This is a genomic window from Gordonia sp. NPDC003424, assembly GCF_053588655.1.
The window spans coordinates 57,672-168,295 of record NZ_JBSFQJ010000001.1 but is presented as its reverse complement, the minus strand read 5'-3'; the positions used below and the strand labels follow the sequence as shown (position 1 = coordinate 168,295).

Sequence of the window (110,624 nt, the reverse complement as noted above, 5' to 3'; positions counted from 1 at the left end):
ATGGAGTGAGGCCTGGCGTGGGCGACCGCTCCTTCCGCTGGTCGAGTAAGGCTCCGAGCGTAGCGAGGCGCCGCATCGAGATCTCCTGTCTGGCAATGGAAGTGGTCTCGATGCGCGTCCTCGCAGGCTCGGTCGCTTATCGACCAGCGGGGTGGCGACTTGCTCGGCGAGTGGCGTGCGGTTGTCGGCCACTCCTTTCGTGGGTCGAGTAGGGCTTGGCGTGGGCGGCCGCTCCTTCCGCTGATCGAGTAAGGCTCCGAGCGCAGCGAGGCGCCGCATCGAGATCTCCTGTCTGGCAATGGAAGTGGCCTCGATGCGCGTCCTCGCAAGCTCGGTCGCTTACTCGACCAGCGGAGTGGTGACTCGAAGGGCGACTCACTCGGTCAGCGGAAGGGCGACTCACTCGGCCAGCGAATGGCGCCGACTCATCAGGGACCGGGCGCGCCTCAGAGCAACCGCTGCAACCGCGCGAAATCGGCGAGGTCGTCGCGGAACGTGTCGAGCGTGGCGAGGGTGTACATGCCGTCGATGAGATGGTCGGCCCACAGCTGGTGAATGCGGCGCAGATCGGATTGTCTTGATTTCCAGCCGATTCCGTCGATGACCGCGAGCACCATCTGCCGCGGCAGGCGCACCTCGGCCATCTCCTCGATCTCCCGCACCGCATCGGTGAGTTTACTGCCGGTGGAGTCGAAACCCTTGGCGGCCACGACGATGTCGGCGGCGCCGTCGCGTCCGACGATGAGATCGGCGGGCGCATCCCGCCCACCCCGGCCGGTGAAACGGGACCGCGTGACGTAGGGCAGGCCGAGATCGGCTGCGATGGACTCGATCTCGTCTTCGATCCGCCGCCCGGACGCGCCCGCGCGCGTTGCGGTGGCGCGTGTGCCCGATCGGGCGACGAGGATGTCGGCGAAAGTGTACGTCCGTTCCATTTGCGTCCGCAGCGTCCGGACCAGATCGAACTCCTCGTCCATCCAGCAGACCAGCTCGTAAGGCCGTGTGCGGGCGATCTTCCGCCACGACGACGTGCCGAATCGGTGATGCAGGTTGTTGCGGAGTTTCTCCTGGGACAGACCGACGGCCAGTCGGAGGATTGAATCCTCGTCGGCGTGATCGCGTGCCCACACCGCCAGGCCGGTGAGATCGGTGTCGAGGATCTCGCCGAGGGTCTCCACCGCATCGACGATCCGCTCGGCATCTGCCGTCGACTCCGTGGGATCGACGTGAGAGGTCAAGCGCCCCAGCGTCTTCAGATAGTTGTTGAACTCTCCGGCCTCGCTCATCGGTGAAACCTCTCGTGCCTCAGTCGCGCCCGATGAACAGGAATTCGTTGACGTCACGACGAGTGGCCGCGGCATGGGTCCCGAAGCTGTACTTGTGATCGATGGCGATCACCTCCACCGACGGCTTGACCTTGCCCAGCAGGTCGGCGATCCGGTCTGCTCCCGGTAATGCGTTGGAGGAGTAGGACAGCACGATCGCTCCCGCCGACTCGAAATGCTCGAATGTGCGGACCAGCGCGTCCTCGATGCTGTGCTTGTAGGCGAAGGGTGTGTATCGCTTGGTGAGTTTCTTGGTCTTGGTGTGTTCCATGATCGTCATGCCACGCCAGTACGCCGAGAGCCCCTCGAGGAAGTGGTAGCGCTTGATGTAGTCGTTGTCGTCGGTCGGTGGGGCATAGGGCGGATCGAGGTACGCCAGATCGGGTGGGGCAGACAGTGAGCTCAGGTCGAGATCGAACACGTCGCCGCAGCTACTGCGACTGGTCCGGCCGTTGCTGAACACCGTCGCGTTGTACTCACTCGCCGACCGCAACCGGAAATGGTCGCGCAGCGACATCCTCAGGTCGCGGCGACCATCGGCGTATCGGGACGAATCGGTGAACGTGAACACCCCGCGCGGCTGTTTACGCGCGGCCGACAGCACGAGCGCCGAGATGGCCAGATCCCGGCGATACCCACGCAACCGGTCGATGTGCGACCACGCCGAATCCAGGAACTCGCGGTCCTCGGCGGTGAAGTAGAGGCCGTCGAAGGTGGATCGGATGAAGTCGCGGTCGTCTGCCGGCGGCCCGCAGATCTCGTCGACCAGTTCCGGCTCGAGCCGCACGCTGGAATTGGCGACCGTGGCCCGCGCGATGATGTGCGGGAAGGTCAGGAAATCGTTGCTGACGACGCCGAAGCCCTGTGCCTTCAGAAGGTAGGACACCACGCCCGAGCCGGAAAACGCGTCAACCGCGGTGGTGCCGCCGATCTCGGCGAAGGTGCGCTCGAGGTGGGGGAGCAGCCGGTACTTCGAGCCCATGTAGCGCAATCGCGGAAACCGCTGCGCCTGTGCCACGACGTCACTCGAACTGACGATTCGAGTGGCGCGGGTGAACTCTGGTCGACTCACAGGGAAAGGATGTCATGGACGTCCGACAACGCGACGCCGTCCACGCCGCACCACATACACTGACGCCCATGGCTTCCGTCTTCACCAAGATCATCAATGGAGAACTGCCCGGACGATTTGTGTGGCGGGATGGCCAGGCCGTGGCCTTCCTGACCATCGAGCCCGTGGCGCCGGGTCACGTTCTCGTCGTCCCGCGCAAAGAGGTCGATCACTGGGAGCAGATGGACACCGCGTCGTTCACGCATCTCGCCGACGTCGCGCAGAAGGTCGGGCGCGCGATCAAGGAGGGCCTCGACGCACCCCGGATCGGCATGCTCATCGCGGGACTCGAGGTGCCGCACGTCCACATCCACGTGTTCCCGGCACTCAGCATGGAGACGTTTGATCTGGGCAACGCGCGCAAGGACATCACACCCGAGGAACTCGACGCCGACGCCGAGCGGATTCGGGAGGCCCTACGCAGCACCGGCTACGGCGAGTACGTCGCCGACGCCTGAGACCGGCGGGCCGCGCGCTTCGCCCGCGCGCAGCGCAACAGGTACATCGGCGTGGGTGGTACCCACCCGAGTTGTTCGGCCATACCCATGTCGTCACGGGTCGCCCAGTGCTCGACGCACAGCCCGTCGGCCATTCGATACCAGTGTGTCTGCGGCACCGCGAAACTGCGGCCGGTGGGAGCGAAGACCTGTTTGACACAGGCATCCTCGTCGTAGACCACGAACGGTCCGCGATGGGTGCCCGACATCGTCGCGTGGATGACGACGAGGTCTCCGCCGGCCACCACCTCGTGTGGGGTGTGCCGGATGTCGGGGAAAGCCTCGCGCAGCCACAGTGCGGTCGCCCAGAAGGCGTCGGGTCCACGTCCTCGGCAGGCAGGTGGTTCGGTGATGTCTTCGCGATTCGACGCGTCGGGGTGAATCGTCCGGTCGAAGTCCTCGCGTGATCCCTCGCCCATGTCGGTGAGGCTGCGAGTGGCGACCGTTGTGGCGTCAAAGGAAGTGGTCATGGTCTCGCCTCAATTTCATTACAGGTGATCTGTATCTGATTTCTAGTATTGATTACAGGGTGACTGGAGTCAATAGTGGGCGTGGGTACGACGCATCCGGTCGTCAAGAGACCGCACGTCAACGGCGACGTCACGTCGTGCTGACCGCCACCGAGCTGTTCGAACGCCGTGGGTACCGCGTCACGATCAGCGAGATCGCCGACGCCGCAGGAGTGTCGCCGGAGACCATCTACAAGTCGTTCGGCGGCAAGGCGGGACTGATCAAGGAAGCCTTCGACCAGGCGGTGGCCGGCGACGACGAGAAGGTCGTCGTGCGCGAGCGGCCGGAGAACCGTGCCATCGACGACGAGCCCGACGTTCGACGGAAACTCGAGATGTATGCGGCCACCGCCACCGCGAGGATCGAGCGGTCGGCGCGCCTGCAGCTGGTGATCCGGGACGGCGCCGAGCACAACGCGAGCCTCGACAAACTGTGGCGCACCGCGCTCGACCAACGTCTGTACGGCATGAACCTGCTCGCCGAACACCTGGTCGGCAGCGGAGGCCTGCGTGCGGAGCTGACCGTCGAGCACGTCCGCGACACCCTGTGGACACTCATCGCTCCCGAGATCTACGAGTTGCTGGTTCTCGATCGCGGTTGGTCGATCGACGCCTATCGCGACTGGATCACCCGAGCGATGATCGCCGAACTCACCTGACCCAAGCCGTCGAGACGTGTCAGACCGTGCGATGAATGACCAAGGGCAGCACCGCCGTCGCCCCGGCCTCCCGCACCGCCGCGGCCGCGAGGGTGATCGGCCACCCCGAACTCGTCTCGTCGACGACGAGCAACACCACCTGCCCGGCGGCGTCCGGGGTGTCGCCGAGGTGCTCACGCCAGTAGGTCGCCTCGGTCGCGCCGGTGGCATCGCGGCCCGGCCCATCGCCCGCGCGCACTGGGAACCGGAAGCCGCCACGGCGGCCGACATCGCACAGATGCTGGGCCACCTGTTCGGCAAGCATCGAACCGGTCAGCCGCAGTGAGCCGATGACGTCCGGCCGCATCCCCGTCTCACGCACCCACGTCGACAACGTCGCGACCGCTGCGTCGCCGAGATCGGCCAGCGCGGTCTCGTCCCCACGTCTGGCATCTCGGAGCAGATCCGCCCACTCGGGTGCGTCCGCATGCGCGAGTATCCGGCCGGGTTCGGCCGCCAATCCGGCGCTGATGCGTCCACGCGTGCCGAAACTCCCGCCGGGCCACATCTTTCGGGGCTCCAAGATCAACGCCGAACGCCGCAACGACCCGGTGATCGTGCGCACGGTGTCGGCCGGCACCGTCGCCGACAACGGTTCGGTCAGGCGGCCGCGACACGCCGAGCACCGGCCGCACGGTTGGGCCTCGGGATCGTCGAGCGACGAGGTCAACAACTGCATGAGGCAGTCGCGTCCGGCCACGTAGTCGCGCATGATGTCGGCTTCCCGACGACGCACCCCGAGCACACCGGCATAGTGCTCGGCGTCGTACGACCACGCCGTCCCGGTCGACTCCCAGCCGTCCGGACCCCGTTCGGTCACCCCATCCACGGCGAGTTGCTTGAGCATCAATTCCACCCGGCCCCTGCGGAATCCGGTCGAGGACTCCAGCTGTACCACCGACATCGGGCCCTCGGCGTCCCCCAAGACGTCGAGGAGACGGGCCATCCGGTCCGGATCGGGGATAGTCGAGGTGGCGAAGTGCTCCCAGATCGCGTCGTCCGACTTCGACGCGAGGAGCATGACCACGGCGTCGTCCAGGGCTCGCCCGGCACGGCCTACCTGTTGGTAGTAGGAGACCGGCGATGGTGGCGACCCGACGTGCACGACGAAGCCGAGATCGGGCTTGTCGTATCCCATACCCAACGCCGACGTCGCAACCAGGGCCTTGATCTCGTTGCGCAACAACGCATCCTCGAGACGATGGCGGGTGTCCGCGTCGAGTTGTCCGGTGTAGGCGGCCACCGGGTAGTCGGGCCCGTGTACGGCGCGGATCGCGCCGACGAGCCGGTCGGCGTCGGCGACGGTGAGCACGTACACGATGCCCGATCCGGGGAGGTCCGGCAGATACTGTGCCACCCACCCATAGCGCTCGATCGGGGAAAGCCCGTCGATGACGTTGAGCTGCAACGATTTCCGTGCCAAAGGTCCGCGAAGTACAAGGGTGTGCGCGCCCAGCTGGGCGGCGACGTCGTCGGTGACACGAGCATTGGCGGTCGCGGTGGTGGCCAACACCGGAGTCTGCGGGTTCAAGGTCTGCAACACATCGGACACGCGGCGATAGTCGGGGCGGAAATCGTGCCCCCAATCGGAGATGGCATGTGCCTCGTCGATCACCAGCAGACCCAACTGGCCGGCCAGCGCGTTCAGCACCCGCCGGCCGAAGCCGGGGTTCGCCAGCCGTTCCGGTGAGACGAGCAAGACGTCGAGGTCGCCGGAACGCAGCTCGTCCTCGATGGCCGACCACTCATCGAAATTCGACGAGTTCAACGTCGCCGCCCGCAGCCCGGCCCGCTCGGCGGCGGCAACCTGATCACGCATCAGCGACAACAGCGGCGACACGATCAGCGTCGGCCCGCCACGCTCAGACCGGATGATCGCGGTGGCCGTCCAATAGACCGCCGACTTTCCCCATCCGGTCGCCTGCACGACGAGAACCCTGGCGGCCGGCTTGAGCAAGGCGGCTACCGCGGTGAGCTGGTCCTCGCGCAGCCGCGCGCCGGCACCGGCGAGACTCTCGATGACGCTGTCCGCGACGTGCTGCTGGTCGGCGCCGAGGGCGGCGATGTCAGGTGGCATGCTGCCAACCTAACGCTCGCCACCGACACGGCGGTCAGGCGTCGAGCCACGGATGGTCGGCGTGATGCCCGCGGAGATACTCGACGAGACGGGACCGGGCGTCTGAACCGAGGATCGGCCAGGTCCGGGCGAAATCATCGATGTCCTTGGGGCGCCGAGACTTCGCCTTGAAGATCAGCACGAGTTCAGGGTTCAGATAGCGAATACCGTCACCATCGGTCCAGGTGGCCGCGGACAGGGCCATCCGCATCGTCGGGTCCCGCCGGTTGATCCACAACCCGTCCGCATCGGGCGTCAGGAGGACATCGAGCAACCACGGCGATCGGGCGTTCGCGCGCAGCCAGAGTTGGTCGGCACCGGTGGGAAGCTCATCGGCCCCGGTCAGGGCCAGCAGTGTGCCCGACCCGACCGCCCAGACGTGCAGGCGGTCGGCGACGGCGTCGATCAATGCCGCGACGTCTGTGCGGAAGATCCCCACATCGAGATCCTCGTGTGGGCGGTGGGTGCCGGTGGCCGCGTCCAGCGCCCAGCCGCCCGCGATCCACCACGGTCGATCGAATCCGCCGACGACGTCGATGACATCGGCGGGTCTGACCGCAGCCCAGTCGCCGTACAGGTCATGGAAAGCACGCGCTTCCGGGGAGACGGGGTGTGCGAGGTCGAAGGAGCGCACGCGAACCACTGTAGGTGTGGTCACGGCTCACAGGAACCTGCCAGCGTCGACGCAGAGTGGACGAAGTTTCGCGCTCGATAGTTGACTCATGACAGCAGAAGCGCTCCCGATGGCCTCATCGCCCACCATCACCGTGGCCGACAGTTCCGCGCCGGCCCCCGTCCTCGACATCGTCGTGCCGGTCTACAACGAGGAGATCGACGTCGCGGAGTCGGTCCGCCGCCTGCGCGATCATCTCCGCACCCACGTTCCCTATCCGTCGCGGATCACGGTCGCCGACAACGCCAGCACCGATGCCACCCTGGCGATCGCGGCCGGACTCGCCGAGGAGATCGACGGGTTGCGCGTCGTCCACCTCGACCAGAAGGGTCGCGGCCGGGCGCTCAACGCGGTATGGCGGGCCAGTGACGCGGAGATCGTCGCCTACTGCGACGTCGACCTGTCCACCGACCTGAATGCGCTGATGCCGCTCATCGCGCCGCTCAAGTCGGGTCACTCCGACATCGCGATCGGCACGCGGCTGTCCCGGGGCTCACGGGTTGTGCGCGGACCCAAGCGCGAGTTCATCTCCCGCTCCTACAACCTCATCCTCCGCACCACCATGCGCGCCAAGTTCTCCGACGCGCAGTGCGGGTTCAAGGCGATGCGCACCGACATCGCACGACAACTGCTGCCCTACGTCGAGGACACCGGCTGGTTCTTCGACACCGAACTGCTGGTCATCGCAGAGCGCATCGGCCTGCGCATCGCCGAGGTCCCCGTCGACTGGGTCGACGACCCGAACAGCACCGTCGACATCGTCGCGACCGCCGTTGCCGACCTCAAAGGTTGCGCCCGCGTCGGCTACGCACTCGGCACCGGCCGGCTGCCGATCGCCGATCTGCGCGCCACCATCGGCCGCGATCGTGCGCCCGGCCCCCAGCTCGACGGCGTACCGCCGGGCTTCGTGGGCCAGCTCGCCCGGTTCTGCGTGATCGGGGTCGCCTCGACGATCGCCTATGCCGTGCTCTATCTGATGCTGCATGCGGTCCTCGGTGCGCAGGTGTCGAACTTCGTCGCACTGGCCATCACCGCCGTGCTCAACACCGCGGCCAACCGCAGGTTCAGCTTCGGCGTGACCGGTCGTGAGGGCGTGGTCAAGCATCAGCTGTTCGGTCTCGGCGTGTTCGTGTTCGGATGGTTGGTGACCGCCGGATCGCTGGCCGGTCTGCACGCGTTCGTGCCGGATGCGACCAAGCACGTCGAACTCGTGGTCCTGGTCGTCGCCAATCTGGTGGCCACCGCGACCCGATTCGTCGGGCTGCGCTGGGTGTTCCGTGGACACCTGCAGAACTCGGCAACCGTCACCGCAACGGAAGGAACCGCTCAGTGACCACCACCGTAGCCGGACCCCCGGCCACGTCACCCGTTCCGCCCGGCGCCCCCGCGCCCGGGCGGAACGCCCATATCTGGCAGCCCTTGTCGCTGGCGGGTCTGCTCATCGGCACGGCCGTGCTCTACATCGTCAACCTGTCGGCCAACGGCTGGGCCAACTCCTTCTACTCGGCGGCGATCCAGGCCGGCTCGCAATCGTGGAAGGCGTGGTTCTTCGGGTCGTCGGACATGGCGAACTCCATCACCGTCGACAAACCGCCCATGTCGCTGTGGATTCCGGGGATCTCGGTACGAGTATTCGGACTCAACTCGTGGTCGATCCTGATCCCGCAAGCGCTGATGGGCGTCGCGAGCGTCGCCTTGCTGTACCTCATCACCCGCAAGTACTTCGGTCACTGGGCGGGTATCGTGGCCGGTCTGACGTTGGCCGTGACTCCCGTTGCGGCACTGATGTTCCGGTTCAACAACCCGGACGCCCTGCTGGTGCTGCTGATGATCGCGGCCGTGTGGGCCACGCTCAAGGCCATCGAGGATGGCCGGCTGCGCTGGATGATCCTCACCGGCGTGTTCGTCGGATTCGGGTTCCTCACCAAGCAGTTGCAGGTGATGCTGATCGTGCCGCCGCTGGCGATCACGTATCTCGCGTTCGGGCAGCACAATTGGGTCAAACGAATCGGACATCTGTTCGCGGCGCTGGGCGCGCTGATCGTCAGCGCGGGCTGGTGGATCCTCGCCGTGGAGCTCTGGCCGGCATCCTCGCGGCCGTGGATCGGCGGCTCCCAGAACAACTCGATCCTCGAACTGACCTTCGGCTACAACGGTTTCGGACGTCTCAACGGCAACGAGACCGGCAGTGTGATGCCCGGTGGCGGCCGCATGAGCGAAATGTCCGGCTATGCGGGGGCATTCGGTGCACCCCCCGGTGGTGGACCCGGCGGTCGTGGCGGTATGTGGGGCGAGACCGGCATACTGCGCATGTTCGAACCCGCCCAGGGCGGTCAGATCGCCTGGCTGATCCCGACCGGACTGGTCCTCGCCGTGGCCGCCCTGGTCATCATCGGCAGGGCGCGGCGCACCGACCTCCGACGCGCCTACATCGCCGTGTGGGGTCTGTGGTTGCTCGTCACCATGGGCGTGTTCAGCTTCATGGCCGGCATTTTCCACAGCTACTACACCGTGGCGCTCGCGCCGGCGGTGGCGGCGGTCGTCGCGGGCGGTGCAGCGGTGTGTTGGACTGCGCGTGAACGACTCTGGGTCCGGGTCGTGCTGGCCGCAGCGGTGTGGATCGCCGCGATCTGGGGCTTCGCCCTGCTCGGCCGCTCACCCGACTTCGTGCCGGTGTTGCGCTGGATGGTGCTGCTCGTCGGTATCGTCAGCGGCTTCGTGATGCTGGTCGCCCACCGCGCCTACTTGTCGATCGTGGCGCTGACGACGGCGATCATCGCGGGGTTGGCCGGCCCCGTCGCGTACACGATCAACACCGTCGCGACGCCAAAACAAGGCTCGATCATCAGTGCCGGTCCCCGCGTCAGCGGTGAATTCGGTCCTGGTGGAGGCGGATTCGGCGGGCGACACGCCGGTATGCGCGGCCCGGGCGCCACGGGTGGCATGTGGGGTCGAGGTGGCGGCGCCGGACAGGCCGGTCCCGGAGGCACACAACCGCCCGGCGGCGCCGGAACCGGTGCGGCTCAAGGTGGCCCGGGTATGGCGGGTGGATTCGGCGGCCCCGGCGCCGCGGGCGGACCCGGCGGCATGAGCGCCGAAGGCGGTATGGGTGGTCCCGGCGGGCTGCTCAACGGCTCCAAGCCGAGCGCGGAACTGGTGACCATGCTGCAGACCGATGCCGACAAGTTCACCTGGGCCGGTGCGGCCGTCGGGTCCAACGAGGCCTCGGGGTATCAGCTGGAATCGGGCTACTCGGTGATGCCGGTGGGCGGATTCAACGGCACCGATCCGTCGCCGACCCTGGAACAGTTCCAGAAGCTGGTGGCCGAGAAGAAGATCCACTACTTCCTCGGTGGTGGACGCGGCTTCGGCAACTCGGACACGGCACGGCCGTCGGCTCAGATAGCCGAATGGGTGAAGGCGAACTTCGCCGCGCAGACGATCGACGGCACCACCGTCTACGACCTGACCACGCCGAACAGCTGACCGTCGCATCCGCTCCCTCGTTCCGGACCCGCGTACTCGATCGATGCCGCGGTTTCCGGACGGGGGAGCGGATCATGAGCCCGCCGGCCGATCAGCCCTTACAGTTCGACTGTGACGCTCTCCATCGGACATCCGTTGCGGCGGATGCAGGGACGTGACCCGCACGAGGTCGGGCGGGTCGCCACCAGCCTCGAGTTGTTCTACGACCTCGTCTTCGTGGTCGCCTTCTCGGTGGCCGGGACGCAGGTCGCGCACCAGCTCGCCGAAGGGCACTACCAGGTGGCGATCGTGGGCTACCTGCTGTGCACCTTCGCCGCGATCTGGGCCTGGATCAACTTCGCCTGGTTTGCGTCCGCCTTCGACACCGACGACTGGTTCTTCCGGCTCATCACCCTCGTCCAGATGATCGGCGTGGCCATCATCGCCCTCGGTATCCCCGACGTGTTCACCTCGATGAACGAGCACGAGCATGTGGACAACCACGTGCTGGTCATCGGCTACATCGTGATGCGTGTCGGCATGGTCGCTCAGTGGTTGCGTGCGGCGGCGCAGAGCCGGCAGTACCGGCAAGGGTGCCTGACCTACGCGACCATGACGTTGGTCGCACAGATCGGGTGGATCACGGTTCTGATCGTCGACATGAGGCCGCTGCCCACGCTTCTCGCAATGGCCGGTTGCGTCCTGGTCGAGCTGTCCGGACCGTGGATCGCCGAACACTTCACCGCCGGAACCCCGTGGCACGCCCACCACATCGCCGAACGCTATTCGCTGCTCACCATCATCACGCTCGGCGAGGGTGTGGTCGGCACGGTCGCGGTGCTCGGGGCACTGATCGAAGTCGAGGGCTGGTCGGTCGAGACCGCGGTACTCGGCTTGGCCGCCATGGGCGTCACCTTCGCGATGTGGTGGATGTACTTCATCGTGCCGGTCGGCGACGCTCTGCACGCGCACCGCGAGAAGAGCTTCGTCTGGGGCTACGGTCATATCGTCGTCTTCATGGCGGCCGCGGCGGTCGGCGCGGGCCTGCACGTCGCCGCGCTCTACATCGAACACGAAACCCACATCGGGCCGGGCGTGGTCGTCGCCACCGTGGCCATCCCGCTCGGCATCTATTGCCTCGGCGTGCTGGCCATGTACGACTATCTACTGCCTTTCGATCCGCTCTCCGTACTGCTCGGCTTCGGGGTGATCGCGCTGCTCGTCACCGCAGTGTGGCTGGCGGCAGCGGGTGTATCGGTGGTCGTTGCCGTCGTGGTCGCCGCACTCGCCCCGGTGCTGGTCGTCGTGCTCGACGAGGCGTTCGGGGTGCCACGCAGGGCTCAGGCGCTGGCGTCGATCGGGGTGGACGTGCAGCAGATGCCGTGATCTGCGAACGCCGGTCGGCTCACACTCGGCACGGCTGCAGTCCCACCGATACCCCCCACGGAATCGACATGGTCGCTCAACGGTCACATTTTGCGATGTCGAGGGCGAACGTCCGGCCACGTCCCTCAGGTACGTCGATCCAGTGAGAAGTCTCAGGCGCCGGCGACGAGCGCCGACGGGGCGCGTTCTCCCGATCCGCGTCGGATCAACGTTGCGGGCAAGGTGACCTGGCGGGGCGGATGCTCGTCGCCATCGAGGCTCTCGAGGATCAGCTCGGCAGCCTTCTCGCCCATCTCCACCGGGTCGTTCGTGATGACGGAGATGCCCAATGCAGGTGCCAGGTCGAAGTCGTCGAAGCCGATGAAGGCCGTGGTGCTGTCGTTGCTGGACAGCAGCATGTTGAGGACGCCGATGCTGATCCGGTTGTTCAGCGCGAGGATCGCGGTTGGGGGCTCGGGCAGGGCGAGGAGTTCTTCGGCTGCGTGCTGCGCAGCATCAGTGTCCTGAACTCCGGTTCTTACGAGGTTCGGGTCGATGTCGAGGTTGCCGTCGCGCATCTCGTCCTCGTATCCGCGTAGCCGTTCGGAAGCCGTGAAGACTTCCGGGTTGTCGGCGATGACGGCGATGCGGCGGTGTCCGTTCGATATGAACTCGCGGACCGCGGACGCCGCACCCCCATGGTTGTCACGGACGACACTGTCCGCGGCGATCGTCATGGAGGGACGGTCGACGAACACGATCGGCATGCCGAGTTGTCGCTCGATCTCGAGATATTTGTGATCGCGCGCCACGGGTACGACGACGAGGCCCTTCACGCGGCGCTCGAGCAGGCCACGGGTCAAGGCTTCCTCACGGTCGGGATCGTCGTCGGCGGATGCGAGGAAGAGCTCGGTCTGCCGTGCGCGGAGATTGCGTTCAAGACCCGCGCCGACACCGGCGTAGAACGGGTTGTCCAGCGTGCCGATCACGAGGGCGACAGCCTGTGTGCGTGCGCCTTGGCGCAGTTCTCGAGCGACGCGGTTGGGTCGGAATCGGAGCTTGGCGGCTGCGTCGATGACCTGCTGGCGGGTTTCGGGTCGAACGTGTGCTTCGCCGTTGATCGCCCGCGCGACGGTCTTCACGCTCACTCCGGCCAGCATTGCCACGTCCTGCAGAGTCGCCGGCGTCTGAGGGCTCGGATTCGAGGGGGACATGGCGTCATCCTATCTGCTTGCGTGACCCGAAGCTCGGTGCGGACCGCTTGTCTGTCGATGTCAATCAGACTACACCGAGCAGCTCGTCGATTCGATAGTCGTATCTCTTGAGCTGCAAGTATGTGGCGTCAGCATCCAATGTCATCGTTGTCAGAAAGTTATTGACAACGATGACATTGCGAGGTTAGCGTGGACACATCGGTCAGCCGGGAACGGTTTCGGACCGGGCGGTTGGGTAAGGCGGCGGAGCAATCGGCCGCCTGGTGCGGCGGGACCTGTTCGCACGGATCTCCGATGACGTACCCATCCACCGAATTTCTGCACAAGAAGACTCAAAGGAAGCCCCGTGACCGTCCTTTATCAGATGTCCAACCCGATCCGGTCCTACGCGTGGGGCGACGTGTCCACGCTGGCGCAGCTCCAGGGGCGCGAGCCGTCCGGCGAACCGGAGGCCGAGCTGTGGGTGGGTGCCCACGTCAGCGGGCCGTCGACCATTCGGCGCGACGGCCGCGATGTTCCGGTCACCGAGGTACTGCCGCAGACGGTGGGGTCGGCCGGCGACGGGACCTTCCCGTTTCTGATGAAGATCCTGGCGATCGCAAAGCCGTTGTCACTGCAGGTTCACCCGACGGCAGAACAGGCCGCCGAGGGCTTCGACCGAGAGGATGCGGCCGGCATCGCGATCGACGCACCCGACCGCACCTTCCGGGACCGGTTCGGCAAGCCGGAGGTCGTCGTCGCGGTCACGCCGATGCTGATGCTCAACGGAGAACGTGATCGGGCACAGCTCGCTCGTGTGCAGCGTGAGTTCGGGTTCGCGTGGCTGCAGCAGGCGCTCGAGGAGTCGAGCGGGTCGGTCATCAAGACGGTGCTGTCGTGGCCCGCACGACGCTGGCAGCACGCGCTGGCCGAAACCCGCCGGGTACTCCAGGGTGCCGAGGTTTCCGAGAGTTCCGACCAGCTGCGTCGGGACGTCGTCGACGCCTACGCGACTCTTTTCGAGAGCTTTCCCGACGACCGTGGCGTGCTGGTCGCCCTCTGCATGCACCTGCTTCGGCTCGAGCCCGGCCAGGCCGTCGCGACCACGCCCGGCCAGCTTCACGCGTACCTGTCCGGCACCGCCATCGAGATCATGGACAACTCCGACAACGTGCTTCGCGCGGGCCTGACCCCCAAGCATGTCGATGTCGATGCCCTGATCACCGTCACCCGAGACCAGCAGGATCTGCCGACGTTGATGCGGCCGGTGCAGGTCGCCGACGGCATCACGGTCTACCGGTTATGGCGCGACGACATCGCCCTGTGCCGGGTAGATGTCGACGACCAGGTCGAGTTCTGTTCTCCCGGAGGGCTTTCTGTTGTGCTCGCGCTGTCCGGGGAACTGTGCGTCGCGACCGCCGAGCAGAGCCTTCCGTTGCGACAAGGGCACAGCCTGCTGTGCGTCGGTGAGCCTGCGGCGCTCACCATCACCGGCCATGGAGTCGCCTACATCGGTGTCGACATCGGTGTCGATCGGCTTCGCAGCTGTTCCGAGGCGAGGTGGTGACCAGTACAGATCGAGACGCGCACGCAGAGAACATGATCGACCCCGAACAACTTGCTCCGAAGCGTTGAGCCGAGCCACAACCCACGAAGGCAGACAATCACAATGAACGACATACCGAAGAAGATCCTCGCGATCACCGCGTGTCCCACTGGTATCGCGCATACCTACATGGCGGCCGAGAAGCTCACCGAAGCTGCAGAGGCCAAAGGGTATTCGATCCGCGTCGAGACCCATGGCTCGATCGGTGTCGAAAACGAGTTCACTCAGAAGGAGATCGACGACGCCGATGCGATCGTCATCGCCGCCGACAAGCAGATCGACACGTCCCGATTCGCAGGTAAAAGGCTGGTTCGTGCCCGGGTCTCCGAGGGCATCCACGACGGCGCAGGGCTGATCGACCGCGCCCTGGCGGCGGAACCGGCCGCTGGTGTCGCCACCCGCGCCGAGGCCACCGGCGAGCGCGAGTCGGTGCAGGCCACCATCTACAAAGTGCTGATGAACGGTGTGTCACACATGATTCCGTTCGTGGTCACCGGTGGTCTGATGATCGCCGTCGCGCTGTCGTTGGGGGGTACACCCACCGCAACCGGACTCAAGGTCGAGCCCGGAACCTTCTGGGACTCCGTTCTGCAGATCGGGACTCTGGCCTTCACCTTGATGGTTCCGATTCTGTCCGGCTACATCGCGTACGCCATCGCGGACCGCCCCGGGCTTGCTCCCGGCATGATCACGGGCATCATCGCGGTCACCGGGTCGCTATACGGATCCGAGTCCGGTGCAGGATTCATCGGCGGCATCATCACCGGCTTCCTGTCGGGGTATCTGGCATTGGCGCTCAAGAAGATACCGGTGCACAAGTACTTGGCGCCCATCATGCCGATCATCGTGATCCCGGTGGTCACCACGGTCACTGTGGGCTTGTCGTTCGTCTACATGTTCGGCGGGCCGATCGCTGCGGCGTACACCTCGCTCACCACTTTCCTGGAAGGTATGCAGGGCAGTGCCGCGATCGTGCTGGGTCTCGTCCTGGGCGCCATGATCAGCTTCGACATGGGTGGGCCGGTGAACAAGACCGCCTTCCTCTTCGCCGGCGGTCTCATCGCAAGCGGCAACGCAGCGCCGATGGGTATGGTCGCCGCGGCGATCGCGGTTCCTCCGCTCGGCATGGGTGTGGCCACGCTGATCCGCCGGGGCCTGTTTACCGAACAGGAACGCGAGTCCGGGATCGCGGCACTGTTCATGGGCTTCTTCGGTATCACCGAAGGCGCCATCCCGTTCGCTGCCGGCCGCCCGCTGCAGGTCATCCCGGCCAACATTGCCGGCGGTGCCGTCGCCGGAGCTTTGGCCGGTGTACTGGGAGTGACCGACCACGTGATGCACGGGGGGCCGATCGTCGCGGTACTCGGAGCGGTCGGTCGACCCTTGCTGTTCGTGGTCGCGATCGCCGCGGGCGTCGCCGTCACCGCGCTTCTGGCCGTGGTCTTCATCAAGCCCCGGAAGACGAAAACCGAAACGGCTGAAGCCATCTCCGAGGTGGACGGCGTCTCGGGCGCATCGAACTCGTCGGTGGGCGCCGCGGCGATCACCGAATCGACCCCCGTCTCGTCATCGTCGACCACTTCGTCGGGCGGTGTGACCCTCGTCGAGGCGCCACGCACCGAAACCGCGGCGAGCGAATCGTCGATCCGCGACTACCTCAACGTCGACACCGTGATCTTCGAGCCGGTTGCCACCGACCGCGACGGGTTGATCGCCGAATTGGCTCGACGCGGCCTGCAGACCGGGCAGGTGAGCGACGTCGACGCTGTCGTAGACAAGGCCATCGCCCGCGAGGCGCAGAGCAGTACCGGGGTCGGCATGGGCATCGCCATTCCGCACGCGAAGTCCGACGGTGCCAACTCGCCGATGGTGGCCTTCGCCCGGATGCCCGGTGGGATCGACTGGAGTTCACTCGATCGCAAGCCGGCGAACCTGATCTTTCTGATCAGTGTTCCGGAAGCGCAGGCGGGCACCGAACACCTGAAGATCCTCGCAGCCCTGTCCAGGGCCCTGGTCAAGAAGGAGTTCCGTACCGCCTTGCTCTCGGCCACGACGGAGCAGGAGATCGTCGATCTCTGTGCCGCCAACGTGCGCTGAGCACCAGCACAGCCGGGCCCCGCTCACCGCAAGGTGTGCGGGGCTCGGTCGATTCGGTTTGCGATCGGTGCCACCACCCGGCACCGATCGAAAGCAATTCGCCTGGTATCGCGTCGTGGCGGTAGCCTGGTTTCGGCTGCAATCCCGGTGCTGCAAAGACGGGCGATCGGGTGGGAGTCACCGGGAGCTACTTCCACTCGCGCCCGTACCAGCACATGAACGAACCCACCGTCGGGTGGCACCCACTAGAGTCATCACCGTGCGCGTACTCGTGATCGGCTCGGGCGGCCGCGAACATGCCCTGCTCCTCGGACTGTCCCAGGACCCCTCGGTGACCGAGCTGCACGTGGGACCCGGCAACGCCGGGACCTCGACGCTCGCCACCAACCATCCCGTCGATGTCGCGTCCTCGGAAGAGGTTGTGGCGCTGGCCAAGAAGGTCGAGGCCGACCTCGTCGTCATCGGGCCCGAAGTGCCGCTGGTGCTCGGCGTGGCCGACGCGCTGCGCGACGCGGGTTTCGCGACCTTCGGCCCGAGTGCGGCAGCCGCCCAGATCGAGGGCTCGAAGGCGTTCGCCAAGGACGTGATGGCGGCCGCGGGCGTCCGCACCGCCCACAGCGAGGTCGTCGACAATCCGGCCAAACTCGATGCGGCGCTGGATCGATTCGGTCCCACCTGGGTGGTCAAGGACGACGGACTCGCGGCCGGCAAGGGCGTGGTGGTCACCACCGATCGGGCGGTGGCCCGCGACCATGCCGCCGAATGCCTGGAAAGCGGGCACCCGGTGCTGCTGGAGAGCTTCCTCGACGGCCCGGAGGTGTCGCTGTTCAGCCTGGTCGACGGCACCACGGTGGTGCCGCTGATCCCCGCCCAGGATCACAAGCGCGTCGGGGACAACGACACCGGACCGAACACCGGAGGGATGGGCGCGTACACCCCGCTGCCGTGGCTGCCCGCGGAGATCACCCGGGCGATCGTCGACGACGTGGTGAAACCCGTTGCGGCCGAACTGGCCAAGCGTGGAACCCCGTTCTCCGGACTCCTCTACGCCGGTCTCGCGATCGGTCACGACGGACCCTCCGTCGTTGAATTCAACTGCCGCTTCGGTGATCCGGAAACCCAAGCCGTGCTCGCGCTGCTGAAATCGCCTCTGGGACAAGCGCTCAACGCGACCGCAACCGGCACCCTCGACGACCTGCCGCCGTTGGAATGGGAAGACGGTGCGGCCGTCACGGTCGTGATCGCCGCCGAGAACTACCCCGGCAAACCGCGCACCGGTGACGTCATCAGCGGTGCCGACGCGCAAGGGGTCCTCCACGCGGGGACCGCCCGCAACGCCGACGGCGATGTGGTGTCGGCCGGTGGACGGGTGCTGGCCGTGGTCGGCACCGGCGCCGACCTCGCCGAGGCCCGCGCACTGGCCTACGAGCGCATCGCCGGCATCAAGCTGGCCGGTTCACATCACCGCACCGACATCGGCAAGGCCGCACTCGAGGGCCGCATCAGCCTCTGAGGAGAATCTCAGCGGGCCAGATTGCGGCCCAGGAACTCGACGTGATCGGGCAGGACGCTGCGCCAGTACCGGTTGGTGTGGCCGCCGGCGGACGTGCCGAACGCTGCCGGCGGATGCAGACCGGCCGCCCATTGGCGCGTGTAGGTGAAGAACTGGTCGCTCGAGCCGATGGCGATCAGGAGGGGGATCTTGGCGAACGACTGTTGTTGCCCGAACAGCGAATTCGCTTCATAGTCCTCGAAGGAATCAAAGGCGCGGGGCGGGTAATTGCGCGGATCGGCCCACAGCGCGGGAGAGCTCACGCCGATCGCCGCCACCCGCGGGGCCCCGAGCAACGCCCCGATCCGCAGGGCCCCGTAGCCGCCCATCGACCAGCCGTACAGGCCGATGCGTTCGGTCGACAGGTCGAGCTCGTCGTTGGACGCCAGCATCGGCAGGAACTCGTCGAGCACCATCGCCGCCGCGTCGGTCCCGTCGAGTCGCGGGTGATAGTAGTTCCGGCCGGCTTCCGCGGATGCCAGCGCGAACGGCGGGTTGCCGGCGTCCACATAGGTCTGCAGCGCGCTCTGCATCTCCAGCTTCGACGAGAAGATGGATTCCTCGTTGGTGTTCAAGGCATGCAGCACGACGACCACGGGAAGGGTTCCGCTGACCCCGTTCGGACGCGACACCGCCCACTTGGTCTCGCGGCCGCCCATCTTGGCGGAGACGAAGCTCCCGGTGATCACCGGTGGGGCACCCGGGGTGCGAGCGGCGCCCGTTTCGGTTTCGGACGGCAGCTCGTCGTCGGCGGCATGGGTTTCCAGCTTGCGCGGCTCGACCGTCGTCGATTGCGCCGGCGAGCATGCGGCCAGGGCGCCGATCGTCGCGATCCCGATCCCGCCGGCCAGCACCGAACGACGACCGACCCGGCCGGGGCGATGCCCGGTCGGGTCGTCAGATGTCGGTTCCTGCGCGCCGCACGGTGATCCGGAGTGCTCGAATGTCATCGACCCACAGGGTACTGGCCATTGCGGTGCTGCCCGAACCCAACGCACCCCGCCGCACACAACTTGTGACCGATCTTGCAGCGCTCGCCGAAGGAGGCCGGTGTCAGTGCGTCTTTTCGGGCGACCCGTGTTTCGCGTTGCCGGAATGGCCCGGGCACCATTGCTCGGGTCGAACCGACGCCCGCACCTGTTCGATGTGCTCGCCGCAACCGGCCCAGGTGGTCTTACCGCAGACGCGGCATTGAGTGGGATAACACATGTCAGGCTGCTTCCTTCAAGTTGGGTGGACCGACGCGTGGCCGCTCCATCTGTACAAAGGCGGGGCTCGTGGCCATCGCGACCAGTCCGTCGAACAGACGGTCCGCCTCGTCTGGGGTCGGGATCTCGGTGAGTACCGGCCCGAAGTAGCCGCGGCCGTCGACGACGGTGATCGGGCTCCCGCCGGGCCCGCCGAGTGCCTCCTGGCTTCGCCGATGAGCGTCGGCGACGGCGTCATCCCAGCCGTCGTCGTCCATCGCGGTGGCCAGGTCCGGGTCCAGACCACAGTCGGACAGTGCGGCGCGCGCGACGTCGTCGGTCAAGGCCAGCCCTTCGGTGTGCAGGCGGCGGCCCAGCGCCATGTAGAGGTCCCGCATCGGACCGAGCGTTGCGGTGGCGGCGAACAGCCGGCCCGCTCGGCGCGAGGCCACCATCCGGTCGGCGTGTTCACCGGTCATCGCTGTGCCCTCGTTGAGGGTCGCGAGGCTCATCTGACGCCAGACCGGCCGAACACCGTGCCGTGGTGCGGTCCCGGCCAGCCAACGTGACGTCACCCAGCCGTACGGGCAGGCCGGATCGACGTAGATCTCCACCGTCGGAACGTGATTGGTCACCATGTCACCGGTTGGTGCGCGGGTAGTAGGCCGATCTGCCGGTCGATGCCGGGCGCGGGGTGGCCCGGGTCGTGATGGACCCGATCTGCATGGTTCCGTCCTCTCGGTGGATGTCAGGCGAGCGCGAGGAAGAGCTTCTCCAGCTGCTCCTCGGTCATGGGCTCGCCGCTGTCGGCCTCGTCGCCGGTGAGGCACTGCCGAAGTCCCGTCGCCACGATCTTGAAGCCCGCACGGTCGAGTGCGCGGGACACCGCGGCCAGCTGCGTGACGACGTCCTTACAGTCGCGTCCCTGCTCGATCATCGAGATCACCCCGGCCAGTTGGCCGTGTGCTCTGCGTAACCGGTTGAGCACCACGGTGATTGCTTCGTCATCTCCGACCATGTCAATCCCTCTTTTCCTGCGTCGATCACTCGCCACTATACCCTATGGGGTATCAGCGTGAATCAATGGCTGAACGAGATCCGCGGAAGGATGCGCTCGAGCCAGCGCGGCGTCCACCACGCGCCGTGGCCGGTGATGCGGAGCAACACGGGCAGCAGGATCAGCCTGATCAGCGTTGCGTCCAGCAGGACGGCCACGCCGAGGATAATACCCATCTCCTTGGGCGGAAGTGGTTGCGCCAGTGCGAAGGTGAAGAACACCGCGACCATCACCGCAGCCGCCGCGAAGATGATCCGGCCCGAATAGGTGAGGCCGTTGATCTGTGCGGTGACCGGATCGTCGGACTGTTCGTAATGCTCCTTCGCCGTGGCGAGCAGGAACACGGTGTAATCCATCGCGATCGCGAAGATCATCGCGAAGAAGAAGACCGGCCCCCAGCCGTCGAGGAATCCTTGCGGGTGGAAACCGAGCAGACCGGCACCGTGGCCATCCTGGAAGATGAGCTTCGCCACCCCGAACGCGGCGGCCGTCGAGAGGAGGCTCACGAGCGTGCCGAGCAGCGCGATCAGGGGTGCGCGCAGCGCGACCAGCAGCAGGAGGAAGCCGAGGGTGAGAATCACGCCGACGATGACGGGGAACCAGGTGTTCAGCGCATGTTGCAGGTCGAGGTTCTCGGCCGGAGCACCGCCGACGAGCGCGTCGGGCGGTAGGTCGGTGCGCAGCGTCGTGAGAATGTCGCCCATCCGTTGATCGGACGGATCGACGTTCGGAATGGCTTGCAGCATGACAAGATTCGAATCATCCTGCGCCACCTGCGGTGGCGTCACCATCGCGATGCCTTCGGATTTCGCGGCGATTGCCGCGGCCTGCGTGGCGTCCGATTGATCGACGACGATCTGCAGGGCGCCGGGTGCGCCGTCGCCCATCGCCTGCTGGACGACGCTGTAGCCCTGGCGGACCGGTGCATCGTCCGGGACGACGTTGATCGACGGCATGGCGACCTTCAGCCCGAGAACCGGCAACGCCAACAGGATCAGAATCGCCACCGAACCGACCGCGAACGGCCACGGATGCCGGTGCAGCAACTCACCCCACCTCGCGAACCGTGGCGAATGATGCTGCTGGCGCTTGGCCCACGGGAGCGAGCCCGCGTTGACCTTCGGCCCGAGCGCGGCCAGCACGGCGGGCAGCAACGTCATCGTCGCGGCGAGGACGAAAACGACGGCCAGCATGATGCCCACCGCCATCGTGCGCACCGCGGGTGCGGGGACCAGGAGCACGGCCGACAAGCTGACGAGAACCGTCAGTCCCGACAGCAGCACTGCTTTACCCGCCGTCTCCATCGTCTCGACGGCCGCATGCTGCGGTTCGTCGTGCAGCATCATCGCAGCGCGGAACCGGGACACCATGAAGAGCGCGTAGTCGATGCCGAGCGCCAAGGCGAACATCATGGCAAAGTTCATCGCCCACACCGAGATCGGGCTGATCGTGTTGAGGAGGACGAGGCCGCCGGCGGACGCGACGAGTCCGGCGATCGTCAGCAGCAGGGGCAGGCCGGCCGCCACCAGCGACCCGAACGCGACCACCATGATCGCCAGGGTGATCGGCCAGGAGAACATCTCGGCCTTGATCATCGCCTCGTGGTTGGCCTTGTTGAAATCGCTCCACAATGCCGATGCGCCGGTCGGGTACACCGCGATATCGTTGGTACCCAACGCTGTCAGCGCTTCCTTGTGGTCATCGACGGCCTTCACCATGTCGTCGGTGGAACCGTTGGCCCCGATCAGCACGATGCCGGTGTGTCCGTCGGCGCTGATCGTCGAATTGGGTTGGGGCGCCACGACCGCGGCGAACCGGGCGTCCGAGGCCGCGATCTGTTCGATGTCGTCGACGACCTGCTGGACTTGCGGACTCATGATCGGCGTCGAGTCGGAATGGATCACCACCTGCACGGCCGCAGACGAATTGCCGCCGAAATGTTCTTGCGCCAGTTGACGAACCGCGACCGACTCCGAACTGTTGGCCTGCCAGCCGGCGCCCGCGAGCGAGCTGAACACACTCGGTGCGACCGCACCCAGCCCGATCACCAGCAATGCCCAGATGCCGAACACCCAGCGGCGGTGGGTCGCCGTCCAGTGGCCCAGGTGGCCCATCGGGCCGATCCTCTTGCCGTGCTCCGGAGTGGTCTCCGGATTCGCGGTCGTCGTCACGTGTCCTCCTCATACCCATGGGGGTATCTGCGTCTCGGACGAAAAATACCCCATGGGGTATGAACGAGGCAACACGCGGGCTGTGTGCGGTGCGGGACATCGCTGGTCGACCGCGTTAGATCAGTGGATGTTTCGGGCTTCCGCGACCGCGCGTAGTCGATCGAACGAGTCGGCGATGACCTCGGTGAGGTCTCGATCGTTGTCGGCCGCCACCCATTCGGCAAAGGAGACCTTGAACACGGCGACCCCCGCCTCGGCCGCGAGCCGGGCGTCCACCGGACTCACGCCACGGGCCAGCAGGCGCGTGGTGAGGGCATCGGTGAGCGTCGCCATCTTCAGCAGCTCCCGTTCTTGCAGTTCGGGATTCGCGTCGATCACCGCCTGGCGTCGTCGCGACCATGGGAGTCGGTCGGTGAAGAAGGCCGTCGCCGCCGCCCGGATCGCCGTTCCGACGGCATCCAGTGGCGACAACTCGGCCGGGGCGTCGTCGAGTGCGTCGACCATCGCATGTTCCAAGGCGTGGCCACCGTCGAAGAGAACCTCGCGCTTGTCGCCGAAATGGCGGTAGAAGGTGCGTTCGGTCACGCCCGCCCGGGAGGCGATGTCGGCCACCGACGTGCTCTCGTAGCCGTGGTCGACAAACAGATCCAGCGCCGCCATCTGCAGGCGCATTCGCGAATCCGTCGGCCATCGTCCCATTTGTCGAGGATACGTGATGACAGATCCTGACATCAGGCGTACCGTAGTTCATGTCAGAATCTGACATCAACTACTTGAGGAGTGTCCATGCGGGTCTTCATCACCGGCGCGTCAGGTCACGTCGCCTCCGCCGTCATCCCGGATCTGCTCGACGCCGGACACCGGGTCGTCGGCCTCGCTCGTTCCGACGCGGCGGCGACAGCGGTCGCGGATCGTGGCGCGGAGGTCATCCGCGGCGATCTCACCGACCTCGACGTCCTCCGCACCGCCGCTGGCGAATCCGACGGCGTCATCCACCTCGCGTTCCGGCACGAGCTGATGCAGGTGGGCGACCTGGCGGGTGCCGCAGCGTCGGATCTCGCCGCCGTCCGTGCCATGGGCGAGGTGCTGGCCGGAACCGGAAAACCCATCGTCGGAACGTCGGGCACCTTGATGCTCGCGTTGATGGGGATCACCGATCGGCCCGGCACCGAGCGCGACGTGTTCGACGGCGGCTACCGGATCGACGCCGAGAACCTGATCATTGGGTTGGCCGACGAGGGAGTCCGGTCCTCGGTCGTCCGGTTGCCGCCGTCGGTGCACAGCGACCTCGATCACCACGGGTTCGTCCCGTCGTTGATCGGATTCGCCCGTGACAACGGCTTCGCCGGCTACCTCGGGGAAGGACACAACCGCTGGCCCGCGATGCACACGCGCGATGCCGCCCGTCTCTACCGTCTGGCGCTCGAATCGGCGCCCGGCGGCACCATCCTGCACGCGATCGGCGACGACGGGGTCGAGTTCCGGGACATCGCTGCGGCCATCGGACGCGGACTCGGAATACCCACGGCCACAGTCGAACCCGATGATGCATCACGCCGGTTCGGCTTCCTCGCGGGGTTCGTCGGGGCGGACAATCCGGTTAGTGCCGACATCACCCGAGAACTGGTGGGGTGGAAACCGGAGTATCCCGGACTGATCGAGGACATCGACGCGGGCCACTACTTCGGCTGAGGTCAGGGATGCCAGAACCCGGCGTGCACCTCGCGGGCGGCGGGCATGTCGAACGGCCCGCGCACGGTGGTCGGGTGGGCACCCCGGGCGAACACCTCGCGACACGGCAGCGCCAACGTGGGGTTGGCCGGATCGTCGCCGGTGAGTGAGCGCAGGTCGGCCTCGGCAAGGGCGAAAACGACCGTGGGGACACCCGCCCAGTAGATGGCCCCCGCACACATCGCGCACGGTTCGGTACTGGTGTACAAGATCATCTGGCGACGAGATTCCGGCGCGAACCGGGCGCCCGCATCGCGCACCAGATTGGTCTCCGCGTGGCCGGTCGGATCCGAGGCGGTGTTCACGCTGTTCTGCGCGGTCAACACGACGTCGCCGTTCTGGTCGACGAGCAAGGCGCCGAAGGGATGATCGCCGCGGGCGCGCGCCGCGGCGGCGAGATCGATGGCCCTGTGCAGGAAGTCCTCGTCGTCCATGAGGACATGGTTGCACCCCACGATCCCCGATTCCGTGACAGGACGGTCGCGTTTGGGAAAAAGCAGCACGTGGCGACCGGCGCCTTGGCAGCATGATTCCATGACATCGGCGGCGACCCCGAAAGGGCTTCGACGACGCTCTCGACTCATCGAGGCGGCCGGTGCATTGCTGCTCGAGGGCGGGTTCGACGCCGTCCGACATCGCGCCGTCGCCGAACGCGCACAGCTACCCCTGGCGTCGACGACCTACTACTTCGGGTCGCTCGAGGATCTGATGGGCGAGGCCGCCGGCTGCATCTGCCGCCACGACGAGGACGCGATCGCCGCGCGTTGTGAGGCGTTGCCCCGCAGGCGGCGCGGCGACTCGGCCACTGCGGATGCGCTCGCAGAGGTTTTCGTTGGTCCCGACACCACCATCGAGGAATTGGCCGCGCGCTACGAGATGATCGCGCTCGCCGCACGGTATCCGCGGCTGCGTGAGGTGGTCGTGGACCGGCGGCTCGCACTGTCGTCACGCCACGCGGATGTCCTCGACAAATCGGGGAGGATGGCCGACCCGGTCCACGTCGGCCAGCTGATCGCGTTGGAGGACGGCGCCGTCGTAGGCGCGTTGGGGCTGTCGCAGGTGACACCGTTCGCGGCTGCTCGCGACGCGTTGCATGATGTCATCGAGGTGCTTGCGCCGCGACAGTGACCGCGGGCATCGGGGGAGGTGGCGACGAGCCACACGAGACACGAGGGGGAGTCGGTGTCCAGAGTGGGGATTCGGGCAGCGGTGGGCGTCGCGATCGCGACGGTGATCGCCGGGTTCGCCGGCCAGGGCGATGCGCAGGCCGCACCGGCGGGTCCGGTCGATGCGGGAGTGCCGTTCTCGTCGGTCGTCTACGGCACCGGCTGTACCTACACGCTGTGGGTGCCGGTGAATTCGTCGGGGACCGTGACCTTCTGGGAACGACGACAGGGATTCCCGGAACGGATGATCGGCTCGGACGTGCCCGACGGCACCTCGGCCACCTTCACCTGGGTGCCACGCACCATCGGCGACCGGCTCGTCTACGCCAAACAGAACGGGATCACCGGTCCCGCCACGGTGATCAAGGTGCACCAGGGCTACGGTTCCGGGGGCGTGTGCTTCGCGCTCTGATCCGGGGCTGTCTCTACTCCGCCCCCTGAGGCGCTGGTGAGCGCCCGGGGCGTGGCATCACCCTCCGCTCCCTGAGGCGCTGGTGAGCGCCCGGGGCGTGGCGTCACCCTCCGCTCCCTGAGGAGCCCGCGAGCGTAGCGAGCGTGCGTCTCGAAGGGCCGCAACACACCACTACACTGTCCACGTGTCGAAGCCTGTCATCACCAACGTCCTGGCCAGCCGATATGCCTCCGCCGACCTCGCGGAGCTGTGGTCGCCACGTCACAAGATCGCGCTCGAGCGCCAGCTCTGGATCGCCGTGCTCAAAGCGCAGCGCGACCTCGGGATCGACGTGCCCGACGGCGCGATCGAGGACTACGAGCGGGTGGTCGACCAGATCGACCTCGACTCCATCGCCGACCGGGAGCGCGTCACCCGCCACGATGTGAAAGCCCGCATCGAGGAGTTCAACGCGCTGGCCGGGCACGAACAGATCCACAAGGGCATGACCAGCCGCGACCTCACCGAGAACGTCGAGCAGCTGCAGATCCTCCGCTCCCTGGAACACGTCCATGCGCACGGTGTCGCGGTGCTGGCCCGCATCGTCGACCGCGCCGCGCAGTATTCGTCGACCGTCATGGCCGGCCGCAGCCACAACGTGGCCGCACAGGCCACCACTCTGGGAAAGCGGTTCGCCAGCGCCGCCGACGAGCTGATGATCGCCCTCACCCGGCTTCGGGAACTCATCGACCGGTATCCGCTGCGCGGCATCAAGGGCCCGATGGGCACCTCCCAGGACATGCTCGACCTGCTCGGCGGTGACGCGGTCAAACTCGCCGATCTCGAGACCCGCGTCGCCGAGCACCTCGGATTTGCGCGCTCCCTGATCTCGGTCGGCCAGATCTATCCGCGGTCGCTGGATCACGATGTGGTCTCCGCGCTGGTGCAGACCGCGGCCGGGCCGTCGTCGCTGGCCCACACCATCCGGCTGATGGCCGGCCACGAGCTCGTCACCGAGGGCTTTCAACCCGGACAGGTCGGCAGCTCGGCGATGCCGCACAAGATGAACACCCGCAGTTGCGAGCGCGTCAACGGTCTTCAGGTGGTGCTGCGCGGGTACGGCTCGATGGCGGCCGAGCTTGCCGGTGCGCAGTGGAACGAAGGCGACGTGTTCTGCTCGGTCGTGCGCCGGGTCGCACTCCCGGACGCGTTCTTCGCCATCGACGGACTGATGGAGACGTTCCTGACCGTGCTCGCCGAATTCGGTGCCTACCCCGCGGTGATCGCGAACGAACTCGACCGCTACCTCCCGTTCCTCGCCACCACCAAGGTCCTGATGGCGTCGGTGCGCGCGGGCGTCGGCCGCGAGGCCGCGCACGAGGCGATCAAGGAGAACGCGGTCGCCGTGGCGCTCGCGATGCGCGAGGAGGGTCGCGAGCCCGACCTGCTCGACCGCCTGGTCGCCGACGACCGCATTCCGCTCGACCGAACCCAACTCGACGACGCACTCGCCGACAAGAAGGCGTTCGTCGGTGCCGCCGAGCAGCAGGTCGCCGACGTGATCGCCGCCGCGGAGCAGATCATCGAGCAGTATCCCGACGCAGCCAAGTACACGCCCGCGCCGATCCTCTGAGGAGCCTGCAAAGATTGGCTCCCTCAGGGACCTCCGAGGGCAATATCCCCTCGGTGGCCCTTCAAGGGGCTGATCTCAGTCGGTTGACCCTGCGGAGCGGTCGGCATGCCCAAGATTCCAATCCGGCAGCGCGACATCGCGGACCAGGCGCTTGACGGTGACCACATCCGGGAACCCGCCGTCGCGCTTGCGTTCCCACACCTGCTGGCCGTCGACGTCGATGTGGAACACGCCGCCGGTGCCGGGCACCAGGGTCACCGCGCCCAGTTCGGTACCAAAGGTGTTGAGCAGTTCACTCGCCATCCATGAGGCGCGCAGCAGCCAGTTGCATTGAGTGCAATACGTGATCGTGACGCGCGGGCCGGTCATGCGATGGAGCCTGTCATACCTCTAGTCTCGATGCCATGCGTCCCGAATTGTCCTCGTACCGGCATCTGGCCTCGGGCAAGGTGCGTGAGATCTATGAGATCGACGACGACACGCTGCTGATGGTCGCATCAGACCGCATCTCCGCCTACGACCACATCCTCACCCCGGAGATCCCCGACAAGGGCCGCATCCTGACCGCCATGAGCTTCTTCTGGTTCGACGAGCTCGGCGTGCCCAACCACCTCGCCGGTGGCCCGACCGACCATCGCATCCCCTCCGATTGTGTCGGCCGCTCGATGGTCGTGCACCGGCTCCCGATGGTGCAGGTGGAATGCGTCGCGCGCGGCTATCTCACCGGCTCCGGACTGATCGACTATCGCAGCACCGGCGCGGTGTGCGGGGTCGAGCTGCCCGCCGGGCTCGACGAGGCGAGCAAGTTGCCGGAACCGATCTTCACCCCGGCCACCAAGGCCGAGCTCGGCGATCACGACGAGAACATCAGTTTCGATCGCGTCGTGGCACTCGCGGGTGAAGACCTCGCGGAGAAGCTGCGATCAACCACCCTCGACATCTACGGCCGCGGGGCCGACATTGCCGCTGATCGGGGAATCATCCTGGCGGACACCAAGTTCGAGTTCGGACTCGGCGAAGAGGGCGAGTTGGTGCTCGCCGACGAGGTACTCACCCCGGACTCGTCCCGCTATTGGGAAGCCGCGACCTACCGGCCCGGTGAGGTGCAGCCGAGCTTCGACAAACAGATCGTGCGGAACTGGCTCACCGGACCCGAATCAGGCTGGGACCGCGCCGCCGACAATCCGCCCCCGCCGCTGCCGGATAGCGTCGTCGAACGCACTCGACAGCGATATATCGAGGCCTACGAATGGATTTCGCAGAATTCCTTCGCCGACTGGCCTGCCGAAGACTAGGAGTATCGCTGTGAGCGACGACGCCACCACCGCGTCCATCGAACCGACCGCGCCGGTCGCCAAGAAGGTCCCGACCGAGCGCACCCATCACGGCGACATCTTTGTCGACGACTATGAATGGTTGCGCGACAAGGACGATCCCGAGGTCATCGACTATCTGAAGGCACAAAATGCCTTCACCGAGGCGCACACCGCGCAACTCGACGGACTGCGCAAGCAGATCTTCGGCGAGATCAAAAGCCGCACACAGGAAACCGACATGTCGGTGCCGAGTCGGCGGGGTCGCTACTGGTACTACGCACGCACCGTCGAGGGCAAGCAGTACGCCATTCGGTGTCGCTGCCCGATTCGTGCCGACGACGACTGGACCCCACCGGAGGTTGCAGACGCCGGAATGCCCGGCGAGGAGATTCTGCTCGACGCCAATGCCGAGGCGGAGGGCCATGACTTCTTCAGCCTCGGCGCACTGACTGTCAGCGACAGCGGGGACTGGCTCGCCTACAGCACCGACGTCGTCGGCAACGAGCGGTACACGTTGCGGTTCAAGAACCTTCGGACCGGTGAACTGCTGGCCGACGAGATCGCCGACACGGCGGGCGGGGCGGTGTGGTCGGCCGACGCGAAACACGTCTTCTATCAGACCGTCGACGAGGCATGGCGCCCGGACACCGTGTGGCGACACGACATCGGTGCCGGCACCGACGACATCAAGGTCTTCCACGAACCCGACGAACGGTACTGGGTCGGGATGGGCTCCACCCGCAGCGACAAGTACCTGATGATCGGTGTCGGATCGAAGATCACATCCGAGTGCTACGTCTTGCCGGCCGACGACCCGACCGGCGAATTCCGCAGCATCGCACCGCGCGTCGAAGGCGTCGAGTACAACGTCGAACACACGGTGATCGGCGGCGACGACTATTTCGTCATCGTGCACAACGATATTCGGGATGGCGCGAAGGCAGAGAACTTCGCCATCGACATCGCACCCGTCGACGATCCGGCCGCCCGTCGCGAGCTCATCGGCCATGACACCGCACGCCGCATCGAGGATCTCGACGCATTCCGGGACTACCTCGTCCTGTCCTACCGGCGGGATGCGCTGCCCAAGATCGCCATCGCCGATCTGCGGCAGATCAACGGAATACCCACGGCCGCAGAGTTTCACGAGGTCACCTTCGACCAGGAACTGTACTCGGCAGGCCTCGGCGGCAACCCCGAATGGGTGACCCCGCGCCTACGCATCGGCTACACCAGCTTCATCGAACCCACCGAGGTGCTCGAACTCGACGTGGCAACCGGCGAACGGGTACTGCTGAAACGCCAAGCGGTTCTCGGCGGTTACGATCCGGACGACTACGTGCAGACCCGCGAATGGGCCGTCGCCGCCGATGGCACCCGGATTCCGCTGTCCATCGTGCGGCGCAAGGGTGTCGACGAGAACAAACCCGCGCCTCTGCTGCTCTACGGATACGGGTCGTACGAGGCGAGTATCGATCCGTCGTTCTCGGTGTCGCGGCTGTCGATGCTCGACCGCGGTGTTGTGTTCGTGCTCGCCCACATTCGCGGTGGCGGAGAAATGGGCCGCTACTGGTACGACAACGGCAAGACGCTCACCAAGAAGAACACCTTCACCGACTTCGTCGACTCGGCACGCTACCTGGTCGAGACCGACTGGACGACGCCGCGGCAGATGGTTGCCGAGGGCGGGTCGGCGGGCGGACTGCTCATGGGCGCGGTGGCCAACCTGGCACCCGAGCTCTTCAACGGCATCCTGGCGTCGGTACCGTTCGTCGACGCGCTCACGTCGATCTTGGATCCGTCGTTGCCGCTCACCGTGATCGAGTGGGACGAGTGGGGTAACCCGCTGCACGATCCCGAGGTCTACGCCTACATGAGGTCGTACTCGCCTTACGAGAACGTCGAGGCCAAACCGTACCCACCGATCCTCGCCGAGACCTCCCTGAACGACACCCGCGTGCTGTTCACCGAGGCGGCGAAATGGGTTGCGCGACTCCAGGAGAAGAGCACCTCCGGCAATCCCGTCCTGCTCAAGACCGAGATGTCGGCCGGCCACGGCGGCGTCAGTGGCCGTTACAAACAGTGGGAAGAGATCGCCTTCGAGATAGCGTGGATACTCCAGCAGACAGGTGCGGTGACCACGTAGTTCGACGCAACGCGCCCGGCACCGTGATTGGTGCCGGGCGCGTTGGCGTTTGCGGATCGTCTTCCGCTCGCGGGTGTTCTCCGCTCGTCGAGATGCCTTCCGCTCGCGGGTTATTCTCCGCTCGTCGAGCTTGTCGAGTCGTCAGTGCATGACGATCGGCGCGCGATCCATGTCCTCTTCGATCAGCGGGGACTCGATCTTCTTGCGGGGCAGGAACAGCGCCGGGATGAAGGTCACCGCAACCAGGATCGCCGCCACCACAAAGGTGTTGCCGAACGCCTCGGCCGCATGCTCAAAGGCCGACGGCGGCACCGGCATGCCCTGCAGTGCATCGGGATTGGTGTTGGAGACGATCGCGAGGCCCGCATCGGCGGTCGACTTCAGGTTCGAAGCCAGGATCACCGCGATGATGGCGGTACCGATCGACGACGCGGTCTGCTGGACCACATTCACCAGGGTCGATCCGTCGGGGACCTGCGAGTTCTTCAGCGTCGCAAGCGCGGCCGACATGATCGGCATCATCGTCATACCCATGCCGAGGCCCTGGACGAACAGGGCGCCGCACAGGATCCAGTACGACGTGTCCGCGCCGAGGAACACGAACGTGCCCATACCGAGGAAGATCAACACAATGCCGGCGAGAACGAACTTGCCCGGGCCGATCTTGTCGGTCATCTTGCCGGCGATCGGCATGGTCAGCATCGCACCAATACCCTGAGGTGCCAACAACAAACCGGCCGAGAGTGTTGTCGCGCCGCGCACGCCGATGAAGTACTGCGGGTAGAGCAGTGAGGCACCGAAGAACGCGATCATGAACAACGTCATGGCGATCACCGCGATCGAGAGTGTGCGGTTGCGGAACAGGCGCAGGTCGAGCAATGGATTCTTGCTACGCAATGCGTGCCAGATGAACGTGACGATCAGCACCGCGCCGACGATGGCCGGGATCAGCACCTTGGCCGAGATGAACGTGCCGGCCTCGGAGCTCGACGAGATGCCGTACAGGAACAGCGCGAGTCCCGGTGAGAGGAGCAGCAGTCCGACGATGTCGATGGTGGGTCGTGCGGTCGACTCGTCGTCGCGCAGCGCGAACCACGAGTAGATGATCGCGATGATCCCGATCGGCACGTTGATCAGGAACACCCAGTGCCACGAGGCCTTCTCGATGAGCAGACCGCCCAGGATCGGACCGCCGATGGGGCCGAGCAGCATCGGGATACCGAGCACCGCCATGACCGAGCCGACGCGTTCGGGACCGGCAGCCTTGGTCAGGATCATCATGCCGATGGGCATGAGCAGACCGCCGCCGAGACCCTGGATCACCCGGAAAGCGACCAGCGAACCGATGTTCCAGGCCAGCGCGCACATCGCGGAGCCCAGGACGAACAGCACCAGTGATGTCAGATAGACCTTCTTGGTACCGAAACGCGAGGCGGCCCATGAGGACAACGGGATGACCGCGGCCAGGGCCAGGGTGTAGCCGGTCATCGTCCAGGCGGCACCGGCGGCATCCGTGCCGAACTCCCGCTGGAAGGTGTTCTGCGCCACGGAGACGACGGTGACGTCGAGGATCGACATGATGGCGCCGAGCACGACGACGCCGGCGACGATCAGCACGTGCCGGTCGAGTTTGGTGTCCGGCGGGCCCGCGTGGGCGTGGGCCGGCGTTGACGAGGAGGCCATGATCCGACTTTCTGTGGGAGTTATTGGGCGTTGGTGGTTTCGGGGAGAGCGAGCCCGGCAAAGAAGTCGACGTCGCTGTCGACGATCGGGTTCAGGGCATCGCACAGCTGCGTGCGGATGTCGCCGGGGAGGCGCGAGACGAATGCTCGGATGAGGTCCTGCTTGATACTCAGCTGCGCGTCGACGATCGTGCGGCCCTCGTCGGTCAGCGTGACCCGCTTGACCCGGCGATCGGCGGTGTCCTCGCGCCGGTCGACGAGCTCGGCGCCGACGAGTTTGTCGACCGTCCGCCCGGTCGCGGCCAGCGACAGGTGGATCTGGTCGGCGATGTCGTTCACCGACATCGCTTCGGCTGCCGAATCATGGGCAGCGAGTGCGAACAGCACCCGCAGCTGTGAGAAGGTCAACTCGGTGGTCGCCAACGACTCCATGGTGTGTTGTTTGCCGAGGCAGGCGAGGCGATCCAGGAAGTCGATGAGCGTCGTGCAGGTCGACTCGACCGAGCCCGCATCCGCAACGGATGGGGGCATGATGGTTTGCTCGGCGAACGACACGAAGACAAAACTAACGCAGACGCAACTATTTCGACGACGCAAGTAATGGTGAGATCGGACATAGCGGGCGATGCGCGTGATCGTCGTCATATCGCAGGTCGAAGAGCCCCCGATGGGAGACAGGGCTCTGCGGCGTAGCTAGCGTCGTGGCATGAGCACAATCAAGGACATCCCCGTCAATGCGCTCGACGGCAGCGCCCTGAATCTCGCCGATTTCTCGGGTCCCCTGTTGGTGGTCAATGTCGCCAGCAAGTGCGGCCTCACACCCCAGTACACCGGACTCGAGGAGCTCGCGACGACCTACGGCGACCGCGGGCTCACCGTCGTCGGCATGCCCTGCAATCAGTTCATGGGCAGGAACCCGGCACCGCCGACGAGATCGCCACGTTCTGCTCGACCACCTACGGCGTCACCTTCCCGCTGCTCGAGAAGGCCGACGTCAAAGGCGACGACCAGCATCCGCTCTACTCGGCGCTCACGCAGGCCGCCGATGCCCGGGGCGAGGCCGGCGACGTGCAGTGGAACTTCGAGAAGTTCCTGGTCGACGCCGACGGCACCGTGGTGAACCGCTTCCGTCCCCGAACCGAACCGAACGACCCGGCCGTCATCTCGGCCATCGAAGCGGTCCTCTGACCCGTCGATTGGGCGTCGCTTCGCGTCGAGTGGGCGTCGCTTCGCGTTGACTGGGCGTCACTTCGCGTCGAGTGGGCGTCACTCGCGTTGGCTGGGCGTCGCTTCGCGTTGACTGGGCGTCTTGCCGCATTGGGTGGGCCATCGTCGGTCTCGGCCGGTGACCCACTGCAGGCTCAGTGCCCAGTCGACGGAATCCGGCGCTCGGTCGACAGATCGCGGTAGAAACGTCGACGGAACTGACGCCCAGTCGACGCAGGGGAGCACCCAGCGGACGGGAACTGCGCCGGTCGACGCAGAGGAGCGCCCAGTCGACGCAGAGGAGCGCCCAGTCGACGGATTGGAGCGCCCAGTCGACGGAGAGGCGCGCGCCCAGTGAATGCGAATCGGCGCCCGGTCGACGGAAAAGTGCGCCCGGTCGACGGGGAACGGCGCCCACTCGACGGCACCGGTCACCCGGTAAGGTGAGCGTGCAACAGCGCACCAGTGAGAACGGAGCAACTGCCCATGGCGCGAGTGGTGGTCGATGTGATGCCGAAGGCCGAGATCCTCGACCCGCAAGGGCAGGCGATCGTCGGTGCGTTGGGTCGGCTCGGGTTCTCCGGTATCGGCGACGTCCGGCAAGGCAAACGCTTCGAACTCGAGGTCGACGACTCGGTCGACGACGTGACGCTCGAGCGCATCGCCGAGGAACTCCTCACCAATACGGTGATCGAGAACTTCAACGTCTCCCGCGTCGCCGAGTAGGGCGCCGACGATGACAGCACGCATCGGGGTCATCACCTTCCCCGGCACCCTCGACGACGTCGACGCGGCCCGCGCGGTACGGATCGCCGGTGCCGAGGCGGTCGAACTCTGGCACGGCGACGCCGATCTCAAGGGTGTCGACGCGGTGATCGTGCCCGGCGGCTTCTCCTACGGCGACTATCTGCGCGCCGGTGCCATCGCGCGCTTCGCGCCGGTGATGGAGTCTGTCGTCGACGCCGCCGGCAAGGGGATGCCGGTGTTGGGGATCTGCAACGGCTTTCAGATCCTCTGTGAAGCCGGCCTGCTACCCGGCGCCCTCACCCGCAACGAGGGCCTGCATTTCATCTGCCGCGACGAATGGCTGAAGGTGGAGAACAACACCACCGCCTGGACCTCCCGCTTCGACCGCGGTGCCGAGATCCTCATCCCGCTCAAATCGGGCGAAGGTCGCTATGTCGCGCCACAACGCAAACTCGAGGAACTCGAGGGCGAGGGCCTGATCGTGTTCACCTACTCCGGCGGCAACCCGAACGGCTCGACTCTCGACATCGCCGGGATCGCGAGCCCGGACGGACGCGTCGTCGGACTCATGCCGCACCCGGAGCACGCCACCGAGGCCCTCACCGGACCCAGTGACGACGGCCTCGGACTGTTCTACTCGGCCATCGATTCCGTGCTGGCCAGCGCCTGACCCAGGAGCACAGATGACCTCGATCCTCATGGCGCTCATCGGGATCGCGATGCTCGTGCTGTGCGCTCTCGCCGTCCGGCAGCAATGGCATGTCGGACCCATCGCCCTCGCTGTCGCCGCGATCTGCCTCTGCCTCGCCTACGACTGCATCGTGGTCGCGATCGGCCGCCTGGTCGGGTACGGCGACACCCTCGAAGCGCTCAACGTGCCGCGCTTCTGGATTCATGCGATCGTCATCCCACCGATCATCCTGATCTACGGTGCGCTGGCGATCCGTCTCGGTCTGCACCAGGCCCGCGGCCGCAACCTGACCCTCGGCGCCGTCGCGTTGGTGGCCATGCTCATCCTGATCGGAGTCATCCAGGACGGCCTGCGCCTGCAGCTCGAGCCGGAAAACGCCGGAGACGCACTGCGATACGTGAACAGTGCCGCGAACGCCGCTTCGCTTCCGGCGATCATCACCGTCCTCGCACTGCTGATCATCGGCATGGCGACGATGCGCTATCTGCTCTACGTGTGGCTGATGGTCGGCGCGCTCGCGGTGTTCGTGACGTCGATCTTCGCGTCCTCGGTGCTCTGGCTCGGCGGCCTCGGCGAACTGGTGCTGATGGCCGCGCTTGTGTACACGTTGCAACGAGTCGGCGACAGGGAGTTGTCGACGACGGCACCGGAGACCGGAGAAGAAACGTGACGCTCGCGACCACCGCCACCGCAACCGGTTTGGGCGCATTCATCGACGCCTCGCCGTCCCCGTTCCACGTCTGCGCCACTGTCGCAGCAGAACTCGAGGCCACCGGCTACACCAGACTGCGGGAGGACGCGGAATGGTCCGCGCCGACCGGGCGTAACTACGTCATCCGTGGTGGGTCGATAATCGCCTGGGATTCCGGTGACGGCAACGCCTTCCGCATCGTCGGCGGACACACGGACAGCCCGAATCTGCGCCTCAAGCAACATCCGGACCGTACATCCGCCGGTGTCGGGATGGTCGCGCTCGAACCGTATGGGGGTGCCTGGCTGAACTCCTGGCTCGACCGGGATCTCGGCCTGTCCGGGCGACTCGCGTTCCGGTCCGGTGGGGCTGTCGATCATGTGCTGGTGCACGTCACCGAGCCGGTATTGCGCGTGCCGCAGTTGGCGATTCATCTCTCCGAGGATCGCAAGGGTGTCGCCCTCGACCCGCAACGCCATGTCGACGCGATCTGGTCGGTGGCGTCCGACGCCCCGGATGTGCTCGAGTGGACCGCCTCGTACGCCGGGATCGACCCGTCTGCACTCCTCGGCTGGGAGTTGATGACGCACGATGTCGCACAGTGTCGCCTGATCGGTGCGGAGAACGAATTACTCAGTGCCCCAAGGCTGGACAATCAGGGGACCTGCTATGCCGGGCTTCGGGCGCTGCTCGACGGCGAACCGTCGATCCACACCCGGGTACTCGCGCTGTTCGATCACGAAGAGGTCGGCAGCGGATCCGAACGGGGTGCCGCCTCGGATTTCCTGGCGACGATCATCGAGCGAATCGTTCTGGCGCGTGGCGGTTCCCGCGCCGACTATCTGCAAGCGATGGCGGCCAGCGTGTGCGTCTCCGGCGACATGGCGCATGCCACCCATCCCAATTACCCTGAGCGGCACGAGCCGTCGCATCGGATCACCATCAACGGCGGCCCGGTACTCAAGGTCAACCAGAATCTGCGCTACGCGTCGGACGCGGTGGGCGAGGCGATCTTCGCGGTCGCGTGCGACACCGCCGGTGTGCCGATGCAGCGCTACACCCATCGCGCCGATCTGCCGTGCGGGTCGACGATCGGCCCGATCACCGCGGCACGCACCGGCCTGACCACCATCGACGTCGGTGCCCCGCAGCTGGCCATGCACAGCGCGCGGGAGATGATGGGCGCAGCCGATGTGCCCATGTATTCGGCTGCGCTGCAGGCATTCCTGAGCGGGTCCTGAACGATCAGCGGGGCTTGAGGACGGTCAGCGAGGTGCCCTCGTGGACCACGATGAAGCCGTCGGTCACCGTGGTGGAACCGATCACCGACCGTGTCCACGCGATCCGCCCCTGCTCGGCATCGAACGCCGTGATCTGATTCGGGTTCGCGAACACCACCGTCGATCCCGATGATCCGACACAGGTCAGCTGGTCGATGTTCGCGTCCGGATTCTCGGGTGACGGGGGAGCGAGGCGGCCGACAGATGTCCCGTCCGCGAGCGTGTAGAACACGCGGGAACGGTCCTTGAGTGCGAACGCGACCTGTTCACCACACGGCTTGGTGTTCGCCTTGGAGAGCTCGGGGTCGGTGATCTGCCAGAGCGACTCGGCGCGTGCCGGGTCGCGGATCTCGTAGCGGCCCTGGGTTGTCTGGATCTGGCGTTCGCCCGTCCCGGTCAGCACGGGTAGCGTCGACGGCCCGGCCAGGACTTGCAGGCCTGCTGACACGTCCGTCGGTTTCCGGTCGACGGCGCCGTGCTCGACGGCGTACGTGGCAACCTTCTCGTGTCCGATCTCGTTGTGCTGCACGGTGATCCCACTACCGAATGCGGTGATCGTGCACTGAGTGCAGGACAGGCGATCGGCACCGGTACCCGGGTCGACGACGAACTGCGACCCGTCGCCGGTCGCGATGGTCAGCACCCCGTCGGGATGCGACGTCGCCTTCGCGGCCGCGGCGAACGTGCGGGACCAGATCTCCTCGCCCCCGGCGTCGTGCAGCGCCACCCGGTAACCGGCCTGATCGATCCGGAGGAAGTCGCGTCCCACCCCGACCACCTGGGCGGTGTCGTCGAGATCCGACGGTTGGGTGGGCGTGCCGTCGTCGTCGACGAGGTAGAACCCGTCCGGGACGCCGCCGAGTTTGACCGCGCAGCCCACGGTGCCGAGGTCGTTGATCGCGCACCCGCCGAGCCCTGCGACGACGGGCTGGTGCCATATCGGCTTGCCGGTCGCGCGTTCGACCAGCAGGAACGCGCGGCCGAGCCCCGACGGGTAGGCGATGAGCCACCGGTCCTGCCAGGAGTCCACGACGTCGATGCCGGCGTCGGTGCGGTAGCCCGGCAGGGTGTCGCTCGACACGGTCCAGGCGACGCCGGGTTCGGTGTCGTAGGTGCGCAGGCGCCCGTCGCTGAAGGATGCCGGAGAGCCGGACCCGCCGATCGCCAGCACCGCCCCGACCGAACCCACCATCACGGCGACCAACACCATGGTGACGGTGCCGATGCCAAACGGGAGCCGGCGGGCGATACCGGCGCGTGACGAGCGGGCAGACATGGCACTCAGTGAATCATGCGTGCGTCGTCGCCGATGCGACGGAGTCGCCGGAATGTTCCAAGCGGTAGGCGGCGGGGCTCAGTCCGCGTTGACGTTTGAAAGCCGCGCTGAATGCGAACGGCGTCGAGTAGCCGACCTGACGGGAGATGGCGCCGAGGGATCGTGTCCGGTCGGTGAGGAGGTCCGCGGCCACCGACATGCGCCACGAGGTGAGGTAGGCCATGGGCGGTTCGCCGACGAGTTCGGTGAACCGGCGGGCCAGCACCGCGCGAGATACCCCGGTCGCGGTGGCCAGCGACGCGACGGTCCACCCCCGTGCCGTGTCGTTGTGCATGAGCCGCAAGGCATGGCCGACAACCGGGTCCGAGTGCGCCCGATACCAGTCGGCGGCACGCACGGTCCCGGATTCCATCGACTCACGGAGTGCGGTGATCAGCAGCAGGTCGAGCAGGCGGTTGAGGACCGCCTCCTGACCCGGTACGTCTCGGACGATCTCGGTCCCCATCAAGCCCACCAACGGGTTACCCGGCAGGGACACGGTGGTGATGCGATCGAGGGCGTCGAGCAATCGTGCGCTCACCTCGCCGGTCCCATAGGTGCCGACGAGCAGGATTGCGTCGGCCGTGCTGTCGTCGGGGCAGTTGCCCCACGAGCGCACCCCGAACCCCATATCGTCGGCGACACTGTGGGTTCCGGTGGGGTCGAAGCAATCGCCGTCGGCGTCGATGCGCGCCACCCACTCGTGTGCGGGGTCGTCGGCGATCGTGTACGGGTGGGTACCGCGGATCACCGCGACGTCGCCCGTTGAAAGTGATTGCCGCGCACCGTCGTCGTAGGTCAGGATCGATGTCCCGCGTGCCACCGTCAGCACGGTCAGCGCAGCGGTGTCCTCGATCCGCACCGACCACGGTGAGCGCATCACCATCCGCAGCAACATCGGCGTCTGGGCACGCGGGCCGTCGAGCAGACTGCCGAGGGCATCCATGGGCACGACTCTACGCGACGACGAGACGATTGCGTATGAATTCAAGCGCTTTGCCCATGGATCGTCTCGCCGATGTGGAGTGCACTGAAGCCATGAGCCCCTCACACGCCACCACGGTATCCGCCCACGTGACAGCCCATTCGAGACGCATAACGGGTCTTCCCGCAAGGGAATTCACCGATCTGACGGTGTCCGCGTGGGTCGTCGGAGCGGCCCGATGAGCGGCGTTCGCGACCTCGTCATCGTGGTGGCGCTCACCGCCATCGGCCTTGTCGCCGGCCTGCTGTCCGCGTTCGCGTACTCCGTGATGCCGGGATTGCAGCGGGTCGGGGCTCAGGTCGCGGTCCCGGCGATGCAGCGCATCAACGTCGCCATCCTGAATCCCGCCTTCGGCCTTATTGTGTTCTGCAGCATCGTATTCGGCATCCTGAGCGTCGTGCTCTGTTGGGGAGAGCCGGGTCGTTGGTGGCTCGTTGCCGGGCTGGCGCTCTATCTGGGCGCGGTGCTGATCACCGGGCTGGTCAACGTCCCCCTCAACGACCGTCTGGCCGCTGCCGGCACGGTCTCGCCGGCCGACGCACCCACGGTGTGGACCGATTTCGTCGAACCGTGGTTGCGCTGGAACATCATTCGGGCGGTCGCTGCGGTGGCGGCGTTCGTCGCGATGGTCGTCGGCCTCCTGCGGTGACCCTCAGTCGGTGATCAGACCGCCCCGCAGAACCTCGATGACCGGGATCGCGGGGCGTCCGAGCAGGTCGACGAGATCGGTGCTGGTCGCGTCGAGCGCGCCGACCGCCACGCCCGCATCGGAATTGGCGAGCACGCCGGCCATCGGAGCGGGAATGCCGGCCTGGGTCAGCGCCGCAGCGTAATCGGCTTCCGGAAGGTCCTGGTAACGCACGGGTTTTCCGCTGACCTCGGTGAGCAGGGCGGCGAGGTCGTCGTAGGTCAGGTGCTCGGAACCGGCGAGTTCGAAGACCGCGCCGGGTGTGCCGGAGATCAATGCCACGGCAGCGGCCTCCGCGTAGTCGGCGCGCGCGGCCGGTGCCGTCCTGCCGTCCCGCGCGGCGCCGTAGAGCACGCCGCCGTCGATCGCGGCCGGTGCTGCGGCCAGATAGTTCTCGGTGTACCAGCCGTTGCGCAGCAACAGGAACGGGATGCCGCTGTCGGCGAGGAGCTTCTCGGTGGCGACATGCTCGGTGGCCAAGGTCAGTGGCGACGAGTCGGCACGCAGCAGGCTGGTGTAGGCGATGAGGCCGACACCGGCCGTCCTGGCCGCTTCGATCACGTTGGTGTGCTGGTCAATTCGCTGACCGACCGTCGGGCTCGACACCAGCAGCAGCTTGTCGACGCCGGCCAGGGCCTCGGCGAGGCCGGCACGATCGCCGTAGTCGGCAACCCGGATCTGTACTCCGGCACTGCGCAGGTCCTGCGCCTTCTCCGGGTTCCGGACGATGGCGACGACGTCGGTGGGTGCGACGCCTCGTTCGATCAGTGCGCGCACAGCGCTCCCGCCGAGTCCGCCGGTGGCGCCTGTTACCGCATAGGTGGTCATGTTCCGCTCCTTCGTCTCACTGGGTGATTCTCCTACAGCATGCACTTACTATTCGTATAGTGCAACTGTGATGGTAAGCACTAGCTGTCGGGTTGGCCTAGAATGGCGGCATGTCCGCTCCGCAAGAGATCCCGACGTCGCCCGGCGAGATCTCGGATACCTCACTCGAGGCCGATGTCTTCGCCCGCGATTGCCAGTCGCGCGACGTGCTGCAGAACGTCACGAGTCGATGGGGCCTGCTGGCGCTGGCGGCCCTGGGGGAGGGCGACCAGCGATTCAGTGCGCTCCGCCGCCGGGTCGAAGGCGTCAGTGAACGCATGCTGTCGGTCACCCTGCAGCAACTCGAACGTGATGGATTCGTGAATAGAACTGTGCTACAGGCGATTCCGCCGCGAGTCGAGTACTCGTTGACAGACCTCGGAGCCGAGGTGGCCCACCGGCTGACCGACATCATCGAATTCGTCGAAGCCAGCGTGCCCGACGTGGCTCGGGCGCGTGTCGCCTACGACGACACGCACCCGAAGAAGGTGAAGTAGATCAGAACAACTGGCCCAGGTAGAACTGCGCACCCTGATCGTCGGCGCACAGCGCCATGATCCCGTACGCCTGGTGCTCCGGGTCGGCAACGACCCGCCCACCTGCCGCACGAACCCGCTCGACGGCGGCATCCATGTCCGCGACATTCCACATCGGCACCGACGCCGGGGTTTCCGCTCCTCCGGCGATGCCCACCTGCGGGCGCACTTCGTCGACCTCCCAGCCGTCATCGATGCGGCCGCCGTGGAAGGTCCAGCCCAGGGCGGCGCCGTAGAACGCGCGGAATCGGGCGCTGTCAGCGGTATGCACCGTGAGATAGGACATTTCGCCGACCCCCCGGGGATGCTGATCCGGGCGCGGGGTACCAGGTTCGGCGACGTGCACCGAGAACGCGACTCCTTGATCGTCGACGCAATCGATCACGCGGACGGCATCGCGGGCCACAGAGCTCACATCGCCGGCCTGTCCGCCGGCCGCGATCACCGCCTCGCGGGCGGCACTGAAATCGTCGACCGCATAGACGCAGTAGATCGAGCCCGGCTCTCCGTAGCCCGGGGTGTCCGAAAGGCCCAGGCGGTGACCGAGATTCGTGACCTGCCGACTGTCCGGATCGTACTGCCATCCGAGCACCGCGCCGTAGAACCGTGCGGCGCGCTCGGTGCTCGGCGTCTGTAGTGACATGTAGACGATGTCGCCCTGCCGGATTCCCGTGGCCGCCTCCGGTGCGCCCGCGACGATCTTCGATGGGCCCGTCAGCATCCACCGGTGGCCGAACGGGTCGACGATGGTGCCGGTTCGATGTCCATATCCCTCATAGGGTTCCCGCGTCACGGCCGCGCCGCCGCGCTCGGCGGTGGCCACGGCGACGTCCGTGTCGGCGACGGCCATCATCAGACTCACCGAGACGTGTCCCGGCGTCGGTGCCGTGAGGCCCATGTCGGGGAACTCGTCGGCGAGATAGATGACACCGTCGCCCATTTCGAGTTCCGCATGGCCGATGCGTCCGTCGTCCATGACGATCGGCTCTCCGCGCAGCCGGGCGCCGAGATGCTCGCGATACCAGTCGATGGCCTCATGGGCACCGGCGATCACGAGGTAGGGCAGTGCGCCGGGCCGTTCCACCGTCGGTGTCTCGGCTTCAGGCGTCTCGGCGGGCGTGGTGGCTTCGGGGGCGGTGGCAATTGTGGTGCCGCTCATGACAACTCCTTCGGGTAGGGTCGCGCCGCGTTCGAGCCGATCACGCAGCGCGCGGGCGAACTCGGGGTCGGGTGCGACCGGATCGGACCAGCCGGGGGCGTCGACGGCACGCAGCGCGGTGAACGGATCGGGTGGCGTTGCGCCACTGCCGAATTCGGTGGTGTTGTGCTCGCTCATGCGTGACCTCCCTTCCCGGCGGGCTGGGTTTCGGTTTCCGGGTAGGCGGCGCGGAAGGCGCGCTTGGCCCGGGTGAGCAGCGCCTCGGTGGCGCCGACGGTGCGGTCCAGGATCTCCGCGCAGTCCCCGACGGGCAGATCGTCGACATAGCGAAGCGTCAACGCCGCCCGATGCGTCGGCGAGAGCTGCGCCAGCGTGTAGTGCGCCAGCATCCGATCCAGGTGGACGTCCCATGCATCGTCACCCACCGACTCCGGCAGCTCCTCGACCGGTTCCGGTGTCCGCTGCATCGCACGCCAGTGGTCGGCCAGCTTGTGCCGTGCCACCCCGATCAACCACGGCGTGGTCGGCTGTGCCTCCTCGTCGCGGCGGACCGTGTCCATCGCGGCCAGAAAGGTCTCCGACGTCACGTCCTCGGCGACGCGGCGGTCCGCACATCGGCGCAGCACATAGCCGTACACCGCCGGCAGTGCATCGTCGTACACCGCCAGCAAGGCCGCTGCTCCGCCACCCGGCGGGGCCGACTGTTCGCCGCTCACACCTACATCGTCGTTCGTGGCGGGTGTTTTCCGACGGGCTCGCGAAAGATTGTCCAAAGCCGATGAGTCCCGACCCCGAGCGCGGTCTACCCCCACATGGCCACCGCAACGATTTCCTCCATGCTCCTGTCCACCGACTACCCGCAGCGCCTTGCCGACTGGTACGCGGCCGCGTTCGACGCGAAAGTCGAGTCGACACCCGGCGACGACGGCTATCGCGTCGTCAATCTGGACGGCTTCTATCTCATGTTCGACAGCCGCGACGACGTGACGGGAGCGAACACCGGCGGGGCGCGGATGATCCTCAATGTCGAGGTCGACGACCCGGAGGCCACCGCCCGGCGCCTCGACGATCTCGGCGCGGAGTGGGTCAGCCCGCTCGAGAACCGGGACGGCAACCTCTTCGGCACCGTGTGTGACCCCGACGGCAACTGGCTGCAGATCCTGCGCCTGTCCGACGAGCACGAGGCGCAGATGTCCGGGCCGGAATCTCCGTTCAGCGGGTTCGCCGTCCGCGACATCGAGGCCGCGGCGGACTTCTACCGCGACGTGCTCGGCATGCGGGTGCTGCGCTTCGACATGGGCATCCTCGGCATCCGGATCAACCGTCAGACAACGGTGCTGGTCTACCCGAAACCGGACCATGAACCGGCGAACTTCACCATCCTCAATCTCCCCGTGGACGACCTCGAGCAGACGGTCGACGACCTCACCGCCAAGGGCGTCGAGTTCGTCCGATACGACGGTTTCGACCACGACGATCGCGGCATCGCACGCGGGCACGGTCACGGACCGGATATCGCCTGGTTGCGCGACCCTTCCGGCAATGTGATCGCGGTGCTCGCCAAATAGCCGATCGCCGCCTCGTTCGCTCTCGGCGTAGCGGCACCGGAACACCGCGCCGACGTGCGCGGTTGTACCCCGCAGAACCCCACCGTCGTCGTCTGCTGAATCGATTCGGACGACCATTAACTGCAGGTGCACGGATGGCGACCACTACAGTGGAGGCAAGGCTGGTCGTCACATCCGACACCGCTGCAGCTGTCTCGACGGCCGGGGCGCTAGCTATGTGAGGGAGAACAATGTTCGAACGGTTCACCGACCGCGCACGCCGGGTTGTCGTCCTGGCGCAGGAAGAAGCGCGGATGCTCAATCACAACTACATCGGCACCGAGCACATCCTCCTGGGTCTGATCCACGAGGGTGAGGGTGTCGCGGCCAAGGCGCTCGAATCGCTGGGGATTTCCCTGGAAGGTGTCCGCAGCCAGGTCGAGGAGATCATCGGCCAGGGCCAGCAGGCCCCCTCGGGTCACATCCCCTTCACCCCGCGCGCCAAGAAGGTGCTGGAGCTGTCGCTGCGCGAGGCACTGCAGCTCGGCCACAACTACATCGGCACCGAGCACATCCTGCTCGGCCTCATCCGTGAGGGCGAGGGTGTCGCGGCGCAGGTGCTCGTCAAGCTCGGCGCCGACCTCAACCGCGTCCGCCAGCAGGTGATCCAGCTGCTCTCCGGCTACCAGGGCAAGGAGCCGCAGGAGGCCGGAACCGGCGGCCGAACCAGCGAGGCAGGCACCCCGTCGACCTCTCTCGTGCTCGACCAGTTCGGCAGAAATCTGACCGCCGCGGCCGGCGAGGGCAAACTCGACCCGGTCATCGGCCGGGAGAAGGAAATCGAGCGGGTCATGCAGGTGCTGAGCCGCCGCACCAAGAACAACCCGGTCCTCATCGGCGAGCCCGGTGTCGGCAAGACGGCCGTCGTCGAGGGCCTCGCGCAGGCCATCGTCAACGGCCAGGTCCCCGAGACGCTCAAGGACAAGCAGCTCTACACCCTCGACCTCGGTTCGCTGGTCGCGGGTAGCCGCTACCGCGGTGACTTCGAGGAACGCCTCAAGAAGGTGCTCAAGGAGATCAACACCCGCGGCGACATCATCCTGTTCATCGACGAGCTGCACACCCTCGTGGGTGCCGGTGCCGCCGAGGGCGCGATCGACGCCGCCAGCATCCTCAAGCCGAAGCTGGCCCGCGGTGAACTGCAGACCATCGGCGCGACGACCCTCGACGAGTACCGCAAGTACATCGAGAAGGACGCCGCCCTCGAGCGCCGCTTCCAGCCGGTGCAGGTCGGGGAGCCGTCGGTGGAACACACCATCGAGATCCTCAAGGGTCTGCGTGACCGCTACGAGAGCCACCACCGGGTGTCCATCACCGACGGTGCCCTCGTCGCCGCGGCCACGCTCGCCGACCGCTACATCAACGACCGCTTCCTGCCGGACAAGGCGATCGACCTCATCGACGAGGCCGGTGCGCGCATGCGCATCCGCCGGATGACCGCGCCGCCAGATCTCCGCGACTTCGACGAGCGCATCGCCGATGCCCGCAAGGAGAAGGAATCGGCGATCGACGCGCAGGACTTCGAGAAGGCCGCCAGCCTCCGCGACAAGGAGAAGACCCTCGTCGCTGAGCGTGCCGAGCGCGAAAAGCAGTGGCGCAGTGGCGATATGGATGTCGTTGCCGAGGTTGACGACGAGCAGATCGCCGAGGTGCTCGGCAACTGGACCGGCATCCCGGTGTTCAAGCTGACCGAGGAGGAGACCACCCGTCTGCTCCGTATGGAGGAGGAGCTGCACAAGCGGATCATCGGCCAGGAGGATGCGGTCAAGGCCGTCTCCAAGGCGATCCGCCGCACCCGCGCCGGCCTGAAGGATCCGAAGCGTCCGTCGGGTTCGTTCATCTTCGCCGGCCCGTCCGGCGTCGGAAAGACCGAGCTCTCCAAGGCGCTCGCGAACTTCCTGTTCGGTGAGGACGACGCCCTGATCCAGATCGACATGGGCGAGTTCCACGACCGGTTCACCGCGTCGCGTCTGTTCGGTGCGCCTCCCGGCTATGTCGGCTACGAGGAGGGCGGCCAGCTCACGGAGAAGGTGCGCCGCAAGCCGTTCTCCGTCGTCCTGTTCGACGAGATCGAGAAGGCCCACTCGGAGATCTACAACACGCTGCTTCAGGTCCTCGAGGACGGCCGCCTGACCGACGGTCAGGGTCGCACGGTCGACTTCAAGAACACCGTGCTCATCTTCACCTCCAACCTCGGTACCTCCGACATCTCGAAGGCCGTGGGGCTGGGCTTCAGCAGGGGCGACGACTCGAAGTCCAACTACGAGCGCATGAAGATGAAGGTCAACGACGAGCTCAAGAAGCACTTCCGGCCCGAGTTCCTCAACCGCATCGACGACGTCATCGTCTTCCACCAGTTGACGCAGCAGGAGATCATCCAGATGGTCGACCTGATGATCGCCCGCGTCGAGGCGCAGTTGAAGAACAAGGACATGGCCATCGAGCTCACCGAGAAGGCCAAGAACCTGCTGGCCAGGCGCGGTTTCGACCCCGTCCTCGGTGCCCGCCCGCTGCGTCGGACCATCCAGCGCGAGATCGAGGATCAGCTCTCGGAGAAGATCCTGTTCAACGAACTGACCCCGGGTCAGATCGTGCTGGTCGACGTCGAGGGCTGGGACGGCGAAGGCGACGGTGAAGATGCCAAGTTCACCTTCGTCGGCTCGGAGAAGCCGCGTCCGGTGCCCGACGCCCCGGTCGTGCTCAGCAGCAAGGCCGGCGAGTCCGACGTGAGCTGAGCCCGGATCGCTCCACAACGGCGGTGCCACCCTCGGGTGGCACCGCCGTTGTCGTGTCCGTGGGCGGCGTCGCGCGGCAGGCCGGGAGACACCTTCTCGTGTCCGATCTGACAGCTTTTCCGTGACCTCTACCACTGAATTGGCCGCTGGTCGGGGTTACTCACCCGTAACCTGCGCTTTCCTGTCTACCCTTGCCATACCCGCTGGCATGGTCGTGAGTCTGTCTCGATCGGACCTCGCATGCCGGGGATTCTGTACGCCGAATAGATCCGGCGCAGATGTGGACACGGCACCACCAGGTGTCGAGTGAATAGTCGCGTCGGGCCCATGACCTAACTGCGTCGTGCGAAGTGGAAGGAATCGACGGTTTGTTTCGTCGCATTGTGATCGTCAACCGAGGTGAGGCCGCGGTCCGCCTCATCAACGCTGTCCGAGACCTGTCGGCCCAGACCGGGCAGACCATCGAGACCGTTGCGTTGTTCACCGATGTGGAGCGCAACGCCACGTTCGTTCGCGAGGCGGACATCACCTACGACCTCGGCCCCGCGTCCGCGCGGCCGTACCTCGATCTGGCCGTCCTCGAGAAGGCGATGCTCGCCACCGGCGCCGACGCGGCGTGGGTGGGTTGGGGCTTCGTCGCCGAGGACCCCAACTTCGCGGACCTCTGCGACAAGCTCGGCATCACCTTCGTCGGCCCGAGCGCCGAGGCCATGCTCAAACTCGGCGACAAGATCGGCGCCAAGCTGATCGCCGAAGAAGCGGGCGTGCCCGTCGCGCCGTGGAGCCGCGGTTCCGTCGACACCATCGACGAGGCGCTCGCGTCGGCGTCCGAGGTCGGCTACCCGCTGATGCTCAAGGCGTCCGCGGGTGGCGGTGGCCGTGGCATCCGCAAGATCACCAGCCCCGACGACCTCACCGATGCCTTCGAGCGCACGCGTGACGAAGCCCAACGCGCGTTCGGCAACGGCGCACTGTTCCTGGAACGACTCGTCACCGGTGCCCGGCACGTCGAGGTCCAGGTCATCGCCGACGGCCAGGGCACCGCGTGGGCGCTCGGTGTGCGCGACTGCTCGGTGCAGCGCCGCAACCAGAAGGTCATCGAGGAATCCGCGTCGCCGGTGCTGCCGGCGGCCAAGGTGACCGAACTGAAGGAGTCGGCCGAGCGCCTCGCGATCGCCGTCGGCTACCGCGGCGCGGCCACCGTCGAGTTCCTGTACCACCCGGGTGAGCAGCTCCTCGCGTTCCTCGAGGTCAACACCCGTCTGCAGGTCGAGCACCCGATCACCGAATACACCACCGGTTTCGACCTCGTCCGCGCCCAGCTGCACGTCGCTTCCGGCGGCAAGCTCAAAGGGAAACCGCCCGTCGAGCGTGGCCACGCGATCGAGGCGCGACTCAACGCCGAAGACCCCGACCGCGACTTCGCGCCGGCGCCCGGCGTCATCTCCCACCTCGACCTGCCCTCCGGACCGAGCATCCGCGTCGACACCGGATACAGCGAGGGCGACACCATCCCCGCCGACTTCGACTCGATGGTCGCCAAGATCATCGCCTACGGTCGGGACCGCGACGAGGCGCTGGGCCGGCTCCGTCGGGCCATGACCCAGACCAAGGTCATCATCGCCGGCGGCGCCACCAACAAGAGCTTCATCCTCGAACTGCTCGATCAGCCCGAGGTGATCGACGGCAGCGCCGACACCGGATGGATCGACCGGGTTCGCGGTGAGGGCCGCCTGATATCGCACAGGCATTCGTCCATCGCGCTCGCGGTCGCCGCGATCGACACCTACGAGGCCGACGAAGAGGCCGAGCGCGAGCGACTGCTCACCACCGCTTTCGGTGGGCGCCCGCAGGTGCGCCACGACAGCGGACAGCCGATCGACTTCAAGCTCGGCGGCGTCAGCTATCGCGTCCGGGTCGCGCGCATCGGTGCGCACCGTTTCCGCATCGGCTTCGAATCGGGCACCGAGACCGCCACGGCCGACGCCGACCTCGAGCGTTTCGACGACCACACGGGCCAGATCACCGTCAACGGAACCCGGTACCGCCTGGTCACCGGCACCCACGGACCCGTCCATCTCGTCGATGTCGACGGCGTTGCGCACCGCGTGAGCCGCGACGAAGGCGGCGTGCTGCGTTCGCCGGCACCCGCGCTCGTCGTCGCCACCCCGCTGCAGGTCGGTGACGTCGTCGAGAGCGGTGCGCCCGTCATCGTGCTGGAGAGCATGAAGATGGAGACCGTGCTGCGGGCACCCTTCAAGGCGCGCCTCAAGGAATGTGCGGTGACCGTCGGCACGAGTGTCGAGGCGGGTGCTCCGCTGCTCCGGCTCGAGCCCCTGGCCGACGAGACCGAGGATGCCGAGGGCGAGGCCGCCGAGGAGACGTCGGTGGAGTTCGACCTGCCCGCCGCGCCCACCGAGGTCTCGGGCGACGATCGGATCGCCCGTGGCATCGAGGATTTGCGCAGTCTGCTGCTCGGGTTCGACGTCGATCCCCAGGACGATCGTCGGGTGCTCGACGACCACCTCGCCGCCCGTCGGATCAGCAATTCCCGCCGCCCGGTGGCCGAGGAGATCGAACTGCTCGACGTGTTCGCCGATCTCGCCGAACTCAGCCACAACCGGCCGGTCGGGGACACCAGCGACGACGACGAGAACACCCGCAGTCCTCGCGAGTTCTTCCACGTGTATCTGCAGAGCCTCGATATCGAGCGCGCCGGTCTGCCGGCCTCGTACGAGGCCAAGCTCGCGAAAGCCGTTGGGCGCTACGGTATTTCCGACCTCGAGCGGACCGAGGAGCTCGAGGCCGCGGTCTTCCGCATCTTCCTGGCCCAGCAGCGTCTCGCCGACAGCGCCGCGGTTGTCACCGCCTTGCTCCGCGAGTGGCTGCGTGATCCGCTGCCGCGTCCGGAACTCCAAGAGGCGGTGAGCCATTCGCTCGAGCGCCTGATCTCCGCCACCCTGGTGCGTTTCCCGCTGATCGCCGACCTCGCGCGTGGCGTCGTCTACGCCTGGTACGGCCAGCCGATGTTGCGCCGCAACAGGGCTCGCGTCTACACCACTGTCCGCAAGGATCTGCGGTACCTGGACGAGCATCCGGACGCCGCCGATCGCGACGAGCGGATCGCCCGGATGGTGCGCAGCACCGAACCGCTGGTCCGCGTGCTGGCAACGCGACTGGTGCGCGGCGACCTGGACAACACGGTCATGCTCGAGGCGTTGACCCGCCGGTACTACGGCAACAAGGGCGTCAAGGTCATCCGGACGCAGGTCGAGGGCGGCGTCACATTCGTCATCGCCAACCGGGACGGCGCGTATCTGGCGTCGTCGGCGGTCAGCTTCGGCGACTTCGGCACCGCGCTCACCGGGCTCGCAGATCTGGCCAAGGGTGTGTCGACGATCGACGCCGACATCTACCTGGGCTGGGAGAACCGGCCGGGCGACTTCGACTCGATGGTCCGTGACCTGCAGGATGTGCTCAACGCCCACGAACTGCCGGAGTCGGTGCACCGGGTGACCGCCACGGTGGCGGGCAGCGGCGGCACCGTCATGCACCATCACTTCACGTTCCGCCCGTCGGCCACCGGCTGGGTCGAGGAGCGGCTGATCCGAGGGCTGCACCCGCACATCGCGCGGCGCATGCGGATCGAGCGGCTGCGGAAGTTCGACCTCACCCGCCTGCCGTCGTCCGACGACGAAGAGGTCTACCTGTTCCGGTGTGTCGCCCACGACAACCCGGCCGACGACCGGCTGGTCGCCTTCGCGCAGGTCCGCGACCTCACCGGCCTGCGCGACCACGACGGCCGGCTGTTCGCCCTGCCGACCGCCGAGGTCATCCTGGCCACCTGCCTCGACTCCATCCGGCGGGCCCAGGCGCAACGACCGTCGTCCAAGCGGTTCAACACGAACCGCATCGTGATGTACGTGTGGCCGCCGATCGACGCATCGGGTGCCGAACTCCGTTCGGTGGTCGGGCAGATGCTGCCGATGACGGCCGGTGCGGGTCTGGAGGAGATCCAGATCATCGGCCGGCAGCGCGACGCCCGCACCAGCGAACTGGTCAAACTGTCGACGCACATCACGTTCAACGCGACCGGTGGTGTGTCGGTGACGGTCGGCGACGAGCCCACCGAGCCGGTCGAGCCGATCGACGCGTACCGGCAGAACGTGCTGCGCGCCGCGGCCCGCAACACCGTGTACCCGTACGAATTGGTCAACTATCTCGGTGAATTCGCCGAGTACGACCTCGACGCGAACGCCGACGTCGACACCCTGGTGCCGGTCAACCGCCCCAAGGGCAAGAACACCGCGGCCATCGTCGCCGGCGTGGTCACCACGACCACCGCACGGCATCCCGACGGGATGGCCCGCGTGATCCTGCTCGGCGATCCGACCAAATCGCTTGGCGCGCTGTCGGAGCAGGAATGCCGCCGGGTCATCGCAGCGATCAACCTCGCCGAGCAGATGCAGGTTCCGCTCGAGTGGTATGCCCTCTCGTCGGGCGCGCGGATCTCGATGACCTCGGGTACCGAGAACATGGACTGGGTTGCCATCGCGCTCAAGCGGATCGTCGAGTTCACCCAGATCGGCGGCGAGATCAACATCGTCGTCGCCGGGATCAACGTTGGTGCGCAACCGTATTGGAACGCCGAGGCGACGATGCTCATGCACACCAAGGGCATCCTGGTGATGACGCCGGACTCCGCGATGGTGCTCACCGGCAAACAGTCGCTGGACTTCTCGGGTGGTGTCTCGGCCGAGGACAACTTCGGTATCGGCGGCTACGAGCGCGTCATGGGTCCGAACGGGCAGGCCCAGTACTGGGCCGCGAACCTGGTCGAAGCGCGAGATGTGCTGATGTCGCACTACGACTACACGTACGTGGTGCCGGGCGAGCCGGGTCCGCGTCGCTCGGAGACGATCGACCCGGTCAGCCGCGATGTGTCGAGCTATCCGCACGACGTGCCGGGCATCGATTTCACCACTGTCGGTGAGATCTTTTCGGCCACTGCGAATCCCGACCGCAAGAAGCCCTTCGACATCCGCACCGTCATGCGGGCGCTGTCCGATCAGGACTACCCGGTCCTCGAGCGTTGGGCCGGCATGGCCGACGCACAGACCGCCGTCGTGCAGGATGTGCGACTGGGTGGAATCCCGGTGTGCCTGTTGGGAATCGAGTCGAAGTCGGTGGTCCGCCACGGATTCCCGGCGACCGACGGTCCCGACACCTACACCGCCGGAACGCTTTTCCCGCAGTCGTCGAAGAAGGCCGCACGAGCCATCAACAGCGCCAGCGGAAATCGTCCGCTGGTGGTGCTGGCGAACTTGTCGGGCTTCGACGGATCACCGGAATCGATGCGCAAACTGCAGCTCGAGTACGGCGCCGAGATCGGCCGTGCCATCGTGAACTTCCAAGGCCCCATTGTGTTCACCGTGATCTCGCGGTATCACGGCGGTGCGTTCGTGGTGTTCTCGAAGACGCTGAACCCGAACATGACGGTGCTCGCCGTCGAGGGTTCGTTCGCCTCGGTGCTCGGTGGCGCCCCCGCGGCCGCGGTGGTGTTCTCCGGTGAGGTCCGCTCGCGGACGTCGAACGACCCACGGGTGCTCAAGCTGGAGTCGGAGGCCGCGAACGCGACCGGCGCCGAGCGCGCCGCACTCATCGGCGAGCTCGACGAGGTGCGTTCTTCGGTGCGGACCGAGAAGCTCAGCGAGGTCGCTGCCGAGTTCGACCGGGTGCACAGCATCCAGCGTGCGGTCGAGGTCGGCTCCGTCGACGCGACCATCGGCGCAAGCGAGCTGCGGCCCCGCATCATCGAGGCCATCGAGGCCGGCCTGCAGCGGTAATCGCTCACAACGCACGACGCCCGGCTCGGATCCATCCGGGCCGGGCGTCGTCGTCATTTCCGCTGGGTTGCCCGATCGCTGGTCGAGTAACCGGATTTGGGTCGAGTCGGGTCATGTCCGACGGGTCGCCTCACCGCTGGTCGAGCTTGTCTTGGGTCAGGTCATTCGCGGCGAGTCGCCCCCCGCTGGTCGAGTGGCTTGCCTTGGGCCAGGTCATTCGCGTCGGGGCGCCCCACCGCTGGTCGAGTAAGTGACCGAGCGCTAGCGAGGGAACGCATCGAGACCCCTGGCGGGCGGGATCTCGATGCGCTTCGCTTCGCTCCCTGAAGGGCCCGCCAGCGCAAGCGCCTCCGACCGACGCCCGTTCCCCGCTTGCTCAGGACCGGCGGCTGGGGCGTCCCGCACCTCAGGGAGCGGAGTGCTCGGCGAACCGTCGGTGCGCCGGTTGAGCCCTCCGTCGATCCCCACACGAACGCTCGCTCGGTGATCGCGTACGTTGACTACATGCCATCGCTCGACGAGATCACCGCAGACTCGACGCTTCTGATCGACCGCGACGACGAGATCGCCATCTTCCGGCTGAACCGCCCCGACCGGCTCAACGCCTTCACCTTCGAGATGGCCGAGCAACTCAAGGTGGCCTTTGACGCCACCGACGCCGACGACACCGTGCGCGCCGTGGTGATCACCGGGGTCGGGCGCGCTTTCTGTGCCGGTGCGGATCTCGGTGGCGGGGCAACCACATTCGAACTCGAAGAGTCCGAGCCCGGCCAGGTCCCGCCGGACTCCGGGGGTCAGGTGGCGCTGCGCATCTTCGAATCACTGAAACCCGTGGTCATCGCGGTGAACGGACCGTCGGCCGGGGTCGGGGTCACGATGACGCTGCCGGCCGATGCCCGGATCGCTTCGGACGACGCCAAATTCGGGTTCGTCTTCACCAAGCGTGGGCTGGTGCCCGAGGCCTGCTCCACGTGGTTCCTGCCGCGTCTGGTGGGCCTGCCGACCGCGCTTCGGTGGACGCTCGGCGCCCGCATGGTCAGCGCCACCGAGGCGCTCGAGGCCGGACTCGTCCAGCAGGTCGTGCCCAAGGACTCCGTCGTCGACACCGCGATCGCCGTCGCCCGCGAGATGACCGCCGACAGTGCCCCGGTATCGGTGGCACTCACCCGACAATTGTTGTGGCAGATGGCCGGAGCCCCCAGCCCGCGGGTGGCACACGAAGCCGACTCGAAGGCGATCTACTACCGCGGCACCATGGCCGACGTGGCCGAGGGAGTCACGGCGTTCCTGGAGAAACGGCAACCGGTCTTCACCGACAAGGTCTCCACCGACACCCCCGACATCTTCTGACATCCTGCTTCGGCGCGTCTCGCCCGCATGTGTGAGACTTTTGCGGTGACCCGTGCGCTGCTGACCCGAGCCGCGACGCTGGCGGCTTCGCTGCTGGCCGTCGCCGCCATCGTCGGACCCGGGGTCGCCGTCACGGAGGTCGCCGCGCCGCCGGTCAAGGCGTCTGCCAGGCCACAGGTTCACGAGCCGAAGTACGTGGCGATGGGTAGTTCATACGCGGCCGGGCCATCACCCACAGACGTGGACAACCTGCGGTGCTTCCGGACCGCGGACAACTATCCGCACCAGGTCGCAGCCGCTCGCGGACTCGCACTGACCGACGTCTCGTGCTCGGGAGCCACCACCCGCAACATCCTCGATATTCCGCAGCGTCCGCTGTTCCAGCGCCCGCAGATCGACGCCGTGACCCCGGACACGCGCCTGGTCACGATCACCACCGGCGGAAACGACATCGATTACATCGGGCGACTGATCGCCGAGAGTTGCACCAATCTGGTGCCGGAAGGGCTGCGGGCGCTGGCCATCCGGAGTTGCCGACGCGGCCGAGCACCCGCACCCGAGCCCGGGCCGAGGCAGTTCGCTGCTGTCGAACGGTCGATGGTCGCGGTGGCCCGGGCCGTACACGCCCGCGCCCCGCACGCCACGGTGGTCTTCGTCGACTACCCGCCGGTGCTCGGCGCGAACGGCGCCACGTGCCCGCTGGTCCCGCTCGCCCCCGCCCAAGCCGCCGAAACCGTGCGGATTTTCGACGGTCTTGCCGCCGCCACCGCCCGCGCCGCGCACGCCACCGGCTCGATTCTGGTGGCGGCGTCGAAAGCCGGTGCGGCGCACACGGTGTGCTCACCGATGCCCTGGCTGCGAGGATTCGCGGCACCGGTGCCGTACCACCCGAATTCCCAGGGCAAAACCGGTGTGGCGCAACTGGTTCTGGCCGCCCTGCCGCGCGGGTGATGATCCCTGCGTGCTGGTCGCGGTGGGCTGCGAAGATCAGCGGCGGGGGAGGACTCTTCGGATCAGTGACCTGGGCCGCCCTGCAGCGGCCCAGATTACTGCTCGATGGGCGAGAAGACGCGCCCTAGTCCGCCAGGAACTCGAGCACGAGCGGGCTTGCCGCATCACGACATTCGTCGAAGTACGCATGTCGGGCGCCGTCGAACACATGCGTACGACTGTCCGGGATGCGCTCGGCGATGATCTCCGCGTTGACTTCTGGAGCGAACAGGTCGTCGGAGCCGTGCAGGATCAGCGTCGGGGCGACGATGTTCGGCAACTCTGCCCACGCGTCATGGGAATTGCTCGCGATCAGATGCTGGCGGCGTGCGCGGTCGGACATCGTCGGATCGCCGAGTACCTGATAGGGCCCGGGATGGGTCGACTGCCATTCGGGCGTGTACATGATGTCGATGATCGTCCGCTCGGCGTCCGGACCGGCCAGGGCGCGGCGGATCTCCGGACTGCGTTCTACCGCATGCGATCCGCCGGGTGTGGTGCAACCGAGTGCGAGGCGGCGGACCCGTCCCGGCGCCCGAAGGGCCAACCATTGCGCGGTCCGCCCGCCCATCGAGGTGCCGTACACGTCGAACCGGTCGATCGACAGCGAGTTCATCACGGCCAGAGCGTCGTCGGCAAAGAGTCGGGTGCTGTAGGTGCCGTCGGGGGAGGCGCTGCCGCCGGTGCCGCGGTAGTCGAAGGTGATCGTCGTGTGATCGCGGTCGAAGTCGGGGCGTACGCGATCCCACCAGTGGTGATTGTTCGCCTGGCCAGGCAACAGGAGCAGCGCGGGGCCGCTGCCGCGGACCTGCACCGCCAGGCGTGTGCGGTCGGCGGTGCGGGCGGTCTCGTGGTACTCGTGAATGGGCATGGCCGGTCACCTTTCCGGGGCTCACAGTAGTCGTGCCGACGGCCACCGATCCGTCGTCACCGCGTGGGTCGTCACATCGTGTCGTCACATCGTGGACGAGTTGCGTCACCGCGACCGCAGCACGCGACGATTCCGGTTGGCGCGCTGTAGCGGTGCCGATCGGGTCAGCGCCGGAATCGCACACGGGCGCACTCGACAAGCCGGACCCACCCCGGACGCGATGACCGAGGGCAGTACGGTCAGCCCGCAGCCGTCTGTCACCGGCGTCGACAACTTGCCACGCCTCGTCCAGGGTGTTCGGCCCGCTACTCGTGATCAGGTGGCGGGGGAGAGGCGGCGGTGCCGCTGTTGCTTCGAGGCGACCACCGCCGCCGAGATCATCAGCAGCGCACCGAGCGCCGCGACGAGGTCGCCGACCACCAGCTCGAACCCGACGCGCAGCACGATGCCCAGCGCGATGGCGACCGCTCCGACGATCGCCGACCGCGTGGCGTTCTGCTCGTGGAAGTCGATGGTGCTGCGACCGGTGGTGATCAGGCTGACCGGGCTGCGCCGCAACACTTCCACGATGAACAAGGTCAGCACACACGTGGCGACGTAGGCACCGAGGATCACCAGCCACGGTGCGTCGTTCAGGTGGCGGTCGATGATCTGCTGCAGCTCCGACAGGGCCAGGGCGTGCGCGAGGTAGATGCCGAAGGAGCGGTCGGCGGCGGTCCGCATGAACCGGTCGGCCACCGATCCCTTGGTGCGCCGGCTTTGCCAGATGGTGCCGATGCAGTACAGGATCACGATGATCGCGATGTAGGCAAACGTGTTGTGCAGCATGAAGACATTGCTCGCCCGCGTGACACTGGTACCGCGCTGCACGTCGGCCGCGTAGTACCACAGGGTCGCGGCGATCGTGACCAGTCCCGCCCCGATCAGCGGCCATCGCCAACGAATCATGAAGTCCTGGAACGCTTCGTAGTGCATGGCGGCCACGCAGCCGGCGAGGATGAAGAACACGTACGGGAAGATCGTCACCACCAGATGGGTGGCGAGGACGTGCTGCGGACCATGGCCGAAGAACGCCAGCGGCGGCCGGACCATCGTGTACATGACCGCACCTTGGAACGCGGCGGCGGCGAGCAGGAGATAGCGGTGATAGCCCCAGGTGCGACGCAACACCCACAGCACCGCCGGGAACACCGCATAGATCTGCATGCTCACCGACAGGAAGTAGAGGTGATACCACGCAGATCCGGTGACGAGGTCGTACGCGATGCTCTTCAGCGCCAACTGCATCGACGACCCGGAACTGACGATGTCCTGCAGAGCGCCGACACCGCCGGCGCGATAGCGCCCGTAGACCCAGTAGAAGAGACTCCACGCCAGGAACGGCAGACCGATCAGCTTGTAGCGTCGCCGCCAGAACTGGCCGACATGCAGTTCACGGTGGCGGTACTGGTAGGTCAGCACGAAGCCGGTGAGTGCGAAGAACGAGTACCGCGTGTAGCGCAGCAGGAGTCCGAGGCCTCCCGCGGCGACCGCGGTTGCTGCCGCGACACCCAGGATGACGTGGTCGAGGATGACGCCGGCAAACGTGACCAAACGGACGAAGTCGATCTGATAGAGGTGCTTGTCGCGGGCCCTGGATGCGGTCGCCGACGTCTCCGCGGCGGCGTCTGCTTCGTCCGATTTGGCCGGCGGCAGGCCGGGGGTGCGCTCGGTGACGATGGTGGCGACCTCCCGTTCGCTCTCGATCCCGTTGGCCGATTCGGGCTGGTCGACGACGTGCGCGGGAGAGGCTACAGCACAAATCTGTGAAGACCTTGCCAGGTGTCAGGTGAGGGCGATCACCATCAACACACTGAGAAGTATCCCCTGAATCGCGCAACCGGCCGCGACTGCACGATGCCCGGCGCGTCCCCGGAGCGTCGCGACGAGCCCCCACACCACGGTCACCAGCATGACCAGCACCGCGACGATCAACGCCACGTTGATCGCCTGCGCACCCCACCACGACGCCCCGCACCCGCGATATGTGCACGCGTCGAGTCCGACCGCCGCCGAAATTGCGGCATAGATCACCCCGCCGAGCAGCACCACCTCGAGCACCGACAGCCCGATCAGGGCCGGAATGTTCCCGAGCGCGCGATCCATGGGCCCATCCTTGCGTACGCGGTACCGGCCGTCCGCGAGTTGTGCGCGACAAGCCACCGCAGCGAGTCCGACGCCGGTCGAGACCACCCCTTCCATGACCGCCTCGTCTGAACCGGCGGGCTCCGTTGACACGCTCGCCCAACCGCCGAAAATCCCCACCCCGACCCGATACGTTCAACACGACGACAAACTCACCGAAGGGAACACCCCATGCCCGACACCTTCACCGTGCAATCGCCGGACGGCGTCACCCTGAGCGGCCGTAGGTGGCTGCCGAACGGCGACGCCAAGGCCGTCCTCGTCCTGGTGCACGGCATGGGTGAACACTCGCGGCGGTACGCCGAGACCGCCGAGACCTTCGCCGACGCCGGCTACGCGGTGTACGCCTACGATCACCGCGGTCACGGCGATTCGGTCCTCCCGGATCGCGAGCCCGGCGACCTCGGCGAGAACGGCTGGAAGCGCCTCGTCGACGACATCGGCGTCGTCGTCGACCACGCGCGCAGCGAGACCCCCGACATACCGGTCGTGCTGATCGCGCACAGTATGGGCTCCTTCGCCGCCCAACAGTTCCTCCTCGACAACAGCGAGGCCGTCGACGCCGTCGTCCTGTCCGGCACCGCCGCGCTCGACGGTCTCGAACCAGCCCTCGACCTGGACGCCGAGATCGACCTGTCCGGGTTCAACGCGCCTTTCGAACCGGCCCGCACCGAATACGACTGGCTCTCCCGCGACGAGAACATCGTCGACGCCTACGTGGCCGACGCACTGTGCGGGTTCGGCATCGACGCGGCGTCGGGCAAGGCCATGTTCGTGGAGGCACGCGCGGTTGCCGACCCCGTCCGCATCAAGGACATGTCCGACACGCTGCCGATCCTGATCGCCGTCGGAGACCAGGACCCGGTCAACGGCGGACTCGCACTGTCCAACCTGCTCCTCGACCACTACAGCGCCGGCGACCTCAAGGACGTCCAACTCAAGGTGTACGAGGGCGCCCGACACGAGATCCTCAACGAGACCAACCGCGACGAGGTGCGCGCCGACCTGATCGCGTGGATCGATTCGAAAGTCTGAAGATCCCGTCCACGAACACAACCACTTAGCCGACCTGCTCGAGGCGGGCCGGGCGTGGGCGTCGTCGGCGCCACGCGATCACCCCGAGCGCCGCAGCGACGAAACACGATGCGGCACCGACCGCCAGGCCGACCCGTGCACCGTGTTGTTCGGAGATCCACCCGATGATCGGGCCGCCGATCGGCGTCGATCCCATGAACGCCACCGACCAGAGCGACATCACCCGACCCCGCATCTGCGGGTCGGAGTTCAGCTGCAGCGTCGCGTTGCCGGTCGACATGAACGTCACACTCAGCCAGCCGACAAAGAACAGGGCACCGATCGCCACCGGCAGCGACGGTGCGACCGCGGTGATCGCGATGGTCACGCCAAATCCGGCGGCCGCGATGGTCAATGGCCGTAAACCGGTGGTGCCTCGGGCCGCGACGATCAGGCCACCGACCACCGCGCCGACGCCCATCGCCGACGTCATGAAACCCAGCGCCTCGGGTCCGCCGGAGAACGTCTCCTTGGCGGCGGCCGGCAGCGACACCTGGAATTCGTAGGCGAGGGTGCCGACGAGAGCCATCATCACCAGCGGAATCCACAGCGTGGGGATGCCGGCGACGTACCGAAGGCCCTCGCGCAGTTGCCCTTTCGCTCGCCGGATCGGCTCCTCGTACTGGATCGACCGCGTGTTCATGAACACCAGCGACGCCACCACTGCGACGAAACTCGCGGCGTTGATCGCGAAACACCACCCCGCGCCGACGGCGGCGAGCACCAGACCGGCAACGGCCGGACCGACCGCACGGGCCGCGTTGACCATCACCGAGTTCAATGTGACCGCGTTGCGGATCAACCCATCCCCGACGATCTGGTGAATGAACGCCTGTCGCGCCGGATTCTCGAACGCGTTGTTCAGCCCGAGTAACACCGCGAGCACCGCGACCTGCCAGACCTGCACCCACCCGCCGAGCGTGACGATCGCGAGCACCGCTGCCAGCACCCCCATCACCGCCTGGAGGATGATCATCAGTTTCCGGCGATCGACGCGGTCGGCGATCACTCCGGCGTACGGGCCGAGGAACAAGATCGGCACTGCCTGGAGGGCGACGATGATGCCGAGGATCGAGGCCGATCCGCTCAGCGTGAGCACCAGCCACGCCTGCGCGGTCGCTTGCATCCAGGTGCCGGTCAGCGAGAGCGCCTGCCCGCAGAAGTACAGGCGATAGTTCGGGTTTGACAACGACGCGAACGCGCCGGACGGCGGTGCCGCAGTGGGTTCGGATGGCGATACGTGCAGTCGCCCTGAGTCGCACACTTCGGGCATTCGATCTTCGGTCATCGCCTTTCCACTGTAGGCCTGACGGACGACGGGTCCGTCGAGGTAGTTGCGCCTTGGCGGGGGATGGGTCCCGTTTGCGCCGGTTGCTCCAGCATCATCGCGCCGCACGTGACATACGGCACGTCTCACAGCAGTGCTCGCGCGCACTGTGCACGCGAGTGGTCTCCACCGATGTGGCTGATGTCAGCCGAGCACCGTCGGCCCCGACACGAGCGGAGCCGACGAGGGCCATATGGCGTCGGTGGGTCCTCCCAGTGCCCAGCGGTGTCGATCCGGCGGTGTCGAGAAAGAACGCGGGCGTATGCCATCGACTCACTAGACTTGCTCTACCGCACCGACGCGGAGGAGCACCATGACCACCGACACGGCCGTCGACGACACCGCACCGTCGCTGCTTGTTGTCGACGACGACAGCCGCGTCCGTACGGTGGTGTCCTGGCAGCTCGAGTCCGAGGGCTATCGCGTGGTCGAGGCCGGCGACGGCAACACCGCCTGGCAGCGCATCATCGATGACCGGCCCGACCTGGTCGTGCTCGACCTGTCATTGCCCGGCATGGCCGGGCTGGACCTGCTCAGGCGGTTACGCGACGCGGGCAACCTGACACCCGTCGTCATCCTGTCCGGCCGTAACGGTGAGGGCGACCGCATCGTGGGTCTCGATCTCGGCGCCGACGACTATCTCGTCAAACCCTTCTCGCCCGGAGAGCTGGCCGCGCGTGTTCGATCGGTCCTCCGTCGCAGCGGGACCCAATCCGCAACGCCGCCAACCACGACCGATCGGTCCGGCCTGCATGTCGACCTCGCGACCCGCGAGGTGCTCCTCGACGGCGAGCCGGTCCTACTCACCGCGCGTGAGTTCGACCTGCTGGCGTTCCTCGCCGGGCATCCCCATCAAGTCTTCACCCGCGCGCAGCTGCTCGAGCAGGTGTGGGCGAGCTCGTCGGGATGGCAGAGTGAGGCGACCGTGACCGAACACGTGCACCGACTGCGCGCCAAGGTCGGCTCGCGCTATCTCGTCACGGTCCGTGGCGTCGGCTACCGGTGGAAGCCATGACCTCCGTCGACCATGGCGTCGACCACGCCGATGCCGTCATGCTCGTGGAACGACAGACCGAACTCCTCGAGCAGATCGCGACCGGCATCCCGCTCCCGGACGTGCTGACCGGAATCGCGACGACGCTGGAGGATCTGCTTCCCGGTTCGCGCTGCTCGGTGCTCCTGCTCGATCCCGTCGGCGGGACCCTCCACCACGGCGCCGCCCCTTCGCTACCCACCGATTACTCGGCCGGCATAGACGGATTGCCCATCGGCGTCGGCGCGGGTTCGTGCGGCACCGCGGCCTATTGCGGTGAGCCGGTGGTGGCCGCCGACATCCGACTCGATCCGAGATGGGATCAATACCGTTCCCTCGCAGACCGTTTCGGCCTGCGTGCCTGCTGGTCGACGCCCATCCGTGGTCGTGGCGGCATCACCGGCACCTTCGCCGTCTACCATCTGGCTCCGCATCGGCCGACGCCCCGCGAGGCGCATCTCGTCGAGCGATTGACCCATCTCGCGTCGATCGCGATCGACCACGACGGGTTGCTCGGTGCGCTGTCCGAAAGCGAGGAACGGTTCCGACGTGCCTTCGAGGACAACGCGATCGGGATGGCGCTGACCACCCTGTCCGGCGTGCTGACCCGGGTCAACCGTCCGCTGCGGGCCATGCTCGGCCGCTCCGAAGAGGAGTTGCTCGGCAGTAGCCTCGACGATCTGTTCACCGACCGGGTGCACCGTGCGCACGAGGCCGGCCACAGTCAGTACGACGCGACGACCCGTACCGCCGACGGACGAGTGCTCGACATCGAGGTGACGGTGTCGCAGATCGAGGGCGCCGGCGGAGAACCGCGCGCGCTGTCGGTGAACGTGCTCGACGTTACCGGTCATCGGGCCGCCGAGGAGGATCGGCGTCGACGCGTCGACGCCGAATTGGCGCAGCACGCAGCGGAATCCGCGAACCGTGCGAAGACCGACTTCGTCTCCGCGCTCGCCCATGAGCTGCGCACCCCGCTGCAGGCGATCACCGGATTCACCGAGCTCCTTGGCACCCTTGATCTCGACGGTGAACGACGTGCCGCGGCTCTCGACCACATCGACTCGGCGGCCGGACACATTCTCGCGATGGTCGACGACGTGCTCGACGTCGCGCGGATCGAGGCGAATGCGCTCCCGCTGACGCTCACCGATGTGCCCCTCGCGCAAGCGGTCACCGACGTGTTCGCCATGCTCGAGCCCCTCGCCGCCGCGGAGCGGGTCACCCTCGAGACGGCGACCGACACCGACGTGTGCGTACACGCCAACGACCGGCGGGTCCGGCAGGTCCTGCTGAACCTGGTGGCCAACGGTATTCGTTACAACCGTTCGGGCGGCACCGTCGTCGTGGGCTGGGAAGTCGACGCCGACGGTGTGCGAATCACCGTGCACGACAACGGTCCCGGTATCCCCGGCGATCGCCTCGATCGTCTCTTCATCCCGTTCGACCGGCTCGGCGCGGACCGCGAGGAAGGCGTCGGCCTGGGTCTGCCACTGGCCCGCGGACTCACCGAGGCCATGGGCGGAACACTCGACGTCGACAGCACCGTCGACGTCGGCACCACGGTGACTGTCGTTCTGCCACAAGCTCCCTGAGCTCGTCGAAGGGTGCCCGCTGATCGAGTAAGGCTCCCAGCGCAGCGAGGCGCCGCCACCTTTCGCTGGTCGAGTAAGGCTCCGAGCGAAGCGAGGCGCCGCATCGAGACCACCGCGGCGGTCGATCTCGATGCGCGGGCGGCTCCTGAGCAAGCGAGGAACGAGCGCGTCGAAGGGCGCAAGCTCGCTCGCTTACTCGATCAGCGAGGTGAGGCGACTCTTCGGATCAGGCTGCGAGGGAGGCGCCGCATCGAGATCGATCAACCAGAGGCGACATCGAAGGCTGCCTACCCCACCCGCTCCTCCGCAAACCTTGCATACCAACGCAAGACGTCGGGATTGTCCACCGAGGCAAGGTTGGCCGCCTCCTCCAGCGGGCGTCCCATGAGCAACTTCTTGACCGGTACCTCGAGTCGCTTGCCGTTCAACGTGTGTGGCACCGCGGGCGCGGCGACGATCTCGTCGGGCACATGCCGAGGGGTCAACCGGGTTCGCAACGTCTCGACAATCGTCTGCCGCAACTGTTCATCGACCGTGTGCCCCGGAGCCGGAACGACGAAGAGCCCCAACCAGTATCCGTCGTCGGGTTCCTCGACGCCGATCACCAGGGTCTCCGCGATCTCCGGCATACCGTCGAGCACGTCGTAGAAGTCGCTGCTGCCCAGTCGGACACCCTGCCGGTTGAGCGTCGAGTCCGAGCGCCCATGAATGGTGACGCTTCCGTCGGAATGGAGCGTGATCCAGTCCCCGTGTCGCCACACGCCCGGCCAGGTGTCGAAGTAGGAGCTGGTGTATCGCGCGTAATCCGGGTCGTTCCACAGGTATACCGGCATCGACGGCATCGGCTGGGTGACCACGAGGTCACCGACCTCCTCGACCACGGGAGTGCCGTCGTCGCGCCATGCCGCGCAGTCGACGCCGGCGATCCGCCCACCAATGCGTCCCACCTGAACCGGCGCGTACTCGTTGCCGCCGACGAATGACCCGGAGATGTCGGTGCCGCCGCTGGTCGAATCGATCCGCATATCCGGGTTCACGCTGTCCATCAGCCACCGGTATCCGGCGGACGGCAACGCGGAGCCGCTCACCATCACATGGCGTAGCCGACTCAGATCGAAGCGCTCACGCGGTGAAAAGCCCAGGGCCGCCGATGCGGTCACCACCGCCGCGCCGAGCAGCAGCGCGTCGGCCCGGGTGCGCGCAGCGACCTCCCACACCGCGCCCGGCGGATGGGCGGGACTGCCCTCGTACAGCACGATGCCGGCGCCCTGTGTGAGCGCGCCGAGTTCGATGTTCCACAACGCCCAGCCTGTCGAGGTGTAGGTGAACAGTCGCTCGCCCGGCCGGAATCCGCCGTACAGCCCCGACCACTCCAGGCTTTGGAGGGTGATTCCGCCGTGCCCGTGGACCAGCCCCTTGGGAACTCCGGTGGTGCCGGAGGTGAACAGCACCCACAACGGATGCGAGAACTCGACCTGCTCGAACTCCAGCGGCGTATCGTCGGCCACCAGGTTCTCCCATGGCGTCGAGCCGTCGGGATGCGGTCGATCGAAGACATACGGTACGTGCACGAAATGCTTTACTGTCGGCAGGTTTTCGCGTAACAGTGCGACGACATCGCCGCGGTCGACGTCCTTGCCGTTCCAGTGGTAACCGTCGGTGGCGATGAGCACGGTCGGCTCGAGCTGTGCCAGCCGGCCGATGGTGCCGTCGGGTCCGAAGTCAGGTGAGCAGCACGCCCACACCGCGCCGACGGCGGCAGCCGCGAGGACACCAATCACCGCGTGCTCGGTATTGGGCAGGTAGGCGGCGACGCGATCGCCGGGGCCGACGCCGGCTCGGCGCAGCCATCCGGCCGCGTTGCCCACCGACCGACGCAGTTCCCCGAACGAGATCTCCCGTTCCGGCACGCCGCCCTCCTGGACGCATACCAGGGCGGTCGCGTCGTCGGCACCGCGACGCAGGATGTGCTGCGCCCAGTTGAGGGTGCCGCCCGTGAACCACCGTGCGCGTGGCATCGGGTCGTCGGTGAGTATGTGGGTCCAGGGCCTCGAGAACTCGACGTCGTAGTAGTCGACGATCGACGTCCAGAACCGCGGGAGGTCGGCCACCGACCATTTCCACAGCGCGTCGTGGTCGGGAAACTCTTGTCCCTCACGCTTTTCCAGCCAGTTCAGGTAGGCGCGTAGACCGGAATGCGCGATGCGTTCCGCGGACGGGCTCCACAGCACGTCATCCATCACTCGACCTTAGGCCGACCCATGGTGTCGTCGTCCGCGGTTGATGATCTGTTGATATGTGGTTGAGGTCACATTGAGACGGGCTGCCTACGTTCACAGACAGTGCCTCTGCGACCGTCGCGTGGGCATGAGAAGAACCTGCTGGAACACTCGTGAGGAGCCCGACCGATGAAGCTCGCTCTCTACCTTCCGAATTTCCGCGACCATGTCACCGTCAAGGAACTCGAAGATCTCACCGCTCTCGCCGAGGACCTCGACTTCGACTCGGTGTGGACCCTCGACCGGATCGTCGTGCCCGAGGCCTCCGACCACGAGCAGTTGCAGTACCCGTTCGGCATGATGACGGATCTGCCGAAGGCGCTGCCGGTCATCTCCCGCGGCAAGTGGTTTCAGGGCATGCCGCTGATCCCGTGGCTGGCGGCGAAGACGCAGAAGCTCCGGATCGGCATGAGCATCATCGACACCCCGTACCGATCGCCGGGTGTGCTCGCCGCCGAACTCGCCACCCAGGATCATCTGTCCAACGGACGACTCAACGTCGGCGTCGGATCCGGTTGGATGCCTGAGGAGTTCGCCGCCGCCAGCGCCTCACACCTGTTTCCTCGACGGCACGCGCATGTCCGCGAGACCATCGAGATCATGCAGGGCATATGGTCCAACGAACTCTTCGAGTATCACGGTGAGTTCGCCGACTTCCCCCTGTGCGGCTTCGGCCATCAGCCCATTCAGAAGCCGGGCCCGCCGATCTACTTCTCCGGCCTGAAGGATCCGAAGCGTTCGGCGAAGCGGATCGCGAAGTACGGACTGCAGGGCTGGATCGGCATCCAGGACTCGCCTGAGGACATCAAGCGCTGGAAGGGGGAGATGGAGCGCGAGCTCGGCGAACTCGGCCGCGGCTTCCCCGACGGCTTCGACATGTGCAGCATGATCTGGTTCGTCATCACCGACGAACCCATGGATCAGACTCCGGCCGGCAAGGCGTCGAACCTGTTGGTGGGCAACGCCCAACAGATCGAGGACATCCTCAAACGCTACAAGGAAGCCGGCATGACGATGCCGTTCCTGTGGCCGCCGTTCCGCGATGTGCCGACCGCCAAGACCATCGACGACCTCAAACGTCTGACCGAGGAGATCATGCCGAAGGTCAACGCCGGCTGACACCGACTCGTCGCGTTCTTCCCCCTTCTTTGCAGGAACCCTCCGCGAACGGTCGGAGGGTTCTTGCATTCGTGGGGGAGGAAGCCAAATCGCTCGCTGAGCAGCCCAACCGCCCGTTGAGCAGCCCCGGAGCGCCGGCGGAGGGGCGTGTCGAACCGGGGCCCCACCGCCAAGCCGTCACACCCTTGTCGATACCCACCCCTCCGACGAGCGTCCACTCCAATTCGCCAGCCGCTCAGTCGGTCCCGCCTCAGCGCGAGGTTCGACGACCGGTGCGAACGGCACCGTGTCGTCGGCGCGGATCGAGGCGGGGATGAACTGCTGCGCGACCACAATGGTGGCCTCTGCAAGGGCGGGGTCGGGCTCGGAGTCCTGACCGGTTGCCACGGCCAGATCCCATCCGTGCACCAGGGTTTCGTTCACATAGCCCCACAGAGCTCCGGCACCGGGCACCTCACCCCACGGAACTTTCACCATGGCAGTCAACTTCGCATCGTCGGACCACAGATCGATGGCCTTGCTGGTGAGCGCGCCGTAGGTGGCGGCATCGTGCCGATCGTCCCGGGTGGACACGGCCAGTATGTCGCCGCCTTCGGCGAGTACCACCGCACGCCCGGCGGTGCCGATCAGGTGTCCCGCGAGGGCACGGACGTCGAACTCGTCGCACGGCGTGAGTGAGTCGAGTTGGTCGTCGCGGACATTCGCGAGCAGGTCGGTGACCCAGCGGGTGGCAGCGGCATAGACGGGTCGCGGGTCGGTCGGCTGGTTGCTGGTCATTGCTCTGGTCCTCTCGTCGGTGTGGCTGACAAGAACCAGTGAACTCCCTATACCTGACATCTTCTGTCATGATTTCTTGAGATGCTTGTGGCATGCGTGCGGAGCGGTTGCTGTCTGTGCTGATGCTGTTGCGGTCGAGGGAGCGAATGACCGCGGCAGAGTTGGCGGCCGAATTGGAGGTGTCGGAGCGTACGGTGCTCCGCGACATCGAGGCACTCTCGCTGTCGGGCGTGCCGGTGTACTCCGAGCGTGGTCGCGCGGGTGGTTTCGCCCTGGTGAAGGGGTACCGCACGGACCTGACCGGCCTGACGCTCGACGAGGCGATCGCGCTGCTGTCGGGTAACGGCCGCATAGACTCGCCGGCGTCGGCGAGCGCTCTCCGCAAGTTGGAGGCCGCATTGCCCGAGATCCATCGCGGCCAGGTAGCCGCCGCGAGTCAGCGAATTCTGGTGCGGCCGGAAGGTTTCGTGCGGGCAGCGCAACGGTTGTCCGCGTTGACGGATGTCCAGAAGGCGGTGTTCGAGGGGCGCCGCATCCGCCTGAAGTACCAACGCCGCAACGCGGAGGCGTCCGACCGCGTTCTTGATCCGATCGGACTGATCGTGGCCGGCGACACGTGGTATCTCGTGGCGCATTCATTTGGTCAGGAACGGATGTACCGTGTCTCGCGCATGTCCGATGTGGTCGTTCTCGACGAGTTCGCCGACCGTCCTGAGCAGGTCGACCTCGAGGAGGTGTGGGAGCGGCACCGTGATGCGTTCCGGTCCCAGTTCATGCCGATGAATGTGGTGATCGTCTGTGCGCGAGAGGATGTGGCCCGAATCGACGGACCGATTACGACGGTGTCCGAGGAGGAGGTCGACGGTGACGGTCACGTTCGGGCGACGCTTCGGTTCGGCGACCGTGGACGCGCGACGCGTGTGCTGTGGGCGGCGTCATTCGAACTCGACTTCGCGGTCGTCGAACCCGATTGGGTGGCAGACGAATTGGCTGAGCGAGCCTCGTCGATGCTCGCCCGGCGCCAACACCGACGCGGGTGAGGCCACACGACATCAACGATGTCGGTGAACCTCACCCGCGTCGGCGAGCATGAAATTGTCAGTTCCAGAGGTGATTCAGACGGTCATCGATCTGCGCCGACCTCCACGAGCGCATCGTCGTCCGTGGCACCGCTCGGCTCGTTCCGCGAGCGCGATCGCAACCCCAGCACCGAGTGCCGGCGTCCGTAGGCCAGGTAGACGACGATGCCGATGGCCATCCACACGATGAACCGAATCCAGGTCTCCACCGACAGGTTGATCATCAACCAGCCGCAGGCGAGGATCGCCAGGATCGGAACGAACGGACTGCCGGGCACACGGAAGCCACGCTTGAGGTCGGGTCGGGTGCGGCGCAACACGATCACACCCGCGCAGACCAGGACGAAGGCGAACAGGGTGCCGATGTTGACCATCTCCTCCAGCGTTCCCATCGGGAACACCGCGGCAATCACCGCGACGATGATGCCGACCATCATGGTGATACGCACCGGATTTCCCGACTTGTTGGTGGCACCCCAACTGCGCGGGACGAGCCCGTCGCGCGACATCGCGAACAGCACGCGGGTCTGTCCGAGCAGCATCACCATGATGACGGTGGTGAGGCCGGCCAGCGCGCCGATGTTGATCGCCGTCTGTGCCCACGTGATGCCGTGCGCCTTGAACGCCGTTGCCAGCGTGGCACTTCCGTCGCCGACCAATGGGCTTCCGGTACTCAGCTGCTGATAGCTGACCATGCCGGTCAGCACCACGGTGACGGCGACATAGAGGACCGTGACGATGGCGAGCGAGCCGAGAATGCCTCGGGGGAGCGACTTCTGCGGATTCTTGGTCTCCTCGGCGGTGGTCGCGACGACGTCGAATCCGATGAAGGCGAAGAACAGCATGCTCGCCGCCGCCAGCATCCCGTACCAGCCGAAGCTGCTTCCGGTGGCGCCGGTCAGTGCCGAGAACAGGGTCTGGTGCAGACCGGCGGCGGCGTCGGTGTTCGGCACCGACTTCGGCACGAAGGGATGGTAGTTGTCGGTGTTGATGTAGAACGCGCCCACGACGATCACCAGCAGAACCACGGCCACCTTGATCGCGGTGATGATCGCCGAGACCCGCGACGACAGCTTCACGCCGAACGCCAACGTGAGGGTCAGCGCACCGACGACGAGCACAGCGCCCCAGTCGAATTGGATACCACCGAGATGAATCGTCGTCGGGGCGCCGATGAAGTCCGCCAGATACAACGACCAGCCTTTTGCCACAACCGAACCGGCCAAGGCGAACTCGAGGATGAGGTCCCAGCCGATGATCCAGGCGATGAACTCGCCGAATGTCGCATACGAGAAGGTGTAGGCGCTGCCGGCGACGGGGACCGTGGAGGCGAATTCGGCGTAGCAGAGCGCCGCGAGCCCGCAGGCCACCGCGGCGAGGACGAATGCCAGCGAGACGGACGGACCTGCCATGTCACCCGCGGTGCGGGCGGTGAGCGTGAAGATGCCTGCGCCGATCACCACCGCGACACCGAATGTCATCAGGTCTTTGGTGGTCAAGTCCTTGCGCAACTTGCTGCGCGGTTCGTCGGTCTCGGCGATCGATTGCTCGACCGACTTCGTCCGCCATATGCCTGTTCCGGGCATGAATAGATCTCCTCAATACGAGTTCGCAACGCGCAGAGCGCATCTGGCTGCCGACCTCGAGCGGTTGGGGTGGGCTGTCGCATTACTAGGACAGTCGAGTAACGGCAGTACTGCTATGCAAGCAGTGTGACCTGGAACACGCCAAGGAAAGTCGGGAACTTCGTCGGGATACGCAAAGAATGCGCCGAGGACTGAGGTGGGCGTGAAAATTCTTGCGTCATCGCACCGTTTTCTCGGGGGGTTGGACTGGTCAGCGATGCCACGAGCCGAGCACGATCATCGTCTTGGTGCCCGTGGCCTTCCCGCCCCGCCGTAGGTGATTGATGATCTGCTGCAGGTGCGCATGGTCGCGGGCGCGTACCCGAACCAGCATGTCGGGATCGCCGGCGATGGTGTACACCGATTCCACCTCGGGGATCTGCGTCATCTCCTGGATCATCTCGTCGGGCTGGGAGGTCCCGACATACCGGACCTCGGTGAAGGCCTCGACCGGCCGGCCGAGCGCTGCCGGATCGATTGTCGCGGTGAAACCGGTGATCACCTGCTGCGCCCGCAGTCGGTCCACGCGGCGCTTGGTGGCGGCCACGGACAGGTTCACCCGAGTCGCCAGGTCGGAAAAGGTCGCGCGACCGTCATCGGACAGCAGTGCGAGTAGCGCAAGATCGGTGTCATCAAGCTCGATCATGCGCAATAATCTAACGCTGATCCTCGGCAATCGACAAAGAATTGCGTCGTCGGCTCGAATGTTCATCAAGACCTTGTGTGCGGCATCACAGCACCAATAACGTCTCGCGGCATGACGACAGCAAGCTCGACCATCGATTTCCTTGCCGACATCCACGACCGTGACTTCGAACAGATCGTGATCTGCCGAGATCCCGAGGCGGGTCTCGAATCGTTTATCGCCGTGCACGATACGACGTTGGGCCCGTCGCTCGGCGGGGTGCGGATGCGACAGTATCCGTCGTCTGCGGCGGCTTTGGCGGACGCGATGAATCTCGCCCAGGCGATGACGTACAAGGCCGCGCTCGCGGGTGTCCCCCTCGGTGGGGGCAAGAGCGTGATCAACGCCGACCCGCGTGTCGCCAACCGCGACGAGGTCCTGGTTGCGCACGCGAAATATATTGCGGCACTGGGTGGTCGCTACATCCCGGGCGTCGACATGGGCACCTCCGTCCGTGACCTCGAACTGATCGGCCACCACGTCCCGGTGGTGTCGAGCCAGCGGGGCGACCCGTCGTACTTCACCGCCCGCGGAGTCGTTCGCAGCATCGAGGTCGCCCTCGACGCGGCCGGCCGGACCGTCGCCGACAGTCGGGTGGCGATCCAGGGGCTCGGCAACGTCGGCCTGCACGTGGCCCGGATGCTTGCCGAGGCGGGCGCACAAGTCCTCGGCGCCGATATCGACGTCGAACGCGTACGTCGCGCCGTCAACGAGATCGGCATCATCGCAATGGATCTCGACGACATCCTGCTGGCCGATGTCGACGTCGTGGCACCCTGCGCCGGTGGCGGCGTGGTCGACGAGCGCGTGGTCTCCCGGTTGCAGGCGTCGGTGCTCGTCGGAGCGGCCAACAACATGCTCAGCCACAACGGGCTCGCCCGAGACCTCCGGGAACGCGGCATCGTGCATGTCCCGGACTTCGTCGCCAACGCCGGTGGCCTACTGGCCGTCGAGGCCGAGGTCCGCGACGACGAGACCGATCTCGTGGACCGGGTCGACGCCATTGCCGACACCTCCCGTGACATCCTGAATCGGTCGGAAGGGACCGACACTGACGCAGTTAGCGTGGCGTTGTCGATGGCGAAGGATATCGTCGCGGCCAACCGCAAGTACCGGCCGTACTTCCGGCAATAGTCGGGCGGGCAGACCCACCGGATGACTCGTCTCGAGGACTCTGGCGGCGAATGCCGTAGGACAGAACCGGCTCACTGCGCGCCTCCGCTGCCGCCATCCGCATGCCCGACACGGTCGACTCGACGAGATGTTCGCAACCGCCAGTGCCGCAGACGCGACAGTCGTCACCAACGGACGCGCCGTCGAACAGTTGATGGGGTACCCCGACGACGAAGCGTCGCCCCTGGCGATTCGGCATCTCGCGCGTCGGTGGCCGAGCCCCGGGCTGTGCTGCCGTCGACGTAGGATCGATCGATGAAGCGAATCACCCTCGGGCCGACCGACATCTCCGTTCCCAATGTCGCTGCGGGCATGATGCGGATTCAGCAGAAGAGCGACGAGGAAATCCTCGAACTCGTGCGGACCGCCCGTGATGCCGGGATCGATTTCTTCGATCATGCCGACATCTATGGCGACCAGCCGGCACACGGCTGTGAGCAACGATTCGCCGAGGCGTTGCGGTTTTCGCCGTCGGAGCGCGAACAGGTCACGATTCAGACGAAGGCCGGAATCGTCAAGGACGGACCGTACTTCGACTTCTCCTACGAGCATCTGATCGCGGCCGTCGATGGATCGCTGCGTGCCCTGAACACCGACTATCTCGACATCCTGCTGCTGCACCGACCCGACGCCCTTGTCGAACCCGACGAGGTGGCCCGCGCCTTCGACGACCTCGAAACTGCGGGCAAGGTAAGGTATTTCGGGGTGTCCAACCACACGCCGCGGCAGATCGACCTGTTGCGGAAGTCGGTGAACCAGCCCATCGTGGCCAACCAGCTCCAACTCTCGATCACCCATGCGCCGATCGTCGCGCAGGGTGTTGCGGCCAACATGTCGGGTGAGGAACAGTCGCTGACGCTCGACGGCGGTGGCATCCTGGACTACTGCCGTCTGCACGACATCACGGTTCAGGCGTGGTCGCCGTTCCAGGCCAAGTTCTTCGACGGGGTGTTCCTCGGGTCGGACCGGTACCCCGAACTCAACGCCGTCCTCGACCGGTTGGCGGCCAAGTACGATGTCCCGACGATCGCGATCGCCACCGCGTGGATCACCCGGCATCCCGCGCAGATGCAGGTGGTACTCGGCACCACCACACCTGCCCGAGTTGCGGGTGCGGCACTGGGCTCGGATATCGCCCTGACCCGATCTGAGTGGTACGAACTGTTCCGAGCGGGTGGGCACCGCGTGCCCTGACCCGGATGTCGGACGAGGACCCTCCGAGCGGCCCGCGGACCGTGGGGTCGAGATGGTCGATCCATTGGTGGACGTGCTTGGCGGCGAATTCGGTGACGACGCCGGCGTTCCGGTCGGTACTCGAGTTGTCGGCCACAGCGATTCGGGTGCGGTCTGCCAGCCGCCCGGCGATCAGCACGTTCGCGGCTCACCTTCCCGGTTGTCAACGGCCGGGAAGGTGAGCCGTCGGCGCCGCAATTGATTGCGTCGGTCGCGTCCATTGGAGGTGCGTCGGGGGGCTGCGCGGTTGGTGGTAGCGGCGAGTGGGGAACCGACTGATCCCGACATTGTTGCGCTGGCCGAAGGCCGGAGCGGCGACGGCCCGACGGCCTGAGTTACGAAGGGCCGGTGTCGGCTTGTGCGACGATGTCCCTCAGCTTCACCGCCGGATCCGCCAACGCCTCCACATCGATTCGAAAACCGTTGCCGATCAACTTCTTTCCCGTCGAAAAATCCGACGGCGCGTTGACCGCCTCCACCGCGACCACGTTGCCGGCGGGCTGCACATGGTAGAACGCCACCGCGTTCTTACCCGGCGTGCGTCGGGTGACGATCCGAGCGTCCGGGGTGGTGAGCCCGGCCATCTTGAGTTTGAGGTCGAACTGATCGGACCAGAACCACGGCACCTCGTGCTCGTCGGGCTCGTGACCGAGAATGGCCGCTGCCGCTCGTTTGGCGTGTTCGGTTGCGGCGGGAATGGATTCGAGTCGTCGCAAACCGTGGTGGTCCTTGACCGGTCGGCGCGCGACGTCGCCGATGGCGAAGATGTGCGGGTCGCTGGTGCGACCGTCCTCGTCGGTGATGACGCCGTCGTCGTACTCCAAGCCGGCGCTGAGGGCGAGCTGGTCGTCGGGCGCGGCGCCGATGCCGACGAGCACGGTGCGGCAGTCGACCACCGTGCCGTCGTCGAGTTCCACCCCGGTCACCTCGGTGCCCTCGGAGCGGAGCCGCGCAACCGACCGTCCGGTCAGGATCGTGGTGCCCCGCTCACCGTGGTATTCGGCGAGCAGCCCGGACAGTTCGGCGCTGGCGACGCGCGCGAGGATGCGGTTCTCGCGTTCGATGACGGTCACGTTGATGCCGCGGGCGCGGGCAACCGCGGCGACCTCCATACCCACGTAGCCGCCACCGACGATGGCCAGATCGCCGCCGCGGTCCAGCGACCGGTTCAACGCGTCCGCGTCGTTGATGGTTCGCAGCGTGATCACCGACGGCGTGCCGTCCGGGGTGCCCGGTAGCGGGCGGGGGGTGGACCCTGTCGCCAGGACGAGGGTGTCGTATCCGATCGCGGTGCCGTCGGCGAGCACCACCGTCCGGTCGGCGGTCCGGACCTCGACAGCCCGTGATTGCGTCCGCAGGTCGATCCGGTTGTCGGTGTAGAACTCCGCCGGCCGCAGCAGTTGCTGAGCCGACGGGCCGTCGAATTTCTTCGACAGCGGCGGCCGGTGATAGGGCAGATGCTCCTCGTCGCCGATGACCGTGAGATGTCCGGCGAACTCGGACTGGCGCAGCAGCGCGGCCAGGCCGGCGCCGCCGTGTCCTGCGCCGATGATGACGACGGAGTGCTCAGTGCTGGGTATCACCCGTCTACGGTAGGCCGTCGGAGATGCTCGGCGGCAGTCGACCGCGCCTTGCATCCTCGGCGACGGCGTGATCTGTTCAGGCACAACACCATTGCCCGGTACCGGTCCCATCGGTAGCGTGACCGACCATGACTGATCAGTGTGTGTTCTGCGCAATCGTCGACGGCGCCGTCCCCAGCACCAGAGTCGCCGAAGACGACACCACGTACGCGTTCATGGACATCAACCCCGCATCCGACGGTCACCTGTTGGTGATTCCCAAGCGCCACAGCAGGGACCTGACCGAGATCTCCGTGACCGACCTCACGGCGGTCACCCTGACGGCGCAGCGCATTGCGAAAGTCGTGGTCGACGAGCTCGGGGCCGACGGCGTCAACCTGCTCAACTGCTGCGGAGCGGATGCGTGGCAGACGGTGTTCCACTTCCACATTCACGTGATCCCGCGCTACCGGGACAAGTCCAAGGACCGGCTCGGACTGCCATGGAAACCCGGCGTGCCGGGCGACCAGAAGACGATTGCCTCGATCGGCGATCGATTGTCGGCCGCGTTGTCCTGATCGCCGGATGATCGCCTGCCGATCTTCTGGGTGGAGCCGATCGACGCCTCCGACGCCGCGGCGCTCCTCGCCTCCGACGAGGAGCGCCACATCAGAGGTGTTGCGCTCCGGGTCGACGCGGGGAACATGCCCGTCTGAAGTTGTCCGGCACGAGCAAGGATCGAATTGATGGATTCGTGCAATCCGCCCATTGCTCGGCATGATGGAAGCAGCGGTGACATCGGCCACTTCACTATCCCACGATTCAATCGTGTGCTACTAATATGGAGAGTGGTCGCTGACAGACCCGAAGGAATCAGGTGAGAGATGAGCAACGACGCGTCCCGCCCGCACGGATGGCTGTACGTCAAGTACTGCTATGGCGCCAAGCTGCCGGCCTCGATGATCGACTGGGTACGTAACGACCTCGCCGGTCCCGGCGCGGCCACCCGGATGGTTCTGCGCTGGTCGATCCCGTGTATCGCCATTCTCGTCCCCATGCTGTTCACACCCGCAGATTGGCTGATCCGGGCCAACATGACCATCCCGATCCTGCTGCCGTACCTGTTCTTCTCGATCGCGCTCAACCGGGTCTACCGGCGCTTCCGCCTGACCCAGCACGGTCTCGATCCCGACCTGGTCAATCAGCAGGATCGTGTCAAGAACGCCGATCTGTACGAGGAGTACAACCGCAAGTACCGCGGTGGGCGGCGGGCCTGATCAGGCCACGAAGTCATCCCAATTCGTCGACAGGTAGTCGAGGAACTTCGGTCCCACCGACTCGCTGACCAGATGGTCGGCCGGGACCGGTTGCGGCGTTGACTGGTAGCCCGGGTCGGTGAGGACGCGGCGTGCGAAATCGTGGTGGATGATGCCGGCCGTGCCGATCAGTGCGAAGTCGGCACCGCGGTCGAGGCATTCGTGGATGCCGGGGCCGTCGAGGATCTTTCCGGCGACACCCAGCCGCGTGCTGCCGCGCGGTAGGTCGGTGAAGAACTCGATCAGATGCCGTCCCCGATGCTGCTCCTCGTACGGTTCCTTGAACGCATCCCACAGCGACATGTCGAGGTAGTCGAGCTTGCCGTCGGCGAGGACCTGGCGTGCGAGTTCTTGCGATTCGTCGAGCACGATGCCATACCGTTCCGGCGACAACCGCAGGCCCACTTGGAAATTCGACGACGTCGCGGCACGGATGCCGTCGATGATCTCGTGGATGATGCGAAACCGGTTGTCGGCGGAACCGCCGTACCGGTCGGTCCGGTCGCTGTGGCGCGAATCGAGGAACTGGCACAGCAGATACCCGTGTGCACCGTGGATTTCCGCGCCGTCGAAGCCGGCGCGTTCGCCACGCACCGCGGCGTCGACAAAGTCCTGCACGACACCCTCGACGCCGGCGGTCGTCAACGCGGTGGCGCCCTTCGCCGGGTCGTCCCATGCGCCGACGACGGGCCGGCCCGACAGCACGGAACTCGCGCGACGACCGCCGTGCTGCAACTGGACGGTGGCCACGGCGCCGGCGGCGTGCAGCCCGTCCGCGAGGCGAGTCAGGCCGCCGATGTGCTTGTCGTCGCTGATGCCGAGTTGCCCGGGAAACGAGAGCCCGGCCTGACTGACGAACGCCGCGCAGGTCATCACCATCCCGAAGCCACCCTCGGCGCGGCGGACCAGCCATCGGTACTCGTCGTCGTGGAGCGTGCCGTCGGGGTTGCTCTGAAGGTTCGTCAGAGGTGCCAGCGCGAGGCGATTGGCCCAGTCCGGGCCGTGGGTGAATGTCAGCGGCGACGGCAACGCGGTCATGCTCGGTTCCTCCTGGGGGTCGACCACTCGATGTATATCAGCCGCGCGTCGATACCCTCACCACCGTGGATACCGACGCAAACGTGAGCTTCGCCGACGACCTTGCCGTCGGTCATCGTTATCGGCTCGATTCGTACACGGTCGACGAGGCCGAACTCGTGGAGTTCGCCCGGCAGTGGGACCCGCAGGGGTTCCACATCGACCCGGAAGTCGCCGACGCCGGCGCGTACGGCGGCCTGATCGCCAGCGGCATCCACACCCTCGCCATCTATCAGCGCCTCGCGGTGCTCGGTGTGTTCAACCACTGGAGCGTGATCGCCGGACGGGAACTGAGCGACGTCCGGTTCCTACGCCCCGTGCGCCCGGGCGACACGTTGACCGGCACCGTCGGGATCGACGAGATCGCCTTCGACGAACGCGGGCGAGCGATGGTCACCACGTCCGCCGAACTGGTCAATCAGCGCGGTGCGGCCGTGCTGAGCCTGGTCGTCGGTGCATACGTGCGGGCTCGGGCCGGTCGGTCTGACGGCTGACCTGGTTTCGACCAGCGACGGGCTCGCTGCGCTCGCTCGTCGCGCTCAACCAGCGAGGACTCCTCGCGCCGGATGAGCCCACTCCCGCTCGTTTAGCTCCCTCCCGCTGGTTGGGCTCCCCTCCCGCTGGGTTGAGCCCACTCCCGCTGGTTGAGCCCCCCTATCGCTGGTTGAGCCTGTCGAAACCTCCCACCGTCGGCTGAGCCGCCCGCCGGTTGAGCCTGTCGAAACCCCACCCCCGCCGGCTGAGCCGCCCGGAGCGCCAGCGGAGGGCGTGTCGAAGCCTCGCACGCTGACAGCGCAACCTGCGGCCACCCGAACCTCGAAACCCCGCTCGCTGGTTGAGCCTGTCGGAACCACCCCTGTACTCCTTTACTAGGATATGCAACTATTCTTGATGACGTCGTCAATGCGAGGAGTGGTCATGGTGGATGAGCCGTCGGTGCTCTCTGGGGTCGTCGGGTCGGTCGCGACCCTGACGCTGAACCGGCCGAAGTCGATCAACGCGCTGGACCATTCGATGGTCACGGCCATGGACGAGTTGCTGCGCGCGTGGGCGGTCGACGACGCGATCTCCGCCGTCGTGGTGCGCGGCGCGGGGGAGCGTGGACTGTGCGCGGGCGGCGACATCGTCGCGATCCACCGCGACGCCTCCGCGCTGAGCAGCGACCCCACGGCCGGCGATGCGCAGGCCGCGGCCTGCCCGTCGGCCGCGTTCTGGCGAGACGAGTATCAGCTCAACGCCGACATCGCCCGCTACCCGAAGCCCTACATCGCGATCATGGACGGCATCGTGATGGGCGGCGGCGTCGGAATCTCCGCGCACGCCAACACCCGCATCGTCACCGACCGCACACGACTCGCGATGCCCGAGGTCGGCATCGGGTTCGTGCCCGACGTCGGGGGCACCCACCTGCTCGCCCGAGTACCGGACAACCTCGGGATCTACGCCGGACTCACCGCGAACTCGCTGTCCGGGGCGGACGCCATCGCGCTCGGCATCGCCGATCACTTCGTGCCGTCGGAGAACCTCGACGATTTCCTGTCCGCCATCGCCTCCACCTCGCTGGCCGACGCCCTCGCCACCTACGCCCAGGAGCCGCCCGAGGCGCGGATCGCGGGGCAGCGCGAATGGATTCGCGACGCATTCGCCGCCGACACGGTCCCCGGGATCATCGAGCGGTGCCGTGCGGTTGGCAGCGAGGAGGCGACCAAGGTCGCCGACACGATCGCCGCCAAGAGCCCGACCACCCTGACTATCACTCTCCGCGCGTTGCGCGAACCACTGCCCACCCTCGAGGACACCCTGCACCGCGAATACCGGGTCTCGATGCGGAGCCTCCTGCACCCCGACATGGCCGAGGGCATCCGCGCCCAGGTCATCGACAAGGATCGCAACCCGTCCTGGCGGCCACCCACGTTCGACATGGTCACCGCAGAATCGGTGGACGACTATTTCGCGCCACTTCCGGACAGCCTGGAACTGATCATCACCCAAGTCGCACAGGAGGATTCGAGTGTCTAAGCTCCAGACCATCACCGTCACCACAGAAGACCGCGTCGGTGTCATCACACTGAACCGACCGAAGGCACTCAACGCGCTCAATACCGAGCTGATGCGGGAAGTCGTCACGGCAGCAACCGAATTCGACGACGACCCCGAGATCGGTGCCATCGTCATCACCGGATCCGAGCGGGCATTCGCCGCCGGTGCCGACATCAAGGAGATGTCGTCGAAGTCCTACAGCGACGTCGTCACCGAGCAGTTCTTCGGCGCCTGGGATGACCTGTCGCGGTTGCGCACCCCGATCATCGCCGCGGTCACCGGCTACGCACTCGGTGGCGGCTGTGAGCTCGCGATGCTCTGCGACATCATCATCGCCGGCGAGAACGCCGTGTTCGCCAGCCCGAGATCAACCTCGGCGTGATCCCGGGCATCGGTGGCTCCCAACGACTCACGCGTGCCGTCGGCAAGGCCAAGGCGATGGACATGGTCCTCACCGGGCGGCAGATGAGGGTCGACGAGGCCGACCGCCTCGGGCTCGTATCCCGTGTGGTGCCCACCGAAGAATGCCTGACCATCGCGAAAGAGATTGCGGCAGAGATCGCCTCGAAATCGTTCATCGCCTCCTCGCTCGCCAAGGACGCCGTCAACCGCGCCTTCGAGTCGAGCCTCGCCGAGGGTGTGCGCGCCGAGCGTGCCCTGTTCTATTCGACCTTCGCCACCGAAGACCAGGCCGAAGGCATGGCCGCGTTCGTGGAGAAACGGGAGCCGAAGTTCCAGCACCGCTGACCTTTCCCGCTGGCCGAGTTCTCGACGAGCCGCATCGCTCGCTCGGCTGACCTTCTCCGCTCGTCTGGTAGGGAGGGAGGCGTCGCCGAGCCTGGATCCACCGATTCGTATCGCAAAGGCGGTGTGCGATAACGAAACGCATCTCGCAGATGTGACTGTGTCGGTACTCATCCGATCAAATCCGCCGCGTGTCATGATCCGCGAGCGCTAGCGCGCGAATGCGACCTGTGGAGGTTCGATTTCGGTGTGCGAGCGAGCAATACCGAGTTCGAGGCCCCGTAGCTCGGCGAGCCCCTTGAGCCGGCCGATCGCCGAATAGCCCGGGTTCACAGTTTTCGCCTGGTCGTCGAGTATCTGGTGGCCGTGGTCGGGGCGCATGGGGATGCGGCGCTGTTCGCGGCGCGACAGGTCGACCACCTCCTTGACGACCGCATACATGTCGGAGCTTCCGTCCAGGTGTGATGCTTCGTGGAAGTCGCCGTTGTCGTGACGCTGGACGTTGCGCAGGTGGAGGAAGCCGATCCGTGAGCCGAATCGCCGGATCATCGCGACCAGGTCGTTGTCGGCACGCACCCCGAAAGAACCCACACAGAAACACAATCCGTTCGCTGCGCTGGGCACGGCTTCGAAAAGGGCGGCCAGGTCGGCTTCCGTACTCACGACTCGCGGAAGCCCGAAAATCGGGTACGGCGGGTCGTCGGGGTGAACGACCAGGGTCACGCCGTACCGCTCGGCGACCGGGCAGACCTCGCGGAGGAAGTCGATCATGTTGGCGCGCAGCCGATCTGCATCGATGTCGGCGTATGCGTCGATGGCGTGCTGGAACTCGGCCGAGGTGAACGCTTCCTCGCTGCCCGGCAAACCTGCGATGATGTTGCGCTCGAGTCGGTGACGCTCGGTCTCACTCATGGTGTCGAAATAGCGTTCAGCCCGTGACCGGGTCTGTGCGTCGTATTCGTTTGCAGCACCGGGTCGTTGCAGGATGTGGAGGTCGTACACCGCCAACGCGTCTGCTTCGAACCGCAGCGCTTTTGCCCCGTCGGGAAGTGAATAGGCAAGGTCCGTCCGGGTCCAGTCGAGGACGGGCATGAAGTTGTAGGTCACGGTGTCGAGACCGCATTCGGCCAGATTGATCAGCGTCTGCTGGTAGGCCGCGACCGCGGCCTCATACCCATCCGCCTGCTGCTTGATCGCTTCGTGCACCGGCACGCTCTCGACGACGGTCCAGGTCATGCCGCTGTCTTCGATCATCTGGCGCCGCGCGCGGATCTCGTCGACCGGCCACACCTTGCCGTTCGGAATGTGGTGAAGCGCGGTGACAACTCCCTCGCATCCGGCCTGCCGGATGTCGGACAGGCTGACCGGGTCGTTCGGACCGAACCAGCGCATCGACTGCACCATTGCGTGATTGTTCATGACGGGAACTCCTTCGTCGGGAACCGATGATTTGCGCTGATGCTCAGGTGACGACCACGAACAGGGTGGCGGCGACGGCGAAACTGACCACGGACAAGATGGTCTCCAGCACGGTCCAGGTCTGCAATGTCTGTTTGACACTCATGTTGTAGAACTCGGAGATGATCCAGAACCCGCTGTCGTTGACGTGACTGAGGATGATCGACCCGGCGGCGATCGCCATGGCGATGAGGGCGAGGGCCACCTGAGAGTAGTTCTGATCGGCGACCAGGGGACCGACGATGCCGCCGGTGGTGACGATCGCAACAGTCGCCGACCCCTGGGCGATGCGCAAGCCGCAACTGATCACGTAGGCCAGCACGATGATGGGCAAGCCGGCCGCCGACATCGTCTCGGCCAGGGCGGTACCGATCCCCGTGGCCGAGATGACCTTGCCGAAAAATGCACCGGCACCGATCACGAGCAGCAGCATGCCGACGGGGCGTAGCGACTCGCTGGTGATGACACCGAGTTCCCCGACCGTGGACCCGCGCCGGATTCCGAGCACGTAGAACGCGATGAGCACGGTGATCAAGAGTGCGACCGCGGGATTGCCCAGGAAGGTGAGCACCTGCACGACCGCGCTCTCCGGGTCGAGCAGCATCGTGCCGAAAGTCGCACCGAGGATCAGGACAAGCGGGACCGCGATGATCGCGGCGATCAGGCGGACAGTGGGCGGTGAGGTGGTCGTCGGCGAGGTGACCGTAGCGGTGACCGCGCCACCAGTTCCACCGGATACACCGGTCGCGTCGTCGGTCGCGTCGTCATCGTCGGGGAGTTCCTCGACGAAGTCCGGCGGAACCTCGACGTAGACCCGCTTCCCGATGTAGGTGCCCCAGGCGATACCGGCAGCGAGGAACCCGGGAATGCCGCAGACGAAACCCATGAGGATCAGCCAGCCGAGATTGACGCCGAGGAGGCCGCCCAGTGACACGGGACCCGGATGTGGCGGAAGGAATGCGTGCGTCATCGACAGGCCGGCGAGCATCGGCAATGCATACAGCACCAGCGATTTCCCGCCGCGGACGGCAGCGACGTAGACCAGTGGCGTGAGGACGAAGATGCCGATGTCGAAGAAGACCGGTATGCCGAAGATGAGTCCGAGCACGCCCATTGCCACCGGGGCGCCGCGCTCGCCGAACATGCCCAAGAGGCGCGAGGTCAACACGTCGGCCCCACCGGATTTCTCCAGTATCGCTCCCAATACGGTGCCGAGGCCGATGATGAGCGCGACGTGACCGAGAATGCCGGCGAAGCCCTTCTCCAGCAGTGAGTCGCTGCTGTGTAACGGAGTGCCCACCAGGTCGGACACCGATACGCCTGCGGCCAGTGCCAGAAGCAGACCGGTGATCACGAGTGCGATGAATGGTTCGAGTTTGACCTTGATGATCGCGTACAACATGATGGCGATCGCGCCACCGCACAACACCAACAGTCCGGGAGTGGTGGTCCGCAACCAGTCGACTGCTGCGTTCATCGGACGAACACCTCCGCCTCGCGAGCGGGAGCCACCGCGTCGGTGAAAAGCCGCGCCCGCTGCTCGATCTCTGCCCATTGCCCGCGTGCGACCAGGTCGGGCGTCACGACGTCGGTACCTGCGGTGACCGCCGCGGCGCCGGCCTTCAGGTACCCGAGAGCATTGTCCACCCCGACACCTCCCGACGGCACCAGTCGGGCACCGGGAAATGGTCCGAGGAGATCAGAGATATAGGTCTGGCCGAACCCGCGGGCAGGAAAGATCTTCACCGCCGCCGCACCGAGGTCCATCGCCGTCATCACCTCGGATGGGGACAGCGCACCCATGAGTAGCGGGACGCCGGCGGCGGCGGCCACCTCGGCGACCTCGGTCCGCAGACCCGGCGTCACCAAGAACTGGGCACCGGTGCCGATCGCCAGACTCGCCTGCTCTCCGGTGAGCACGGTTCCGGCACCCACGATCGCGCTGGATTCAGCGGCCGCGGCCAGACAGTCGACCACATTCGGTGTGGTGAAGGTCAATTCGACGACTCGAATCCCGCCTCCCACCAGTGCATCTGCGAGCGCAGCGGGGTCGGGAATCTCCGCGGCTCTGACCACCGCGATCACTCGATCCGCGATGAGTGCGTCGATCGCACCCGGAGTTGTTGCCGTTGTGCTGGTCATCTTCTGGCCTTTCAGGGCGGCTTGTGCATCCACAGCCACTGCATTGCATAATGTGCAACGAATGTTGCAAAACTGTCGATGTGGCACTAGTGTGCATGGAAGCAGTGACAAACGCAACACCAACAACGGAGATTGATGTGACTCACGACGCTCCCGCACCCCCGTTCAGATCCCGCGTCGCATGCGTAGGGGAGGGGCTGGTCGTCCTTGCCGCGACACCTGGGCCGCTCGAGGATGCGGCAGGCTTCACCCTCGGCGCCGGCGGAGGCGAAGCGAACACCGCCTCGACGCTGTCGGGCCTCGGAGTGCCGACGGCCTGGATGTCCAGAGTCGGCGCCGACGGGTTCGGCCGGTACATGCTGCGGACACTGGGTGGCCGCGGTGTCGACGTGTCGGGGGTGGTCGTCGATCCGAGTCGGCCCACCGGCATCTACGTCAAGGAGTGCGGCACCGATACACACCGCGACCTGCCGACCGGTGATTCGCGTATGTTGTACTACCGCAAGGGATCTGCCGCGAGTGCTTTGGACGTCGGTGACATCCGACGTGGTCGAGCCGCCGACCTGCTGGCCCGTGTCGACCTCGTGCATGTCAGCGGGATCACCGCGGCGTTGTCGGATACCGCCCGCCGGACCGTCGACGCGCTTCTCAACGGCCCACACCGCACCAGCTTCGACTTGAACTATCGCCGCGCGCTGTGGGGTGACGACCGTGGCCGGGCGCGGCGAATCCTCGGTGACTGCATCTCACGCAGCGACATCGTGCTCGCGGGGGCCGATGAGGCGGCAGAGGTGTTCGGCACCGGCGACCCGGATCGGCTGCGGCGCATGTTTCCCGAACCCGAGTATCTCGTCATCAAGAACGACGCGCACGTCGTGACCGGTTTCCGTGGTGACGAGCGTGTCGACGTTCCTGCGCTCACCGTCCGGGTCGTCGAACGCATCGGCGCCGGCGATGCATTCGCGGGCGGCTATCTGGCCGGGCTCCTCGAAGGTCGTGACCACACCTACAGCATCAGACTCGGGCACGCCTGCGCCGCGAGTGCGCTCAGTCGCCACGCGGACGTCGCCGATCCACAGCCGAGGGGTGCATTGCACCGACTGGCTACACTGAGCGAACACGACTGGGCAACAACACACTACGACGACCTCGTCGACCTGCCGGAGGAAGCCACAGCATGAGCCAGAGTGTTTCGCGCGCACTCGCGATCCTGATCGGCCTCGCGGGTGAGCCGAAAACACTCGATCAACTCGCCGCCGAAATCGGCGTACACAAGTCCACGGTGCTGCGATTGCTGCAGACCCTGGAAGCCGATCGGTTCGTGCGCCACGACGACGCGCACCGCTACTCCCTCGGCTCCAGGCTCTTCGAGCTGTCCAACGTGGCGTTGGAGCAGCGCGACATCCGCACCGTGGCTCGCCCGCGCATCGTGGCGCTGAACGAATTGACCGGACAGACAATTCATCTCGCGACGCTCGAGTCCGGCGACGCCGTCTACATCGACAAGATCGATTCGCTCCACAGCGTTCGCATGTACTCGCGGATCGGTAAGACCGCCCCGCTGCACTGCACGGCGGTCGGCAAGGTCCTCGTTGCTGGGCTGCCTGATCAGGAACGCGCTGAAATCGCGGCCCGCATCGAATACACGCGGCATACGGCACGGACCATCGGCTCAGCCGAGGACTACCTGCGCGAGATCGAACTCGTCGACCGTCAGGGATATGCCGAAGACCATGAGGAGAACGAGTCGTTCGTCAACTGCATCGGCGTGCCTATCCGCGATGGAACCAACTCGGTCGTCGCCGCACTGTCCATGTCTGTGCCGGACATGCTGCTCAGTCACGAACAGGTTCTGGCCACATTGCCGCAGCTGCTCGACACTGCTGCCGCGATCTCCGAAGAACTCGGCTGGACCCGCGTGGAGACATCCCGCACGACCTGACGCGGTCCGTCGACGTCGATAGCCGTTGTGGCGACTGCGGTCACGGTGAGTTGCCGCACGGGGCGCGCTCCTGTCCCGCTCAACGTCTGTGTGGGCTGCATCTAGGGCGCGTCTCCCGATTCCCTTTGCAGGCCTTTGCGGCTCGATGGCCCCCTGGCCGCGTTGTCGTCGGTCACGATAGCTGCCGCTATCGCCGCGTCGGCGGCGGGTCACCAGCGGTGGATCGCCAATCCGGACGCGGTGTTCGCCGAGAGTCTGCGAACCATGTTCGATCTCATGGTTCCCCGCCGCCCGACCGATTGAGCGACGTGGGCGTCGCCCAACGGTTCACGCGAGCAGTTTGGCCGGGTACGAGTTCAACTTGGGATCCGAGAAGTACTGACTGACGTGCGTCGATCCGTTCAGATACCCCTGGATCAGCTTGAGGTCATTGAGGCTCGGAGCGAAATTGTTCTGCACGAAGATCTTGATGAAGTACTCCATCCAGTTGACGTTCGGTATGTCCGGCAGGTTGGTGGTGAACAACCCCACGATTCCCGGCAGCTTGCGCAAGACGCTGTTCACCGGAGTCGAAGCGATGCCGTCGCGGATATTGGACAAACCCCAAACACCCTTCGGCAGAGCGGGATATGCGCCATGAGCGCCGGCGATGCCTTCGACGTTGTTCCGGCGAAACGCCCGGGGGCTGGCGATCAACAGGGCTCCGTCGACTTCGAGGTCGGGGTAGCGGCCCGCGTGGAGCGATTCGAGGAAGTTGCTGAGACCGTATGCGCCCTCGCTATAGCCGACGATCAACGGGACATTCGGTGTCTGCCCGACATATTCGACCAGTCGTTCTTCGCAGTCTTTGAGCGCTTCGTTCAGACCGGCGTCGAACTCCAACGGGTTGCTGTTGCTGTTCACCGGGCCGATGCTGTTCTCGTACTTCAAGAACACGATCTGGTCGGTCGGGCGGAACCACTGTTTGCAGAGGTTGTACGCAACCATCGTGTGGTCGAGTTTCTCGCCGCAGCCGGCGACGAGGACGATTTCTCTGCTCATGGTCACTCCTCGGGTCTGGTCGTCGACACCGGGTGTCGATGTCGACGCATTTCGAGGATGACGCGGTGGAGCCGCGAGGTCGCGCGTAGTCCACTACGCGAATCGGCAGGTGAGGACGTCACAACTCCCTAACAACCACCGTCTCCGACTTGGGCCGTTCGTTCGCAGGCCACTAGAGTCTGGTGCAGATGTGACTGATGTTGTTAAAGGGGCTTATGGTGCGTAGTCGATGGGGTCGTCGGCGGTTGGTGCCGACTGGAGTCGCCGTTGCGGTGGGTATGGCGCTCGCCTCGGGGGCGGGGCTTGCCGCGGCCGCTCCGATGCCCGATCCAGCCGTCTCGCGCCTCGACACCGTGATTCACGAGGCGCCACAGCACATGACCGCCATCGTCTACTCGGCGTCGATGCAACGCATGATTCCCGTCTCTATCCTCCTTCCGCGCGACACGACCAAACCCCGCCCGACCCTGTATCTGCTCAACGGCGCCGGCGGCGGTGAGGACTCGGCCACCTGGTCGGCGAAGACCGACTACGACAAGTTCTTCGCCGACAAGAACGTGAACGTGGTGACGCCCATCGGGGGCGCGTTCTCGTACTACACCGACTGGCAGCGCGACGATCCGGTGCTCGGCCGCAACAAGTGGACGACCTTCTTCACCAAGGAACTGCCGCCGCTGATCGACAAGGAACTCAAGACCACCAAAGTCAATGCGATAGCAGGTATTTCGATGGCGGGAACGTCGGTCCTCAACCTGGCGATCGCGGCACCGAAACTCTATCGGTCGGTCGCCGCCTACAGTGGCTGCGCCCGCACGAGTGATCCGTTGGGGCAGGCCTACATTCGGATGGTCGTCGCCGATCGTGGACAAGGCAATGTCAACAACATGTGGGGGCCCATGGGCAGCGGCGGCTGGGTGGCCAACGACCCGTACCTCAACGCGGCAAAGCTGCGCAGCACCAAGGTGTACATGACGAGCGGCAGCGGACTTCCGGGCCCCTACGACCGGCTCGACGCACCGCTGGTGGCCGGCAATCCGTTTACGCTCGCCAATCAAGTGGTGCTCGGCGGCCTGATCGAGGCGGCGGTCAACAAATGCACCCGGGACATGGTCGCCAGGATGCGGCAACTGCATGTACCGATGCGGGTGATCATGCGGCCCACCGGAACCCACTCCTGGGGCTACTGGGAAGACGATCTGCACCGCACCTGGCCGATGATCGCCGCCGATCTGAATCCTGTCCCGGCCAAACCGAAGCCGGCTGCCGCGGCGACCACCAAACCGGTCGCCAAGCCGCCACAAACCGGCCACTGACCCCGTCACCGTGCGTCCCTCCCCGTCGAGTGGGCGCCGAATCTCGTCGACCGTGCGCCCCCATCGGTCGAGTGTGCGCCGATTCTCGTCGACCGTGCGCAGATTCTCGTCGAGTGGGCGCGGCCTTTGAGGAGGGATGCACGGTGTACGACCGACGATGCCCAGTCGACGACCGACGACGCCCAGTCGATGGTGGAGGGCACCCACTCGACGAGCGAGGGCGCCCAGTCGACGGTAAAGGGCGCCCACTCGACGGTGGAGGGCGCCCAGTCGACGGGCGAAGGCGTACGGCCGTTCGAACTACTTGATGCGGTCTTTGAGCAGCAGTCGGACGGTCAGCTCGAGACGATTGGTGACATCGGTCGCCGATGCGCGGCGGGTCAGCCACTGCACCAGATTCGACATCCACACATCCGAGATCACGCGCGCGATCGCGAGATCTTCTTCGGTCGGTTCACCCTGGTCGCCGACGATGGCGCCGGCCAACAATCGGTCGATGATCCCCGCGACCTGGTCGACCTCGGTGGTCGCCGACGCGTCGGCGAACATGAACGCGCGCGTCATGGCCTCGGTGAGCAGGGGGTCGCGCTGCATCGCGTAGGTGATCATGTCGAGGACATGCCGAAGGCGTTCGATGCCGTTGTCGCCGCGCAATTGCGACCGGTCGACCCGCGACTCCACCCGCTCGAACTCCCGGGCCAGCGCGGTGACCAGCAGATGCACCTTCGACGGGAAGTAGCGGTACAACGTCCCGACCGCGACGTCGGCCTTGTCGGCGACGGTGCGCATCTGCACCGCGTCGTATCCACCCTTGGACGCGAGAGCCAGGGTCGCGTCGAGGATGCGACGACGCCGCTCCCGCTGCGCGGCCGATCCGGTCTCGGCCCCCGTCGACGACGAAGCAGAGTCCGCGGTCGGCTCGACCGAGGTGTTTGCCGGTGCGGAACGTGCCATTTTCGCTCTGACATCCTCACGTTGTCGTCTACGGTTTGGGTATACCGGTCGGCAAACCCATTCGCATATTAGAACAGGTTCTAATTGCTCCCCACAACTCGACATTCAGAACAATTGAGTGACGATCGACACGCCACCTGGGGCGAGAAGCGATGAATCGCAAGGACGTCTACACCCACGGTCACGCCGGCGTCGTCGTGCGCAGCCATGCCGCGCGCACCGCCGCCAACTCCGCGGCGTACCTGCTGCCGCTGCTGCAACCGGGCCTGGATCTCCTCGACGTCGGCTGCGGACCCGGCAGCATCACCATCGATCTCGCTGCCGCCGTCGCGCCTGGGCGGGTGCGTGGCGTCGAGATCACCGAGGCGCCGCTGGCGGCGGCTCGGGCGGGCGCCGACGAACGCGGGGTGGCGGTCGAGTTCGCCGTCGACGACGCCTACGGACTCTCGGATGCCGACGACACCTACGACGTCACCCACGCTCACCAGGTACTTCAACACCTCTCGGACCCTGTCGCGGCACTGCGCGAGATGCGCCGCGTGACCCGCCCCGGCGGAGTGGTCGCGGTCCGGGACGCCGACTATGCCGCCTTCACGTGGTGGCCGGAGGACCCTCGGCTCGATCGCTGGCTCGAGGTCTACCGGGCGGTCGCCCACGGTAACGCCGCCGAACCCGACGCCGGACGTCGTCTCCTCGCCTGGGCGCACGCCGCCGGATTCACCGACGTCACCCCGTCGGCATCGGTGTGGTGCTACGCGACGCCCGAGGACCGCGCCGCCTGGGGCGGTATGTGGGCCGAGCGGGTCTACTCGGCCATGGGCCAGATGGCCCTCGAACGCGGGCTCGCCACCGAGGCCGACCTCGCGGACATCTCGACGGCATGGCGCGACTGGGCCGCACACCCCGATGGCTGGATCGTCATCCCGCACGGCGAACTCCTCGCACGCGCCTGACCCTCCTGCGTGGCGTCACGTCTCGATGTTCGGGACCGGCGCCTACCGGACAGCGACATCACGTGGCATATTAGAACACGTTCTAGTTCGCATGCTCAGACGACAGCAGAGGAATCTCGTGCCCATCGCCACGTCTCCCGAACAGATCGCGGTCTGCGAAGCGATCGCCACCTGGGCGCGCGGCGTCCGAACCACTGATCTCATTCGCGACGACATCGACAAACCGGCCGACCGATGGACCGAGCTGTTCGGCCAGTTGGCCGACTTCGGGGTGTTCTCGGGTGCGGTCCCCGAGGACCGTGGTGGACTCGGCGCGACGTTCACCGACGTCGCCGCGATGCTCGAGCAATGCGGCAACAGCCTGGTGCCCGGACCGCTGGCCGCGACCGTGGCTGCTGCGGTGGCGCTCTCCCGGTGCGACGACGACCGCGCCTGGGATCTGCTGGCCGCCGTCGCGGCGGGCGAGATGTCGGTGGCCGCCCCCGGGTCGGCGTATGCGAGGCGGGACCTGCCCCGGCTTCGGGACGGTGAGGTCGACCTCGGCATCGTGCCGGGGCATGTGGAGAGTGGCGCCGTCTTGGTGCTCCTCGCGGATGACGGCTCCGCCGATTCTCCGCTCCCTGAGGAGCCCGCGAGCGCGGGTGCCCTTCGAAGCGCTCGTTCCTCGCTGACTGGGGAACCGCGCGCGTCGCGAAGGGTCGGTGCCACGGCACGTCATTGGTGCCTCATCCCGCCCGGCGTCGGCGCGGTCGATGCGCTGGCGCTCGGAGCGATCAGCGGCACGGAATCGGTGTCCCGCATCCGTCTCACCGGCATCGAAACGTCGGAGCTCATCCACTTCGACGACGAGGCCGTGATCGGTGGAATTCTCACGGCGTGCGTGGCCGCCTATCAGAGCGGAGTGGCGCGCTGGGCGCTCGATACCGCGGTCGAGTACGCGAAGGTGCGGACCCAGTTCGGTGCGCCCATCGGGTCCTTCCAGGCGATCAAACACATCTGCGCCGAAATGCTTTGTCGAAGTGAGGAACTCACCTGTGTGGCGTGGGATGTCGCGCAAGCCGTCGACGGTGCGATCATTCCCGGGGCCGGCGATCATGCCGTTGAGCAGCTCGAGATCAGCGGTCTCGCGGCCGAGGTCGTCGCGGCCGATGCCGCGTTCGCAAACGCAAAGGACTGCATTCAGGTCCTCGGCGGCATCGGGTTCACCTTCGAGCACGATGCGCACCTCTACCTCCGCGCGGCGATGACCTCGCGCTCGGTCCTCCGGCAAGGCATATCCGCGCGGGAAGAGCTGGGCCGTCGGTCGATCGAGGGGGTGCGGCGCACCTTCGACTTCGACCTGTCGCCGGTCGAGCACCGGCGCGACGAGGTGCGTGCGACCATTGCCGAGATCGCTTCCGCGGGAACGGATGCCGCGCGCAGATTGATGGCCGAGTCGGGTTTGCTGATGCCGCACTGGCCGGCACCCTACGGACTCGCCGCCGAGCCCGCCCTGCAATTGCTCATCGACAGCGAGTTCGCCCGCGCCCAGGTGGAACGCCCGGACTTGGTGATCGGCGCGTGGGCGATTCCGACGATCCTCGAACACGGGACGGATCTTCAGCGTGACCGGTTCGTCATGCCAACCCTCCTCGGTGAGATCATCTGGTGCCAGCTCTTCAGCGAACCGGAGGCGGGCTCGGACCTGGCGGCGTTACGTACCAAGGCGATCCGTGTCGACGGCGGCTGGGAGTTGCAGGGGCAGAAGATCTGGACGTCGCAGGCGCACAACGCACAGTGGGGTGTGTGTCTGGCCCGCACCGACCCGGATGCGCCGAAACACAAAGGCATCACCTACTTCCTGGTCGACATGACCGCACCGGGTATCGACATCCGACCGCTGCGCGAGCTGACCGGCCACGCGAAATTCAACGAGGTGTTCCTCGACGGAGTCTTCGTGCCTGACGACTGCGTGGTCGGTGAGGTCAACAACGGTTGGCGACTTGCCCGGACAACGCTGGCCAACGAACGGGTCGCGATGCTCGGCGCCGGCCTCGGTCGCGACATGGCGGCGCTCCTCGATCAGATCGATGCCCGCACCGAGCCGCTGACACCCGGTGAGCTCGCCGGCTTCGGGGCGCTCGTCGCCGAGGCGCATGGGGGTCGAGTCATGGACGCCCGCATGGTGATGCAGGCGCTGCAGGGGCACGATCCGGGTGGGCTGTCGAGCGTGCGCAAGCTCGTCGGCGTCCGTCACCGTCAGGCCGTTCCCGAGTTCGCGCTGGAGATCCTCGGCGTCGAAGGGGCAGCAGCCAGTGAATCGTCGACCGGGTTCCTGCAGAACAGGTGTCTGTCGATCGCCGGCGGTACCACCCAGATATTGAAGACCGCGGCCGCGGAACGGATTCTCGGGCTGCCGCGTGGCTGACGTGTCGGGTCGTCGTCGGCGATGTGGGAACGCGCCGCAGGATGGTTTGATACAACTAGAACAGGTTCTAAAATTGAGGCCCGATGTGTGAGGAGGCAACGCGGTGGACTTCGCTCTCGATGAGACGGCGGTCGCGGTCCGCGACGCAGCCGCGGAGGTGTTCGCGCGGCATCAGCCGGACTGGGATTCCAAGTTCGGGTTGCGTGGACTGGGCGAGGCGACCATCGGGGCGTTCGACGAGGTCCTGTGGCGATCCCTGGTCGACGCCGGGCTGATGGCGTTGCCGCTCCCGTCCGATCTCGACGGCGACGGCCTCGACGTCCTCGGACTTCAACCACTCCTGCGAGGACTCGGCCACGCCGCGGCGGTGGTCCCGGTGCTCGGCACGGTGACGTCGGCACTCACGCTCCGGCACGCCGCGGAGCCTGCACGCGACCGATGGAGCCGGACGCTTACCGGCGGCGCCTGGCACGCTGTCGCGATCGGCGAGCCCGGCGACATGCTCACCTCGACCCCGCGCACCACCATTCGGGGCGGTCTGCTCAGTGGCAGCAAGGTCGGTGTGTTGCATGCCGACGGCGCAGCCGCTTTCGTGGTGGCTGCTGACGGTGGCGTCGTGATGATCGCCGCCGATGCACCCGGTATCACCATCACCCGCACCACCACATCGAGCGGCTGGGGGGAGTACACGGTCCGGTTCGACGATGTCGCCGTCGATGAAGCCGACATCATCGGCACCGACGTCGGAGTGCTTCGTGACAGGTACCGACTTGCCTTGTGCGCCTACGCCGATGGACTGGTCGCCGGTGCCACCGGTCTCACCGCCGACCATGTGACGAATCGCGAGCAGTTCGGTAAGCCCATCGCGCTGTTCCAGGCCGTGGGACAGCAACTCGCCGACATCTACGTCGTCGCCCGCTCGATGAACCTCGCGACCACCGCAGCTGCCTGGCGCATCTCCGAAAGTCTCGACGCCGCACAGGATCTTGACATCGCCACCTACTGGCTGGCAGCCGAGATCCCGGCGACTCTGCGCACCATGACCCACCTTCACGGCGGGATCGGCGTCGATGTGACCTATCCGCTGCACCGGTACTTCTCCATCGGCAAGGACCTCGCCCGACTGATCGGCGGTGCCGACGCACGACTCGACGAGATCGCCGACGGCACCGACACCCGGCTCGAAGCGAAAGCATAGGCGGCACATGTTCATCGACCTCACCTCCGAGCAGAAGGCGTTGCGCGCCGAGTTGCGCGAGTACTTCGCCGACCTCATAAGCCCGGCCGACGCCGAAGTGATGCTGACCCAACGACACGGAGAGACCTACCGCAAGCTCATCCGGCAGATGGGCACCGACGGCTGGCTCGGTGTCGGCTGGCCGAAAGAATACGGCGGCAAAGGTTTCGGGGAGATCGAACAACAGATCTTCACCAACGAAGCGGTCCGCGCCGACGTGCCGCTGCCCGCCGTGACCCTCCAAACCGTCGGCCCCACATTGCAGGTCCACGGCACCGACGAGCAGAAGCGAAAGTTCTTGCCCGCCATCCTCGCCGGGGAAGTGCATTTCGCCATCGGCTACACCGAACCGGCCGCCGGCACCGACCTGGCGTCGTTGACCACCAGTGCGGTTCTCGACGGCGATCACTATGTGGTCAACGGGCAGAAGATCTTCACCACCGGCGGCCATGACGCCGATTACATTTGGCTGGCAGTGCGCACCGACAAGGACGCACCGAAACACAAGGGCATCTCGATCCTCATCGTCGATACCACAGATCCCGGATACAGCTGGACCCCGATCATCACCGCCGACGGCGCCCACCACGTCAACGCCACCTACTACAACGACGTGAAGGTGCCGGCGTCGATGCGTGTCGGCAACGAGGGCGACGGCTGGAAGCTGATCACCACCCAGCTCAATCACGAACGCGTCATGCTCGGGCCCGCCGGACGCATCGATGGGCTCGCCGCCCGTATCCGTTCGTGGGCACAGCAATCCGGGCCCGACGGCACCGTCATCGCCAAGCACCCGGATGTGCGACGCGCCCTCGCCGAGATCGACGCCCACGCCCGGATCAACGAACTGCTCAACTGGCAGGTCGCCTCCACGGGTGAGGCCATCTCGATGGCCGACGCCGCGGCGACCAAGGTGTTCGCCACCGAACGCCTGCAACACATCTGCCTGCTGATCAACGACATCGTCGGCCGCTACGGCGATTTCACCGACCCGGATACCGCCAAGCTGGTCGAGTGGCTCGACGTGCAGCAGAAACGCAACGTGGTGATCACCTTCGGCGGCGGGGTCAACGAGGTGATGCGCGACATGATCGCCACCGCCGGACTCGGATTGCCGAGGGCCAAGCGATGACTATGTCCGCTGGTCGAGTAGCCCCGAGGAACGATCGATGACCATGTCCGCTGGTCGAGTAGCCCCGAGGAACGATCGATGACCATGTCCGCTGGTCGAGTAGCCCCGAGGAACGATCGATGACTATGTCCGCTGGTCGAGCAGCCCCGAGGAACGAGGGGCGTATCGAGACCACCCCCGACGACATCCGCACCGCCGCCGACGCCATCAAGGCCGACGGCCTGTCCGCACCCCGCGCCGGCCGCGACCCGATCAATCAGCCGATGATCAACAACTGGGTCGAGGCGATGGGCGACGACAACCCCATCTACGTCGACGATGCCGCTGCCCGCGCCGCAGGCCACCCCGGTATCGTCGCACCGCCGGCCATGGCACAGGTATGGACCATGCGCGGACTCCACGGGCAACGCACCGACGACGACCCACTCGGCCGCGCCTCCGCGCTCTTCGACGACGCCGGCTACACCTCGGTGGTCGCTACCAACTGCGACACCGTCTATCACCGTTACACCCGGCCGGGCGAAGAGGTCTCGCTCGCCGCCGAACTCGTCGACGTCGTCGGACCGAAGACCACCGCGCTCGGCGAGGGCTGGTTCTTCACCACTCGCAACGTGTGGTCGGTCGGCGACGAGGTGGTCGCCGAAATGTCGTTCCGCATCTTGAAATTCCGGCCGCCCGCCGACGGCGCGGCCGAGCCGACGCCGATCACCGAGGTCCCCGACGACCTCGATCCCACACGCATGCTCAAGCCCAGCGTCAGCCGCGACACAGCGTTCTTCTGGGACGGCGTCGCGGCGCACGAACTGCGCATCCAGCAGGTCGACGACGGCTCGCTGCGCCATCCGCCTATTCCCGCGACATGGAAAGCGCGAACCGCCGACGGCGTTGTGCCCCAAACGGATTACGTGGTCGCGGCGGGACACGGAACCGTGTTCAGCTACGTCGTGCACCACGCACCGAAGGTGCCGGGGCGACAGGTGCCGTTCGTCGTCGCGTTGGTCCAACTCGACGAGGGCGTGAGGATGCTCGGCGAACTCCGCGACGTCGATCCGGCTGCGGTGCGCATCGGGTTCCCGGTCGAGGCGACCTTCCTCGACTTCCCGGCCGACCCCGACACCGGAACGGGCGCCTGGACCCTCTACGCATGGACCCCGGCGCAGGAGGCGCAACAGTGACAAGCCTTGCCCCACAACCGGTCACCGTCGCCGATACGCTACCGCCGCTGACCATCGAGGCCACACCCACCTTCGTCGTGGCCACGGCCATCGCCACCCGCGACTTCCAGGACGTCCACCACGACCGGGATCTGGCGCAGGCCAAAGGGTCCAAGGACATCTTCGTCAACATCCTCACCGACACTGGTCTCGTCGAACGCTATGTCACCGACTGGGCCGGCCCGTCGGCCCGCATCCGATCGATCAACCTCAAACTCGGTGTGCCGTGGTACGCCTACGACACGGTCACCTTCACCGGCGAGGTCACCGACATCACCGCCGGCGTGATCACCGTGTCCGTCACCGGTACGAACTCACTGGGGAAACATGTGATCTCCACGGTCACAATGGAACTCGACACAGCGGGTGAGGCGTGATGGCGACGCTGTCCGGCCAGGCAGCCATCGCCGGCATCGGTGCCACCGAGTTCTCCAAGGACTCGGGTCGCAGCGAGCTGCGTCTGGCCGCCGAAGCGGTAAACGCTGCCATCGCCGATGCCGGGCTCACACCCGCCGACGTCGACGGTCTGGTCACCTTCACCATGGACACCAACGCCGAGATCGCCGTCGCGCGTGCCGTGGGGATCAAGGAGATGACCTACTTCTCCCGCATCCACTACGGCGGTGGTGCTGCCTGTGCCACGGTGCAGCAGGCCGCGATGGCGGTCGCGACCGGGGTCGCCGACGTGGTCGTGGCCTACCGCGCGTTCAATGAACGGTCGGGGCTGCGGTTCGGTCAGGTCAACAGCGCTGTCGCCAACCAGGAGAACTCGTCGGGCACCGACAACGCGTTCTCCTACCCACACGGCCTGTCCACGCCGGCGGCCTTCGTCGCGATGGTCGCGCAGCGATACATGTATGAATATGGCGCCACCAGTGAGGATTTCGGCCGCATCGCGGTGGTCGACCGTAAGCACGCGGCAGTCAATCCGAGCGCGTTCTTCTACGGCAAACCGATCAGCATCGAGGACCACCAGCAGTCGCGGTACATCGCCGAGCCGCTGCACCTGCTCGACTGCTGTCAGGAATCCGACGGCGGGGTGGCGATCGTCGTCGTATCCGCCGAGCGGGCAAAGGATCTGCCGCACACCCCGGCGATCATCGCCGCTGCCGCCGCCGGCAGCGCCGACGACCAGTTCATCATGTCCAGTTACTACCGCGACGAGCTCGCCGGCCTACCCGAGATGGGCCTCGTCGGGCGGCAGCTGTGGCGGCAATCGGGGCTCGGGCCGTCGGATATGGATCTGGCCATCCTCTACGATCACTTCACCCCGTACACCCTCATGCAACTCGAGGAACTCGGGTTCTGCGGTCGCGGAGAGGCCAAAGACCTTGTGCGTCAACCTGGTGCACTCGAAGTCGGGGGTCAGCTGCCGCTGAACACCCATGGGGGACAGCTCGGTGAGGCCTACATCCACGGGATGAACGGTATCGCCGAAGCGGTCCGGCAGATCCGCGGCGATTCGGTGAACCAGGTTGCCGACGCGGAGAAGGTTGTGGTCACCGCGGGTACCGGCGTACCCACCAGCGGCTTGGTCCTGACACGTTCGTAGATGCAGCACAAGGGGAGTAGAGATGAAGTTCAATCTGGCAGACGTGTTCGAGACGGTCACCGACGCGGTACCCGACCGCATCGCGCTGAGCTACGAGGGGCGACAGTTCAGCTATCCCGAGCTCGACCGGCTGGCCAACCAGGTGGCACATCTGTTGGCCGAGCACGGGATCGGCGCCTTCGACAACGTGTCACTGTTCCTAAAGAACAGCGTCGAACACGTCACCAGCCTGCTCGGATTGCTGAAGATCCGGGCTGTGCCGGTCAACGTCAACTATCGCTACACCAATCCCGAATTGCAGTACATCTTCGACAATTCCGACTCACGGGCGATCATCGTCGAGATGCCCGAGCATCAGCGCAGCGTTGCGGCGCTCCTCCCCGCGCTACCCACGGTACGGGCGGTATTCGTCATCGGTGACATCGTCGACGAACTCACCGACGCTGCGGCGGACCTGCCCGACGGTCGGACAGTGGACATCGTCTCGTTCGCCGACTCCGAATCACAGCCCGCCAAACGGGATTTCGGGCCGCGGACCGGCGAAGAGCTCTACCTGCTCTACACCGGCGGTACCACCGGATACCCCAAGGGCGTCATGTGGCAGCACGACGACTTCTTCCGCAAACCCCTCTCCGGCGGCAACCCGTATGGCGAGGCGCGCAAGGATCTGGCCGAACTCGCCACCGCGGTCAAGGATTTCCCGTCGATCGCGTTCCTGCTCGCCGCACCGTTGATGCACGGCGCCGCGTCGTACTCCCTGTTCACCTTTTTCACCCTCGGTGGACGCCTGGTCATCCAGCGCGACTTCGACCCGGCGAAGATCGTGTCGAGTGTGGAGTCCGACCAGGTCAACATCATCCTCATCGTCGGTGACGCGATGGGCATGCCGCTGGTCGAGGAGTTCGAACGTCGTGCGGGCACAGTCGATCTCACCTCCTTGTTCTCGGTGACCTCGGGTGGCGCGATCTGGTCCTCGCATAATCGAGAACGGTTCCAGGGGGTCAAGCCGGACCTGGTGTTGCGCGACAACTTCGGCGCATCGGAGTCGGGCAATGACGGCGAGATCATGATGGACGACAACGGCAACCTCCGGGTGCCGCCGACCGACAAGATGATCGTCGTCGACGATCGGCTCAACAAGATCGAACCGGGGTCCGGAGACGTCGGCTACATCGCCCGCATCGGCAACGTGCCGCTCGGGTACTACAAGGATGAAGAGAAGTCCGCCAAGACGTTTCCGACCCTGCCCGACGGCACGCGGATCTCCATCCTCGGGGACATGGGCACCGTGGAGGCCGACGGCACCATCGTCTTCCTCGGCCGCGGCTCGCAATGCATCAACACCGGCGGCGAGAAGGTCTACGCCGAAGAGGTCGAGGCGGTGCTGCACGCATACCCGGCGGTCGGCGACGCCCTGGTGGTGCCGGTGCCCGACGAGAAGTACGGGCAGCGAGTGGCCGCGGTGATCGCGGTGGCCGACGGATCCACCGAACCCACGCTCGACGAGATCCAAGAGTATTGTCGGGCATCGCTTGCCGGCTACAAGGTTCCCCGGACGGTGGTGTTCGTCGACGAGGTCAAGCGCACCCCGGCCGGCAAGGCCGACTACCGCTGGGCCAAGAACACCGCTGCGTCAGCGTCGAGCGAGCCGGCGCCGGCGTAGGCGGGTCTCGATGCGCGCGGCTCCTTCGTCGCCGGGCTTACTCGACCAGCGGGAGGGCTCCTCGGGTCGCCGGGCATAGTCGACCAGTGGGAGGGCTCCTCGGGTCGCCGGGCATAGTCGACCAGCGGGAGGGCCCCTCGGGTCGCCAGACATAGACCAGCGGCACGGCTCCCTCCGTCGCTGGTCGAGTAAGCCACGAGCGAGCGCAGCGAGCCCGAGGCGCATCGAGACCGCCCACTCTGACGACCGCTAACTCACCTGCAACGCAACCCACAACGCCACCACCGCGACAAAAAGCGTGGGCGGCACCGTCACCAACCCCAGAAGCACGTACCGCCGCGACGGCGTGGCCACCGAATGCCGGTGCATCACGTCGCGCCACAAGAGATTGGCGAGCGAGCCGAACCATGCCAGGTTCGGTCCGATGTTGACGCCCAACAGAACTGCGAGAATCAGCGCGGGCTGATGGGCGACCGACGGCACCAGCAGCAGGGTGGCCGGCAGATTGTTGAGCACGTTCGCCACCACTGCGGCGAGTGCGGCAACCGCGAGCAGGGCCAACAGCCCGGTCCCCGTGGGGATCAGCCGACTCACCGCGTCACCGAGCGGCCCCTGACGCACCGGCAGGATGATCACGCCCAGCGCTGCGACGAAGGCGAGGAACGGGATGTTCACGGCGCGCACCGTGCTGCGTGCGGTCTCGGCGGGAGCACGAAACAGACCGGGCAACAGCATGATCAGCGCACCAATCGTGGCAACCACCACCAGTGGGACACCGAGCGGCTCGGCGACCACGAAGGCGACCAACAACAATGCCAGACACACCAGAATGGCCACCGGAGTGTGTTGGGGCGCGGCGTCAGGCTCGGCGGCTGCGACCGGACGCATGGGCGCCGACAGTTCTCGGGCAAAGAACCATCGAAAGACCAGATACTCCACCACGATTGCGGCCAGCCACGGGCCGACCATGTACCCCGTGAAACCGAGGAAGCTCAATCCCGTCGCGCTGAACGCCAGGAGGTTGGTCAGATTTGACACCGGAAACAACGTCGATGCGGTGTTGGCGAGGTGATTGCTTGCGTATCCCACAGGTCCGATGCGTGCACCAAGGCGCCGAGCCGTGGCCACGGCCACCGGCGTCAGCAATACGATTGTCGTATCGATGGACAGCACCGCGGTGGTGAGTGCGGCTACCACGAAAACGATGCGCAGCAACCGATTCGATGATCCGCGGCTCCACTGCGCGAGGACCGATCCCACCCAGCCGAACACCCCGGTGCGGGCACACACATCGGCCACCACCAGCATCGCGGCCAGGAATCCGATGGTCGGGGCCATGAACCGGATCTCGTCGACGGCCGACGACCAGTCGGTGAGCCCCGACGCGACGAGAATCGCTGCGGCAGGCACCGCCACGACCGCCGGAGGCACCCGTCGGAGCCCGATCGTCGCGGCGATCACGACGACGAGAATTGCGACGGCGATGACGGTCCCGACGGCGCTGTCCGGCGAGAGCATCAGTCACGCACGTCGGTGGAGATATCGGTGGTGTCGTCGAGATCGTCGGCCGATGACGGCCACTGGTCTTCGCCTGGCTCGACGACGCGCCGCGGGGCGAGCCACAGCAAGACCAGGGCGCTGCCCGTCAGGATGGCACCGAGGATGATGTACGCCTGGCTGGCCGGCGCGCTGAACGCTTCCTGCGCACCGTGCAGGATCTGCTGCGCCAGTTGCGGGGATTGGGCGGCCAACCGATCGGCGACGGTCGTCGCTTCGGCGAGTGAGCGCGAGATGTGGTCGGCAGCGGCATCTGCCTGTTCGATCATGATCTGACCGCCCGCCTGATCGCCCGCCGCGACACGTTGCTGCCCGGCTTGCGCCATCTGTGTCTGGACCGAGTCGGCGACGGGTGCGATCCGCGACGCGTACCCGGCGGCGGCGATGCTGCCGGCGAGCGCGATGCCGATGGCGGCCCCGATCTCCCGTGCGGTGTCGTTGACGGCCGAACCCACGCCCTGATTGGCCAGCGGTGTGTTCGACATGATCGCCGTCGTCGACGGAGCTGTCGCCAAACCGATGCCGATGGAGGACAAGCCGATCCACCACACCAGGGACCAATAGGTGTCGTGGTGAATGGCGCCGAGGAAGACGATGCCGAGGCCCGCGAGCAGGATTCCGCCGGCCAGGACGAAGCGCAGCGAGTGGAATCGCACGGCAACCCAGTTGCCCAGGAGCGCGAAGATCGCGGTGCCGGCAACCATCGGCATCAGGGCGAACGCGGACTGCAGCGGCGTGTACTCGAACACCAGCTGAAACTGTTGCAGCAGAAGATAGAACGTGCCGAAGGTGGCGAAAAACTGCATCATGACCGACAACGATCCGGCGCCGAAGGCTCGGTTGGTGAACAGCCGAACGTCGAGCAGCGGTGTCGCGATGCGCAATTCGAGGATGCAGAACGCGACGACGAGCACGACACCGCCGATGAGGGTGCCGAGGACAAGCGGGTCCGACCAGCCGCGGTGCGGCGCCTCGAGGAGACCGAACACGATCCCGATGACGGCAAGAATTGACGTGAGTGAGCCGGCGATGTCGAAGCGGCCGGGATTGCGATCCTTGGAGCCGCGAATGGTGAGGGATAGCACCGTGGTCAACGCGGCCGACGCGGCGAAGGTGATGAAGATCGAATGCCAGGTGAAGAACTCGAGCAGCAGACCCGACACCAGGAATCCGGCGATCGCGCCAGCACCGGCGACCGCGGCCCATATGCTCACGCCGATCGCGCGTTTGTCCTCGGGGACACCGGAGGTGATCAACGACAGGGTCGTCGGCATGATCAGTGCGGCGGCGGCGCCGGCCAGTATCCGCGTGCCGATCAGTTGGGTCGGGTCGCTGATCCAGATCGCCAACAGCGAGGCGACGGCAAACGCGATGAGTCCGACGATCAGCACCCCACGACGACCGAGTCGATCACCGATCGCTCCTGCCGGCAGCAGCAGGGCGGCGAGGGCGAGGGTGTAGCCATCGATGATCCATGTCATCTGACCGGAGTCGGCACCGGTGTCCTTCGCGATGTCGGGGAGCGCGGTGTTGAGTGCCGCCATCGCGGCGACCACCATGCTGACCGCCGCGCACGCGATCAGGATCAGCCACGCCGAGCGCAGGTCCATACCCCCGATGGTCCGGCCGCCTGCGTGTTCAGACGGGGCTTCGGTCATGGGTCCCTCCCTGCGTACTCCCACGATGTTGCCTGTTCGAGATCGCGACACGCCCGTGCTGTGACCCACATTACGTCGCAACATGTGGAACATTAATCACAGCAGTAACACAGACCGGTGATCGTGAAACTTCGCGATCGATGCTGCACCGGACAACCGAAAGTGAGAGATCATGGCCTCACCCCAGGTCGCGTCTTCACAAGGTACCGAGTACTCACCCGCGCGCGTGCACGTATGGCGTGTGCTGTCGATGCTGGCCGCGCTGATCGCGGTCGTCGTCGGGCTGCTGCTCATCGTCACCTCGGCAGCCTGACCCTTCGCTTCCGCGCGGATCCTGAGTCAGCGAGCACCGCGAAGGGCCGCCGGCACTCCGGGCCGGCTCAGGGAGCGGGATGCCGTCTCGCCCAATGAGCTTGTCGAAATGCCTCGAGGGTTGCCGGGCGGTCCACTCCGCCAGGCGCGAAACGACGGTCAGCCCGCGTGCTTCTCGATCACCGCGCCCACGCGCGGCACTGCGTCGGCCACAGACCCCTTGGCCATGCGGCGCAACGAGTTGTACACCTTTGCCAGCGCCGGGTTCGCCGTCACCGCCTGGTCGTCGGTGACCGTCAGCAAGGCCTCGGCGGCGGCATCGGAGTTGGCGGTCAGATGATCGGCGAACGAGGTGTCGGCCGGCTTGTCGTCCCACAGTGGTTGGAGCGCTGAGAGGAAATTCGGCAACATCGAATTCGTCGCCGACGACACGACGCCCGGCTTCACCTTCTGCGCGGCCGCGTAGCCCGTCTTGACGGCGGCTCCGCCGAGTCCCTTCTGCTCCGACACCTCGATGTCGATCACGGCGACCAGATCCGCGACGACGGCCACGCGGCGGTCGGACTCGAGCAGGGACTGCAGGGAATCGCTCATCTTCTGATTTCTCCTCGGATGGGGTGGCATTGTGCCGCTTTCCACGAAGAGGGTACGTGGCTCGGCGGTCAGCCGAACGCCGCCATCGTGAGGATCTCCTCGCGGGTGTAGTCCCGGCCGGGATGCTCTGCGGCGAGGTGCGCCTGGACCTTCTCGACGAGTTCGTCGTCGTCGACAGCCTCGATGCGTTCGCCGCAGGGGCAGCGCAGTGTGCTGGCCATGTCGATCACCTTCCCGTTGTCGTCAGTACGACATTACCCAGGGCGGGGGCGCCGTCGCGGTCGGCGACCGTCGCCGTGATCAGCAGTCGGCCGTCCTCATCCCAGACGTTGACGTCGAGGGTCTCGCCGGGAAAGACGACGCCGGCGAAGGTTGCCGAGTAGTCGGCCGCAGCGGCGACGTCGCCGTCGAGCACGGCATCGGTGACCGCACGGCAGACCGAACCGTAGGTGCACAGTCCGTGCAGGATTGGTCGTGGAAAGCCTGCTGCCGCAGCGAAATCCGGGTTCGAGTGCAGGGGATTGCGATCGCCGCACAGCCGATAGAGCAGTGCCTGGTTCGGCAGTGTGGCGACCGAAATCCGGTGGTCGGGATCGCGATCGGGATACCCAACCTTCGACGACGACCCACGCTCACCGCCGAAACCGCCCTCGCCCTTGGCGAAGATCGACGAGCGGGCCGTCCACAGGGGTGAGCCGGCGTCGTCGGTGGTCACCGACTCCTGGATGACCACGGCTGCCGACCCCTTGTCCTGCACCTCGACGATCCGCGTCCGCATCGTTGCCTTCCCGCTCGCCGGCAACGGCCGATGGGCGATCACCTGCTGGCTACCGTGCACCACCTTCGCGAGGTCGATGTCGATCCCCGGGAACGAGACCTTCGGTGCCTCGGTGGCGTGGAACGATGCGGCCACCGTCGCGAACGACGGCAACACCTTTGGTGCGACGTCATCGACATAGGCGAGACCGGCGGCATCCATCGGGTCGGCGGCCGCACCCACGGCGAGGTGATACAACGCGACATCGGACGCGGTCCACTCGAAACTGACCTCGGGGAGTTCGGCGCCGACGGCGACGGCGGGATCGATGGGCATCGCTGTTCAGGCTCCTGTGGTCGTGGTGGACGGCGCGGAGGTCCGGGCCTTGTCGGCGGCGTCGAGCGCGGCGAGATATCCGAAGACCATCGCCGGCCCGATCGTGGCGCCCGGGCCGGCGTACGTGTGGCCCATGACCGGAGCACTGGTGTTTCCCGCTGCATAGAGACCGTCGATCACCGAACCGTCGGCCCGCAGTGCGCGACCGGCGGCGTCGGTGTCGATGCCGCCCTTGGTTCCGAGGTCACCCGGCACCATCTTGACCGCGTAGAACGGTGCCTTGGTCAGCGCACCGAGGCTGGGGCTGGGCTTGTTGGTGATGTCGCCGTAGTAGTGGTCGTACCCGCTCTCACCGCGGTGGAAGTCGGCGTCGATGCCGGAGCGGGCGAACCCGTTGAAGCGTTCGGTGGTGTTCGACAGCGCGTCGGCCGGCACCCCCATCTTGTCGGCGAGTTCCCTGATCGAGCCGGCCTTCACGACGACACCGGACTCGAACCACTTCTTCGGCAACGGCTGACGGGCGTTCACGCCGGCGAACAGGTAGCGGTTACGGCAGGTCTGGTCGAAGACCAGCCACGCGGGCACGTTCTCGCCCGGGCCGGAGCCCTGCCCGAAGTCGCCGCCGTACATCTGGTGCACGGCCTCGACGTAGGGAAGCGATTCGTTCATGAAGCGCTCGCCGCGCTCGTTGACCATGAAGGTGCCCGGCACGGCCCGCTCGGACAGCCCGAACCACGGACCCCGCGGCAGCGGGATGGTCGGTCCCCACCAGGCGTCGTCCATGAGCGACACCGCCGCACCGATCTTCAATCCGGCATTGATGCCGTCGCCGGTGTTCGACGGCGCACCCGTCGTCCACTCGGAGCTGATCGGCTCGCGCTGGTACTTGCGGCGCATCTCGGTGTTGTGCTCGAAACCCCCGCACGCCAGGATCACGCCGTGCCGGGCGCGGATCTCGATCGGCGTGCCCTCGGCGTCGGCGATCACGCCGACCACCCGCCCGTCCTCGGTGAGCAGATCGGTCAGGCCGGTGTTCAATCGCAGCGGGACACCGAGCCGTCGGACACCAAGCAGCAGCTCGGCCGCGAGCGCGGCGCCCATCGCGATGAGCTTCTTGCCGCGCGAGCGCGCCCAGAAGAACCGTGCGCCGACCTTGCCCATCCGCACCGGTCCGCGCCAATGCCGCAACCCGGTGTTGAGCCATCGGTAATCCGATTGCAGCACAACCATATTCAGCGGTGCTTTGGTGTACTGCGGGTGCAGCGTCTTGAGGTCGTCGCCGAGGGCGCGTGCGTCGAACGGGCGTGGTTCCACCGACCGCCCGCCCAGGCGGCCGCCGGGTGCTTCGGGGTAGTAGTCGGAGTAGTTCTTGACCCACTCGAGGTCGAGCGGGGCGTGCTTCATGAGGGAGTCGAGTGCCTCGGGACCGCGGTCGATGTAGGCATCGATCCGCTCGGCCGACGCGTGCTCGCCGATGATCGCGTGCACGTACTCGCGCGCTTTCTCGGTGGTGTCGTCGACGCCGTCGCGCTTGAGCACAGAGTTGTTCGGAATCCACACACCGCCGCCCGACCGCGACGTCGAGCCACCCCAATACGGCGACTTCTCGATGAGGACCGTCTTCAGGCCGTTGGCCGCTGCGGTGATGGCCGCGGACAGGCCGGCAGCTCCCGCGCCGACGACGATCACGTCGTAGGTTTCGGCAGCCGTGCTCTGCGGTGGTGCTGCTTCGGTCGCGTCGGCCATGGAGGTCCCTTCGTACGCCACAGGTGGAACGTGTTCTCACCTCAAATTAGAACACGTTGCAGAAATGTGGCGCCAGTGCGGTCTCGCGTGGGGGGCCGGAAAGTTTCGAGTAGTCGACTACGCATGCCACAGGCCGGCCGGTGCCGAATGCTGATCATGCGGGGGTCTGCGACACCGGAGGTGGCAGCCATGAGCGGAGGCTATCGGGGCGTGCGGAGGCGGATCCACCGCACCGGATACAAGGCGACGCGGGCGGTCTGCAAAGGCGCAAGTCGGGCGAGGGAATGGATGCAGGCACATCCGCTTCTGGTGACTGCACTGGCTTCCGTGATCGTCGTGGTCTCGGTCGGGGTCATCTGCCTGGTGACGCCGGACGCCGCGGCGGACAAAGTGGGTGAATTCCTGCTGCGCCGGACCGCCGATCGGCCGGCATCGCTGCGTGATGCGGTCCGGCACGACGACGCCTGCATGGCCGCCTACGTCGTCGCCCTGACGACATGTGCCGTGTTCGTCCGTGTCTTCGGTTACGCGGCGATCACCCGCTCACTCGCTGAGGTCGGGGCCGCCCTCGTCGGCATGGCCCTGCTCGCCCACATCGCCCAGCACCCGCTGATCAACAACGATCTGAGGACCTGGGTGGCCGCCGTCGCGACCATCAAGTATGTCGCGCTGTTCTCGGCGTTGCCGCTCGTGTTCGGGTTCATCGCCCTCGCGTTTCGTCAGATCTTCGATCACCTTCGGCTGCGCGGCACCCGAGACACCGCCGTCGACACCGATCGTGACCTGCTGCTGTCAGGATCGTCACGTGCCTCAGAGGCCGATGGCGATGGACGCTGGCGTAACGCCTATCAGGTGCCGGACCTCGACGGCCTACCTGCCGATCAGGTGGGCACCGCGCTGTGCCTGTCGGGTGGAGGCATCCGTTCGGCGTGCGTGGCGATGGGCGCCATGCAGGTGATGGCCGAGAAGGAGGTCGAAACCGAAGGCACCACGCGCCGCATGCTCGACGCCTTCGACCACATCATTTCGGTGTCGGGCGGTGGCTACAGTGCGGGTGCACACCTACTGGCCCAGGTGCCCGCGCCGGGAGAACCGGAGGCGCCGAAGCTCTCGGACCGATTCGGCCCCGGCTCCGTGGAGTTCGATCACCTGCGCCAGAACTCCAGCTTCATCGGCGACTCGGTCGGCAAGCTGATCGTCGCGATGGGTGTCATCACACGAAACCTGTTGGTGGCGTTGACAACTCTGCTCGCCCCGGCCGTGCTGCTCGGTGCGCTCAGTGGCGCGGTGCTCTACCCCGTGCCCACCTACGCGGTGAATCCCTCTCCCGTGCACCATGAGCCGTGGTTCAACCACGATCGTGCCGTGGCAGTGGGAATCGCGGTCGGCATCATCGTCGCGCTGGGGACCGTTGCGCTGGTTCTCGCCACGCTGGCTGAGGTCACCGGCCGGACACCGAAGCTCACCCGACGCTACGAGGCATGCATGCGGATCGTGCAGGCGGCCGCCGCGATGGCGGTTCTCATCGTGGTCGCCACGGTCGCGCTGCCCGCCGTCATGCGCCTGGCCTGGACGTTCACCCACATGTCAGGCGATACTCCGACGGTGGCGGGGGCCGCCGGCGGATTCTCGCTCGTGGTCGTGTTTCAGTTTGTCGCCACCCTCACCGCGATCCTGTGGAAGGGCCGAAACTCGTGGGTGTCCTGGATTAAGAGGGTGGTGCTGCGCCGAGGACCGCAAACCGGTGTGGTGAGCGCGATTCCGCATGGGGTGGTACCCATCATCGCGACCGCGGTGTCGCTGCTGATCTTGGGTGCCACGTGGCTGATCGTCTTCGGCTTCTGCGCGGTGGAGATGTTCAGCGTCGCCTCGAATGCCGCCGACCGCGCCGACACCATCTTCCGGCCAGGCGGACCGTTCATCCTGACGCTGGTGATATCCGGTGTCGCAGTTGCCGTCACCGGCCTGCTCGATGTGACGTCGGTGAGCCTGCACCCGTTCTACCGTCATCGCCTGGCCTCTGCGTTCGCTGTCCGGCGTATCAAGGGGAGGGCCGCGCCGTACCGGTATCGCACGCTGACGAGACTCGACCGTTATGGCGTCACCTCCGCCAAGCAACCGCAATTCGTCTTCTCCAGCGCGGCCGCCGTGACCGATGGAGACCGGCCGGCCCCCGGGCTGAATGCCTTCTCCTACACCATCACATCGGACTACCTGGGTGGACCCGACCTCGGCTACCTCAGCACCGAGCACACGTTCGAGCGTGCCACACCGAGAATCGCGCGTGACCTGACGGTGGAAGCGGCCATGGCGATCAGCGGGGCCGCATTCGCCTCGGCGATGGGTCGGCAGGGACGGTGGTTCGACAAGTTCCTGGCAGTGTCGGGCGCGCGACTCGGGTCCTGGCTACCGAATCCGAAGTGGGTGGAACGGGCCCAGCGGCCCCAGCATGCCCGGTGCGACGATGAGCGCGGCGTGTATGTTCCGCATCGGATGCCCTGCTTCCGTGGTGTGTCGTACTTCTACCGAGAACTGTTCGGAATCCACAACTCGATCGCACGGCTCGTGCAGGTGACCGACGGTGGGCATTACGAGAATCTCGGCCTGGTCGAGGCGCTCCGCCGTCGCTGCCGGCTCATCTATTGCATCGATGCCAGCGGCGATCCGCCGCCCAGCCTGACCACCCTGTACGAGGCGATTAGGCTCGCCGAATCCGAACTCGGCGTGACGATCACGTTGTCCGAGAGCGACCTCCAGAACATCGCGCCGGGCGTGGCGACGGCTCAATCCGCGCAAGGTGTCGGGACGACGTTGGATGGCCGAGTTGCACGGATGCCCGTGATCGTGGGCCGAATCCAGTACCCGCCCGCCGCCGGACTGGGTGCTCCCGAGGACAGCGTCGGGACACTGGTCTTCGCAAAGACGGTGCTCACCCCCAAGTGCCCGGGCTGGCTGCTCCGTTACGCCGAAACAAGTTCCGTGTTCCCTCACGACAGCACCTCGGATCAGTGGTTCCAGGAATCACAGTTTGCCGCCTACACCGAGCTGGGACGGGTGATCACGCAGGCCGCCCTGGCGAAACATACTGGTGCGTATAAGCATTGGCGAGATCGGACGGTGGCGCGCAAGCAGGTGTGGGCCCAGGACTATGCGTTGGCCGCAGGCGTGTCGGGAAGCGACGGTTCCTCGGAGGCCGCATCGGCTCTCACGTCTGTCTGATGACCGATCGGTGATGGTCCGAATCGGCGCGCCGACTTTGCCCAATTCGGATTTAGCGTGGATCACCATTTCGTCGACGAGAAGAGTCGATTCGCCGTCGACCTGATTCGGCAGATTTCATAATCGTATATATACGGGGCGATGCGGCCGCGGTACCCGGGCAGCCTGCCCTGTCCAAGTCGTCGAGATCGAGGTGGAGCAATGCCCGAGACGTCGAAACCCGAGAAGATCTTGCGGATCGCTGTCGCCATGCGGGGCGGAGTGAGCATGGCCGTATGGATCGGCGGCGTCGTCGTCGAACTCGATTTGCTCCGGAGGGCGGTGGCGGGAGCAGAGAACTGTCAGTGCGTGTTTTGCGAGGACGGCGAACCCGCGGAATGCGCGGCGACCGACCCGCGGACCCGCCGGGCGCACCTGTATCGTCGGCTGTTCAGTCAATCCAGTTACACAAGAATTGAATTCGACATTCTGGCAGGCGCCAGCGCCGGCGGACTCAATGCGGTCTTCTTCGCATTGGCACAGACCTACGGGGTCGCCATCGACGACACGCTGCACACACTCTGGATCGACGTCGGTGATCTCTGGAAGTTGATCCGAGAGCCGGGCTTCGGCTCGGTGCCGTCGCTCCTCAAAGGCGATAGCGGCCTCCTGGCGAACATCGAGAAGGCGACGGCGGCCATCGTGGACAAGGCACGCACGAGTGCACATCCGGATGCGGTTGCCGAACGGGTCGCCGTCGAACTCGCCGCGACCATGCTCACCGACCCGCAGGTACCCGACCTCGGTAACCGCGCCTCGTTCTCGTTTGTTCGCGGACCCGGTGGTCTCGCCTCTCGATACTCCACGGTTCCGGGCATTCTGCTTGAGAAGTCTGACGGTGCAAAGAAACCCGTGTACGACGACGGCGCCGATATGGTGCCGGGTGGGACTGTCCCGGTGGTACGCGCGCGAATGTCGTTGGCAGCGCGGGCATCGTCGTCGTTTCCCGGAGCGTTCGAACCGGCAGCCATTCACTCGGTGGACTGTGATCGACAGGTGGCACCGTGCACGGCACTCGCCGCGGGTCCGCGATGGAAGCCCGACGAGGCACCTGCATTGTCGGCGGTCAACATGGCTTCGGCGTTTCCGTTCGCGCGGTCCGGGAAGCAGGGGGACGCACGTCTCGGCCGCGACTGTGATGAATTCCGTGTCATCGACGGTGGTGTCTTCGACAACATCCCGATCGACCGCGCCTTGCGCGCGATCTCCCGAGCGCCGGCCGGGA

Annotated in this window: 92 protein-coding genes and 2 pseudogenes (1 of these 94 only partly in view); 53 read left to right on the top strand and 41 right to left on the bottom strand. The window is 66.3% G+C overall.

Going from position 1 to position 110,624, the window contains the following annotated elements; all coding sequences use genetic code 11:
* Positions 1 to 446: 446 nt before the first annotated feature.
* Both ACWDTI_RS00730 and ACWDTI_RS00725 read right to left on the bottom strand, forming a co-directional pair.
* Entirely contained in the window at positions 447 to 1,286 is an 840-nt protein-coding gene (locus ACWDTI_RS00730) for a hypothetical protein (protein ID WP_449736113.1), read from the bottom strand.
* 19 nt (positions 1,287 to 1,305) lie between these two features.
* A complete protein-coding gene (locus ACWDTI_RS00725) occupies positions 1,306 to 2,307 on the bottom strand; it encodes a DNA adenine methylase (protein ID WP_449736489.1) in 1,002 nt (333 codons plus the stop codon).
* 158 nt (positions 2,308 to 2,465) lie between these two features.
* Here ACWDTI_RS00725 and ACWDTI_RS00720 point away from each other — a divergent pair, with 158 nt between their 5' ends.
* On the top strand, positions 2,466 to 2,894 hold the full coding sequence (locus ACWDTI_RS00720; protein ID WP_449736112.1) for an HIT family protein: 429 nt from the start codon (positions 2,466 to 2,468) through the stop codon (positions 2,892 to 2,894).
* On the opposite strand, the gene ACWDTI_RS00715 is transcribed toward ACWDTI_RS00720, so the two are convergent.
* A complete protein-coding gene (locus tag ACWDTI_RS00715) occupies positions 2,867 to 3,403 on the bottom strand; it encodes an ester cyclase (protein WP_449736111.1) in 537 nt (178 codons plus the stop codon). The genes ACWDTI_RS00720 and ACWDTI_RS00715 overlap by 28 nt on opposite strands.
* 137 nt (positions 3,404 to 3,540) lie before the next feature.
* On the opposite strand from ACWDTI_RS00715, the gene ACWDTI_RS00710 reads away from it, so the two are divergent.
* Positions 3,541 to 4,101 carry a TetR/AcrR family transcriptional regulator gene (locus tag ACWDTI_RS00710; RefSeq protein ID WP_449736110.1) on the top strand — a complete coding sequence of 187 codons (561 nt, stop codon included), beginning with the start codon at positions 3,541 to 3,543 and terminating at the stop codon, positions 4,099 to 4,101.
* Between the two features lie 19 nt (positions 4,102 to 4,120).
* Here the strand turns inward: ACWDTI_RS00710 and ACWDTI_RS00705 are convergent, their stop codons facing one another.
* Positions 4,121 to 6,217: a RecQ family ATP-dependent DNA helicase gene (locus ACWDTI_RS00705; RefSeq protein WP_449736109.1), complete on the bottom strand. Its 2,097-nt coding sequence runs from the start codon at positions 6,215 to 6,217 to the stop codon at positions 4,121 to 4,123.
* Positions 6,218 to 6,251: 34 nt separating this feature from the next.
* Entirely contained in the window at positions 6,252 to 6,890 is a 639-nt protein-coding gene (locus ACWDTI_RS00700; RefSeq protein WP_449736108.1) for a nucleotidyltransferase domain-containing protein, read from the bottom strand.
* Between the two features lie 88 nt (positions 6,891 to 6,978).
* Between ACWDTI_RS00700 and ACWDTI_RS00695 the strand changes: the two genes are divergently transcribed.
* The 3 genes from ACWDTI_RS00695 to ACWDTI_RS00685 all read left to right on the top strand — a co-directional run bounded on the left by ACWDTI_RS00695 (position 6,979) and on the right by ACWDTI_RS00685 (position 11,780).
* Positions 6,979 to 8,262 carry a glycosyltransferase gene (locus ACWDTI_RS00695; RefSeq protein ID WP_449736107.1) on the top strand — a complete coding sequence of 428 codons (1,284 nt, stop codon included), beginning with the start codon at positions 6,979 to 6,981 and terminating at the stop codon, positions 8,260 to 8,262.
* Entirely contained in the window at positions 8,259 to 10,415 is a 2,157-nt protein-coding gene (locus tag ACWDTI_RS00690) for an ArnT family glycosyltransferase (protein WP_449736106.1), read from the top strand. Before ACWDTI_RS00695 ends, ACWDTI_RS00690 begins: the two co-directional genes overlap by 4 nt.
* A gap of 144 nt (positions 10,416 to 10,559) precedes the next feature.
* A complete protein-coding gene (locus ACWDTI_RS00685; protein WP_449736488.1) occupies positions 10,560 to 11,780 on the top strand; it encodes a low temperature requirement protein A in 1,221 nt (406 codons plus the stop codon).
* 152 nt (positions 11,781 to 11,932) lie between these two features.
* On the opposite strand, the gene ACWDTI_RS00680 is transcribed toward ACWDTI_RS00685, so the two are convergent.
* Positions 11,933 to 12,973, bottom strand: a complete 1,041-nt coding sequence (locus tag ACWDTI_RS00680) for a LacI family DNA-binding transcriptional regulator (RefSeq protein ID WP_449736105.1) — start codon at positions 12,971 to 12,973, stop codon at positions 11,933 to 11,935.
* A gap of 346 nt (positions 12,974 to 13,319) precedes the next feature.
* On the opposite strand from ACWDTI_RS00680, the gene manA reads away from it, so the two are divergent.
* From manA to purD, 3 genes are all read left to right on the top strand, one after another.
* Positions 13,320 to 14,519 carry a mannose-6-phosphate isomerase, class I gene (manA, locus tag ACWDTI_RS00675; protein WP_449736104.1) on the top strand — a complete coding sequence of 400 codons (1,200 nt, stop codon included), beginning with the start codon at positions 13,320 to 13,322 and terminating at the stop codon, positions 14,517 to 14,519.
* Positions 14,520 to 14,621: 102 nt separating this feature from the next.
* Entirely contained in the window at positions 14,622 to 16,655 is a 2,034-nt protein-coding gene (locus ACWDTI_RS00670; protein WP_449736103.1) for a fructose-specific PTS transporter subunit EIIC, read from the top strand.
* Between the two features lie 259 nt (positions 16,656 to 16,914).
* Positions 16,915 to 18,168, top strand: a complete 1,254-nt coding sequence (gene purD, locus ACWDTI_RS00665) for a phosphoribosylamine--glycine ligase (RefSeq protein WP_449736102.1) — start codon at positions 16,915 to 16,917, stop codon at positions 18,166 to 18,168.
* Between the two features lie 8 nt (positions 18,169 to 18,176).
* Here purD and ACWDTI_RS00660 read toward each other — a convergent pair whose 3' ends face one another.
* From ACWDTI_RS00660 to ACWDTI_RS00640, 5 genes are all read right to left on the bottom strand, one after another.
* Positions 18,177 to 19,157, bottom strand: coding sequence for an alpha/beta hydrolase (locus tag ACWDTI_RS00660; RefSeq protein WP_449736101.1), 981 nt, complete (start codon positions 19,155 to 19,157; stop codon positions 18,177 to 18,179).
* Between the two features lie 260 nt (positions 19,158 to 19,417).
* Positions 19,418 to 20,032 (bottom strand): mycothiol-dependent nitroreductase Rv2466c family protein, encoded by a 615-nt coding sequence (locus ACWDTI_RS00655; RefSeq protein ID WP_449736100.1) that lies wholly within the window; start codon positions 20,030 to 20,032, stop codon positions 19,418 to 19,420.
* 110 nt (positions 20,033 to 20,142) lie between these two features.
* The gene (locus tag ACWDTI_RS00650) at positions 20,143 to 20,412 is read right to left on the bottom strand and encodes a metal-sensitive transcriptional regulator (RefSeq protein ID WP_449736099.1); all 270 of its coding nucleotides are present in this window, start codon (positions 20,410 to 20,412) and stop codon (positions 20,143 to 20,145) included.
* Positions 20,413 to 20,474: 62 nt separating this feature from the next.
* Positions 20,475 to 22,565: an MMPL family transporter gene (locus ACWDTI_RS00645; RefSeq protein ID WP_449736487.1), complete on the bottom strand. Its 2,091-nt coding sequence runs from the start codon at positions 22,563 to 22,565 to the stop codon at positions 20,475 to 20,477.
* Between the two features lie 177 nt (positions 22,566 to 22,742).
* Positions 22,743 to 23,321, bottom strand: a complete 579-nt coding sequence (locus tag ACWDTI_RS00640) for a TetR/AcrR family transcriptional regulator (protein WP_449736098.1) — start codon at positions 23,319 to 23,321, stop codon at positions 22,743 to 22,745.
* Between the two features lie 87 nt (positions 23,322 to 23,408).
* Between ACWDTI_RS00640 and ACWDTI_RS00635 the strand changes: the two genes are divergently transcribed.
* Positions 23,409 to 24,314, top strand: a complete 906-nt coding sequence (locus ACWDTI_RS00635) for an SDR family oxidoreductase (RefSeq protein ID WP_449736097.1) — start codon at positions 23,409 to 23,411, stop codon at positions 24,312 to 24,314.
* A 2-nt stretch (positions 24,315 to 24,316) separates the two neighbouring features.
* Here the strand turns inward: ACWDTI_RS00635 and ACWDTI_RS00630 are convergent, their stop codons facing one another.
* On the bottom strand, positions 24,317 to 24,787 hold the full coding sequence (locus tag ACWDTI_RS00630) for a nucleoside deaminase (RefSeq protein ID WP_449736096.1): 471 nt from the start codon (positions 24,785 to 24,787) through the stop codon (positions 24,317 to 24,319).
* 100 nt (positions 24,788 to 24,887) lie between these two features.
* Between ACWDTI_RS00630 and ACWDTI_RS00625 the strand changes: the two genes are divergently transcribed.
* The 3 genes from ACWDTI_RS00625 to purB all read left to right on the top strand — a co-directional run bounded on the left by ACWDTI_RS00625 (position 24,888) and on the right by purB (position 27,543).
* The gene (locus ACWDTI_RS00625) at positions 24,888 to 25,481 is read left to right on the top strand and encodes a TetR/AcrR family transcriptional regulator (protein WP_449736095.1); all 594 of its coding nucleotides are present in this window, start codon (positions 24,888 to 24,890) and stop codon (positions 25,479 to 25,481) included.
* Positions 25,482 to 25,535: 54 nt separating this feature from the next.
* The gene (locus ACWDTI_RS00620) at positions 25,536 to 25,931 is read left to right on the top strand and encodes a hypothetical protein (protein ID WP_449736094.1); all 396 of its coding nucleotides are present in this window, start codon (positions 25,536 to 25,538) and stop codon (positions 25,929 to 25,931) included.
* Positions 25,932 to 26,115: 184 nt separating this feature from the next.
* Positions 26,116 to 27,543 carry an adenylosuccinate lyase gene (gene purB, locus ACWDTI_RS00615; protein WP_449736093.1) on the top strand — a complete coding sequence of 476 codons (1,428 nt, stop codon included), beginning with the start codon at positions 26,116 to 26,118 and terminating at the stop codon, positions 27,541 to 27,543.
* Between the two features lie 75 nt (positions 27,544 to 27,618).
* Here the strand turns inward: purB and ACWDTI_RS00610 are convergent, their stop codons facing one another.
* A complete protein-coding gene (locus ACWDTI_RS00610) occupies positions 27,619 to 27,912 on the bottom strand; it encodes a SelT/SelW/SelH family protein (RefSeq protein ID WP_449736092.1) in 294 nt (97 codons plus the stop codon).
* Positions 27,913 to 27,947: 35 nt separating this feature from the next.
* Here ACWDTI_RS00610 and ACWDTI_RS00605 point away from each other — a divergent pair, with 35 nt between their 5' ends.
* Both ACWDTI_RS00605 and ACWDTI_RS00600 read left to right on the top strand, forming a co-directional pair.
* Positions 27,948 to 28,838 (top strand): phosphoribosylaminoimidazolesuccinocarboxamide synthase, encoded by an 891-nt coding sequence (locus ACWDTI_RS00605; RefSeq protein ID WP_449736091.1) that lies wholly within the window; start codon positions 27,948 to 27,950, stop codon positions 28,836 to 28,838.
* Between the two features lie 10 nt (positions 28,839 to 28,848).
* Positions 28,849 to 31,005, top strand: a complete 2,157-nt coding sequence (locus ACWDTI_RS00600; RefSeq protein WP_449736090.1) for a S9 family peptidase — start codon at positions 28,849 to 28,851, stop codon at positions 31,003 to 31,005.
* A gap of 141 nt (positions 31,006 to 31,146) precedes the next feature.
* Here the strand turns inward: ACWDTI_RS00600 and ACWDTI_RS00595 are convergent, their stop codons facing one another.
* A complete protein-coding gene (locus ACWDTI_RS00595) occupies positions 31,147 to 32,688 on the bottom strand; it encodes a DHA2 family efflux MFS transporter permease subunit (protein WP_449736089.1) in 1,542 nt (513 codons plus the stop codon).
* A 20-nt stretch (positions 32,689 to 32,708) separates the two neighbouring features.
* Positions 32,709 to 33,218, bottom strand: coding sequence for a MarR family winged helix-turn-helix transcriptional regulator (locus tag ACWDTI_RS00590; protein ID WP_449736088.1), 510 nt, complete (start codon positions 33,216 to 33,218; stop codon positions 32,709 to 32,711).
* A gap of 175 nt (positions 33,219 to 33,393) precedes the next feature.
* On the opposite strand from ACWDTI_RS00590, the pseudogene ACWDTI_RS00585 reads away from it, so the two are divergent.
* From ACWDTI_RS00585 to ACWDTI_RS00565, 5 genes and pseudogenes are all read left to right on the top strand, one after another.
* Positions 33,394 to 33,875 (top strand): annotated as a pseudogene (locus ACWDTI_RS00585) (glutathione peroxidase).
* A gap of 504 nt (positions 33,876 to 34,379) precedes the next feature.
* Positions 34,380 to 34,619 (top strand): phosphoribosylformylglycinamidine synthase subunit PurS, encoded by a 240-nt coding sequence (gene purS / locus ACWDTI_RS00580; RefSeq protein WP_449736087.1) that lies wholly within the window; start codon positions 34,380 to 34,382, stop codon positions 34,617 to 34,619.
* A gap of 10 nt (positions 34,620 to 34,629) precedes the next feature.
* Complete coding sequence (gene purQ, locus ACWDTI_RS00575; RefSeq protein ID WP_449736086.1) at positions 34,630 to 35,310, top strand: phosphoribosylformylglycinamidine synthase subunit PurQ; 681 nt, start codon at positions 34,630 to 34,632, stop codon at positions 35,308 to 35,310.
* A gap of 13 nt (positions 35,311 to 35,323) precedes the next feature.
* Positions 35,324 to 36,001: a hypothetical protein gene (locus tag ACWDTI_RS00570; RefSeq protein ID WP_449736085.1), complete on the top strand. Its 678-nt coding sequence runs from the start codon at positions 35,324 to 35,326 to the stop codon at positions 35,999 to 36,001.
* Positions 35,998 to 37,263 (top strand): M18 family aminopeptidase, encoded by a 1,266-nt coding sequence (locus tag ACWDTI_RS00565; RefSeq protein ID WP_449736084.1) that lies wholly within the window; start codon positions 35,998 to 36,000, stop codon positions 37,261 to 37,263. The genes ACWDTI_RS00570 and ACWDTI_RS00565 overlap by 4 nt, the downstream gene beginning before the upstream one ends.
* Positions 37,264 to 37,267: 4 nt before the next feature.
* On the opposite strand, the gene ACWDTI_RS00560 is transcribed toward ACWDTI_RS00565, so the two are convergent.
* Positions 37,268 to 38,578 (bottom strand): hypothetical protein, encoded by a 1,311-nt coding sequence (locus ACWDTI_RS00560; RefSeq protein ID WP_449736083.1) that lies wholly within the window; start codon positions 38,576 to 38,578, stop codon positions 37,268 to 37,270.
* Positions 38,579 to 38,591: 13 nt separating this feature from the next.
* Positions 38,592 to 39,563 carry an AraC family transcriptional regulator gene (locus ACWDTI_RS00555; RefSeq protein ID WP_449736082.1) on the bottom strand — a complete coding sequence of 324 codons (972 nt, stop codon included), beginning with the start codon at positions 39,561 to 39,563 and terminating at the stop codon, positions 38,592 to 38,594.
* 217 nt (positions 39,564 to 39,780) lie between these two features.
* Between ACWDTI_RS00555 and ACWDTI_RS00550 the strand changes: the two genes are divergently transcribed.
* Positions 39,781 to 40,251: an anthrone oxygenase family protein gene (locus ACWDTI_RS00550; protein WP_449736081.1), complete on the top strand. Its 471-nt coding sequence runs from the start codon at positions 39,781 to 39,783 to the stop codon at positions 40,249 to 40,251.
* A 3-nt stretch (positions 40,252 to 40,254) separates the two neighbouring features.
* Here the strand turns inward: ACWDTI_RS00550 and ACWDTI_RS00545 are convergent, their stop codons facing one another.
* Positions 40,255 to 41,118 (bottom strand): SDR family oxidoreductase, encoded by an 864-nt coding sequence (locus ACWDTI_RS00545; RefSeq protein ID WP_449736080.1) that lies wholly within the window; start codon positions 41,116 to 41,118, stop codon positions 40,255 to 40,257.
* A 110-nt stretch (positions 41,119 to 41,228) separates the two neighbouring features.
* Between ACWDTI_RS00545 and ACWDTI_RS00540 the strand changes: the two genes are divergently transcribed.
* Positions 41,229 to 41,654, top strand: coding sequence for a winged helix-turn-helix transcriptional regulator (locus ACWDTI_RS00540; RefSeq protein WP_449736079.1), 426 nt, complete (start codon positions 41,229 to 41,231; stop codon positions 41,652 to 41,654).
* A 1-nt stretch (position 41,655) separates the two neighbouring features.
* On the opposite strand, the gene ACWDTI_RS00535 is transcribed toward ACWDTI_RS00540, so the two are convergent.
* Together ACWDTI_RS00535 and ACWDTI_RS00530 are read right to left on the bottom strand one after the other, a co-directional pair.
* Complete coding sequence (locus ACWDTI_RS00535; protein ID WP_449736078.1) at positions 41,656 to 43,029, bottom strand: VOC family protein; 1,374 nt, start codon at positions 43,027 to 43,029, stop codon at positions 41,656 to 41,658.
* Entirely contained in the window at positions 43,026 to 43,568 is a 543-nt protein-coding gene (locus tag ACWDTI_RS00530) for an RNA polymerase sigma factor (RefSeq protein WP_449736077.1), read from the bottom strand. The genes ACWDTI_RS00535 and ACWDTI_RS00530 overlap by 4 nt, the downstream gene beginning before the upstream one ends.
* A 96-nt stretch (positions 43,569 to 43,664) precedes the next feature.
* Here ACWDTI_RS00530 and ACWDTI_RS00525 point away from each other — a divergent pair, with 96 nt between their 5' ends.
* From ACWDTI_RS00525 to ACWDTI_RS00505, 5 genes are all read left to right on the top strand, one after another.
* A complete protein-coding gene (locus ACWDTI_RS00525) occupies positions 43,665 to 44,420 on the top strand; it encodes a VOC family protein (protein ID WP_449736076.1) in 756 nt (251 codons plus the stop codon).
* Positions 44,421 to 44,650: 230 nt separating this feature from the next.
* Positions 44,651 to 47,194 (top strand): ATP-dependent Clp protease ATP-binding subunit, encoded by a 2,544-nt coding sequence (locus tag ACWDTI_RS00520; protein WP_449736075.1) that lies wholly within the window; start codon positions 44,651 to 44,653, stop codon positions 47,192 to 47,194.
* A gap of 368 nt (positions 47,195 to 47,562) precedes the next feature.
* Positions 47,563 to 53,040, top strand: a complete 5,478-nt coding sequence (locus ACWDTI_RS00515) for an ATP-binding protein (protein ID WP_449736074.1) — start codon at positions 47,563 to 47,565, stop codon at positions 53,038 to 53,040.
* 504 nt (positions 53,041 to 53,544) lie between these two features.
* A complete protein-coding gene (locus ACWDTI_RS00510; protein ID WP_449736486.1) occupies positions 53,545 to 54,390 on the top strand; it encodes an enoyl-CoA hydratase-related protein in 846 nt (281 codons plus the stop codon).
* A 45-nt stretch (positions 54,391 to 54,435) separates the two neighbouring features.
* Entirely contained in the window at positions 54,436 to 55,341 is a 906-nt protein-coding gene (locus ACWDTI_RS00505; protein ID WP_449736073.1) for an SGNH/GDSL hydrolase family protein, read from the top strand.
* Between the two features lie 124 nt (positions 55,342 to 55,465).
* Here the strand turns inward: ACWDTI_RS00505 and ACWDTI_RS00500 are convergent, their stop codons facing one another.
* The 3 genes from ACWDTI_RS00500 to ACWDTI_RS00490 form a co-directional block, all read right to left on the bottom strand.
* A complete protein-coding gene (locus tag ACWDTI_RS00500) occupies positions 55,466 to 56,251 on the bottom strand; it encodes an alpha/beta fold hydrolase (protein WP_449736072.1) in 786 nt (261 codons plus the stop codon).
* Between the two features lie 315 nt (positions 56,252 to 56,566).
* Positions 56,567 to 57,844 carry an acyltransferase gene (locus tag ACWDTI_RS00495; RefSeq protein ID WP_449736071.1) on the bottom strand — a complete coding sequence of 426 codons (1,278 nt, stop codon included), beginning with the start codon at positions 57,842 to 57,844 and terminating at the stop codon, positions 56,567 to 56,569.
* 231 nt (positions 57,845 to 58,075) lie between these two features.
* Positions 58,076 to 58,396, bottom strand: a complete 321-nt coding sequence (locus ACWDTI_RS00490) for a hypothetical protein (RefSeq protein ID WP_449736070.1) — start codon at positions 58,394 to 58,396, stop codon at positions 58,076 to 58,078.
* Positions 58,397 to 58,606: 210 nt separating this feature from the next.
* On the opposite strand from ACWDTI_RS00490, the gene ACWDTI_RS00485 reads away from it, so the two are divergent.
* Positions 58,607 to 59,470, top strand: coding sequence for an alpha/beta hydrolase (locus tag ACWDTI_RS00485; RefSeq protein ID WP_449736069.1), 864 nt, complete (start codon positions 58,607 to 58,609; stop codon positions 59,468 to 59,470).
* Positions 59,471 to 59,495: 25 nt separating this feature from the next.
* On the opposite strand, the gene ACWDTI_RS00480 is transcribed toward ACWDTI_RS00485, so the two are convergent.
* Complete coding sequence (locus tag ACWDTI_RS00480) at positions 59,496 to 60,797, bottom strand: MFS transporter (protein ID WP_449736068.1); 1,302 nt, start codon at positions 60,795 to 60,797, stop codon at positions 59,496 to 59,498.
* Between the two features lie 352 nt (positions 60,798 to 61,149).
* On the opposite strand from ACWDTI_RS00480, the gene ACWDTI_RS00475 reads away from it, so the two are divergent.
* On the top strand, positions 61,150 to 61,851 hold the full coding sequence (locus ACWDTI_RS00475; RefSeq protein ID WP_449736067.1) for a response regulator transcription factor: 702 nt from the start codon (positions 61,150 to 61,152) through the stop codon (positions 61,849 to 61,851).
* Entirely contained in the window at positions 61,848 to 63,464 is a 1,617-nt protein-coding gene (locus ACWDTI_RS00470; protein ID WP_449736066.1) for an ATP-binding protein, read from the top strand. Before ACWDTI_RS00475 ends, ACWDTI_RS00470 begins: the two co-directional genes overlap by 4 nt.
* 287 nt (positions 63,465 to 63,751) lie before the next feature.
* Here ACWDTI_RS00470 and ACWDTI_RS00465 read toward each other — a convergent pair whose 3' ends face one another.
* Entirely contained in the window at positions 63,752 to 65,704 is a 1,953-nt protein-coding gene (locus ACWDTI_RS00465; RefSeq protein ID WP_449736065.1) for an acetoacetate--CoA ligase, read from the bottom strand.
* 168 nt (positions 65,705 to 65,872) lie between these two features.
* Here ACWDTI_RS00465 and ACWDTI_RS00460 point away from each other — a divergent pair, with 168 nt between their 5' ends.
* On the top strand, positions 65,873 to 66,862 hold the full coding sequence (locus ACWDTI_RS00460; protein ID WP_449736064.1) for an LLM class flavin-dependent oxidoreductase: 990 nt from the start codon (positions 65,873 to 65,875) through the stop codon (positions 66,860 to 66,862).
* 177 nt (positions 66,863 to 67,039) lie between these two features.
* On the opposite strand, the gene ACWDTI_RS00455 is transcribed toward ACWDTI_RS00460, so the two are convergent.
* Entirely contained in the window at positions 67,040 to 67,639 is a 600-nt protein-coding gene (locus tag ACWDTI_RS00455; protein WP_449736063.1) for a TIGR03086 family metal-binding protein, read from the bottom strand.
* A gap of 92 nt (positions 67,640 to 67,731) precedes the next feature.
* Between ACWDTI_RS00455 and ACWDTI_RS00450 the strand changes: the two genes are divergently transcribed.
* Entirely contained in the window at positions 67,732 to 68,679 is a 948-nt protein-coding gene (locus ACWDTI_RS00450; protein ID WP_449736062.1) for a helix-turn-helix transcriptional regulator, read from the top strand.
* 83 nt (positions 68,680 to 68,762) lie between these two features.
* Here ACWDTI_RS00450 and ACWDTI_RS00445 read toward each other — a convergent pair whose 3' ends face one another.
* Both ACWDTI_RS00445 and ACWDTI_RS00440 read right to left on the bottom strand, forming a co-directional pair.
* On the bottom strand, positions 68,763 to 70,304 hold the full coding sequence (locus tag ACWDTI_RS00445; protein ID WP_449736061.1) for an APC family permease: 1,542 nt from the start codon (positions 70,302 to 70,304) through the stop codon (positions 68,763 to 68,765).
* Between the two features lie 250 nt (positions 70,305 to 70,554).
* The gene (locus tag ACWDTI_RS00440; protein ID WP_449736060.1) at positions 70,555 to 70,989 is read right to left on the bottom strand and encodes an Lrp/AsnC family transcriptional regulator; all 435 of its coding nucleotides are present in this window, start codon (positions 70,987 to 70,989) and stop codon (positions 70,555 to 70,557) included.
* A gap of 111 nt (positions 70,990 to 71,100) precedes the next feature.
* On the opposite strand from ACWDTI_RS00440, the gene ACWDTI_RS00435 reads away from it, so the two are divergent.
* Both ACWDTI_RS00435 and ACWDTI_RS00430 read left to right on the top strand, forming a co-directional pair.
* Positions 71,101 to 72,162 (top strand): Glu/Leu/Phe/Val family dehydrogenase, encoded by a 1,062-nt coding sequence (locus ACWDTI_RS00435; RefSeq protein WP_449736059.1) that lies wholly within the window; start codon positions 71,101 to 71,103, stop codon positions 72,160 to 72,162.
* A gap of 294 nt (positions 72,163 to 72,456) precedes the next feature.
* Entirely contained in the window at positions 72,457 to 73,395 is a 939-nt protein-coding gene (locus tag ACWDTI_RS00430) for an aldo/keto reductase (RefSeq protein ID WP_449736058.1), read from the top strand.
* Positions 73,396 to 73,769: 374 nt separating this feature from the next.
* Here the strand turns inward: ACWDTI_RS00430 and ACWDTI_RS00425 are convergent, their stop codons facing one another.
* Positions 73,770 to 75,017 carry an NAD(P)/FAD-dependent oxidoreductase gene (locus ACWDTI_RS00425; RefSeq protein WP_449736057.1) on the bottom strand — a complete coding sequence of 416 codons (1,248 nt, stop codon included), beginning with the start codon at positions 75,015 to 75,017 and terminating at the stop codon, positions 73,770 to 73,772.
* A gap of 128 nt (positions 75,018 to 75,145) precedes the next feature.
* Between ACWDTI_RS00425 and ACWDTI_RS00420 the strand changes: the two genes are divergently transcribed.
* On the top strand, positions 75,146 to 75,574 hold the full coding sequence (locus ACWDTI_RS00420) for an HIT family protein (RefSeq protein WP_449736056.1): 429 nt from the start codon (positions 75,146 to 75,148) through the stop codon (positions 75,572 to 75,574).
* Between the two features lie 306 nt (positions 75,575 to 75,880).
* Positions 75,881 to 76,273: a DUF5313 domain-containing protein gene (locus ACWDTI_RS00415; protein ID WP_449736055.1), complete on the top strand. Its 393-nt coding sequence runs from the start codon at positions 75,881 to 75,883 to the stop codon at positions 76,271 to 76,273.
* Here the strand turns inward: ACWDTI_RS00415 and ACWDTI_RS00410 are convergent, their stop codons facing one another.
* Positions 76,274 to 77,350, bottom strand: coding sequence for an NADH:flavin oxidoreductase (locus tag ACWDTI_RS00410; RefSeq protein WP_449736054.1), 1,077 nt, complete (start codon positions 77,348 to 77,350; stop codon positions 76,274 to 76,276).
* A 65-nt stretch (positions 77,351 to 77,415) separates the two neighbouring features.
* Here ACWDTI_RS00410 and ACWDTI_RS00405 point away from each other — a divergent pair, with 65 nt between their 5' ends.
* The 3 genes and pseudogenes from ACWDTI_RS00405 to ACWDTI_RS00395 all read left to right on the top strand — a co-directional run bounded on the left by ACWDTI_RS00405 (position 77,416) and on the right by ACWDTI_RS00395 (position 80,176).
* On the top strand, positions 77,416 to 77,883 hold the full coding sequence (locus tag ACWDTI_RS00405; protein ID WP_449736053.1) for a MaoC/PaaZ C-terminal domain-containing protein: 468 nt from the start codon (positions 77,416 to 77,418) through the stop codon (positions 77,881 to 77,883).
* A gap of 424 nt (positions 77,884 to 78,307) precedes the next feature.
* The gene (locus tag ACWDTI_RS00400; RefSeq protein ID WP_449736052.1) at positions 78,308 to 79,408 is read left to right on the top strand and encodes an enoyl-CoA hydratase/isomerase family protein; all 1,101 of its coding nucleotides are present in this window, start codon (positions 78,308 to 78,310) and stop codon (positions 79,406 to 79,408) included.
* Positions 79,401 to 80,176, top strand: a pseudogene (locus ACWDTI_RS00395) (enoyl-CoA hydratase). The gene ACWDTI_RS00400 and the pseudogene ACWDTI_RS00395 overlap by 8 nt, the downstream one beginning before the upstream one ends.
* Positions 80,177 to 80,383: 207 nt before the next feature.
* Here the strand turns inward: ACWDTI_RS00395 and uxuA are convergent.
* The 3 genes from uxuA to ACWDTI_RS00380 are packed head-to-tail and all read right to left on the bottom strand — an operon-like array spanning position 80,384 to position 83,773.
* Complete coding sequence (uxuA, locus tag ACWDTI_RS00390; RefSeq protein WP_449736051.1) at positions 80,384 to 81,592, bottom strand: mannonate dehydratase; 1,209 nt, start codon at positions 81,590 to 81,592, stop codon at positions 80,384 to 80,386.
* A 43-nt stretch (positions 81,593 to 81,635) separates the two neighbouring features.
* On the bottom strand, positions 81,636 to 83,108 hold the full coding sequence (locus tag ACWDTI_RS00385; protein WP_449736050.1) for a GntP family permease: 1,473 nt from the start codon (positions 83,106 to 83,108) through the stop codon (positions 81,636 to 81,638).
* Entirely contained in the window at positions 83,105 to 83,773 is a 669-nt protein-coding gene (locus ACWDTI_RS00380) for a bifunctional 4-hydroxy-2-oxoglutarate aldolase/2-dehydro-3-deoxy-phosphogluconate aldolase (RefSeq protein WP_449736049.1), read from the bottom strand. The genes ACWDTI_RS00385 and ACWDTI_RS00380 overlap by 4 nt, the downstream gene beginning before the upstream one ends.
* Before the next feature lie 137 nt (positions 83,774 to 83,910).
* Between ACWDTI_RS00380 and ACWDTI_RS00375 the strand changes: the two genes are divergently transcribed.
* The 3 genes from ACWDTI_RS00375 to ACWDTI_RS00365 all read left to right on the top strand — a co-directional run bounded on the left by ACWDTI_RS00375 (position 83,911) and on the right by ACWDTI_RS00365 (position 86,018).
* On the top strand, positions 83,911 to 84,954 hold the full coding sequence (locus ACWDTI_RS00375) for a sugar kinase (protein WP_449736048.1): 1,044 nt from the start codon (positions 83,911 to 83,913) through the stop codon (positions 84,952 to 84,954).
* Entirely contained in the window at positions 84,951 to 85,715 is a 765-nt protein-coding gene (locus ACWDTI_RS00370) for an IclR family transcriptional regulator (RefSeq protein WP_449736047.1), read from the top strand. The genes ACWDTI_RS00375 and ACWDTI_RS00370 overlap by 4 nt, the downstream gene beginning before the upstream one ends.
* Positions 85,716 to 85,850: 135 nt before the next feature.
* The gene (locus tag ACWDTI_RS00365) at positions 85,851 to 86,018 is read left to right on the top strand and encodes an acyl-CoA-like ligand-binding transcription factor (protein ID WP_449736046.1); all 168 of its coding nucleotides are present in this window, start codon (positions 85,851 to 85,853) and stop codon (positions 86,016 to 86,018) included.
* Between the two features lie 24 nt (positions 86,019 to 86,042).
* Here the strand turns inward: ACWDTI_RS00365 and ACWDTI_RS00360 are convergent, their stop codons facing one another.
* A complete protein-coding gene (locus ACWDTI_RS00360) occupies positions 86,043 to 86,756 on the bottom strand; it encodes a hypothetical protein (RefSeq protein ID WP_449736045.1) in 714 nt (237 codons plus the stop codon).
* A gap of 218 nt (positions 86,757 to 86,974) precedes the next feature.
* Between ACWDTI_RS00360 and ACWDTI_RS00355 the strand changes: the two genes are divergently transcribed.
* Positions 86,975 to 88,069 (top strand): alpha/beta hydrolase, encoded by a 1,095-nt coding sequence (locus ACWDTI_RS00355; protein WP_449736485.1) that lies wholly within the window; start codon positions 86,975 to 86,977, stop codon positions 88,067 to 88,069.
* Between the two features lie 300 nt (positions 88,070 to 88,369).
* Here ACWDTI_RS00355 and kstR read toward each other — a convergent pair whose 3' ends face one another.
* The gene (gene kstR / locus ACWDTI_RS00350; protein ID WP_449736044.1) at positions 88,370 to 89,023 is read right to left on the bottom strand and encodes a cholesterol catabolism transcriptional regulator KstR; all 654 of its coding nucleotides are present in this window, start codon (positions 89,021 to 89,023) and stop codon (positions 88,370 to 88,372) included.
* 152 nt (positions 89,024 to 89,175) lie between these two features.
* Here kstR and ACWDTI_RS00345 point away from each other — a divergent pair, with 152 nt between their 5' ends.
* The 8 genes from ACWDTI_RS00345 to ACWDTI_RS00310 all read left to right on the top strand — a co-directional run bounded on the left by ACWDTI_RS00345 (position 89,176) and on the right by ACWDTI_RS00310 (position 99,181).
* Positions 89,176 to 89,976 (top strand): methyltransferase domain-containing protein, encoded by an 801-nt coding sequence (locus ACWDTI_RS00345; protein WP_449736043.1) that lies wholly within the window; start codon positions 89,176 to 89,178, stop codon positions 89,974 to 89,976.
* A gap of 118 nt (positions 89,977 to 90,094) precedes the next feature.
* Complete coding sequence (locus ACWDTI_RS00340) at positions 90,095 to 92,383, top strand: acyl-CoA dehydrogenase family protein (RefSeq protein ID WP_449736042.1); 2,289 nt, start codon at positions 90,095 to 90,097, stop codon at positions 92,381 to 92,383.
* Between the two features lie 103 nt (positions 92,384 to 92,486).
* Entirely contained in the window at positions 92,487 to 93,581 is a 1,095-nt protein-coding gene (locus ACWDTI_RS00335) for an acyl-CoA dehydrogenase family protein (protein WP_449736041.1), read from the top strand.
* Positions 93,582 to 93,588: 7 nt separating this feature from the next.
* The gene (locus ACWDTI_RS00330; RefSeq protein ID WP_449736040.1) at positions 93,589 to 94,752 is read left to right on the top strand and encodes an acyl-CoA dehydrogenase family protein; all 1,164 of its coding nucleotides are present in this window, start codon (positions 93,589 to 93,591) and stop codon (positions 94,750 to 94,752) included.
* A 125-nt stretch (positions 94,753 to 94,877) separates the two neighbouring features.
* On the top strand, positions 94,878 to 95,927 hold the full coding sequence (locus ACWDTI_RS00325; RefSeq protein WP_449736484.1) for a bifunctional MaoC family dehydratase N-terminal/OB-fold nucleic acid binding domain-containing protein: 1,050 nt from the start codon (positions 94,878 to 94,880) through the stop codon (positions 95,925 to 95,927).
* Entirely contained in the window at positions 95,897 to 96,343 is a 447-nt protein-coding gene (locus ACWDTI_RS00320; protein WP_449736039.1) for a MaoC family dehydratase, read from the top strand. The genes ACWDTI_RS00325 and ACWDTI_RS00320 overlap by 31 nt, the downstream gene beginning before the upstream one ends.
* Positions 96,343 to 97,518: a lipid-transfer protein gene (locus ACWDTI_RS00315; protein WP_449736038.1), complete on the top strand. Its 1,176-nt coding sequence runs from the start codon at positions 96,343 to 96,345 to the stop codon at positions 97,516 to 97,518. The genes ACWDTI_RS00320 and ACWDTI_RS00315 overlap by 1 nt, the downstream gene beginning before the upstream one ends.
* 22 nt (positions 97,519 to 97,540) lie before the next feature.
* Complete coding sequence (locus tag ACWDTI_RS00310) at positions 97,541 to 99,181, top strand: AMP-binding protein (protein WP_449736037.1); 1,641 nt, start codon at positions 97,541 to 97,543, stop codon at positions 99,179 to 99,181.
* 249 nt (positions 99,182 to 99,430) lie between these two features.
* On the opposite strand, the gene ACWDTI_RS00305 is transcribed toward ACWDTI_RS00310, so the two are convergent.
* Together ACWDTI_RS00305 and ACWDTI_RS00300 are read right to left on the bottom strand one after the other, a co-directional pair.
* Complete coding sequence (locus tag ACWDTI_RS00305) at positions 99,431 to 100,699, bottom strand: SLC13 family permease (protein ID WP_449736036.1); 1,269 nt, start codon at positions 100,697 to 100,699, stop codon at positions 99,431 to 99,433.
* Entirely contained in the window at positions 100,699 to 102,396 is a 1,698-nt protein-coding gene (locus ACWDTI_RS00300) for an MFS transporter (protein WP_449736035.1), read from the bottom strand. Before ACWDTI_RS00300 ends, ACWDTI_RS00305 begins: the two co-directional genes overlap by 1 nt.
* Before the next feature lie 172 nt (positions 102,397 to 102,568).
* Between ACWDTI_RS00300 and ACWDTI_RS00295 the strand changes: the two genes are divergently transcribed.
* On the top strand, positions 102,569 to 102,709 hold the full coding sequence (locus ACWDTI_RS00295) for a hypothetical protein (RefSeq protein ID WP_449736034.1): 141 nt from the start codon (positions 102,569 to 102,571) through the stop codon (positions 102,707 to 102,709).
* A 158-nt stretch (positions 102,710 to 102,867) separates the two neighbouring features.
* Here ACWDTI_RS00295 and ACWDTI_RS00290 read toward each other — a convergent pair whose 3' ends face one another.
* The 4 genes from ACWDTI_RS00290 to kstD all read right to left on the bottom strand — a co-directional run bounded on the left by ACWDTI_RS00290 (position 102,868) and on the right by kstD (position 106,141).
* Positions 102,868 to 103,302: a DUF6918 family protein gene (locus tag ACWDTI_RS00290; RefSeq protein ID WP_449736033.1), complete on the bottom strand. Its 435-nt coding sequence runs from the start codon at positions 103,300 to 103,302 to the stop codon at positions 102,868 to 102,870.
* 68 nt (positions 103,303 to 103,370) lie between these two features.
* Positions 103,371 to 103,523 carry a DUF1059 domain-containing protein gene (locus ACWDTI_RS00285; protein WP_449736032.1) on the bottom strand — a complete coding sequence of 51 codons (153 nt, stop codon included), beginning with the start codon at positions 103,521 to 103,523 and terminating at the stop codon, positions 103,371 to 103,373.
* A 5-nt stretch (positions 103,524 to 103,528) separates the two neighbouring features.
* Positions 103,529 to 104,395: a MaoC/PaaZ C-terminal domain-containing protein gene (locus ACWDTI_RS00280; protein WP_449736031.1), complete on the bottom strand. Its 867-nt coding sequence runs from the start codon at positions 104,393 to 104,395 to the stop codon at positions 103,529 to 103,531.
* A 6-nt stretch (positions 104,396 to 104,401) separates the two neighbouring features.
* Complete coding sequence (kstD, locus tag ACWDTI_RS00275) at positions 104,402 to 106,141, bottom strand: 3-oxosteroid 1-dehydrogenase (RefSeq protein WP_449736030.1); 1,740 nt, start codon at positions 106,139 to 106,141, stop codon at positions 104,402 to 104,404.
* 189 nt (positions 106,142 to 106,330) lie between these two features.
* On the opposite strand from kstD, the gene ACWDTI_RS00270 reads away from it, so the two are divergent.
* The gene (locus ACWDTI_RS00270; protein ID WP_449736029.1) at positions 106,331 to 109,360 is read left to right on the top strand and encodes a hypothetical protein; all 3,030 of its coding nucleotides are present in this window, start codon (positions 106,331 to 106,333) and stop codon (positions 109,358 to 109,360) included.
* Positions 109,361 to 109,561: 201 nt separating this feature from the next.
* Positions 109,562 to 110,624 carry the 5' end (the start) of a patatin-like phospholipase family protein gene (locus tag ACWDTI_RS00265; RefSeq protein WP_449736028.1) on the top strand. The gene runs 1,424 nt beyond the window's last position, so 1,063 of the gene's 2,487 nt are visible here — the first part of the coding sequence; it begins with the start codon at positions 109,562 to 109,564; its stop codon lies beyond the right edge, outside the window.

Excerpts from the sequence above, each read along its gene's own strand:
- ACWDTI_RS00730 (WP_449736113.1), bottom strand. The coding sequence starts at position 1,286 with ATGAGCGAGGCCGGAGAGTTCAACAACTATCTGAAGACGCTGGGGCGC.
- ACWDTI_RS00725 (WP_449736489.1), bottom strand. The coding sequence starts at position 2,307 with ATGGGCTCGAAGTACCGGCTGCTCCCCCACCTCGAGCGCACCTTCGCC.
- ACWDTI_RS00720 (WP_449736112.1), top strand. The coding sequence starts at position 2,466 with ATGGCTTCCGTCTTCACCAAGATCATCAATGGAGAACTGCCCGGACGA.
- ACWDTI_RS00715 (WP_449736111.1), bottom strand. The coding sequence starts at position 3,403 with ATGACCACTTCCTTTGACGCCACAACGGTCGCCACTCGCAGCCTCACC.
- ACWDTI_RS00705 (WP_449736109.1), bottom strand. The coding sequence starts at position 6,217 with ATGCCACCTGACATCGCCGCCCTCGGCGCCGACCAGCAGCACGTCGCG.
- ACWDTI_RS00695 (WP_449736107.1), top strand. The coding sequence starts at position 6,979 with ATGACAGCAGAAGCGCTCCCGATGGCCTCATCGCCCACCATCACCGTG.
- ACWDTI_RS00685 (WP_449736488.1), top strand. The coding sequence starts at position 10,560 with ATGCAGGGACGTGACCCGCACGAGGTCGGGCGGGTCGCCACCAGCCTC.
- ACWDTI_RS00680 (WP_449736105.1), bottom strand. The coding sequence starts at position 12,973 with ATGTCCCCCTCGAATCCGAGCCCTCAGACGCCGGCGACTCTGCAGGAC.
- ACWDTI_RS00670 (WP_449736103.1), top strand. The coding sequence starts at position 14,622 with ATGAACGACATACCGAAGAAGATCCTCGCGATCACCGCGTGTCCCACT.
- ACWDTI_RS00660 (WP_449736101.1), bottom strand. The coding sequence starts at position 19,157 with ATGACATTCGAGCACTCCGGATCACCGTGCGGCGCGCAGGAACCGACA.
- ACWDTI_RS00655 (WP_449736100.1), bottom strand. The coding sequence starts at position 20,032 with ATGGTGACCAATCACGTTCCGACGGTGGAGATCTACGTCGATCCGGCC.
- ACWDTI_RS00650 (WP_449736099.1), bottom strand. The coding sequence starts at position 20,412 with ATGGTCGGAGATGACGAAGCAATCACCGTGGTGCTCAACCGGTTACGC.
- ACWDTI_RS00645 (WP_449736487.1), bottom strand. The coding sequence starts at position 22,565 with ATGGGCCACCTGGGCCACTGGACGGCGACCCACCGCCGCTGGGTGTTC.
- ACWDTI_RS00640 (WP_449736098.1), bottom strand. The coding sequence starts at position 23,321 with ATGGGACGATGGCCGACGGATTCGCGAATGCGCCTGCAGATGGCGGCG.
- ACWDTI_RS00635 (WP_449736097.1), top strand. The coding sequence starts at position 23,409 with ATGCGGGTCTTCATCACCGGCGCGTCAGGTCACGTCGCCTCCGCCGTC.
- ACWDTI_RS00630 (WP_449736096.1), bottom strand. The coding sequence starts at position 24,787 with ATGGACGACGAGGACTTCCTGCACAGGGCCATCGATCTCGCCGCCGCG.
- ACWDTI_RS00625 (WP_449736095.1), top strand. The coding sequence starts at position 24,888 with ATGACATCGGCGGCGACCCCGAAAGGGCTTCGACGACGCTCTCGACTC.
- ACWDTI_RS00610 (WP_449736092.1), bottom strand. The coding sequence starts at position 27,912 with ATGACCGGCCCGCGCGTCACGATCACGTATTGCACTCAATGCAACTGG.
- ACWDTI_RS00605 (WP_449736091.1), top strand. The coding sequence starts at position 27,948 with ATGCGTCCCGAATTGTCCTCGTACCGGCATCTGGCCTCGGGCAAGGTG.
- ACWDTI_RS00595 (WP_449736089.1), bottom strand. The coding sequence starts at position 32,688 with ATGGCCTCCTCGTCAACGCCGGCCCACGCCCACGCGGGCCCGCCGGAC.
- ACWDTI_RS00590 (WP_449736088.1), bottom strand. The coding sequence starts at position 33,218 with ATGCCCCCATCCGTTGCGGATGCGGGCTCGGTCGAGTCGACCTGCACG.
- purS (WP_449736087.1), top strand. The coding sequence starts at position 34,380 with ATGGCGCGAGTGGTGGTCGATGTGATGCCGAAGGCCGAGATCCTCGAC.
- purQ (WP_449736086.1), top strand. The coding sequence starts at position 34,630 with ATGACAGCACGCATCGGGGTCATCACCTTCCCCGGCACCCTCGACGAC.
- ACWDTI_RS00570 (WP_449736085.1), top strand. The coding sequence starts at position 35,324 with ATGACCTCGATCCTCATGGCGCTCATCGGGATCGCGATGCTCGTGCTG.
- ACWDTI_RS00560 (WP_449736083.1), bottom strand. The coding sequence starts at position 38,578 with ATGTCTGCCCGCTCGTCACGCGCCGGTATCGCCCGCCGGCTCCCGTTT.
- ACWDTI_RS00555 (WP_449736082.1), bottom strand. The coding sequence starts at position 39,563 with ATGGATGCCCTCGGCAGTCTGCTCGACGGCCCGCGTGCCCAGACGCCG.
- ACWDTI_RS00550 (WP_449736081.1), top strand. The coding sequence starts at position 39,781 with ATGAGCGGCGTTCGCGACCTCGTCATCGTGGTGGCGCTCACCGCCATC.
- ACWDTI_RS00545 (WP_449736080.1), bottom strand. The coding sequence starts at position 41,118 with ATGACCACCTATGCGGTAACAGGCGCCACCGGCGGACTCGGCGGGAGC.
- ACWDTI_RS00540 (WP_449736079.1), top strand. The coding sequence starts at position 41,229 with ATGTCCGCTCCGCAAGAGATCCCGACGTCGCCCGGCGAGATCTCGGAT.
- ACWDTI_RS00535 (WP_449736078.1), bottom strand. The coding sequence starts at position 43,029 with ATGAGCGAGCACAACACCACCGAATTCGGCAGTGGCGCAACGCCACCC.
- ACWDTI_RS00525 (WP_449736076.1), top strand. The coding sequence starts at position 43,665 with ATGGCCACCGCAACGATTTCCTCCATGCTCCTGTCCACCGACTACCCG.
- ACWDTI_RS00520 (WP_449736075.1), top strand. The coding sequence starts at position 44,651 with ATGTTCGAACGGTTCACCGACCGCGCACGCCGGGTTGTCGTCCTGGCG.
- ACWDTI_RS00510 (WP_449736486.1), top strand. The coding sequence starts at position 53,545 with ATGCCATCGCTCGACGAGATCACCGCAGACTCGACGCTTCTGATCGAC.
- ACWDTI_RS00500 (WP_449736072.1), bottom strand. The coding sequence starts at position 56,251 with ATGCCCATTCACGAGTACCACGAGACCGCCCGCACCGCCGACCGCACA.
- ACWDTI_RS00490 (WP_449736070.1), bottom strand. The coding sequence starts at position 58,396 with ATGGATCGCGCGCTCGGGAACATTCCGGCCCTGATCGGGCTGTCGGTG.
- ACWDTI_RS00485 (WP_449736069.1), top strand. The coding sequence starts at position 58,607 with ATGCCCGACACCTTCACCGTGCAATCGCCGGACGGCGTCACCCTGAGC.
- ACWDTI_RS00480 (WP_449736068.1), bottom strand. The coding sequence starts at position 60,797 with ATGACCGAAGATCGAATGCCCGAAGTGTGCGACTCAGGGCGACTGCAC.
- ACWDTI_RS00475 (WP_449736067.1), top strand. The coding sequence starts at position 61,150 with ATGACCACCGACACGGCCGTCGACGACACCGCACCGTCGCTGCTTGTT.
- ACWDTI_RS00470 (WP_449736066.1), top strand. The coding sequence starts at position 61,848 with ATGACCTCCGTCGACCATGGCGTCGACCACGCCGATGCCGTCATGCTC.
- ACWDTI_RS00465 (WP_449736065.1), bottom strand. The coding sequence starts at position 65,704 with ATGGATGACGTGCTGTGGAGCCCGTCCGCGGAACGCATCGCGCATTCC.
- ACWDTI_RS00460 (WP_449736064.1), top strand. The coding sequence starts at position 65,873 with ATGAAGCTCGCTCTCTACCTTCCGAATTTCCGCGACCATGTCACCGTC.
- ACWDTI_RS00455 (WP_449736063.1), bottom strand. The coding sequence starts at position 67,639 with ATGACCAGCAACCAGCCGACCGACCCGCGACCCGTCTATGCCGCTGCC.
- ACWDTI_RS00450 (WP_449736062.1), top strand. The coding sequence starts at position 67,732 with ATGCGTGCGGAGCGGTTGCTGTCTGTGCTGATGCTGTTGCGGTCGAGG.
- ACWDTI_RS00445 (WP_449736061.1), bottom strand. The coding sequence starts at position 70,304 with ATGCCCGGAACAGGCATATGGCGGACGAAGTCGGTCGAGCAATCGATC.
- ACWDTI_RS00440 (WP_449736060.1), bottom strand. The coding sequence starts at position 70,989 with ATGATCGAGCTTGATGACACCGATCTTGCGCTACTCGCACTGCTGTCC.
- ACWDTI_RS00435 (WP_449736059.1), top strand. The coding sequence starts at position 71,101 with ATGACGACAGCAAGCTCGACCATCGATTTCCTTGCCGACATCCACGAC.
- ACWDTI_RS00430 (WP_449736058.1), top strand. The coding sequence starts at position 72,457 with ATGAAGCGAATCACCCTCGGGCCGACCGACATCTCCGTTCCCAATGTC.
- ACWDTI_RS00420 (WP_449736056.1), top strand. The coding sequence starts at position 75,146 with ATGACTGATCAGTGTGTGTTCTGCGCAATCGTCGACGGCGCCGTCCCC.
- ACWDTI_RS00415 (WP_449736055.1), top strand. The coding sequence starts at position 75,881 with ATGAGCAACGACGCGTCCCGCCCGCACGGATGGCTGTACGTCAAGTAC.
- ACWDTI_RS00410 (WP_449736054.1), bottom strand. The coding sequence starts at position 77,350 with ATGACCGCGTTGCCGTCGCCGCTGACATTCACCCACGGCCCGGACTGG.
- ACWDTI_RS00400 (WP_449736052.1), top strand. The coding sequence starts at position 78,308 with ATGGTGGATGAGCCGTCGGTGCTCTCTGGGGTCGTCGGGTCGGTCGCG.
- uxuA (WP_449736051.1), bottom strand. The coding sequence starts at position 81,592 with ATGAACAATCACGCAATGGTGCAGTCGATGCGCTGGTTCGGTCCGAAC.
- ACWDTI_RS00385 (WP_449736050.1), bottom strand. The coding sequence starts at position 83,108 with ATGAACGCAGCAGTCGACTGGTTGCGGACCACCACTCCCGGACTGTTG.
- ACWDTI_RS00380 (WP_449736049.1), bottom strand. The coding sequence starts at position 83,773 with ATGACCAGCACAACGGCAACAACTCCGGGTGCGATCGACGCACTCATC.
- ACWDTI_RS00370 (WP_449736047.1), top strand. The coding sequence starts at position 84,951 with ATGAGCCAGAGTGTTTCGCGCGCACTCGCGATCCTGATCGGCCTCGCG.
- ACWDTI_RS00360 (WP_449736045.1), bottom strand. The coding sequence starts at position 86,756 with ATGAGCAGAGAAATCGTCCTCGTCGCCGGCTGCGGCGAGAAACTCGAC.
- kstR (WP_449736044.1), bottom strand. The coding sequence starts at position 89,023 with ATGGCACGTTCCGCACCGGCAAACACCTCGGTCGAGCCGACCGCGGAC.
- ACWDTI_RS00345 (WP_449736043.1), top strand. The coding sequence starts at position 89,176 with ATGAATCGCAAGGACGTCTACACCCACGGTCACGCCGGCGTCGTCGTG.
- ACWDTI_RS00330 (WP_449736040.1), top strand. The coding sequence starts at position 93,589 with ATGTTCATCGACCTCACCTCCGAGCAGAAGGCGTTGCGCGCCGAGTTG.
- ACWDTI_RS00325 (WP_449736484.1), top strand. The coding sequence starts at position 94,878 with ATGTCCGCTGGTCGAGCAGCCCCGAGGAACGAGGGGCGTATCGAGACC.
- ACWDTI_RS00320 (WP_449736039.1), top strand. The coding sequence starts at position 95,897 with ATGGACCCCGGCGCAGGAGGCGCAACAGTGACAAGCCTTGCCCCACAA.
- ACWDTI_RS00315 (WP_449736038.1), top strand. The coding sequence starts at position 96,343 with ATGGCGACGCTGTCCGGCCAGGCAGCCATCGCCGGCATCGGTGCCACC.
- ACWDTI_RS00310 (WP_449736037.1), top strand. The coding sequence starts at position 97,541 with ATGAAGTTCAATCTGGCAGACGTGTTCGAGACGGTCACCGACGCGGTA.
- ACWDTI_RS00305 (WP_449736036.1), bottom strand. The coding sequence starts at position 100,699 with ATGCTCTCGCCGGACAGCGCCGTCGGGACCGTCATCGCCGTCGCAATT.
- ACWDTI_RS00300 (WP_449736035.1), bottom strand. The coding sequence starts at position 102,396 with ATGACCGAAGCCCCGTCTGAACACGCAGGCGGCCGGACCATCGGGGGT.
- ACWDTI_RS00295 (WP_449736034.1), top strand. The coding sequence starts at position 102,569 with ATGGCCTCACCCCAGGTCGCGTCTTCACAAGGTACCGAGTACTCACCC.
- ACWDTI_RS00290 (WP_449736033.1), bottom strand. The coding sequence starts at position 103,302 with ATGAGCGATTCCCTGCAGTCCCTGCTCGAGTCCGACCGCCGCGTGGCC.
- ACWDTI_RS00285 (WP_449736032.1), bottom strand. The coding sequence starts at position 103,523 with ATGGCCAGCACACTGCGCTGCCCCTGCGGCGAACGCATCGAGGCTGTC.
- ACWDTI_RS00280 (WP_449736031.1), bottom strand. The coding sequence starts at position 104,395 with ATGCCCATCGATCCCGCCGTCGCCGTCGGCGCCGAACTCCCCGAGGTC.
- kstD (WP_449736030.1), bottom strand. The coding sequence starts at position 106,141 with ATGGCCGACGCGACCGAAGCAGCACCACCGCAGAGCACGGCTGCCGAA.
- ACWDTI_RS00270 (WP_449736029.1), top strand. The coding sequence starts at position 106,331 with ATGAGCGGAGGCTATCGGGGCGTGCGGAGGCGGATCCACCGCACCGGA.